The sequence below is a fragment of the Chryseomicrobium excrementi genome (genome assembly GCF_002798305.1).
Classification (GTDB): domain Bacteria; phylum Bacillota; class Bacilli; order Bacillales_A; family Planococcaceae; genus Chryseomicrobium; species Chryseomicrobium excrementi.
In genome coordinates this window covers 230,687-346,029 of sequence record NZ_PCGR01000003.1, presented here as the reverse complement: position 1 = coordinate 346,029, position 115,343 = coordinate 230,687, and the positions used below count along the sequence as shown (strand labels likewise).

The following is a 115,343-nucleotide window of genomic DNA, read 5'->3' as shown; positions in this document are numbered from 1 at the left end:
GTCCTTGCGTGTTAGAACGAAGAGCTGTTGCATATCCGAACATTTCAGCAAGTGGAACCATGGCACGAACAACTTGTGCGTTTCCGCGAGCTTCCATACCTTCAACGCGTCCACGACGTGACGTGATGTCACCCATGATGTCGCCTAGGTATTCTTCAGGAATTACAACTTCTACTTTCATAACAGGCTCTAGTAGAGCTGGGTTAACTTTAGATACTGCGTTTTTAAGTGCCATAGAAGCGGCAATTTTGAACGCCATCTCATTCGAGTCAACATCGTGGTATGAACCATCGAATAATTTTGCTTTCAAGTCAATGATTGGGTAACCCGCTAACATACCGTTGTCTAGAGAGTCACGAAGACCCGCTTCGATTGCTGGAATGTATTCACGTGGTACTACACCACCAACGATAGCGTTTTCGAATTCAAAGCCTTTACCTTCTTCGTTTGGAGAGAACTCGATCCAAACGTGACCGAATTGACCGCGACCACCAGATTGGCGGACGAATTTCCCTTCTACTTGAGCAGTAGAGCGGATTGTCTCACGGTAAGATACTTGTGGAGCACCTACGTTAGCTTCAACTTTGAATTCACGACGCATACGGTCAACTAGGATATCAAGGTGAAGCTCACCCATACCAGAGATGATCGTTTGACCAGTTTCTTGGTCCGTGTGAGCACGGAACGTCGGATCCTCGTCTTGAAGTTTTTGTAGAGCTTGACCCATTTTATCTTGGTCAGCTTTTGATTTTGGTTCTACAGATAATGAGATAACTGGCTCTGGGAACTCCATTGATTCAAGAATGACTAAGTGCTTCTCGTCACAAAGTGTGTCACCAGTAGTTGTGTCTTTAAGACCAACAGCCGCTGCGATATCCCCTGCATATACTTTAGAAATTTCTTCACGTGAGTTCGCGTGCATTTGTAGGATACGACCTACGCGCTCACGCTTCCCTTTTGTTGAGTTCTGAACATAAGATCCAGAATCCAATGTACCTGAGTACACACGGAAGAATGTTAATTTACCAACGTAAGGATCTGTCATAACTTTGAAGGCAAGTGCAGAGAACGGAGCTTCATCAGATGGCTCACGTACTAGCTCTTCATCAGAGTCTGGGTCGATACCTTTCATTGGAGCTACATCAAGTGGAGAAGGTAAGTATGCGATAACCGCATCTAGCATCTTCTGAACACCTTTGTTTTTGAACGCAGTACCACAAACAACTGGGTAGAACTCAACGTTTACAGTACCTTTACGGATACCTTCAACTAGTTCTTCGTTTGTGATTTCTTCGCCACCAAGGTATTTTTCCATAAGTTCTTCGTCAAGTTCAGCAACCGCTTCAACTAACTTTTCACGGTATTCTTCAGCTTGAGCTTTGTACTCTTCTGGAATTTCTACTTCTTGGATGTCAGTACCAAGGTCGTTTCCGTACATCGTAGCAGTCATTGTCACTAAGTCAATGATTCCTGTGAAGTCGTCTTCTGCACCGATTGGTAATTGGATCGGATGAGCGTTAGCTTCTAAACGATCGTGTAATGTTTTAACAGAGTACAAGAAGTCTGCACCTGTTTTATCCATTTTGTTGATGAAAACGATACGTGGTACGCCGTAAGTTGTAGCTTGACGCCATACTGTTTCCGTTTGTGGTTCTACACCTGATTGTGCATCAAGTACAGTTACCGCACCATCAAGTACACGTAGTGAACGTTCAACTTCAACCGTGAAGTCTACGTGTCCTGGTGTATCGATGATGTTTACGCGGTGCTCTTTCCATGCAGCTGTTGTAGCAGCTGAAGTGATTGTGATTCCGCGTTCTTGCTCTTGCTCCATCCAGTCCATCTGTGAAGCACCTTCGTGCGTTTCACCAATTTTGTGGATACGGCCAGTGTAATAAAGGATACGCTCAGTCGTTGTTGTTTTACCAGCATCGATGTGGGCCATGATTCCGATATTACGAGTTTTCTGTAATGAAAATTCGCGAGCCATTTATTTTGTCTCCTTCCACTTCGGATTAGAGTGTATAAATTCGAGTAAATCCTACCAGCGATAGTGAGCGAATGCTTTGTTCGCTTCCGCCATTTTGTGCATATCTTCGCGCTTCTTAACTGAAGCACCAGTGTTGTTAGATGCATCTAGGATTTCATTCGCTAAACGCTCTTCCATTGTTTTCTCTCCACGTAGGCGAGAGTAGTTTACAAGGTAACGAAGACCAAGAGTAGAACGACGGTCTGGGCGAACCTCAACCGGTACTTGGTAGTTTGCTCCACCAACACGGCGTGCGCGTACTTCTAGTACTGGCATTACGTTGTTTAGTGCAGCTTCGAATACTTCTAGTGGATCTTTACCAGAACGCTCTTTTACTAATTCGAACGCTCCATAAAGGATCTTTTGAGAAGTACCTCTTTTACCATCAATCATCATTTTGTTAATTAAGCGTGTTACTAGCTTTGAATTGTAAATTGGATCTGGTAACACGTCACGTTTGGAAACAGGACCTTTACGAGGCATGTGTTTTCCTCCTTTCAAAGATTGGTACGATTTGAATTAAATTATTTCTTTTCTTTTGGACGCTTAGTACCGTAAAGTGAACGGCTTTGCATACGACCATTAACACCAGCAGTATCAAGTGCACCACGAACGATGTGGTAGCGTACCCCTGGTAAATCTTTTACTCGTCCGCCACGGATAAGTACAACACTGTGCTCTTGAAGGTTGTGACCTTCACCTGGAATGTAAGCAGTTACTTCCAGTGTGTTTGTTAAACGCACACGAGCATATTTACGAAGAGCCGAGTTCGGTTTCTTCGGTGTCATTGTTCCAACACGCGTACAAACTCCACGCTTTTGAGGCGAGTTCAAGTTTGTCGTTGATTTTTTAAAGCTGTTGTAGCCTTTTCCTAGTGCTGGTGATTTTGACTTAGTGACGTTGGATTTACGAGGCTTACGGACCAATTGGTTAATTGTAGGCATCGATTTGTCCTCCCTTCATTTCTAGTTAATTTAAGACCACACATCCAGGTGGTTCATTTTTAGGTAAAAAACAAAGGCTTTGTGAATTTCACAAAAACCGTTAGTCAGCAATTGCTACGACAGAAGCGTGAACCCGAAGGCCAGCCACTTTACCAAGCTGTTGTTTTGATGGAACTGGAGTTACTGGAATATTGAACTGTTGTGCAACTTCTAGAACCGGTGCAATCACATGGTGATCGGCATCCATCGCGACAATAATTTCGGACAAGTGTCCTTTTCGCGCAGCTTTTACTGCTTGCTTTGTACCGATGATCGTTTTCTGCGCTTGCTTCACTTTTTCATAAGACATTTGCATATCCTCCAAAGCGGTCAAGTCATGGAACTATCAACCTTAAACATATTATCATCTCTACAGATTCATGTCAACACGAATCCATAAAAATATCACGGACTCTCTCCTCTCGGAAGGAGCCCGCGATTCATCGACTAGTGCTTATTCAGCACTGATCGTTTCTAAATCTTCTTCAAGCTCGTCTTTTGCTAAGCGCAATTGACGGTAACGTTGCATACCAGTACCTGCTGGGACAAGCTTCCCGATAATAACGTTCTCTTTAAGACCAAGCAACTCATCACGTTTTCCTTTGATCGCAGCATCAGTAAGGACACGAGTTGTCTCCTGGAACGATGCAGCAGATAAGAAGGATTCCGTTTCAAGAGATGCTTTTGTGATCCCTAGGATAACTGGACGGCAAGTAGCCGGAAGTTTTCCTTCAAGAACTGCATCACGGTTTGCTTCAGCGAATTGGTGAACATCCAGAAGGGATCCTGGAAGAAGTTCCGTTTCGCCTGCCTCGATGACACGCACTTTACGAAGCATCTGGCGAACCATAACCTCGATGTGTTTGTCTCCGATTTCTACCCCTTGCATACGGTATACTTTCTGAACTTCTTTCAGCAAGTACAGTTGAACTGTGTTGACGTCTTTGACACGAAGAAGCTCTTTCGGATCGATTGAACCTTCTGTCATAACTTGTCCACGTTCTACTGTATCCCCTTCAGCAACTTTCAGACGGGCATTGTATGGTGCCAAGTATTTACGTGTTTCCACGTCACCTTGGACTGTAATTTCTTTTTGGCCTTCACGAATCTCATCGACCTTCGCAATCGTACCGTTGACTTCTGAGATGACCGCTTGTCCTTTTGGATTACGGGCTTCAAAGATTTCTTGGATACGTGGAAGACCTTGAGTGATATCGTCTCCGGCAACCCCACCTGTGTGGAATGTACGCATTGTTAACTGTGTACCTGGCTCTCCGATAGACTGGGCAGCAATGATACCGACTGCTTCTCCCACTTCTACTGTGTCGCCTGTTGCAAGGTTTAGACCGTAACACTTCTTACATACACCATGTTTTGTATTACAAGTGAATGCAGAACGGATTGTTAATTTATCAAGTCCAGCGTCTAGAATTTCACGAGCAATATCTGTTGTAATTAAGCCGTCTTTTTCTAGGATCACAGCACCAGTTTCTGGATGGTAAACTGTTTTCTTCGTGTGACGACCAACGATACGTTCGCTGAAGTCCTCAATGACCTCTGAACCTTCCATAAGTGAACCAATTTCAAGACCGCGGTCTGTACCACAATCGTCTTCGCGAACGATGACATCTTGTGCTACGTCAACAAGTCGACGAGTCAGGTAACCAGAGTCAGCTGTTTTCAGGGCTGTATCGGCAAGACCTTTACGAGCACCGTGAGTTGAGATGAAGTATTCAAGTACTGTCAGACCTTCACGGAATGAAGATTTGATCGGTAACTCGATGATACGACCAGCCGGGTTGGCCATTAGACCACGCATCCCTGCAAGCTGCGTGAAGTTAGACGCGTTACCACGTGCTCCAGAGTCTTGCATCATGAAGATTGGGTTCAATTTGTCTAGAGATTGCATCAGTTTTTCTTGGATGACTTCTTTTGCTTTACTCCACTGGCTGATGACACTTGCATAACGCTCGTCCTCCGTGATAAGACCACGACGGAACTGCTTCGTTACTTTGTCCACTTTGCCTTGTGCTTCCTCTAGGATTTCTCCTTTGTCCGGAAGTACCACGATATCGGAGATACCGATTGTGATACCTGCACGTGTTGAGTGTTTGAATCCAAGAGCTTTCATGCGATCCAACATTTTAGATGTTTCTGTAATGTGGAACTGCTTGAATACTTCTGCGATGATGTTTCCAAGAATTTTCTTCTTGAATGGAGAGACTAGTTCAACGCCCTCAAAATGTTTTTTCACATCTGTGTTTGTTGGAACGAAGTATTTCTCCGGTGTTTCTACTTGTAGGTTGAAATCAGTTGGTTCGTTGATATACGGGAATTCCTTAGGAAGGATTTCGTTGAAGATCACTTTACCAACTGTCGTTAATAACAACATTTTGTTTTGCTCTTCCGTGAACGTTTGATTGTTCAAAGAAGAAGCTGCGATTGCGATACGAGAGTGCAAATGCACGTGTCCGTTCGTGTACGCAAGTAAGACTTCATCTGGACCGTAGAAGATAGAACCTTCACCTGTTGCACCTTCACGCTCAAGAGTTAAGTAGTAGTTTCCTAATACCATATCCTGAGATGGTGTAACAACTGGTTTTCCATCTTTCGGGTTCAAGATGTTCTGTGCAGCAAGCATTAGAAGACGCGCTTCTGCTTGTGCTTCTGCAGATAATGGAACGTGAACCGCCATTTGGTCACCATCGAAGTCGGCGTTATACGCTGTACATACGAGTGGGTGTAGACGGATGGCACGGCCTTCAACAAGTGTCGGCTCGAATGCCTGGATTCCTAAACGGTGAAGCGTTGGTGCACGGTTTAGAAGAACTGGATGCTCACGAATAACGTCTTCTAAGACATCCCATACTTCAGAGTGCAAACGTTCAATTTTACGTTTAGCAGATTTGATATTGTGAGCCAGACCGCGCTCTACCAATTCCTTCATTACGAACGGCTTAAATAGCTCGATCGCCATCTCTTTTGGTAGACCACACTGGTACATTTTCAAGTTAGGACCTACAACGATAACCGAACGACCTGAATAGTCAACACGTTTACCAAGTAAGTTTTGACGGAAACGTCCTTGCTTCCCTTTTAGCATGTGAGACAACGATTTCAATGGACGGTTACCTGGTCCAGTAACTGGACGGCCACGACGACCATTGTCAATTAGTGCATCTACAGCTTCTTGAAGCATACGCTTTTCGTTTTGAACGATGATGCTTGGAGCACCAAGGTCTAAAAGGCGTTTTAGACGGTTGTTCCGGTTGATGACACGGCGGTACAAGTCATTCAAGTCAGACGTCGCAAAACGTCCACCGTCTAGCTGTACCATCGGACGTAATTCCGGTGGGATTACAGGAAGAACATCAAGGATCATCCAGTCTGGCTTGTTGCCAGAGTTACGGAATGATTCCACTACTTCAAGGCGTTTGATTGCACGTGTACGACGCTGACCTTGTGCAGTTTTCAATTCTTCTTTTAGTGTATCGGTTTCTTTTTCCAAGTCGATTTCTTCAAGAAGGCGTTTGATCGCCTCTGCACCCATCGCTGCTTGGAATTTTGTACCGAACTTATCGCGGTATGCACGGTATTCTTTCTCAGAAAGAAGTTGTTTCTTTTCAAGAGGTGTATCCGCAGGGTCGACTACCACGTAAGAAGCGAAGTAAATGACTTCTTCTAATGAACGTGGAGACATATCTAAGATCAAGCCCATACGGCTTGGAATACCTTTGAAGTACCAAATATGAGAAACAGGAGCAGCAAGCTCGATGTGACCCATGCGCTCACGACGTACTTTTGCACGTGTGACTTCAACGCCACAGCGGTCACAGACGACGCCTTTATAACGGACGCGTTTGTATTTTCCACAGTGACACTCCCAGTCCTTTGTAGGACCGAAGATACGTTCACAGAATAACCCGTCTTTCTCAGGTTTTAGTGTACGGTAGTTGATTGTTTCTGGTTTTTTAACTTCTCCATAAGACCATGAACGAATCTTGTCTGGTGAAGCTAATCCAATTTTCATATATTCGAAGTTATTAACGTCTATCAAGGAGCCTACCTCCCTCTAGTGTTGTCTTTAAAAGACTTCAAGCAGCTCTGCTTTAAGATAGGCGGGAAGGAGAACCCTCCCCGCAGTAAATTAGTTCTTATTCAACTGTTTCAGCAGTCTCTTCTACCGCTGGAGGCAAGATGCCAAGTGATTCTGCTGATGGCAGGTCTTCGTCTTCTTCAAGATCGCGAAGCTCGATTTCCTCGTCATCAATCGTCATCATCTTCACATCCATACCTAATGACTGAAGTTCTTTGATCAATACTTTGAATGATTCAGGAACACCTGGTTCTGGAACGCTTTCGCCTTTAACGATGGCTTCGTATGTTTTCACACGACCTACCACGTCATCGGATTTTACTGTCAAGATTTCTTGAAGTGTGTAAGCAGCACCATAAGCCTCAAGTGCCCAAACCTCCATCTCCCCGAAACGCTGACCACCGAACTGAGCTTTACCACCCAGCGGTTGTTGCGTAACAAGTGAGTAAGGACCTGTAGAACGAGCGTGAAGTTTATCGTCAACCATGTGCGCAAGTTTGATCATGTACATGATTCCGACAGAGACACGGTTATCAAATGGTTCTCCAGATCGACCATCATAAAGAACGGTTTTCCCGTCGCGGTTCATTCCGGCTTCTTCCATTGTCTCCCATACGTCTTCTTCATTCGCTCCATCAAATACTGGAGATGCCATATGAACGCCAAGTGTACGAGCAGCCATACCTAAGTGAAGCTCAAGTACCTGCCCGATGTTCATACGAGATGGTACACCAAGTGGGTTCAACATGATATCAACTGGAGTTCCGTCTGGAAGGAAAGGCATATCTTCTTCCGGCAAGATGCGAGAGATAACCCCTTTGTTTCCGTGACGACCCGCCATTTTATCTCCGACAGAGATTTTACGTTTTTGTACGATGTACGCACGAACCAATTGGTTTACACCTGGTGGAAGCTCATCGCCGTCTTCACGGTTGAATACTTTCACGTCTAGGATGATTCCGCCGGCACCGTGTGGCACACGTAGAGAAGTATCACGTACTTCACGCGCTTTTTCACCGAAGATTGCGTGTAACAGGCGCTCTTCTGCAGTTAATTCGGTAACCCCTTTAGGTGTTACTTTACCAACCAAGATATCGCCATCGCGTACTTCAGCACCGATACGGATAATTCCGCGATCGTCTAAGTTACGAAGTGCTTCTTCTCCGACGTTTGGAATATCACGAGTGATTTCCTCTGGCCCAAGCTTTGTATCACGAGACTCTGACTCATACTCTTCAATATGAACAGAAGTGTAGACGTCGTCTTTAACAAGACGTTCACTCATGATGACAGCATCCTCATAGTTGTATCCATCCCAAGTCATGAAGGCAACAAGAACGTTACGACCTAGCGCAAGCTCTCCAGCTTCCATAGATGGACCGTCCGCAAGAATGTCTTTTGGTTTTACAACATCACCAACACGAACGATCGGGCGCTGGTTGTAGCTTGTCCCTTGGTTCGAGCGGATGAATTTTTGTAATTTATACGTAGTTAAGTCGCCTTTCACTTCTTTGCCATCGACTTCTTCGATACGGCGAACGCGAATTTCTTTTGCTTCTACATGTTCTACGATTCCGTGGTACTTCGCTACTACAGCAGCACCTGAATCACGAGCATTGACGTGCTCCATACCTGTTCCAACAAACGGTGCTTCTGGGTTTAATAGAGGCACGGCTTGACGTTGCATGTTCGCTCCCATTAGGGCACGGTTGGAGTCATCGTTCTCTAAGAACGGGATACAAGCTGTCGCAGCCGAAACAACCTGTTTCGGTGAAACGTCCATGTAGTCGATTTGCTCGCGGCGGAATACCGTGTTATCTCCACGGAAACGACCAACGACTTCTTCATTAGCAAAGCTACCGTCTTCAGTTAGAATCGAGTTCGCTTGTGCTACTACATAGTTGTCTTCTTCGTCAGCTGTTAAATAATCAATACGGCTTGTCACTTGACCCGTTTCTGGATCAACACGACGGTATGGCGTTTCGATGAAACCGAACTTGTTCACTTTCGCGAAGCTCGATAGGGAGTTGATCAAACCAATGTTTGGTCCCTCTGGCGTTTCAATCGGACACATACGGCCATAGTGAGAGTAGTGAACGTCACGTACTTCAAAGCCGGCACGCTCACGTGTCAAACCACCTGGTCCAAGTGCAGATAGACGACGCTTGTGCGTAAGCTCTGCAAGTGGGTTGGTCTGATCCATGAACTGAGATAACTGAGAACTACCGAAGAACTCTTTAATCGACGCGATAACAGGACGGATGTTGATCAGCTGTTGCGGTACGATCGATTGTGTGTCGTTGATAGACATACGCTCACGTACAACACGCTCCATACGAGAAAGACCGATACGGAACTGGTTCTGAAGAAGCTCTCCGACTGAGCGCAGACGACGATTTCCTAAGTGATCGATGTCATCTGTGTTTCCAACATTGAATAATAGGTTAAAGAAGTAAGAGATCGAAGAAATGATATCCGCTGGTGTGATATTTTTTATTTCTTCTTCTACGTACGCATTGCTGATAACCGTAATTTCTTTTTGGTTCTCATCATTCGGTGCGTAGATTTTGATCGCCTGAATTGTGATGTCGTCTTCTAGAACGCCACCCACTTGAGAAAGTGTTTTGAATCCAATGCCGTTTTCAAGGTTTGGAATCAGACGGTCTAACACACGACGGTCAATCATTGTACCTTCTTCAACGAGGATTTCTCCTGTTTCCGGATCGACTAATGTTTCAGCGATCGTTTGGTTGAATAGGCGGTTTTTGATGTGAAGCTTTTTGTTCATTTTGTAGCGACCTACATTCGCTAAATCATAACGCTTCGCATCAAAGAAACGAGAATAAAGAAGGCTCTTCGCGCTTTCTACTGTCGGCGGCTCGCCCGGACGTAGACGCTCGTAGATTTCAAGAAGTGCTTTTTCTGTAGTTTCTGTGTTGTCTTTTTCTAATGTATTGCGAAGGTATTCGTTGTCTCCAAGAAGATCGATGATTTCTTGGTCAGTGCCGAAACCTAGAGCACGCAATAACACAGTAACCGGTAACTTACGAGTACGGTCGATACGGACGTAAACTACGTCTTTTGCATCAATTTCATACTCAAGCCACGCACCACGGTTTGGAATCACTGTAGCGCCGAAGCCTTTTTTACCGTTTTTATCTGTTTTGTCATGGAAATATACACTAGGGGAACGAACTAACTGAGAAACGATAACACGCTCAGCACCATTGATGATGAATGTGCCTGTCTCTGTCATAAGTGGGAAGTCACCCATGAATACGTCTTGCTCTTTTACTTCGTCTGTCTCTTTATTGTGAAGACGAACTTTCACACGAAGTGGCGCTGCATACGTAGCATCACGTTCTTTTGATTCGTCTACTGAGTATTTAGGTTCGCCCAGCTTGTAGTCGACGAATTCCAGAGAAAGATTCCCTGTAAAATCTTCGATTGGCGAGATGTCTTTAAACATTTCACGCAATCCTTCTTCTAAAAACCACTCATAAGATGCCGTCTGAATCTCAATCAGATTCGGAAGATCAAGCACCTCACTGATACGCGCAAAACTTCTGCGCTGGCGGTGTTGTCCGTACTGAACTAGTTGACCTGTCAACTTATTCACCCCTCAAGAAACAATTTTCTTTCTATGCTGCAGTGCAGCGATAAAGACAAAAAGAAAACGAGTTCTAAGTTAGAGCTCATTTTCGATTACATAAACAAATTGATGAAGCATGCTTTAAAAATGGGCATACTCCTACAAAATAATATTTTTGCATTTTATTATAATATCATAGCCATTTTGTCAAGTCAATATTTCTTGGCGTTTAAAATCCAATATCCCTTGACTTTTTCTACGACTTCTACTTCACTGAATAGTTCCTCGAGAAAGTCTTTTGTAGATGGTGCCCCTTGTTTCTTTTGGATGACGACCCACAATTCTCCGCCCGAAGCCAAGCGATCATACGCTTGTTGGTAGAAGCGAAAGATGGTTTCTTTCCCCGCACGAATTGGAGGATTGGTGATGACCGCAGCCAGTTGATCTGGCACACGTTCCATTCCATCACTCACGGCAATTCGCACATTTTGAATCCCGTTGCGGCTTGCATTTTTCCCGGCAAGCTCGACTGCTCTCTCATTGACGTCTACCATGTGGACTACGCGGCCTGGAAAATCTTTGGCGAGCGTCAGTCCAATCGGACCATAGCCACATCCAACATCAGCGAAATCCCCTTCTATCTGAGGCGCTTGAAATGCTTCCATGAGCACACGGGAGCCAAAATCTACTCCACTCTTGCTGAAAACTCCCCTGTCCGTCTCCAATGTGAACTGATGGCCACGACCGGTATGCGAAATGCTGGACGGCTTGCTTTCTACATTTGGGCGATTCGAATAATAGTGGTTGCTCATGATAGTTCCTCCTTCCCAAAACGTAAAAAGAAGAAAAGCCCGTCACCAATATGACGGGCTTTTCAATGTAAGAAGTAAGAAATTACTTAACTTCTACGTTAGCGCCTACTTCTTCAAGTTGAGCTTTGATTGCTTCAGCATCTTCTTTAGATACGCCTTCTTTAAGTGGTTTTGGTGCGTTGTCTACTACTTCTTTAGCTTCTTTCAAGCCAAGACCAGTGATTTCACGTACCACTTTGATTACTTTAATTTTTTGATCGCCAGCAGAAGCTAGGATTACGTCAAATTCAGTTTGCTCTTCAGCAGCAGCTGCACCAGCGCCACCAGCCATAGCTACAGGAGCTGCAGCAGTTACACCAAATTCTTCTTCGATTGCTTTTACTAGGTCGTTAAGCTCAAGAACTGTCATTTCTTTGATTGCTTCTAAGATTTGCTCGTTTTTCATTTTAATTTCCTCCTATTTGGATATAAGTTTATGAAGCTACGAGGCTGCTATTAAGCGCCTTGCTCTTCCTTTTGTTCTGCAACAGCTTTTGTTGCAAGCGCGAAGTTGCGCATTGGAGCTTGAAGTACAGAAAGTAGCATAGAAAGTAGGCCTTCGCGTGATGGAAGTTCTGCAAGAGCTTTAACGTCTGCTGCAGATGCAACCGTACCTTCGATGATTCCCGCTTTGATTTCAAGCGCTTCGTTCGTTTTTGCGAAATCGTTGATGATTTTCGCTGGAGCTACTACATCTTCGTTAGAAAATGCAACAGCGTTTGGACCTGTTAAGTGCTCGTTTAATGCTTCAAAGCCAACAGACTCAGTCGCACGACGAGTAAGTGAGTTCTTGAATACTTTGAACTCCACTCCAGCTTCACGAAGTTGTTTACGAAGTTCTGTTACTTGCGCAACGTTTAAACCACGGTAATCAACAACGACAACAGAAGCAGCAGCTTGGAATTTCTCAGCGATTTCTTTCACTTGCACTTGTTTTGTTTCGATTGCTTTGCTCATAGTGGCACCTCCTATTAGAATTGCCATTTATACCGACAAAAGAAAAGCCTCCGGATCTCGAAAGACACGAAGGCAGGAAAAGTCATCATCAAAAAGAATCTGAATTTTGCTTGTCCTCGGCAGGAACATTAAGCGCGTGAAGCGCACCTGCTGTCTTCGGTACAAATGATTAAGTTACAACAAGAGACATCTTAACAGATGTCTCTCGGAGTTGTCAACAATTATTTTGCTGCAGCTGCAGCGTCGATTTTCACAGCAGGACCCATAGTTGTTGTTACAACTACAGACTTCATGTAAACACCTTTAGCCGCTGATGGCTTAGCTTTTTGAATTGTTTCAAATACAGTTTTGAAGTTTTCTACTAGCTTTTCGTTGTCGAAAGAAGCTTTACCGATTGGAGCGTGGATGATTCCAGCTTTATCAGCGCGGTATTCAACTTTACCTGCTTTGATTTCGTTAACAGCTTTTGTTACATCAAATGTAACTGTACCTGTTTTCGGGTTTGGCATTAAGCCTTTTGGTCCTAATACACGACCGATTTTACCAACTTCACCCATCATGTCTGGAGTCGCTACGATCACGTCGAAGTCAAACCAACCTTGTTGGATTTTGTTGATGTAGTCAGCATCGCCCACGAAGTCAGCGCCAGCAGCTTCTGCTTCTTTAGCTTTGTCACCTTTAGCGAATACAAGTACACGCTGAGTTTTACCAGTTCCGTTTGGAAGCACCACTGCTCCACGGATTTGCTGGTCGTTTTTACGAGTGTCGATTCCAAGACGGAATGCCACTTCAACAGTTGCATCGAAGTTCACAGTGCTAGTTTCTTTAGCAAGTGCGATTGCCTCGTCAACAGAATATAATTTTGTACGGTCTACTAATTTCGCCGCATCTTGTAATTTTTTACCTTGTTTAGCCATTTTAAAATGTCCTCCTCATAGTGGTCTTAGCGGAATAAACCTCCCACAATTAAGGGCTGTAGCTATTCATGATATGAACAACTACAACCCCCAAAAACAAACGCGTCATAAAAACGTAAACACGGTATTAGTCTTCGATCGTAATACCCATGCTACGTGCAGTACCTTCAACCATCAACATAGCTGCTTCAACAGATGCTGCATTTAAATCTGGCATTTTTTGTTCTGCAATTTCGCGAACTTTATCACGTTTCACCACTGCCACTTTTACGCGGTTTGGTTCACCTGATCCAGATTGAATACCAGCTGCTACTTTAAGTAGAACTGCTGCCGGTGGAGTTTTTGTAATGAATGTAAATGAACGGTCTTCAAATACAGAAATTTCAACCGGAATGATTAGTCCTGCTTGATCAGCAGTACGTGCGTTGAACTCCTTACAGAATCCCATGATGTTCACACCTGCTTGACCTAGTGCTGGTCCAACTGGTGGAGCTGGATTAGCTTTACCTGCAGGGATTTGTAGTTTAACAACTTTAATCACTTTTTTAGCCACGAGACACACCTCCTTAAGTCCGTGATGTGGTAATAGGGTTGCCCCTCCCACTCAATATCTGTCTCTCAGCGTTACGCTGCTTACAGTAATAAAATTTGTTAGGCAGACTTTTTCAGCCTGACCTTTGAAATGATACTATAATTCCCAAGGTTTCGCAAGTGCGAAATGGAAATTATATTTTCTGAACTTGCTCATAGTCAAGTTCCATGTTTGTTTCACGGCCGAACATGTCGACAGAAACTGTGATTTTGCCCTTAGAGCCGTCGATCGCTTCAACTTTCCCTTGGAAGTGTGCAAACGGTCCTTCAAGTACTTCAACCAATTCGCCAATTTCAAAGTCCATTTCCACTTTACGCTCGGACATACCCATTTGCTTCAGGATGAAGTCAACTTCTTCAGGAAGAAGTGGCGTCGGCTTTGTACCGCCACCTGATGACCCGATGAATCCTGTTACGCCTGGAGTGTTACGTACAACGTACCAAGCGTCATCCGTCATGATCAATTCAACCAAAACGTACCCCGGGAACGTTTTACGCATGACTGTGCGTTTTTTACCATCTTTATAATCTGTCTCTTGCTCTTCTGGAATGATGACGCGGAAAATCTTGTCCTGCATTCCCATCGTCTCAACGCGCTTTTCAAGGTTTGCTTTTACTTTGTTTTCATACCCAGAATACGTGTGGACAACATACCAATTCTTCTCCATCGGTGTGGAATCCTCCTTTTTTCTTTCCAAATGAAAAAACCCGTTCAAGTACGGGCTATTCGTTCACATATCAAACTGCTGCTGCTTACAGATCAAGATACCAACGGAACAGTTCTGTAATTCCTAAATCAACTAGAGCAAAGAATAACGCAACAACTACAACCGTGGACAGTACAATGATCGTGTAACGTGTAAGTTCCTTACGGCGCGGCCAGCTGACCTTACGCATCTCAGAAACGACGTTTTTAAAGAAATTACCTACATTAGCCATTCGAGCTAAAACCTCCATGCGTGGGATCTTACGATGTATGTTTACAGTGTTTGCTTATGAAGTGTATGTGCATTGCAATGGGCACAAAATTTCTTGCGTTCAATACGCGTTGATGTCGTTTTGGCAGGAACGATATAGTTACGGCTGCCACACTGTGTACAACTTAAACTGATTTTTTGAGACATACCATTCACCTTTCGGCGTGTAGAGTCTTTTACAAGCGTAACACCTGAATTTTCCTGTGTCAATAACAGATATGAATCCCCAATCAGCTCATAACACTCACTTCTGCATAGCGTTCCAATTTGCGTTTGACCCGCTGCAGAGCGTTGTCGATGGACTTGACGTGACGGTTCAGCTGCTCTGATATTTCCTGATAGGATTGCCCTTCAATGTATAGCATGAGCACTTGCTGCTCTAAATCACTGAGCATCTCGCCCATCTTCTCTTCAATAAAATCAAAGCTCTCTTGGCTGATCAGCAGCTGCTCCGGATTGTCGATGACGGTGCTAGCAATGGTATCAAGGAGTGTTCGCTCTGACTCCTCGTCAAAATACACCGGCTTATCGAGTGAGACGTACGAGTTCAGCGGAATGTGCTTCTGTCGCGTAGCCGTCTTGATAGCCGTAATGATTTGACGCGTGATGCATAGCTCAGCAAAAGCTCGGAAGGACGTGAGCTTCTCCTCGCGGAAATCACGAATGGCTTTATAAAGACCAATCATGCCTTCTTGTAAGATATCTTCCCGGTCGGCACCGATCAGGAAATACGACTTGCCTTTCATGCGGACGAGTGGCTTGTATTTGGTGATGAGAAAATCGAGTGCTTCTGTATTGCCGGCATGAATGAGTTCTAGAACCTCTTCATCCGACTGCTGTGAAAAGGGAGCATGCCCATGTGCTGTCTTATCCATGAAGTCACCTCGGATGCGCTTGTTACCTCTAGTATACAGAAGTTGGGAAGTGCCTTCAATGCATCATTTCAATCCTCTGCGCCATTTTTCAAAAATTTCTGCCACTTCTTGCGTCAGCGGAATCTTAGAATGAGCATTTGTGGACTGAATTGTCCGTACTTCCTTAGTGATCTGTGTCTCGACAAGCTCCATCTCAATCTCTAACTCTCGCGCGGATTTCCGAAGAGCTCCTTGCGCAAAGATGACCCATTGTTCGATGGAATCGGATGTTGCTACGATCACTTCTGTCCGGCGATTGATCAGCTGTGCAGCTAATTTTTCAATGCGTTCATCTGCAGTTTCGTTCTCACGTGTATAAATGATTTGCAGCTTATACTTCTGTTCTTTCGCCTCGATACCAGGCACCAGATGCGCGTCAAATACAATGATGACCTCGCACCCCATAAATGCCTGGTATTCAGCCATATGCTCAATCAACCGGTCGCGCGCATCTAGCAGCTTTGTGTCTTTAAGCGCGCGCAGCTCTTTCCAAGCCCCGATGATGTTGTAGCCATCAACAAGAAGAATCTGCTTCATATCAGGACCCTAGAGGATGACGGTTTCGGTACACTTCATACATCAAAAGCGACGCAGCAACAGAGGCGTTCAGGCTCGTGACGTGGCCAATCATTGGCAAGTGGTACAAGAAGTCACACTTGTCTCGGAGTAGGCGCCCCATTCCTTTGCCTTCTCCACCGATGATGATAGCAAGCGGCAGTGTCGCATCCATTCGGCGGTAGTCTGTAGAACCTTTTGCGTCTGTTCCTGCAATCCACACGCCACGTTTTTTTAACTCATCAATCGTTTGAGCAAGATTCGTCGCTCGGTGTACCGGCACGTGTTCGATGGCACCTGTTGAAGCTTTCGCTACAACTGCCGTCAGACCTACAGCGCGTCGTTTTGGAATGATGATACCGTGAACTCCTGAAGCGTCTGCCGTACGTAAAATCGAACCAAGGTTATGCGGGTCCTCAAGTTCATCTAGGATTAAGATGAATGGGTCTTGCCCCTGTTTTTCAGCAAGCGCAAACATGTCGTCAAGCTCTGCGTAGCTGTAAGCAGCTACGGAAGCTACGACGCCTTGGTGAACGGAGTCTGTTAACTGGTCGAGTTTTTTCTTAGGAACGAACTGGACGATGACGCCTGCTTCCTTCGCCAGTTTGACGATTTCCGCAACGCCCCCTTTTTGCGTTCCTTCTCCGATCCAGATTTTGTTCATCTCACGGCCGGCTTTTAATGATTCAAGGACAGGGTTCTTCCCTGCGATAATTTCACCAGTCTGTGTTATATGTTCTGTCATGATGTTGCCTCCTTTCGGCTATCGATCAACTCGATGGCATAACGTAGCAGTTCTTCTACTCGGTCGTGTTCGCCGCGTAGGTACAGGCTGCCGAGCACAGCTTCAAAACCTGTGCTCGCTCGGTACGTCTGCACATCGGTATTTTTCGGGACAGTACCGGACTTGGCATTTCTGCCGCGTCTGTACGTCGCCATTTCTTCTTCGGTCAAAAATTCGTTTTCAAGCATGGTATGGACGATTAAGCTCTGCGCCTTGGCAGAGACGTAATTCGTTGCTTCTCGGTGCAGCGCGTTGGGACGGATCATCCCGTTCACCAATAGGTGTTCGCGGACCGCACGTTCAAGTACGGCATCCCCCATATAGGCAAGCGCCAAAGCATTCAGTTGTTTCACATCAGCAGGAGTTAAAGTCATCTAGTTAGCCCCGCTTCCAGCGGACACCCTGTGCAGTGTCTTCAAGCAGAATGTTGAGCTCTTTCAGCTGGTCGCGAATCTCGTCGGCACGTGCGAAGTTGCGGTCTTTACGAGCTTGATTGCGCTCTTCGATCAATGAATCGATTTCTTCGTCCAACAATTCTTTTTCAGCAGCCACTTTCAAACCGAGCACTTGCATGAACTTTTCTAGTGTTGATGCATATGCCGTCAACACAGCTACAGACGTCTGGTTCTGCTTCAAATAGACGTTTGCTTGCTTCGCAATCTCAAACAGCACAGCAATCGCATTCGCCGTGTTGAAGTCATCGTCCATCGCGTCTTCAAACGCTTTGATCTGTTCGTTCAACTGGAATGTCCACATGTCGTCTTGATCCCCAAGGTCTGCTGAGTGCTCTAGACGATGCAAGACATTCGTATAAGACGTGCGAATACGGTCAAGTCCTGCCTCTGCTTGCTCCACAAGCTCTCCTGAATAGTTGATCGGATTGCGGTAATGCACGCTGAGCATGAAGAAACGAAGTACTTGTGGGTCGATATGCTTGCGAATGTCGTTGACAAGGACGAAATTGCCTAGTGACTTTGACATCTTCTCGTTGTCGATATTGATGTACCCATTATGCATCCAGTAGCGCGCGAACTCTTTATCGTTGTGCGCTTCTGACTGAGCAATTTCGTTCTCATGGTGCGGGAACGTCAAGTCTTGTCCACCTGCGTGGATGTCGATTGTATCCCCTAAAATGTCTCGTGCCATAACAGAACATTCGATGTGCCATCCTGGACGGCCGGCGCCCCATGGGCTTTCCCAGGAGATCTCACCTGGCTTCGCCGCTTTCCATAACGCAAAGTCAAGCGCGTCTTCTTTTTTCTCGCCGACTTCAATGCGAGCGCCACTCTTCAAGTCGTTGATGTCTTGATGAGACAGTTTGCCGTAGCCTTCGAACTTGCGAGTGCGGTAGTAAACGTCTCCTTGCGACTCGTACGCATAGCCTTTGTCGATAAGCACTTGAATGAAATCGATGATCTGGTCCATATGGTCCGTCACGCGAGGGTGGTCGTCTGCACGATGGCATCCCAGTGCCTCGATGTCCGCAAAGTAGGCTTCGATAAAGCGCTCTGTCAGTTCAGAGACTTCTTCACCAAGCTCGTTTGCTGCCTTGATGATTTTATCGTCGACGTCTGTGAAGTTCGAGACGAAATGAACGTCGTACCCGCGATACGTCAGATAGTTGCGCACTGTATCGTAGACGATGACAGGACGGGCATTCCCAATATGGATGTAGTTGTAGACAGTCGGTCCACACACATACATCTTCACCTTTCCTTCTTCTAACGGAACGAATGTCTCCTTTTCACGAGTCAACGTGTTGAAAATACGAATGCTCATTGTCCTCTCTCCTCTCGTAATTGCGCACTTAGACGATCTAATTCTCGTTGCAGCTTCTGAATGCAGTCTTCCATCTGCTGACAGCGTTCATCCACTGGGTCCGGAATGTTTTGATGGTTTAAGTTCTGCTTCACACGGACACCGTCTAATACGACGACTTTTCCTGGTATACCAACGACGGTAGCATTGGATGGAACATCTTTTAACACCACGGACCCGGCTCCGACCTTGCTGTTATCCCCTAATGTGATAGAGCCCAGTACTTTGGCCCCTGTGGCGACAAGCACGTTGTTACCGAGCGTCGGGTGACGTTTTCCTTTCTCTTTCCCAGTTCCACCAAGCGTGACTCCTTGGAAGAGAATACAGTCGTCTCCGATTTCACAGGTCTCACCAATCACGACTCCCATGCCGTGGTCGATGAAGAAGCGGCGGCCGATTTTAGCTCCTGGATGAATTTCAATTCCAGTAAAGAAGCGACTGACTTGCGAGACAACGCGCGCTAGGAAAAATAATTTATTACGAAATAGTGCATGTGCGATGCGATGTGCCCAGACAGCGTGCAATCCGGAATAGGTCAAGACAACTTCCAAGACGCTGCGTGCTGCGGGATCTTGCTCGAAGACGGTCGCAATGTCTTCTTTCATACGTGTGAACATGCAGGTTCCTCCTTTTGCATACATAGATTGTGATACGGTCGTTCAATTTGACGACCGACAAGTTTGTTTTAAGGACCGAGAGCAGGGATTTGGTGCCCGAGTGATTCCATTTAAAGACCCAAGACGCTCATTTCACGCCCCAAGTAGTATTATGGAAACCAAATCACACCCACTCTCTCTCACGAAAAAAGCGCCCCGTCTAGTCAAATCGACTAGACAGAGGCGCTGGTTGCACGGTTCCACTCTGATGAGGAATTCTTCAAAAAAGAATCCCACTTTTCCTACCCGTAACGAGGGCGAATCGTCTGGCCTACTACTAGTTCAGCACAGCGCTCAGAGGTGCATTTCAAAGTTGCATTGGCTCAGGTCACTTTCAGCCGGTGGTGACCCTCTCTACGGGAGCATACGTCTTTTACTTCTCCTCATCGAAGCTTTGATATCGTTCATGTGGTTTTAATTTTACTCACACTGAAAAGAAAGTCAACTTTATTGTTTAGCGAACTTTTCAACGCGAGCGAGTACTTTGTCTTTCCCTAGAAGAGCTAGGGCATTTGGCAGATCCGGACCATGAGTCTGGCCTGTAGCAACGACACGGATTGGCATGAACAAGCCTTTTCCTTTTGCACCCGTCTCTTTTTGAACAGCTTTGATAGCCGCTTTGATAGCATCTGCTTCTAATGTATCCATTGCTTCAAGCTGCGCTTTAAATGCCGTCATGACCGCAGGCACTTGTTCTTCGTTCAGAACAGCCATCGCCTCGTCGTCATAATGAAGCTCATCTGCAAAGAACAGCTCTGACAATTCTACGATTTCTGCACCGAAGCTCATTTGCTCTTGGTACAACGCTACCAGTTGGTTTGCCCAAGTTGCTTGCTCTTCCGTAAGTTCTGCAGGCAGCTTGCCTGCTTGTTGAAGATGCGGAATAGCCATAGCAGCGACTTCTTCAGCAGATAATTTCTTCATGTACTGGTTGTTCATCCATGTTAGTTTATTCGTATCGAACATAGATGGTGACTTCGATAAGCGTTTTTCATCGAACAACTCGATCAACTGCTCTTTAGAGAAGATTTCTTCTTCTCCTTCTGGAGACCAACCAAGTAATGCGAAGAAATTGAACATTGCTTCAGGTAGATAGCCTAAATTTTTATATTGTGTGATGAACTGAATGATCGACTCGTCACGTTTTGAAAGCTTTTTACGGCTCTCGTTGATGATCAACGTCATGTGACCATATTTCGGCGCTTCCCAACCAAATGCGTTGAACACCATGATTTGCTTTGGCGTGTTGGAAAGATGCTCTTCCCCACGAAGCACGTGGCTAATCTTCATGAAGTAATCATCAAGAACAACTGCATAGTTGTAAGTTGGAATGCCGTTTGCTTTCACAAGCACCCAATCCCCAACATCTTTTGATTCAAACGTAACCGTTCCACGAACCATATCTTCGATTGTGTACGTCACATCTGCAGGAACACGCATACGAATCGTGAACTTTTCACCAGCTGCTTCTTTTGCAGCGACTTCTTCAGCGCTCAAGTTGCGGCAAGTTCCTTTGTACATAGGAGCAGCAATTCCAGAAGCCTTTTGCTCTTCACGCTCTGCTTCTAGTTGTTCTGGTGTACAGAAACATTTGTAGGCATGGCCTTCTGCTAGCATCTTTTCAGCATGTTCTGTATAGATATCTAAACGTTCCATTTGACGATACGGACCGTAGTCTCCACCGATATCAACGGACTCATCGTAGTCGATCCCTAACCAACGAAGGTTCTCAAGCTGCGACAATTCGCCACCTTCGATGTTGCGTTCAATATCCGTATCCTCGATGCGGACGATAAATTTCCCGCCGTGATGGCGAGCAAATAAATAATTAAAAAGCGCTGTGCGGGCACCGCCGATATGGAGTTGACCAGTCGGGCTCGGTGCGTAGCGTACGCGGACTTCATTCGTCATGGGGTGTTCCTCCTCTAAAATTCACTTGTACCATTCTATCACTGGATAGGCGATAGAGAAAGTTTATTTTTGTACTAATAGAATCGTTGCAAGAGCTGCAATTCCTTCTTCGCGTCCGGGGAAGCCTAGCTTTTCTGTTGTCGTCGCTTTGACGTTGATCTGAGACTCGTCTGCTTCAAGAAGCTCCGCAATACGCCTGCGCATTGCAGGAATATGCGGTGCCATTTTCGGACGCTGTGCGATGATCGTACAATCAATGTTTCCTAGCACGTAGCCTTTTTCTTTGACGATGTTCCAGCAGTGCGTCAACAGCTTTGCTGAATCCGCGTCTTTAAAGGCTGGATCTGTATCTGGGAAGTGACGCCCGATATCCCCTTCTCCGACAGCACCTAAAGCTGCATCCGTGATCGTATGAAGCAACACATCTGCATCTGAGTGGCCGACTAAACCTCGCTCATGAGGAACCGTGATTCCTCCGATGATCAATGGGCGTCCTTCTTCAAAAGCATGTACATCAAATCCTTGTCCAATACGCATTAGTTGTTCTCCTTTCGTCGTTTCAAAATCAATTCTCCAATTAATAAATCGTCTGGTGTCGTCATTTTTTGGTTGTCATACGAACTCTCTACGACATGAACCGGTATGCCTGCGCGTTCCGCAAGCATCGCTTCGTCTGTTCCTAAAAACCCGTCCTGTTGCGCCTGTTCCGCCGCTTCGAATAAAAGTGGGTAGCGGAAAGCCTGTGGTGTTTGGACCGCCCACAATGTTTCCCGGTCAATCGTCTCTTCCACACGTCCGTCCCTCACAAGCTTCATCGTGTCTTTTGCTTTCACTGCCGCTATTGCGCCACCTTCTGCCGCCGCTTTTTCAACGAGAGCATGAATCGTTGACTGCAAGATGAACGGTCTCGCTGCATCATGGACTAGTACAACCTGACATCCATAAGCAGCCTTCAGCGCTTCAAAGACACTGTGCTGGCGTTCACTTCCCCCTTGAACGAGGTGAGTAACCTTTGTAAGCTTGTACGTTTCGACAAGCTCTTTAATGATGTTCCGTTCTTCTTCTTTAATAGCAAGAACAATGGCCTCACACCAAGGATCTTGCTGAAACACTTGCAACGTGTGCGCAAGGATCGGCTGACCTTCTAACTCTAGAAACAGCTTGTTGTGCTTAGCCCCCATTCGCTTCCCACTTCCCGCGGCAGGGAGCACCACTGTATAGTTCATATGTAAACACCTTTCTATCTGTTGTAAACAAACGGAATCTCGGTCCAACGTGCAACCGAGATTCTGTGGCTATTTCGATTCGAGTGGCTTGGCGAAGATCATCCGGCCCGCAGAAGTTTGCAACACACTTGTTACTTCCACTTGAATGGCTTGGTTGATATACGCTTTTCCGCCTTCTACAACAATCATCGTACCATCATCGAGGTAGGCAACGCCTTGATTTTGCTCTTTTCCGTCTTTAATGATGACGACTTGCATCACTTCACCTGGAATAACAACAGGTTTCACTGCATTTGCAAGGTCGTTAATATTTAACACAGGAACATTGTGCAGTTCACACACTTTATTTAAGTTGAAGTCATTGGTCATGACGACCCCTTTTTTCTTCTTAGCAAGTTTCATCAGCTTGAGGTCCACTTCGTGTGTATCGTCGAAATCGTCATCTACAATCTCAATCGGAGTGGCACGCTCTGCCTGCAATCGTTTTAACACATCAAGTCCTCGTCTACCACGAGTTCGTTTTAGAGTGTCTGAAGAATCGGCAATATGCTGGAGCTCTGTCAACACGAACTGAGGAATAACAAGCGTCCCTTCTAAGAAACCCGTATCGGAGATGTCTGCGATTCTTCCGTCAATGATGACGCTTGTGTCGAGAAGCTTGTAGTTCGGTGCATCTGAAACAGCTAGTTCCTCTTCCGACTTCTTTTTCGATGCCGGAGGGCGGACACCTGAAAAAATGGACATCATCTCTTCCCGTTTTTTAAAGCCTACTTGGAATCCTAAATACCCTAAAACAAGCGATAACAGGACCGGGACGACCGATCCGATAGCAGGTAAATCCAAGGTATTGATAGCACTCCCAAGAAGAAATGCTACGACTAGTCCCAGTACCAGTCCGATGGTTCCAAACACCAAGTCCCAGACAGGTGTATTCAGTAATCTTTCTTCCATCCAGCGAATGAACGTCACCAGATAATCTGTTATAAACAATGCGGCCACGTATAGTAACACGGCCCCTACTAAAATGGATACGTACGGATTGGCAATCCACGGGTTGTCGGATAAATTCATAGCTTCGTATAAGTGCGGTAATAAAAATAACCCGAGTGTACCACCAATCAGAATAAACGCGATTTGAATGATCCATTTAAGCATGTCTCCACCTCCTTATCAGTTGTCTTTTCATTATACGCTTACATTTTCTTGTCCGTCCACGCGGAGCCTAAAGAAAAAGCCATAGACCCGAAAAGGTCTATGGCAAGGAAATCATTCTTCGCGAAAGGCTAACTTCATGGCCTCGTTCACGCTATCAACACCAATGACTTGAATGCCTGCTGGGAAGTCCCAGCCTCCCAAGTTACTAGCGGGTACAATCACCCGTTTGAAGCCAAGTTTCGCTGCTTCTTGTACACGTTGTTCAATGCGCGACACGCGGCGGATCTCACCCGTCAGTCCCACTTCTCCGATAAAGACATCGGTCGGTTTTGCTCCCGTATCTCGGAAGCTCGAGACGACGCTAACGAGAATCGCGAGATCAATAGAAGGTTCATCTAGCTTCACGCCCCCGGCTACTTTGATGTAGGCATCTTGTGTCTGCAGCAGCATCCCCATCCGTTTCTCAAGGACGGCCATGAGGAGCGAAACGCGATTTTGGTCAACACCTGTAGCCATTCGTTTCGGATAGTTAAAGCTCGACTGCGTGACGAGCGCTTGAATCTCGACAAGAATCGGTCGTGTCCCTTCCATGGATGCCACGATAGCAGACCCTGGTGCTCCGTGCGAGCGTTCCTGTAAGAACAGCTCCGACGGATTCAGCACTTCTTTTAAACCGGCTTGAACCATTTCAAAAATGGCAATCTCGTTCGTCGAACCAAAGCGGTTCTTTTGCGAACGTAAGATGCGGTACGTATGGTGACGTTCTCCTTCAAAGTACAGAACAGTATCTACCATATGTTCGAGTAGTCGAGGTCCCGCAATCTGCCCTTCTTTCGTTACGTGACCGACTAAGAAGATTGCAATATTTTTCGTTTTCGCAATGCGCATCATTTCCGCTGTACATTCACGTACCTGAGACACACTACCTGGTGCACTCGTCACTTCCGGATGGTGCACCGTCTGAATGGAGTCGATGATGACAAACTTCGGCTGCACCGTTTCAATGGTCTCATTGATGAGCTCAAGATTGGTCTCAGCATATAAGTACAGCTCACTCGATGCCACTCCGAGACGTTCTGCTCGAAGCTTTGTCTGCCGGACAGACTCCTCCCCAGAGATGTAGAGCGTGCGCATATTTTTATTCGCAAGAAGCGAAGATACCTGAAGAAGCAGCGTAGATTTTCCGATACCCGGGTCCCCGCCGATCAATACTAAAGATCCTGGTACGATTCCGCCACCTAACACGCGGTTCAACTCGCCAAGAGACGTGTCGACGCGTGGCTCTTCTTGTGTTTCCACAGAGTTGATGGGAGTTGCTTTACTCGATGGGCCATCTGAAGTGACAAAAGAACGCTTCGGCCCTTTCGTAACCACTTCCACTTCTTCTACCATCGTATTCCAGTTCCCGCATCCCGGACATTTCCCCATCCATTTTGCCGATTCGTAGCCACAATCATTACACATAAATTTGGTTTTTCGTTTTGCCATGTCTACCTCCTATGGAACGTGCGTTCTCTCTAGTATACCGTAATTTCTTTAGAACGAAAAACAACACCCCATGCATGCGATATCATGGGGTGTTGGATGAAAGTTACTCACTCACTGGCTGTGCTTTTTGCGTACGAACGACGAACTCGTCGTTTTCCACATCGAACAGGATGTGTTGGCCAGTCAAGACTTCACCTTTTAAGATTTCTTCAGATAGGCGATCCTCTACGTGTTTCTGTAGAGCACGGCGCAGTGGACGAGCACCGTAATCTGGATCATAGCCTTCTTTCGCAATCTTATCTTTAGCGGCTTCCGTCAGCTCTAACTCAATATCTTGCTCTTTCAAGCGTTTTGTCAGTTGGTTCGCCATCAAAGTGACGATTTCTTTTAAGTGCTCGCGCTCTAAAGAGTGGAACACAATCATTTCATCAAGACGGTTTAAGAATTCTGGGCGGAACGCCTTTTTCAGTTCTTCAAGCATCTTCGACTTCATGTCTTTATAGTCTTTAGAAGAGCCTGCCTCTTGCAAGTTGAAGCCCACATACTTGTTGTACTTCACAGCATCTGCTCCGACGTTCGATGTCATGATGACCACCGTGTTGCGGAAATCGACTGTGCGACCTTTTGAATCTGTCAGACGGCCGTCTTCTAGTACTTGCAGTAAGATGTTGAATACATCTGGGTGCGCTTTTTCGATTTCATCTAGTAGGATGACTGAGTATGGTTTGCGACGCACTTTCTCCGTCAATTGACCACCTTCATCAAACCCTACATATCCTGGAGGAGAACCGACTAGGCGAGACGTTGAATGTTTCTCCATGTACTCAGACATGTCGATTCGAATCATCGCGTCTTCATCCCCAAACATCACTTCAGCAAGAGCTCGTGCAAGCTCGGTCTTCCCGACACCTGTTGGCCCTAAGAAGATGAAGGATCCAATAGGACGTTTTGGATCTTTCAGACCCGCTCGTGCACGGCGAATCGCACGAGAGATGGCGTCGACAGCTTCCGATTGACCGATGACACGTTCGTGCAGTGTCTCTTCAAGCTTCAACAGCTTGTCAGATTCAGTTTGCGCGAGTTTCGAAACCGGTACACCTGACCACATGGATACGACAGTTGCGATGTCTTCTACAGTGACTTCTGTCTCTGCCTTCCCTTGTTTTTCTTTCCAGTTGTCTTTCAGTTTCTCAAGTTCATCTTTTAACTTCTGCTCTTTATCACGGAATGAAGCCGCTTTTTCGAACTCTTGGCTTTGAACCGCAGCATTCTTTTCAGAACGAAGGCTCTCGAGCTGTTGCTCCATCTCTTTTAAGTTCGGTGGCGTCGTGTACGAGCGAAGACGAACTTTTGATCCTGCTTCATCAATCAAGTCGATCGCTTTATCCGGTAAGAAACGGTCCGAGATGTAGCGGTCTGACATTTTAACAGCTGCTTCCACAGCAGCATCTGTAATTTTCACACGGTGATGCGCTTCGTAACGGTCACGAAGGCCGTAGATGATTTGGATAGCTTCTTCAACAGATGGCTCATCCACTTGAATCGGTTGGAAACGACGCTCAAGCGCTGCATCCTTTTCGATATATTTACGGTACTCATCGAGTGTAGTTGCACCGATACATTGCAATTCTCCACGAGCTAAGGCTGGCTTCAAGATGTTGGATGCATCGATGGCACCTTCTGCTCCACCTGCTCCGATCAATGTGTGCAACTCATCGATGAACAGGATGATATTGCCCGCTTGGCGAATCTCGTCCATTACTTTTTTCAGACGGTCTTCGAACTCACCGCGGTATTTTGTACCAGCGACTACAGTACCCATGTCCAGTGTCATAACGCGTTTGTCACGTAAGATTTCAGGTACTTCGTTGTGAACGATCTGCTGAGCAAGACCTTCTGCGATTGCCGTCTTACCAACACCTGGTTCCCCAATTAGAACTGGGTTGTTTTTCGTGCGACGCGCCAAGATTTCAATGACACGCGTGATTTCTTTGCTACGTCCGATGACTGGGTCAAGTGTGCCTTCACGCGCAATCTGAGTCAGGTCACGTGCTAGACCATCAAGTGTTGGCGTGCTCGCTGTAGACGTTGAAGATGAAGAGGCTGAGTTGTTCGCCTGCTCACTGCTTCCTAGTAAGTGCAGTACTTGTTGACGCGCTTTGTTCAAGCTGATGCCCGCATTGCTTAGTACACGAGCCGCAACACCTTCGCCTTCACGAATTAGTGCTAATAGCAAGTGCTCTGTACCGATATACGAGTGACCAAGCTTACGAGACTCATCGACTGAAAGCTCGATTACTTTTTTCGCACGAGGTGTATAGTGAACGATCGGACCGACGTCTTTCTCGCCTGTTCCGACCAACTCTTCAATGCCTTCTTCAATAGCTTTAGGGTCGACGTTACTAGCTTCTAAAGCTTTAGCCGCAATCCCGTTGCCTTCACGAATCAGTCCTAAAAGGATATGTTCAGTGCCAATCGCTTCATGTTTTAAACGAATGGCTTCTTCTTGAGCTAGTTGAAGCACTTTTTGTGAACGTTGTGTAAAACGATTAAACATCATATGAATTCTCTCCTTTTTCTTCTATAGTCAACCGTTCCCTAATCATTTTCGCCCGAAACACATCGCGGTCTTTTGGGGATAAAGAGGATCCGGCATATTGCTGTAAAAATCCTGGCTGCATGAATACCATGCATTCATTCAAAATCGTTTTGCTGACGTGGGTGATGATTCCCAGATCGATAGCAAGACGTACATCTGATAAACAAGAAGCTGCCTCTTCTGTTGATAACATCCGTGCATAACGGAGTGTCCCGAGGGAGCGGAACAACTTGTCTTCTAAGATGATACGCGAATGAGACAACAGGGCTTGCCTTGCTTCTCGTTCTTTTTCAATCAGTTGTTTGGTCAAGCCTTGCAATTCTTGCAAAATCTCGACTTCTGCTTTTCCAAGCGTCACTTGATTGGACACTTGATAGACGTTGCCGAGAGCTTCACTTCCTTCTCCGTAAATGCCCCGAACTACCATACCGAGTCGGTTGATAATCGGTGCGATTTTGGCCATCTGTTTTGTGGCGGTTAGTGCCGGCAAATGCATCATCACAGAGGCTCGAAGTCCCGTCCCTGTATTGGTCGGGCACGTTGTCAGATAGCCGTACTTTTCATCAAATGCATAACTGACTTCACGGTCAAGCACGCGGTCAATATTGCGCGCTTGTCTGTAGGCTTCTTCGAGTTGAAGCCCTGGCAAGATGCACTGGATACGTAGATGATCTTCTTCATTAATCATGATGCTGAGGGATTCATCTTCTGAAATCACGGCAGCCGATTCATATTCGGCTTCGATCAAGCTTGGGCTGATCAAATGTTTTTCAATCAACACTTGCTTATCGAGCGGATCGAGCTGTTTCATTTGATACGACGTGAACTGCTGAGGAAGCTTGTCAGCATCGAGCAAAATGCCCGTCACGGTCTGTTCGATTCTATGCGCTTCGTCTTCAGTAAATGCTAAAGGGAAGCGATAGCCATCCAAGTTTCGTGCTAGACGGATGCGGGTGCTCATAACGATATCGGCATATTCCCCGGTACTTTCCATCCAGCTTGTCACTTGGTTCTTCAGAAAGCGGTCCATATCCATCGTCAATCGCCCCCTTTCAAGAGCTTGGCTTCCAGCTCGCGCGCTTGGTCACGCAGCGTTGCGGCCGTCTCAAACTCTTCTTGAGCGATGGCTTCCTGCATACGCGAGCGAATGTCTTCTATTCGGCGTTTTAAATCACGCGTCTCTTCAAATGCCTCCGGTACTTGACCGATATGTTCAGCATTGCCGTTATGGAGCCGCTTCATGACAGGTGGTAAGGCATTGCCGAATGTCGTGTAACAGTCAGCACAGCCGAACTTTCCGCGGTGCACAAAGCGTTCATATGTCCAGCCACAGGTCGGACAGCTCCACTGACTCTTTTCCCGGTTGGCTTGTTTAGTTGGTTGTTCAGGTGTAAACAAATTAGTTAGTAACTGATGTACGGTGAGCGGATCTTGCTGATTTTGAAATGGATGCAGCTGACTCGCACACACCTCACATAAGTGACGTGTAAAAGGTTCTCCGTTCTGCGTCACGGTCATCTTGACGTGAGCAGGGCGCTGTTTGCAGTTTTCACAAATCATCTGGCATCCTACCTTTCCTTGTCAGGTTGTAACAGTGTCAATAACATCGCCTGGGCGACTCGCCCTCGCAATTGATCGCGTAGCGGTAGCGGCACCGATAAGGTAGAACGCGCACAAGCGGCGACAATCAGCTTAGCTTCTCGTTTTGAAATCATGTCAAGGTCAAGTAGTCGATATACCATGTCTTCGACCATCGATTCAGAGGCGCCACCTTCGAGTACATCTAACATATCGCGAATGACGTCCGTCTGTTCACTGGCAGCCACTCGGAAAATCCGAATGTATCCGCCTCCTCCACGCTTACTCTCTACGAGATAGCCCCGGTCTACAGTAAACCGTGTATTGATCACGTAGTTGATCTGCGACGGAACACATTGAAATTTTTCAGCAACTTCATTGCGCTTAATTTCAATCTGCCCTTGTTTAGTAGTTTCGATAATACTTTTCAAATACCCTTCAATTATGTCTGAGATATTTTTCATGGTCTCACCCCCTACTGACTTTGACTATCTTTGACTTTATTATACGAATTCACTTTAGACTGTGCAATTGATTTGCTTTCCATATAAAAAACAGCCCTCAGTCGATTTCAAGTATGTATGGTAGAAAGCATTTCACCTGAGATACCATTTCCAAGGGGAGAACCTGCAAGTCTCCTCGTCGCAGGCACCTGCGGGGTCTCGCAGAACCTCTGATACCCTGGGAAATGGCATCTCAGGTTCACAAATCCAAAATGAAATTCCCCCTAAAACAATGTTTCTACTTTATATAAAGCAAGGCTATTTAGTTTTTTATTTACAAAAAAACGCCCCGAGTATGGACTCGGAGCGCTGTGTATCAATGAGGTAAATAGATTAATTGGAAGAAGAACAAGGCAGCAAAGATATAAAGAAGTGGATGTACTTCTTTGAAGCGGCCTTGAACGATTTTCAGAATCGGATAGATGATGAATCCAAGCTCGATTCCTGTCGCAATGCTTGATGTAAGTGGCATCGCTAAGATGACGATAAATGCCGGAAAGGCTTCATCAAATGCATCCCAGTCGATATGTTTGACTGCACTGATCATGAGCGACCCCACAATAATTAGTGCTGGTGCCGTGATCGCAGCAACTCCTGACAGTGAAGCGACTAACGGACCAAAGAAGGCAGAGACCATAAACAAGATTCCGACTGTCAATGTTGTTAATCCCGTGCGTCCACCTACTGCTACACCTGAAGACGATTCGATATAAGCAGATGTCGGACTTGTCCCGAACATCGATCCAATCGTGGTAGCAACAGAATCTGCAAGAAGTGCCTGACGAGCACGTGGCATGTGGTCACCTTTCATCAGACCGGCTTGCTTCGCCACCCCGACCATTGTTCCTGTCGTATCAAATAGCGTGACCAAGACGAATGAAATGACGATTCCAATCATCCCAAATTCAATGACATCCCCAATCGCCGCAACGGGATTCCATACAAGAATGCCTTCTGGCAACGATGGGAGTTTAAAGAAGCCATCAAACTTCAGTTGTTCTGTAAAGTACGCTACAATTCCTGTCCCAAGCATACCGTAGAAGATAGCTCCGTACACGTTGCGCACCATAAGGATTAAAGTGATCAGTAGTCCAAAAAGTGTCAATAATACAGACGGGCTCGTCAAATCTCCAAGCTTTACTAAGTTCATCTCATGCGCTTGTACAATCCCGGATAGACGTAATCCAATAAACGAAATGAACAAACCAATTCCTGCAGTAATCCCATGCTTTAAGTTAGACGGGATGCTGATGATGAGTTTTTCGCGCAGCGGAGTTACAGATAAAATAACAAAGATGATTCCTGCAATGAAGACAGCTGAAAATGCCGTCAAGTAATCAATTTGACCGTTCGATGAAATCACGACGGTATACGTGAAGAACGCATTGAGCCCCATTCCCGGTGCTATAGCAATCGGATAGTTTGCAAACAACGCCATCCATAACGTACCAACAACGGACGCGATGATTGTGGCTAGGAATACTTGATCAAATGGAACTCCTGCATCAGCCAAGATGACAGGATTGACAATAACAATATAGACCATAGTCAGGAATGTAGTGATTCCTGCTAAGACTTCTGCTTTAACGGTTGTGCCATGTTCTTGTAAACGAAACATGAAAACCCTCCTAAATACGAACAATTTGAAAACACTTAACCATATTATTCGTAAATGGAGGGAATTGCAATGCTTTTTATGAATTTATCGTCTTATTTTACTGTTGTTCCGTACTGATTTCGTAATTTGTTTCCATTTATTGCGTTCTTCACGCTGAGCCGAAGCATCTGCCCTGCGTTCCATATGGGCGAGTTCTCGTTGTAATTTTAAATAACTTGTAAAGCGATCTCTTTTCAAAGTTCCCTCAGCAATCGCTTTTTGCACAGCACACCCTGGCTCTTTCTGATGTTGGCAGTCGCGGAAGCGGCATTGTTCAGATAGCTGCTCCACATCTGAGAAGCTCTCTCCTAGACTTTCACCTGAATCCCATAATTGGAACTCGCGCATTCCCGGAGTATCCAATATAGCCCCGCCGCTAGGGATCAGTACTAGTTCACGATGCGTGGTCGTATGACGCCCTTTAGCATCGTCTTCTCGAATCTCGCTGACCGCCATCCACTCTGTTCCTAAAACCGCATTGACAAGTGATGACTTGCCGACTCCAGATGATCCTAGTAATGCAGCAGTCTTATTTGGCTGGATCAATTCACGTAAATCATCGATTCCTTCACCTGTCTTACTACTAACTGTAAAGATAGGAACGCCGAACGCCACTTCTTCCACTTGCTTTTGATACCATTCCGGATCGTCGCACATATCTTTTTTCGTGAGTACGACAATCGGTGAAGCGCCAGAATCATAGGCTGCAATCAAATAGCGCTCCAGTCTACGCAAATTGAAATCTTGATTCAGTGACATGGTCAAGAACGCATAATCTACATTGACCGCAATCACCTGGACCTCCGTCGTGCGTCCTGCAATCTTGCGTTCAAATTGAGAAATTCGGGGCAGCACTTCATGAATGATAGCCCTCTGTTCTCCTGGCATTTGCTCCACTACAACCCAGTCCCCCACAACAGGTTGATGCTCCCTGGAATGTGTAAACTCAAACTTCCCGCTCGGCCCAGCAAGCCATTCACCTTCCTCAGTTGCCACTCGGTACAAACCTTTATGTGCAACTGTCACTCTCCCCGCCATCCCCTGGCGTGTCATTTTTTCTTCCCAGGCTGGTGTCCAGCCGTAATTTTCTAATAGATGCAATGTGATTTCCTCCAAATAGATAGTCGCCGGCTTCCCCTTTTGCTTTTTGCCGACAAAAAAAGCTGTCTCTGCACGCATCTGCGTTCAGAAACAGCTTTCATCCCATTGCAAAACAGACCGATCGTCAGAGCTGACCGGAATGTACACATAGAGAATGAAGCATGCTGACTGAACAGATGCGTGCGTTTACATATACACTTGCCATAATGCTCCACCTCGTTTCGAGTTCTAGTTAGCTTCACTATACGTCAGTAGTTTTCCTCTTGTCAATACAGGATTTTACTTTTGAGAAACTGTGCAAGGGGGTATGATAGAACAAGTAGGAGGTGTTTGCATGATTCGCACACTAGGAGTCACTACGGAGCATGAGCTCGTTCAAGACTTCACTTTAGAAGAATTACAAAATCAGCTGTTTGAATGGTACTGGGTCGATATCAGCAACCCGTCCATTGACGAACAAAATTTATTAAGAGATTACTTTCAGTTTCATCCACTAGCGATTGAAGACTGCTTACACGATCTACAGCGCCCCAAACTGGACAACTATGACCGCCACACCTTCTTTGTGCTCCATACATACAATGAAAAGACCATGGAAGCGGAAGAACTCGATGTCTTTGTCGGTGGGAACTTTGTCGTGACATTCCATTACGACGAGATGCACGAGCTTGACGAAGCGCGAGACCGCTTGATGCAAAGTACGAAGACCTGGAAGCGCGGCTCCATGCAGGCGCTCTATCAGATTATTGATAAAGTAGTGGATCACTATTTCCCTATTATCTATAAGATTGAAGATTATTTAAATGATGTGGAGGATGACATGTCCCACCACCAAGATCAATTTTCAATGAAACAGGTCTTTGAACTGCGTAGTGACCTTCTTCACCTTCGACGGACTATCAATCCGATGCGAGACCTGCTGTACCGGATGTTGGCTTCGTCACGGCTCAACTTTACAGAAGAAGAACGAACGTATTTCCAAGATATTTATGACCATTTAATCAAACTTTCTGAGATGATCGAGTCGAACCGAGAGTTGACATCGGACATTCGAGACAGCCACATGTCGATGAACTCAAGCCGTATGAACCGAATTATGATGACTCTGACAATCGTTTCGACCGTCTTCATTCCTTTAACGTTTATTGCAGGTGTCTACGGAATGAATTTTGAGCATATGCCCGAGTTGTCCTGGTCATTTGGCTACTTCGGTGTGCTGTTGTTCATGTTCTTGATTGCAGGCGGTATGCTAGTGTGGTTTACCTACAAAGGATGGTTTAAACTGTTTAAGAATCAATAAGGAGGCATAGTATGCGCATCAACAAATATTTGGCGGAAGCTGGCATTGTTTCACGCCGCGGCGCAGATCAGTGGATTTTAGATGGTCGCGTTTTAATAAACGGTATTCCCGCAGAACTGGGAAGTCGTGTACAACCAGAAGATGAAGTGACTGTAGATGGCAAGGTCATATCTCAAGAACAAGACTTGGTCTACATCGCGTTAAACAAACCGGTAGGAATCACAAGTACAACTGAGCGGCACATAGAAGGTAACATAGTAGATTTCGTCAACCACGACCAGCGTATCTTTCATATCGGAAGACTAGATAAAGATTCAGACGGATTGATTTTACTGACTAACGACGGCGACATCGTCAACGAAATCTTACGTTCTGAGAATGAACATGAAAAAGAATACATCGTGACCGTTAACGAACGAATCACATCAACTTTTCTCGAGAAGATGGCATCGGGAGTACGTATCTTAGATACGGTTACGAAACCTTGTAAAGTAAAGCAGCTCGGGCCGCATACTTTCTCCATCATCTTGACACAAGGACTGAATCGACAGATCCGTCGTATGTGTTCTGCATTAGGGTTTACCATTAAACGCCTTCAACGTGTACGTATTATGAACATCGAACTCGGGAATCTGCCAATCGGTAAATGGCGCGATTTAACCGATCATGAGAAACAAACATTGTTTGCTATGCTCGACTATCAACCAAAACGGTAATTCATCTGAAGAAAGGACGTGTTGGTATGTTATCGATTCAATCCACACCTTATAGTACAGGAGCTACTGTAAGTGGCGACATCTGGGATTTAGATGCGTTTTTGACAGCCTCGTTTGATCTGCTTGGAGAGGAAAATGCATTTTATGATTATGAAAGCACTCATAGACGTCTAACTAAAACACTGTTACGTATCGCTTCTGCACGAAAAGGAAAAGAAGAAGTGATGGTAGTAGCCAATGGGGCACGGAGGGACTTATTAAAAGACCGAGACATGATCACACCGGAGCGCAATGTCTACTTTGGCTGTAAGATTTTATGGCCAGAGCTGCTTTTCACTGCTTTTGGATTGAACGATTTTATCCGTCTAGCTGGAGAAGATATTAAACATCCGCATCTTCATGTATATTCGATGGAAGTTCGTTTGTTCCAAGCAAAAGTTATCGAAGCATTAGAGATTACGCTACCTGAAGAGGACTTTACAGACGTTAAACAGGCCCTACTCTCCCCTCAACGTTCAACAGAAGACTACGCGACACAATACGTCGACATGCTGGCCGTCTCTTTCCTAAAAGTACCGAAGGAAGAGCGCAAAGTACTGCTTCCAAGACTCGCTCGCAGCATCGTGGTTGGTGGCGCTGACTATGAAAGCTTTAAGCAGAAGGTCATTGCAGAAGCTAACAAAACAAAAAGCGCGGTACATGATATTCAATTGACAGTCGATTACCCTAAAAATGAAGACATCGAATGGTAAAAACAAGAGGCCGGGACAGAACTACAATGTGTCACTGAAACTAGTGGAGAGTGATACTATCAAAAGAGTGCAGGGGTGACTCCAACGGGATCAAAGTGGGAGCTGAGACCTTTTCTAAGATGTGAAGAACGCCGCTCTAGAAATTTCATCAAAACCAGGCGCACCAAGTGAGGCGTTCTTTGCCTGGGTTGGGGTGAATGGTTTTGATGGGGATTTCTGGCGTTCGCAACTCGATTTGGCTCAGCCCGCGCCCGCGGAACGCTTCCCCTGCACGCGAGATAAATTACTAAAGGCAGTTTCTCAATGAGAAACTGCCTTTGCTAAGTTCTGTCCCAGCTTTTTGATCCTTAGTTAGACTCCCGCCACTCGTGTGGCAAGAGGTTTGAATAATTTGTCTCGGTCTAGCGCAGGCTGCATCTCTGCAAGCTGTTCAAGCGCAAACTTCGCGCCGTAGTCCATACCTTGGCATCCGGCAAGTAATAAGACATCCTGTTCTTCAGCCTGTGACAAGCCCTCTTTCACCGCATCTGGTAACTCTTCATGCAGATGCACTTGAATCCCGGCAGCTTCCATAACTTCTAAAAAGACCGCTTTCTCTTCTTCCGCCACGACGTCTTTTGCTGTTACATGTGACTTACTAATTGTCGCAATCACTTCTGTGAGCCCGAGCTTCGGCGCCCAACGAGCAATCGCCTCTGCATTTTCACGGTTGACGGTTACTCCCCGGTCTCCTCGAATGGCATACACAAGCTTCAAGTTGCGATAGTCCATCTTTTCGAGTGTTCCAAGTGTAATATCAATATTTCCGCTGTTCGCGAAGTGGTCATCGATAATTTTGAAGCTCTCTTCGAAAATCATCTCGAAACGACGCTCTACTCCGGTGAAGTTTTCCATTGCTCGTTGAATGGTATCTACCGATGCATCGCATAGCAAACCAATTGCAATCGCCACTAAAGAGTTATAAACCGAGTGATATCCCGGGGTCCCTAAAGAGACCGTAAACTCTCCTTGTGGAATGGTTCCTTGAGGCGTTTCAATCGTGCGCGCAATCGCCACTGTGAAAGTAGCTCGTCCTGTAGACAAATCGAGATTCGTACAACGGATGTCTGCTTCTTCACTTTCCACACCAATCGTAACTACTTGAGCTTCCGTCTGATCTTGAAGCGCTGCTGAATAAGCGTCATCCAAGTTCAAGATGGCCACTTTGTCTGCACCAGCTCGTGTAACTAGCTTTGACTTGTGCATCACGTAGTTTTCAAAAGAAGAGTGCAGGTCGATATGCTCCCGGCTGATATTGTTAAAAGTGACGATATCAAAATCCACACTACCAACACGGTCGAGTTCTAACGCCGAAGAAGAGACCTCCATCACGACATGCTGAATATCCGCATCCACCATCTCTGCAAAATAGCGCTGCAAATCAAGTGATTCTGGCGTCGTCAATTCCGAGGGCTCTGCCTTGTCTCCAATTTTCACAACTACTGTTCCGATAAGACCGGTTTTAAAGCCTTGTTCTTCTAAGATAGCGTTCGCCATAAATGAAGTCGAAGTCTTGCCATTCGTTGCTGTGATACCAATCGTCTTCATCTTCTGGGTCGGGTGATTAAAATAAGCATCTGCTAACGCAGCAAGACTGCTGCGCGCGTCTTTCACCAAATACTGAGGAACAGAAAGTTCCGGCAAGAACTCCTCAACAAGTAAGGCTACCGCTCCAGCTTCCACAGCTGATGGTGCGAATTTATGCCCATCTGCTTTGATACCTCGGATACAGACAAAGACGTGCCCCGGTTCTACTTTGCGAGAGTTATAGGCGAGTCCTGTAATATCTACCGCTTGTTCATTTTTCACATCAACCACATCAATAGCCGATAAAATTTCTGTGAGTTTCATAAGTTCACCTCTATTCCTATCATTCTGCTTCTGTATAGTGCTCCTGGCAAAATGCCAAAAGAGTTGTATATTCGTCTTCTTCAATTTCAAAGTCTAAGACTTTTCCTGTAGTGCGGTCGATAAAGTGCGCTTGAGCGATGCGTTTGCCTTTACTGTCATCAGCAAAGATGACACGCACATCGATTGAATCTGTCTCTTCAAACAATTCATCTTCTTCGTCATAAGCCAGTCCAATTAAAAATTCATAGCGATCGCCCTCTACAATTCCAGTCGGATCGAGAAGTCGCTCTACTTCATAAGATTCAATTTGCATGGGTATCCTCCTTGTCCATGTTCCCATTATACAAAAAACAGCCCCTCCCATGAAGGAGGAGCCATTTAATTTATGAATTTTGGAGTTCTTTGTTCTCTTCCGCCGTGAATGCGCGGGATCTGGTCAAGAAGCGTTTGCCTTCTACACCCTCTAGAGAAAACATACCTCCTCGACCATCGACTACATCGATGATTAGTTGCGTATGCTTCCAATAATCAAACTGATTTTTATGGATGTAGAACTTGGCGCCGCCTATGGTTCCAAGATAGATGTCTTGATCCCCAATCAACAAATCTCCTTCCGGATAACACATCGGAGAAGAACCGTCACAACAGCCTCCTGACTGGTGAAACATCACGGGACCATGCTTTTCTGTCAACAGCGTAATTAAATCTAGTGCCGCGTCCGTCGCTACAACCCGTTCTGTCATCGCCATCACCTCCTCGGTGGGATCAGAAGAATCCTAATTTGTTTTCATCATATGATACAAGCAGGTTCTTTGTCTGTTGGTAGTGACTTAGCATCATCAAATGATTTTCGCGTCCGATACCCGACATTTTGTATCCACCAAACGCAGCGTGTGCTGGGTATGCATGGTAACAGTTTGTCCACACACGTCCTGCTTGAATACCACGTCCGAAACGGTACGCTGTATTCATATCACGGGTCCAAACACCCGACCCAAGTCCGTATAATGTATCATTCGCAATTTCAAGCGCTTCTTCTTTCGTCTTGAACGTCGTAACAGAAACTACTGGACCAAAGATTTCTTCTTGGAAGATACGCATTTTGTTGTGGCCTTTGAAGACAGTTGGTTTGATGTAATAACCTTCTGCAAATTCGCCGCCTAGGTCATTACGCTCTCCACCTGCTAGACACTCAGCACCTTCTTGTTTCCCGATATCTAAGTAAGACAAGATTTTTTCCATCTGCTCTGTAGATGCCTGTGCACCCATCATCGTATTCGGATCAAGCGGGTTTCCAGTAGCAATTGCCTCTACTCGCTTCAATACTTTTTCCATGAATTTATCGTAGATAGATTCTTGGATAAGCGCACGAGATGGACATGTACATACTTCCCCTTGGTTTAAAGCGAATAGCACAAAGCCCTCTACTGCTTTATCTAGGAACGCATCGTCTTTGTCCATGATATCTTCAAAGAAAATGTTTGGTGACTTACCACCCAGTTCAAGTGTCACAGGAATCAAATTTTGAGATGCATACTGCATGATTAAACGACCTGTTGTCGTTTCACCTGTAAACGCAATTTTTGCGATGCGAGGGCTCGACGCAAGTGGCTTTCCTGCTTCAAGACCAAAACCATTGACGATATTCACTACCCCAGGTGGCAGCAAGTCTTCAATCAACTCCATAAGCACTAGAATAGAAGCAGGCGTTTGCTCCGCTGGCTTCAATACGACACAGTTTCCTGCAGCAAGCGCCGGCGCTAGTTTCCACACAGCCATCAAAATCGGGAAGTTCCAAGGAATGATTTGTCCTACGACTCCTAGCGGCTCATGGAAATGATACGCTACCGTATTGTTATCAATCTGACTCAGATTTCCTTCTTGTGCACGGATAGCTCCTGCAAAGTACCGGAAGTGATCAATAGCGAGCGGTAGATCTGCATTTAGTGTTTCACGTACTGCTTTCCCGTTGTCCCAAGTTTCGGCAACTGCAAGCATTTCTAAGTTTTCTTCCATACGATCGGCGATCTTATTTAAAATCACTGCACGTTCAGCAACAGATGTGGTTCCCCAACTATCTTTTGCTGCGTGAGCTGCATCTAATGCCAAATCAATATCTTCAGAGGTTGAACGAGCTACCTTAGTAAATACTTTTCCTGTTACCGGGGTTACATTTTCAAAGTATTGACCTTTGACCGGTGCTGTCCACTTCCCGTTGATGTAGTTATCATATTGTTCTTTGAATGTTACTACTGCCCCTTCAGTGTTTGGAAACTTATAAACCATTCTCATCTCTCCCTTTGTTTAGTCGCGTAATGAATACGCTTACATTTCACCCACTTTCTATTTTGTCAGATAATAAAGAATTTTTCAATAAATATTATTTTGAGTTCAAAATAGTCTTCCGTTGAGCTGCCAATTTGGTATGCTTATACTTATACAAATGGAAAGTTGGAATTTGAATGGCTGATACCATTATAGAACTACCTGATGGCACAAAAAAACGAATTGCCAATCGTCAAACACCTGCAAAAGTTTTGTTCGCTAGACTGCTCCTCATTTTTATAGGTGCTGTGGCAATGGCTGTGGGACTTGAACTGTTCCTGGTACCAAATAAGATCTTAGACGGCGGGGTTGTAGGTGTGTCCATCATTCTCTCTCATGTCACACCAGTTCGTTTAGGAGTATTCATCTTTATTTTAAATATTCCCTTCTTCTTTTTAGGATACAAACAGATCGGAAAGACGTTTGCTCTCTCTACGTTGTTCGGAATTACAGTGCTCTCCATCTTCACTACTATCTTGCACCCTGTCCCTGCATTTACAGATGATTTGCTATTATCAACTGTATTCGGAGGAATTGTACTAGGGTTTGGAGTCGGCCTTGTTATTCGTAATGGAGGCTCTCTTGACGGCTCAGAGATACTAGCGATTCTTTTCAACAAGATCACCCCTTTTTCTGTTGGTGAAATCATCATGATCATCAACTTGGTCATTTTTTCTATTGCGGGGTTTGTGTTCACGTGGGAACAAGCCATGTATTCGTTCCTTGCCTATTTTATTGCCTTTAAGACAATCGATATTGTCATACAAGGATTGGATGAATCGCGTTCTGTTTTTATTATTAGCGATGAGACAGAAGACATTGGCGCAGCTATTATTGACCGTCTTGGCCGCGGTGTGACATTTTTACACGGAGAAGGTGCCTATACCGGGGACCGAAAAAAAGTAATCTTTACAGTGGTGACACGACTTGAAGAGGCAAAATTGAAGACCATTGTGGAAGACTTTGATGAAAATGCATTTCTTGCCATCGGCTCTATTGCAGAAGTTCGCGGCGGGCGTTTTAAGAAAAAAGATATTCATTAAAAAAGAAGCAATCTGTCAACTCGACAGATTGCTTCTTTTACATAGTACTACTTCTCGGGTAAAGCGCTGTTTCGTCGTAGTCGCCCGGTCTACAATTTCTAGTCCAGCTGCTTGAATGGCCTTGTCCATAGGTTCAATGGTAACAAGAAGGACCGTGTTTGCAAGACGTGCCGCATGATCGATGAGCGCATGTTGCTCTGTTTCTGTTGAGTGTGTATACAGATTGTAGGGAAGATCTAAGAAAGCAACGTCGTAGTGACCATCTTGGTCCTCGATTGCCCCTTTTTCCACATCAATTTCTACAGGATAATCGTAATGTTCCAAGTTTTCCCTGGCGCCTACACAAGCGAGCGGGTTCTTGTCACGTCCTCTGACAAACATCCCCATGGAAGCAGCTTCTACTAATACTGTCCCGATACCACAACATGGGTCGATCATGGCAAGAGGCTCCGCTTTTGGATTGGCGATATTCACTAAAGTACGAGCGGTTCGAGCACTGAGTGCCGTGGAATAGCCCTGAGGTTTATTTACGTGCTTCATCCAAACCGGTTGGCTCTTCTCATATACTCCGAGATACCAGACTCCGTCCAAGTGGGTAACGGCATAAATTTGATCAGGATTTTTGAAAGACAGTGAGCCAGGCATTTCATTCCCCACTAAACGCGTCAAACGGAGGCGTTCTTCATTTCCCCATTCGCCTGTCCCATTTACTCGGTCATGCTTTAAAAAAATCACTTTGTAAGACTCATCTGTCGTTCCAAATTTGCTTGCTTGCTCAACCAATTGATCTACTGTTTCCGTTTTTAATAAGATATGGACCTTTTCACGAATGAAGACACTGCGAGAAGGATCTACCGATACGGGAGAGACAATCACTTTTCCTTTTGCATCCTCGCCAAAGAATGCTCGAATCTCCATTTCTGCCAGCTGTCCTTCATCCTCGTTGTACCCATACGTATATAAATAGCTTGTAACTGTCATGAATTTGGAACTCACTTTCTAAAACCCTAGATTTTTCAAGAACAAACGAATGACATCTGCCCCTCCAATAAATGTTCCGATTGAACCAAAGATATTGGTCAATACGACAACTAACAAGACACGAGTCACTTTATTGTGCCAAAATCCTTTTACTGTAAAGACGTCTTCCGATAGTGTTTCAAAGTCGGCCACCGTAGGCTTTCGAACAAATGCTTGTACGAGTCCTGAAACCCAGCCGGATGCTAATATCGGATGCAACGCTGTAATAGGAGCCGCGACAAATGCAGAAGCGATAGCTAGAGGATGGCCAAATGCTACAGCCGCCCCTATGGCAGCCATGCTTCCTGTCCATAAGATCCAACTAGTAGCTTGGTTGGCTCCTGCTTCAGGATTGATAAAGAATGTAGCAATGATTAAAGCAATAATTAAAATGGGTAGTGCCCAACCAAGAATAGTTGGCACGATTGATTTAGGTGGTCGCTCTGAGAGCTTCTCTAGATCATGATCACGATAGATCTCTCTTGTGATTCCTGGTACGTGTGCAGCACCTAAAACCGCCACCACTTTCTCACCTGGCGCCGTTTTAATTTTCTGCGCCAAATATTGATCCCGTTCATCGATAAGAGGTGTCTTAAGACGTGGAAATGACTCTGTAAATTCTGCAAGCACCGCTTGTAACGTGTCTTGCTGCTTCATCTTTTCCATCTCTTCTTCAGTGATGGTGTCTTTTTCAAAGATTCCAAAAATGACACCAGCTAAAAGCTGCGATTTGCCCCAGAAGCCAAGATTCCCCCAAATGCGCGCAAAGGTCACTTGAATATCGCGGTCGGCCAAAATGAGTTCAGCACCTATTTCCTCGGCACTAGATATCCCTTGGATTTGTTCTTGTCCTGGCGTGACGTCAAACTGCTTTGCCATACGATTTTGAAAAGAAGAAATAGCGAGATTCATTAAAAGCATTGTAGCTTTCTTTTCCCTGATCACTTTAAAGATGTCCATGTTTTTCCACTTATCGCCTTGTTGAATCGATTGAAACCTTTGACTATCAAGTTCAATACAGACGGAGTCTGGACGTTCAATTTCGATGACTTCTTTTACTTCAGCGGCGCTAGCTTTAGATACGTGCGCGGCACCTATTAAGATAATTTCTTTCCCGTCTACTTGCAGGCGGGTAATAGTTTCTTCCATTCAATTGCCCACCCTTTCATATTTTCAAATACTATTCAGAAATTTTTTAAAATTATGAAAGCGCTTTCTTCAATAATCCATTCAGTACTTGCTGTTCTTCCTCAGTCCAGTGACCCAAGAATTCTTTATCGGCACTTACAGCCGTCTGGTGTAAACGGGTTACTTCTAGCTCTCCTGCTTCAGTTAGTGTGACATGCTTCACATTTCCGGACTTCTCTGTTTTCACAAGATTAGCTTTTTCAAGTCGACCAATCAATTGGCTTACATTCCCTTTAGTTACAGATAATAGGTCACTCAATTGTTGTTGGTGTAGCGGTTGATGCTCTTTGATTTTGCGCAATGCATTATATTGAGTAAATGTGATGGTTTGATCTGCAAAAGCCGCTTCCATTCCGCGATTCCACTCTAATGCTAAACGTTGTAATTGCTCATTGATTTCAAGCGATGTAGCTTGCTGCATCGTGGAGAGAATTTGATTTTTAATCTTCTTGCGTTTCTTTTTCATTTTGACCATAAGAGATCCTCCTTGAGGTTTATAATTAAACATTTTACATGACATCGTCTTGAGTTTCCACTGCTATCGCAATCTTTCTGTCCACTAAAAAATGCCCTCAAAAATTGAGGGCATCTAGTGTTGCTGGTTCTGGTTGTGGTCTACCTATGTAATATCCTTGGAAAAGGACATAACCAGCCTGCTTCAACCAGTCGTATTCTTCTTTCGTTTCAATACCTTCAGCTAAAGGCACAGTTCCCATCTTTCTCGCATGCGCCAGGAACGATAACGCCACTTGTTGCTGTTCTGGTTTTTGATGAATATCTGTTACGAACTTTCGATCTAGTTTCATATAGTGAGGTTCAATACCTGTCAACATTTCCAGTGTACTGAATCCCTCCCCTACATCGTCTAGTGCATACATAAACCCTTTTTCTTTATAGTAGGTCAAGATCCGCTTCAAATGTTGCACATCTTCCACTTGCTCTGTCTCTACCACTTCAAATACTAATTGTTGTGGGTCTACATTGAGTTTACTTGCCAGTTGCATCGTGCTGCGGAGGCAGAACTCCGGGGAATAGATAGAAGTCGGTATGAAATTTATAAAGGCTTTCACACGATCTAATCTTGCAGCATGTCGCACTGCTGCCATTCTACACATCCGGTCTAATGCGTATAGACGACCTCGTGATTTGGCTGCATCAAATGCTTCGTTAGGGAAAATAGGATTGCCATCCGCATCTCGGAACCTCGCAAGGAGTTCATACCCAAACAACATGCCATCTGACCTGACAATGGGCTGATAGTGACATTCTACTCGTTCCTTTAAAATAATGTCGTCAATCCATCCAACATCTAAAAATTCGCTGATTTGTGAGAGTGGAGACCATTCCGTTTGAGCTGTTTTAAATTGAATCTGTTCCACAGCCAAATGATCTTCAAAGAAGTTCAGCAGTTCCTTAACATATTGTTCTGGCACTTCAATTTCGTGACCTTCTTTCGAGAAGGAAATATGATTGCGACTTAAAAATTCTTGAACACTCTCCTGTAAAGAAAGATTGTGCTCTCCCTGCAATTCAAAACGATACATCATACCCTGTACTTGGCATCCTTGGCAACCCATCTTCTCGTTCACCCCTTTTTTATGTTCATCTTATATTAAGTACATTAAAATGACCTTCGCTTGTATATCTTTCTATCCAATTTTCAAAGTCTATTAAGTCTGTTAGACCTAGTATACCATTACACTTAAAAAAACAGCTTACGAATTCTCGCAAACTGTTTGTTTTTGGATGAAGTCATTTATGCTATTTTTCTCTGAACAACGCTTTAATTTTTTCTCGTTTAAACTTAGATACTAAAACGTAAAGGACGTCCCCACCTTGAATCAACGTATCTCCTCGAGGTGTGATCACACGCTCTCCTCGAATGACTGCCGTAATCAATGTATCGGTAGGAAGCTCGACATTCTTTAGCTCTTCTCCATCAATCTTTGTACCAGGTTCAATCACAATCTCGATGATTTCTGTATTCGTTTTCCCTATTGATACAAGTTCTAAACTGTGAGGAACTTGAACTGTCTTTGGTCCTACAAGCTGCAATTTCTCAGCAAATGGTGTCAGCGTAGCGCCCTGGAACAAAGCAGACAATAACACGACGAAGAACACGACATTGAACAGCAAATCTGCGTTATCAATTCCAGCAAGTAGTGGATAGGTTGCTAATACAATAGGAACCGCTCCACGTAAACCTGCCCAAGAGATGAACAGCTTCTCTTTCGCGTTGAACTGACTTGCCAATAAGCTGATATAGACGCCGATCGGTCGTGCAACAAACATTAAAATTACAGCGAGTAGCAGACCTTGCCAGATGACTTCACGTAACTGATTTGGGAACACAAGTAGACCAAGAAGAATAAACATACAGATCTGCATCATCCAAGCAAACCCCTCGTTAAAGCGGAAGATAGAGTGACGGTATGTAAGATCCATATTTCCTAGTAGAACAGCCATGACATAGACCGCGAGTAACCCACTCGCTCCTACAGCAGTTGTGAAGGCATAGGTGAAAATCGCAAATCCCATCGCGAGCACCGGATAAAGGCCAGATGAGTCCAAATTGATTTTGTTGATTGCCCACACAGAAATTCTTCCAATGATAAGTCCTAGAATTAAGCCAAGCCCCATCTGCCAAAAGAACGACCCGATCAAAGACCAAATAGGTCCTGCTTCTGCTTGAATCAAGCTAATGAACGTCACAGTCAAAAAGACGGCCATCGGATCATTTGTTCCAGACTCAGCTTCAAGCGTGGACGTAATGTTTGGTTTGATATTTTTATTTCCTAAAACAGCAAATACAGCTGCCGCATCGGTAGAGCCAACAATGGCACCGAATAACATGCCTTCTAACCAAGAGAGGTCGAGCACAAATTTGGCTACAACACCAATCCCGACTGTTGTAAGAAGCACACCAATAGTCGCGAGTGAGGTTGCAGCTGGCAATACTGTACGCATCGATTTCCATTTCGTTTGCATACCACCCTCAAACAAAATAACAATCAACGCGAGAATTCCAACAAGTTGTGTAATCTTAGCATTATCAAAATAGATGTATTGGCTGGCAAGCATACCAACCCCGATGAAGAGTACTAGTGAGGGTAATCCGAGACGTGAGGAAAATTTAGTAGTAGCGACTCCAACAATTAATAAAACAGATAAAACAAATATTGCGCTATCGACGGTAAATGTCATCCGTCATCCCCTTCCTAAACATTTAGATACTTTAAGTATACCGTTTGAATAATATGAAAACAATTAACTCCCCTTCTGTGATTCTGATACGATAGAAAGAACAGATTAAAGGAGGAGACATCATGAAACAGAAGAAAATTACAGTAGTGGGAGCAGGAACTATCGGATTGTCTTGGGCATCTTTGTTCCTCAGTCACGGACATCAGGTAACTATTGTCGACATACGAGACGACTTAGCATCTGTTTGGGAACAGCATCATCAGAACGTGCAGCCTACACTGCGAGAGCTCGGACTACTAGATTCATATTCTGAAGAAGCACTACGTGTTACAACGAATCTCCAGGAAGCCCTCGCGGTGACGGACTGGGTTCAAGAGAATGGTCCTGAGAACTTAGAGTTCAAGCAACAACTGTATCAACAAATGGAACAATGGGCTCCTGCTCATACTCTATTCTTTTCTTCTTCCTCAACACTTCCGGCAACGGCAATCTCAGAGAAGATGAAAGATGCGTCTCGGGTTGCTATAGGACATCCATTCAATCCCCCACTTGTCATGCCTTTAGTTGAAGTGGTGCCTGGTGAGTTCACTTCACCTGAAACAATTGAAGAAGCTATGGCATTTTATCAATCGCTGGGGAAACATCCGCAGCTGATCAAGAAAGAAGTCTTTGGCTTTGTAGCAAACCGGCTACAATTCGCTTTACTCAGAGAAGCTATGTATTTGGCCGATCAAGGAGTCGTAACCATGGCGGAAATGGACGAAATCGTCAAAGATTCTATCGGACTGCGCTGGGCTGTCACAGGTCCTATGCTAGGCATGCATCTTGGAGGTGGCGAAGGCGGAATCGCAGCTTTCACAAAACACTTAGGTCCTACTATGGAGTCTTCTTGGGGAGCTCAAGGGAATCCTACAATGGATGAGGCAACCAGACAACGGCTCGCCGCTCTTGCTGAAGAGTCTTACGGACAATTTACGATTACAGAGCTCGCTCAAAAACGAGACCAAGGACAGCTCGCCATTTTAAAAACTAGAAGCCAAACAGAAACCCAGACCTGAGAATGGTCTGGGTTTTTACTAGTTATAAGTTTTCTGTGTTGATTCGAGGCTGAGGATCTACAACTTCTGTATCCTCATTTTTATCAGAATCCATGTCATTCGAAGAAAGCTTCAACTTCTTATCTTCTAACTCACGAATTTTACGTTTTTCGTGTTCATCTTCTTTTTTCTTACCAAACATCGAATCACCTCACTTTTACTAGCTCGTACTACATCTATACCCGTTTTTGCCATTTCTAAGCAAAAAAAATTTGAAGTCACACTGAATTGTTCAAATAGTTTCAATTATAAAAAAATAGGTTGACTGGGTTTTACGAAACCGCTTACAATCAAAGAGACTTTTTTATACGATAAGGGGATCGTATAAAGTAGTTTTGAGCGAACGCTCAGTCGAGAACTGAACGAACGCTCGGTCACATCTGGGAGAAAGTTCACAAATTACAAGGAGGAACTGTATGAAGGCTTACAAAAAAGAAGTACGCTTCACGATTTGGATGGCACTTGCATTTGTTTTAATGGGCAATGCGGGTCTATTCTTTTCTATTTTCCCGACAGACGCCATGTTGTTCGGCTTCCCTGTCAAGTATATCGTGCCCATTCTGATGGGATGGTTCGGTGTATTCTTTTTAACGATTGTTGCAGGTAAAATCGGGAATCGAATCGATGATGAAATCGATGCAGAACGAGGAGGCGTGACAAATGATTGATGGCTCTTGGAAATTATCCAATCCTGTATTAGGACTCGTCGTTGTTGCTTTAACATTTTTACTCTTCTACGTCGTCGGATTTATATCGAACAGAAAAGCAGCTTCCGCTAAAGATCTCTACTTAGGTGGAGGAAACGTTGGCGCTTTAACAAATGGCCTTGCAATGGCTGCTACATACATGAGTTTAGCTACTTTCTTAGGAATCACGGCACTCATACTAAATCTTAAAGTACCTTTTATTATGTTGTGGATCCAGCTGATTCTCGCGATTCCACTAATTACAATCATTTATGGAACATCTCTTCGTCGAATGGGGGCTTTCACTCCTACTCACTTTATTCGTGAGCGTTACGGAGTAAGTGCTTCAATTATTGCAGCACTGTTCATGATTCTTGTGTCCATCATGTACGCACTTGGTCAGATGATCGGAATTGCCGTGACGTTTGAAACACTTCTTGGTATCCCATACATGACAGGCCTTTTTGTTGGCGGTCTGATTATTGTTGGGTACATCACAGTAGGCGGTATGGCTGGAGCAACAAACAACGCCGCTATCCAAATGGTCATCATGGCTTTGATGTTCATCGTACCATTAGGCGCCATCATGAAAGCCATTGGAACAGAAGGTTGGTTCTTCCCTCCTTTACTGTACGCAGACATGGTACCTGCCATGTTGGAAGCCGTTCCGGACTTCTTTGATTATCAATATCCAACGAAATGGTATTTCTCTGTCATCCCTGCACTGACCATAGGTGCACTTGGGTTGCCTCACTTAGCAATGCGCGTTTACACTTCTTCAAGTTTAAAGAGTGCTCGTAGCGCAATGGTATGGTTCGCATTCATCTTAGGCTTAGTATTTTCTGCCACTTATGCAATGGGCTTCACTGGAGTCTATGCAACAAGTGTAGAGGGCTTAAACATCGCTCCTGAAGATGCGGATAAATTAACCATCATTTTGAACTTGGCTTACAACCCTGAATGGGTAACAGCACTAGTTATTGCAGGAGCGATTTCTGCAGGGGTTTCTACATTGAGCGGAAACTTACTGGCTATTGGAGCTTTATTATCACAGGACATTATCAAAACATTGAAACCAAACATTCACGAGCGTTTAAACTACCGCCTGAGCTACATCGCGATTTTTGTTGGTGGTGTTATCGCTATCTTACTAGCAATCGAACCACCTGCATTCTTAGTAGTTAGTATCTTGTGGGCATTCGGTCTAGCTGGTGTAACGAACGCCCCACTTATCATCGTAGGAGTTTGGTGGAAAGAAGCCAACAAATACGGAGCTATGGCCGCTGCTATTGTTGGAGGAGCGATTTACATTGCCGTCTCTCCATTCGTATTCCCGAACCTGGCGCTTACAGGACACGCCGTGACAGACGGAATGGGACTTTCAGGTGCGATGCTCGCTGTACCAATCAGCTTTGCACTACTGATCATCGTTTCGTACATTACGAATCGTATGCCATCTCTTCAAAAGAATTTGACGCGCGAGCGTGACGAGAAACTTGTAGAGTCGATTCACGGCTGGAAAGATGTACAAGCTTACCGCTACAACTCAAAAGTAGGAGCACTAGTAACTGTCGTGGTATCTATCGCTGTTGCGATTTGGGCCCTCTTACCATGGGGCATGTAAAAGGAGGAAATCAACATGATTTTACACCTATTGACGCTCAAAAATTCAGCGTTTGAGACATTTACCTCCACAGAAAAGTCAAAAGTTCAGGGCAGCCTTGTGCTGCTCTTAACCGGACTTTTGTATGGAGCACTTCTAATCATGGCCAATTGGTCATACATCATGAGTTTTGAAACTCCTCTGCTTCGGTCGGTTATCGTCCCTGCAATTTTCATAGTTTCAGGACTGATGATGGCATGGATTACCCGAATAGGTCTGACTTTATTGCTTTGGGCAGGAGCACGTGGCTTTGGTGGCGAAGGGATGATGGGAAGGCTCGCGCCGTTCGTATCCATTAGTTTGTTGCCAGGAGTATTAGCTGTTCCCCTTCTGACAGGCTGGCAAGTCAATTGGATCGGGTTCACTTTGGCTCTTTGTGGGGTCCTGTGGATGCTCACTATTCACTGGAAAACACTACAGGCAACCCAGCGTTTTTCACCTAGCAAAGCAGCACTCGCTGCCATCACGGTCTTTGTATTTTTTGCTAGTATCTATTATTTAGTCGTCCCAACAGCGGCTATTACATCATGAAACAGGAGGAATCACTTATGAATTTTGAACATCTACTTGCACCGGAACAGTACAACATCACAAGCGAACTAGAGGCTTACAAAGAGGACACAGATCGCATTGCCATTCGCTGGATGGACGATCAAGGCAACCGCCGCGATGTTTCTTATCAAGAATTGTTTGCTAAGATGAATCAATACGCACAGGCCTTCACAAGCCGAGGTATTGAAAAAGGCGATAAGTTGTTGATCATCCTTCCTCGTATTCCTGAAGCTTACATGACCTACCTAGCAGCTTTGCGCGCTGGTATCGTAGCGATTCCATGTTCTGAGATGCTTCGTAAAAAAGATCTGACGTACCGCATGGAACACTCCGGAGCAAAAGGAATCGTGGCATTCCACAAAACTACTGCGGAAACGAACCTGATCACAGATGATTACCCAGCTCTTGCGAACAAGTTTATCGTGGGCGGAACAGAAGAGGGTTGGGTATCGCTTGAAGAGCTTGCGGCTTCTCAACCTGAAGACTATGCAGGTGAAGATACACATCGTGAAGATATGGCGTTCTTATCTTATACTTCAGGAACAACAGGCAATCCAAAAGGTGTTATGCACGTTCATGCTTGGGGCTATGCTCATGTCCGTACAGCTGCAACTGAGTGGTTAGGCGTTCAACAAGGCGATATCGTTTGGGCTACAGCTGCTCCTGGATGGCAAAAATGGATTTGGAGTCCTTTCTTATCAACTATCACACTTGGCGCTACAGCGTTCGTTTACCACGGAGGATTTGATGCAGAAACGTATCTAACTATCCTTCAAGACGAGAAAATCAATGTGCTTTGCTGTACACCGACAGAGTATCGAATCATCGCAAAAGTAGAGAACTTAAAATCTTATGACCTCAACCAGTTACGCAGCGCCGTTTCAGCCGGTGAGCCATTGAACCGTCAGGTAATCGAGGCTTTCCAAGAAGCGTTCCAGTTAAACGTCCGTGATGGCTACGGTCAAACTGAAAACACATTACTTGTAGGAACTCTTCAAGACATGGAAGTTCGACCAGGTTCTATGGGGAAACCGACTCCTGGAAATCAAGTAGACGTCATCAATGAATTTGGAGAACCCGTAAAGCCAGGCGAAGTTGGAGATATTGCGGTCCATAAAACAGCTCCTGCTCTGTTCCGTGGCTACTACAATGATAAAGACCGTACAGCTGCTGCTTACCGAGGCGACTGGTACCTGACTGGGGACCAAGCTACCAAGGACGAAGATGGGTACTTCTGGTTTGAAGGCCGAAGCGATGATATTATTATCAGCTCAGGTTACACAATTGGACCATTCGAAGTAGAAGACGCGCTTACAAAGCACCCTGCTGTTCGTGAGTGTGCTGTCGTAGCCGCTCCAGACGAGATCCGAGGCAGTGTCGTAAAGGCGTTTATCGTCCTTCGTGATGCGGAGCAACATGAAGACAAAGACGCTTTGATCAAAGAATTGCAAACACATACGAAGGAAATTACAGCACCTTATAAATATCCTCGTATTATTGAATTTATTGATGAACTTCCAAAAACGACATCTGGGAAAATTCGTCGTGTGGAACTTCGCACAACTACAAAGTAAGAGAAAAACCACTTTGGTCTTAATCAGCCAAAGTGGTTTTAAATTTCTGTTCGTGGGCTAGTAGCCATTCTTTGCGCCACAGCCCCCCTGTATATCCGACCATTTTGCCGTTAGCACCGATGATTCGGTGACACGGTAAGACGACAGTGAACGGATTTCTGCCATTCGCTCCTCCGACTGCTCGTACCGCTTTTGGACGATTGATCGATGTGGCAATTTGTAAGTAGGATCCTGTTTCTCCATAAGGAATGGTACGTAGACTTTGCCATACTTCTCGTTGAAACGGTGTGCCCGTTTGTGGTTCCATAGCAAAAGTGAAATCTTTACCCTTTCCTTCGAAATAAGCTTTGATCTCCTTATAAGCAAGCTTTACTTCTTTTGGCAATGATTCTGAGTAAGTGTGTTGTAGCTCGTCTCCGTCTTCAAACATCACTGAATGTACGGCGTCTTCCTGTCCCGTGATGACAAGGCGGCCGATCGGTGTTGCATAATCCACTTGTGCCATGAAGTGCTCTCCCTTCCCATTTCTACTTTTCTTTAGTATACTATGAGCAACTGAAAGACACGAAAGTTTTCTAGGGTTCCGGAAGCTAGCGCTTTGACTGGTCCGAGAGAAAACGCATGGCATGCCATGTACACGGAGGGACAAAAGCCTGGGAGATACTGCGGAAGCAGTGTCTTTCAGGTTTTTATTTTGGAGAGGAGTTCGAATGATGAAAGAATGGAGTCTGTTAGTAGTAGCCGCTGTGTTTGAAGTGATGTGGGTCATCGGGTTGAAACACGCTAGCACATTACCCGAATGGGGTCTCACAGTGGTTGCCATTATCATCAGTTTTGGCTTGTTGATTCGTTCTGGCAAGAACTTACCTGTTGGAACGGCTTATGCTGTATTTGTAGGGTTAGGAACGGTAGGAACCGTAGTGACGGACGCATTCCTTTTTGGACAGCCACTTGGCTTGTTGCAAGTCCTGTTTATCGGTTTATTACTGGTGGGAATTATCGGTTTGAAACAATCGACGAAGGAGGAGAATGGCTAATGGCTTGGATAGCGCTTGTTGTTGCAGGACTTTTAGAAATGACAGGAGTAGCTATGATGGCGCGTCTCCATCAAAAGAAGACAATTGGTTCTGTAGCTCTGTTAGTTGCAAGCTTTGGAGGAAGTTTCTTATTTCTATCAGTAGCTATGGAGACCCTACCAATGGGAATGGCTTACGCTATTTGGACAGGAATCGGTGCCGCCGGCGGAGCTGTTTTGGGGATGGTATACTATAAAGAATCAGCCGCCCCACTCCGCCTCTTCTTTTTGGGACTCATCATCGCCAGTGTGATAGGTTTGAAATTAGTCAGTTGAAAAAACGGTCACTTCTGCAATTGAAGTGACCGTTTTTTATGTAGGTTGCTGACTTCCAGTTAAGAAGGTCATTAATTCTAATGGATTGTGGGCTAAGTCTTGTAAGGTATACTCATCCAAGACAGCTAAATAGGCTTGTAAAGCTCTTCCGAGTGCGTGTTTTAAAGAACACACAGGCGTAATCGGACATCCGTTCTTTTCACGATCAAAGCACTCAACCAAGTGAAAATCGTCTTCCATCTGCCGAACAACTTCCCCAACATTAATGGCTGAAGGCTCTTTTAACAGCCGTACACCTCCGCCTCTTCCTCGCGTACTTTCAATATAACCGACCTTTGATAGATGCTGTGCCACTTTCATTAAATGATGTTTAGAGATGCCATAGGAGTCTGCAATCTCTGGAACTGTAGCTTTCTCACCTGTAGGTCGTATCGCCAAATAAATTAATAGCCGTAATGAAAAGTCTGTATACATCGTCATTCGCATGCCGTTCACCTCTCTTCTCACTATCGCACAGGTGAACAACTTGTGACAACAAATGTGTCTAAAGTTTTAAAGTGGTATTTTATATATTGGTTTAAATTCAGCCGAGGAGTATGCTAAAGCTATCAAGAGAAAAGGAGCTGTTTTTATGTTATCTCAAGAAACACGCACAATCATTAAAGCTACTGCACCTGTACTCGCTCAGCACGGAACAACAATCACTACAGAATTTTATCGTTCTCTATTTGAAGCACACCCAGAACTATTAAATGTCTTCAATCATGCAAATCAAGCAAAAGGACGTCAGCAGACAGCACTAGCCAACACCGTCTATGCAGCCGCAGTACACATCGACAATTTAGAAGCAATCCTGCCTTCTGTCATGCAGATCGCACAGAAGCACGTCAGTCTCGGTATCGTACCAGAGCAATACCCAATCGTTGGAGAATTTCTGTTAAAAGCAATCAAAACGGTATTAGGCGATGCGGCAACACCTGAAATCATCAATGCTTGGGCGGAAGCTTATGGAGTGATAGCTGACGTATTTATCTCTGTTGAAAAAGGAATGTATGACCAAGCTGCCGAACAAACAGGCGGCTGGCGCTTGTTTAAAGAGTTTACTGTTGTTGAAAAAGTTCAAGAAAGTGAACTCATTACTTCATTCTATTTAAAACCAACTGATGGTGCTGCCGTTCCTAGCTATCAACCGGGTCAATATATTTCCGTCCGAGTGAAAATTCCTGGTGAGCAATATCTGATGATCCGTCAATACAGTTTGTCTAAAGCAGCTGACACAGAAACTTTCCGAATTTCTGTGAAACGCGAAACCGATCAAGATCCGAACGGAAAAGTATCTGTCTATTTGCATGAACAACTTGAAGTCGGTGGCTTAGTCGAAGTAACCCCTCCAGCAGGAGAATTTGTATTGGATGAATCTCGTCAAACTCCGGTCGTCTTTTTAGCTGGCGGTGTTGGGATTACACCACTTATGAGTATGACGGAGCGCCTGCTTCAAACGTCAGCCAATCGTCCAATTCATTTTTACCATGCGGCACGAAGTGAAAAAGATGCTGCTTTTGCAGATGCGTTAACCAAATTAGATGCGGAACAAGAACACCTTTCTTACATCTCATTCTTCTCTGAGACAGATGGTCAGTTCATTACTCGTGAAGTGCTAGCAAACGTTCCTCAAAATGCCGATATTTATGTCTGCGGACCAGTCGGCTTCATGGAGAGCATGATTGCCAATCTGATTGACTTAGGCTTCTCACAAGAGCAGATCCATTACGAGTTCTTTGGACCTTCTATGGCATTGAAAGCTTTAGCTACTGTATAATTGTGGGAAGAGGTGAGTGCCATGGAAGTTGTCGGAATCTGCTCTACTTGTGGCAAGACGGTTTATTGTGACGCCGGCTTTGTTCAGGGTGTTCACGAAGACGGGCAGCTGCTTTGCTTTGATTGCTATGAACACCAGAAAACTCCCGCACAGTAACGTTGTGCGGGAGTTTTTGTTATTCTACTAACGAGATAAACTGACGTGTTCGTTCATTAGATGGATTTTCAAAGAACGTTTTGGGGTCCGTATTTTCTATGATGACACCTTCATCTAGCATAATAATACGGTCTGCCACTTCACGAGCAAACTTCATTTCATGCGTCACAACAACCATTGTCATACCTTCTTCTGCTAGCTGCTTCATAACTGCAAGAACCTCTCCAACAAGCTCCGGATCTAAAGCAGAAGTTGGCTCATCAAACAACAGAGCTTTCGGTTCCATAGCAAGTGCTCGTGCAATTGCCACGCGTTGTTTCTGACCACCGGATAGCTTCGAAGGATAAACATCTGCTTTATCGGCAAGTCCTACTTTTTCAAGAAGAGCCTTTCCTTTTGCAATGGCTGTCTCTTTGTTTTCTTTCTTCACGACGATTGGTGCTTCAATCACATTTTCAAGCACCGTTTTATGAGGAAACAGATTGAAATGTTGAAAGACCATTCCAACCTCCGCACGTACTTGCGACAGTTTTTGTTTTTTAGCATCGATTACTTGTCCATCAATCTCAATCGATCCTTGATTAATTCGCTCTAAGAAATTGAAACAACGTAACAACGTACTCTTTCCTGACCCTGAAACCCCTACAAGTACTACCACCTCGGATGGTTGGACCTCTAAATCAATCCCTTTTAGCACCTCTAATTTACCAAATGATTTGTGTAGATTTGTTGCTTTTAACATATTGACTCACCTCCTATTTGTCTACGTTTAAACGTCCTTCATACCAACGCAAGATGGCTGTGAAGATCATAACAAGTACTAAATAATAGAGCCCGACTACTAAATACGTCTCAAACGGTTGATAGGACTGCGCAGCATCTCGGTTTGCAACAGCAAACAATTCGGACACACTGATGATGTAGACGAGTGAGGAATCTTTTAATGTGATGATAAATTGATTGCCTAGCGGTGGAATTGAGCGTTTCAAAGCTTGCGGAAAAATGATTCGTTTCATACTCTGCCCACGTGTCATTCCAAGTGCCATACTGGCTTCACGTTGGCCTTTATCAATACTTTGAATAGCACCTCGGAAAATCTCAGCGATATAAGCACCGTTATGAATCCCTAGTGCAATGGCACCCGCCCAAAATGCATCTAGAATAATCACTGCTGTGATTCCAAAGTAAAGGAACATGATTTGAACAATTAACGGTGTTCCCCGAATGATTGTGATATAGATGTTTGCAATAGTTTGTAAGATTTTTGATTTTGAAATCTTCATCAAAGCGAAAACGAGCCCTAGAAGTGTCCCTAACACCAAAGCAACCGCTGTGACCTGCAAGGTCAGTACGGTTGCTTCAAGGAAACCAGGAGCTGTTCGCTTGATGACTTCAAGCATGGTTTGTAAGAACTCCATCATGTTTCCTCCTAGTTATTCTAAAATTGTAATACCTTCTAGGTCGACATCTAACAAGTCACGACCAAAGTACTTCTCAGAGATTTCAGCATAGGTTCCGTTTTCAATGATGGCATCAAGAGCTTTATCCATCTCTGCTAGTAATTCCTCATCTTCCGGACGGACAGCAAATGCTGGCTGTTCTACCCATAGAGGCTCTCCTACTTCTTGAATAGCCATTCCAGATGAGATAGCTTCAAAACCGACGACATCTGCTGTAATGACAGCATCCAAACGTCCTTCAACGGTTAAATCTTTTAGAGCCACGACGTCCGAATTGTAGTATTTAATATCGTCCGTGTATTCTTGCGCAGCTTCATCATAGGTTGATTGCGCTACAACTCCAATACGCTTTCCTTCTAAATCTTCGGCTCCTTGAATATCGCTTCCTTCAGGAACAAAGATCATACCACCTGAATAATAGTAAGGATCAGAGAAGGCTACTCGCTCTGCTCGTTCTTTCGTAATAGACATAGAGCCGATTACCGCATCAAACTTATTGCCGAGTAACGACTGGATAATTGTTTCCCATGGGGATGTTACGGGATTTGGTTCTAGACCCATCTCTTCTGCGATAGCCGCTCCAATCTCCACATCAAATCCTTGCAGGTCGCCACCTTCTTCAAAGCTGAATGGTTTGTAGAGCCCACTTGAAGCATAAGTCAACTTTCCGTCTTCAAGTAGATTCATACCGCCCTCTTCACCTGAGTTTTCCGATCCTCCAGAGCCACACGCTCCGAGTACCAAGGCTGCTGTTGCTGCGAGTGAAACAAATAGTCCTGTCTTTTTCTTCATCCAATCTCTCCTTTTAGTTGAGTTTTAGTTCGTGTCTGAGTTGGGGTTTGGTGGTAGAAAAATATCTTGACGTTCATACATCTCATTCACGCGTTCAATGTTTTGAACGATCCGGTCATGCTCTTTTACATAAAGGAAACGCATAAGCGTTGCATTCAAAGCATGAACAGCTGTGTACGAATCGATGCTCAAGTTGCTCGGCACCTGTACGAAAAACGTCACGTCTGCAAATTCAGTAGCGGGGCTATGTGTTCCATCAGTAACTACGATCACCGTAGCACCTTGCTCTTTGGCAATCTCGAGTGTCTTGTTGACATTCTTTGTATATCTCGGGAAAGCAAATGCTAAAACGACATCGTCCGTGGTCAGTCCTGAAAGCTGTTGGTAGTATTGGACATCACCTTGCATGAGGAGCTGGGTATTCCCTTGCACCATATCCAGCCAGTGAGCAAAGGAATGGGCGAGGCCATAATCAAAAAAGTTACTCGTTACATAAATACGTCGCGCATGACTTAAAGCATCTACCGCTTGAAGAAGCTGCTCTTCATCTAAGCTTTCTTTCAAGACATGAAGACTTTGTATGTCTGCATCGAGTAAATTTTTCACAATAGAATTCGAGGCACCAGTAGTCGTCTCACCTGTTTCAATGTGAGCTTCCGTCAACACTTGTTGTAGGTGGGTTTGAAATTCTGTGAATCCTTTATACCCTAACTTTTGTGCCCATCTGATCACTGTAGACTCACTTACTTGAGCTTTTTTTCCGATTTCAATAGCGGAAGAGAAAGCCATAGTCATTTGGCTCTCTTTTAAAAGAGTTACAAGACGTTTTTGGCCAGCGGACATAGACCCTGCTGAATTTTCTACTTTTTGCAGTATTTCCTTCATATCGACCCTCCAAATGTGACAAAACACGTAACTTTCTATTTAATCGTAACTTATTGCAGGAAATCCTGCAAGTCAATTCAAGGAAAAACCGTCTATCTTGATTTGATAGACAGCCAATTTTGTTCATTTAGTTTTTAAATGGATTCTTCCACTCCATCAGCATGGCCATGTTGTGGGATTCCTCGTCTTCTAAATAGTTCTTCACAATGCGTACTGGAGTTCTGCCACTTCGTAACATAAAAGAAATGACGGGATCTTTCCACTTCCCCGAAAGAACGTTTTCCATATACTCTTCTGGACTGGCTTCCTTTGCGTAACGATGATATCCTGACATGCGTCCTCCACCAAGCAGTCTGTCCAATCCATCCACAACGACCCGTTCATAAAGGCCTTGTAAGAGGAGGTTTCCTAGCTTTAAGCTCCGAAATTCCGGTCGCACGCAGAGATCCACTACATAAAGTGTATTGCCATCTGGTACGTGAGGGGAAATGTCTCCTCCGCCGGTCACTTCTTCCCACGTGTGGTCTGGATCCTCTTCAGAATAGTTCATACGTAAACCAGTGACAGAACCTGCGAGCTTCCCGTCCACTTCCACGCATAAAGCACCCTCTGGATAAAGGCGGATATGGTTTTCTAATTGCTCTCGTGTCCAAAGAAGTTCATCTGGAAAAGGCGGCGGAAAGCTTTCGCGTTGAATTTGAATCAATTCATCAAAATCTTGTTCTGTATAGGTTCTCACGACCACTTCGCGTGGCTTGCCACCTTCGAAAACATACTGTTGTTTACGATACATCTAAGACCGCCCTTTCCATTTTGAAATCAGTACCTCTGCCACATTCATACCTGAAAGTGTGACCATTGGCGAGCCGCCACCCGGATGGGTACTGCCTCCAACAAAGTACAGGTTGTGCAAATCTTTGCTTTTATTTCTTGGTCGTAAGAACGCATCTTGTTTTCTGTGACTCGAGAGTCCGTACAAAGCCCCGCGGAATGCTCCGAACGTTTCGGCAATTTCTGCAGGCGGTATCACGCGCTCTACTCGAATATGCTTTCGGATAGGCACTCCTTTCTCCTCCAAGCGATTGTAGATGTGCTCTTTATACGCATTTACGTCATAAGGAGCGGAGCCATTTTTAGCAAGTGGTGGAGCATTGACCAAGATAAACAGATTATCTCCATCTGGTGATCGCTCCTTATCCGTCACACTTGAGTTGCACAAATAAATGGTGGGGTCATCCGCAAACTCGCCTCGTTCAAAGAGCGCTTCGAATTCTGCATGGTAATCTTTTGAGAAGTACACCGTATGGTGATTCAAGCCCTTCAAACGTGTAGAGAGGCCGGCTAAAATCACAAAGGCTGAAATCGATGGCTCGATTTTTTCCACATGTTGATTTGTAAACGAGGGCCTGTCCGCTTCATCCACAAGCTCCGGGTAGGCCTTCAACAAATCGGCATTCATCACCACCTCGTCACCACTCCAGATGTGTTTTCCTCGAGAATGAAGTGCTGTGATACGCTTCTGTTCAATAGTTACGTCGTCAATCGGTGTTTGTAAATGAAACCGAACTCCAAGTTCCTTTGCCACTTTATGAAAGGCTCGGGCAATACAGACCGTTCCTCCTTTGACTGTATAAACTCCTTGGACCAACTCTAAGTAAGCAATCATACTAAAAGTAGCCGGTGCTCGGTACGGAGAAGAACCAATGTACGTAGCGTAGCGACCTAGGGCTTGAAGAAGTTGCTCATTTGAAAAATAGCGCCTAAAAAAATGATCCATCGATTCAAGAGGACGTACCTTTGTTAGCGCCATTCCAAGTGAAGGAGACAAATAGTCCGTCCAAGAACGAAACGTCTTCGGAAAGAAGTAGCGTTCCGAAAGCTCATAGAGGCGCGATAATTCTTTTAAAAAAGAGGAATAGTTGCGCGCACCAAGTGGATCCACTTTCTCTAACTGCTCTACCATAAAATCAGAATCTTTACTGAACACGAATGAACTCCCATCAGCAAAGCGATTGGTTGTGTGATGTTTAAGAGGAAGTAGCGTAAAATAATCCGCTGCGGACCGTCCCGTTTGCTCGATAACCTGTTTAAACACATGTGGCATCGTAATGGTATTGGGACCAAAATCAAAACTATACGTCTGCAACTGAACCGGCATCAGTTTCCCGCCTATATGGGCATTCTTTTCAAAAACATCGACTTCAAATCCTGCATTAGCCAAAGTGATAGCTGTAGAAAGACCCCCAAGACCTCCCCCAATTATGGCTATACGTTTCATCCGTAAAACCTACCTTTCCACTCCACCTGATGCCCCTTCAATGAACGTGTCATCGCATAAAGCAGTAAAGCAATGAACGCTAGTGCAGAAAACGGGATGAAGAAAGCCAGATGACGTGGCTCTCTCGTCGTTAGATACACCACAAATGCTTGCAATGAAATAAGTGCATAGGGGATAAGCCATTCCGGTCTATCCCCTATAAATGCAGCACTTGCTAGAAACAGCGGCGAGACGTAAAAAACACCGTAAAAGAAACTGATTCCAAGCGCCAAAGGCACAGATCTTCCTAATCCGTTAAAAATATTTTTGGAGAATCCCGTCCAGACGTCTCGGTCTGAATCGTACATCGTGCAGGACACGAATTCCGTAATATTCAATAGCCACATTTTGTGCCCCTGCTTTTTGATTTGCTTGGAGATGGCTACATCCTCTACGATATTGGACCAAACTGACGCATGACCACCAATCGAGTCATAAGCTCCGCGTTCGAAAAACATGAAGCCTCCATGCGCAGCCGTGGCAGGTGGCCAGTTCGACCATCTCGCAAAAACCATCGGCAAATGAAAGAGCACAATAAAGTGCTGAAGAGGTACCAGGAGTTTGTTCAAAAATGTAGGAAGAAGAAACCTTGAAAATCCTGAAACTAAACCAAGCTTCTTGCGCTGCATCAGAGCAAGTACATCTGAAACTGCTGTCTCTTCAATACGAACATCCGCATCTAAAAATAGCAGATAGTCTCCTGTTGCATGCTGACTTAACTGATGGCAGGCGAACACTTTTCCTATCCATCCGTCCGGTTTCGGTGCTCCTTGTACAACGTTTAGTCTTGAATCACCTAAAGTTGCCACTGCGAGAGCTTCCGTTGTGCCATCAGTTGACTCATCATCTAAGAAAAACACTTCAATAGAGGAATAGCTTTGTCGTTTCAAAGCTTGAACCATCCCTTGGACGTTGTGCGCTTCGTTCCGCATCGGGACTAAAATGGAAACGAGAGGACTTCCGTTCACTTTACTATGTTTTTTAGGGCGAGGAAGTAATAGACTGTGTAGACAAGTGATGATTACAAACAAAAGAAGTATACCGCTAAACAAATAAAGCCACACCACTCGCCACCTCCTTTAAATCCGTTGATACCGTTCCATTCTCTCTTCTACAACGTCTTGCTTTAATTGGTTCAATTGAAGTTCCAATAAGGTCTCAAGCGATTGTAACTTTTCTTTTCGAGATGTACCTACAAGAGCTTGATAGGTCAACGGCTGCCCAGCATGTACTGCAACTTCCGCTTTTTTATGATGTCCAAACCAATAATAGGTTGTAAGAGGTATTATAGGAACGTCCGGAAGTTGTTGCATTAAATGAATCACTCCAGACTCTAATTCTAAAGGGCGCTTTTCTTGAGAAAATTCATCCCCCTGTGGAAAAATCCAGACACTATTTCCTTGATGAAGAAGCTCTTTAGAGTAGTTCAAAGCCTCGATAATGTCTCTCCGTGATGATTTATTGACCGAGTAAGCTCCGATATAACGGAAGTACCAAAACTTCCGAAGACCTGTTTCATGCATCATAATATGCGTGGTTCTGTCGATGACTGTATGACGCAGATGAAAATACAAAAGACCGTCCCACCAAGAAGAATGATTCGCTATGTAGATAGCAGGCTGATTTCGCTCAACAGTGCCTGACCAATAAACCGTTTCAAATTGCTTTCGGATTTGAGGCAATGTAACTCGTCTCATCATCCATTCAAATGCGAGATTACGCCTGGCTTTGATCATGACGACGCCTCCATTCGGCAATGCCGTAAAGAATTCCTGTCAATAGTGTTGTAATACAGATGGCTAACCAGAGTCCTGCGGACGCTGCAGTTACAACAAACATAAAAATCATCATGCCATATAGACGGTATGTACGAAGTTCCCATTTCGGAAAGGTCTTATCCGGTACCACTTCTTTTTGTAAAACCCAGATGAAAGCGTGAAGGATACTTGCCACAACAAACCATCCCATAAAGTTGGTCCATGGGATGTCATAGTAAAGGCCCCCTTCAAACCAGATCCAATATTCATTTGCTTTAAAGGCAACGGGATCAATAATTAAATCCATAACGACCGCTGCGAGACTCCCGATAATGACCATGCCGATGCCAGGCACTTTAGTGATGCGCATAGCAACTGCATGCGTTGTAGCCATAACGAGCAGCCAGGCAAACCCTATGGTGAATGGGATATCAAATAGTTTGGCACCAAAGCGTTCTGTGTAATCGTATTCTCCAAAAAGAATGCCGTAAGCGGAACCTAAGTATTCTATGAACGACGAGAACACATAAATTACAAGAACTGTTAATGTTGCTTTTGCCGGTGAAAACAGGGCGAAGAAATAAAAGATTCCCATGACACCCGCTAATACAAGAAAGACGGTATTTGCCCATTCTAACCAAGTAGGTAAGAGATCGAAACCGACCAAGATGACGCCAACTGCAAACCAGAAGAGAAACAGCTGGTAGGTCCGATCTTTCCACTTTTCCATGTAGACAACTCCTTTGACAGCTAGTAAAAAACACCCAAACGGGTGTTTTATTGAAGCACAGCTAAAATTTCTGCTTTTTGTTCATCGGAAACAAAGTGTTTCGTGTCAAACACGCGGTATTCTTTCTCCCGAATTGTCGTCAAAATATGACGGTAAAAGTGCGAGGCGCTTTTCAATGGAATTTGAGAACGTTTTGGATAGAGGTGAATGGTTCGATTTGCTTGGTCATAATATGCCTCTGCCTGAACAGCAAGTTCTTCCCATGCACGTGTAAAGCCTTCACTGATGACACCTTTTCGCATACACCACTCTGACACTTCAAAATGTGCCAGACGTTCTGTCGGCATATAGATACGACCTCGTTGCAAATCTTCTCCCACATCGCGCAAAATATTCGTTAGTTGCATAGCTAGACCTAAAGCGATGGCATCTTCCTTCAATTCTTGGTGACGCCCAGGAGCGAGAATCGGCAACAACATCAAGCCGACCGTACTTGCCACATGATAGCAATAGACAAGTAGGTCCTCTGTCGTCGAGTAGCGATGAATCGTCAAATCCATCTCTTGTCCTTTTAACTGTTCTTTAAAAGGTTGTGGGTCCATATCGTAGCGCTTGAACACATCCGACAAGGCCACCCACATCGCATCGTTCATATCATAATGTCCATCTAAAAACTGTTGGAACTCTTGTTCAAATTGACGAAGACTCTCGACTGGCGAGTCTCCTTCATCCACAAGATCATCTACTCGTCTACAAAAGGCATAAACTGCCCACACTGCCAAGCGGTCTGCTTTTGGCAGTAAGGAAAAAGCTTTGTAAAAAGTCCGGGAATTTTCAGCAATGACACGTTCACACTCGAGGTAGGCTTGCTTGACGTTCATTCGGTTGTCCCCCTTTTACAGTCAAATCTTGCAATACAGCTTGCGCCGTTAAATAGGCTCCTTGCATGACAATCGGAATCCCTCCGCCTGGATGAGTAGAGGCACCGACCGCATATAGATTGTGAAGCTTACTTGGTTTCGCTTGAGGACGAAAGACTCCTGATTGGCCAAGAACTGGCGCAATTCCAAAGTTGCCGCCTTGGAAGTACCCCTCGCTCTTTGCAGTTTCTGGCGTTCGGACTTCCATCCATTCCGTTCTCTTACGAAGTTCCGGATAGCCGTTCTCTTCTAAACGATCGAGAATTCGTTCTCTCCAGTCGGTCACATCATCCCATGCAATGTCAGTACCCGATGGTACCGGAACCAGAATATAAAGAACACTTTTTCCTTTCGGAGCAAGCGAGACATCCATGACACTTGGGTTAAAGATATAAATAGATGGTTCTGTTGGAAGTTGTTTGGTTTTAAACACCGCATTCATATGTCCTTTAAAGTCGGGTCCCATGATGTAGGAATGCATGAGCCGTTCTTCGTAGACACCGTCAATTCCTAAATACATTAAGTAACAGCTTGATGACGGGGTATAGTTCCGCTTCGGCACTTCTGGTGCCAACTGATGAAGATGTGGCATTTCACCATTAAAAATTACGGCTTCATAAGATACTTCGCCAGAAGCTGTTCGAATTCCTGTCGCTTTGCCATCTTTTGTAACCACTGCTTCAACTTCCTGCTCCAGATGAATAGCAGCTCCTCTTTCTCTCAACGTAGATTCTAGTAACGCTATTAGAGAGGCGTAGCCACCTTGTAGATAATAGACACCGTGTTCATGTTCCGAAAAAGAAACTAAAGAATACATGGCAGGTACTTGATACGGATTGCCTCCAATGTATAGAGACTGGAGTGCATAAGCCTGCTGTAGGCGTTCATCTTGGAAATACCCTTTCATCAACCCACTTACCGATTGGTACGGTTTGAGTTCTAATAACTTTCGGATAGAAGTGAACGTCCAAAAATCTTTTTTCACTGAAAATGACCGGGTGAGGAATGCCGACATCCCAATATCAAAACGCTTTTTTCCTTCTGTTAGAAACTGTTTAAACCCATTCAGATCTTTAGGAAATAGTCGTTCGATCTCACGTTGCTGCTGCAGAGGATCCGCATACTTCGTGTAGACTTCTCCATCAGCAAATTGCATGGAGTAAAGTGGATCACACCGTAATAAGCGAATTCCTTGTGTATCGACACCCGCCTGTTCGAGTAAATCGATGAACATTTCTGGTAGTAGCACAATGGTCGGGCCTTCATCTATTCGGTACTCTCCGTTTTCAACGAAAGCTAACCGGCCACCAAGCTTGTTGCTCTTTTCATAGATCGTGACGTCGTGTCCATGATGCGTTAGGTAAAGAGCCGTCATGAGCCCTCCTACTCCACCGCCGATGATTGCTAAGGTCATGCCGTCCCCTCCCATGCTGGTAACAATCCAACCGGTATCCGGTCTTTCCCTTGTTCCGCTAGAATGCCGTTTGTTACAATTCGAGCTGACTCTAAAATAGTTGGCAAGCCACTACCTGGGTGAGTTCCCCCCCCAACTAGCCAACAGTGATCTAATTCTTCAAATTTGTTATGAGGACGGAATACCATCATCTGTGACAGTTGGTGACCTAAATTGAAAGTGGCTCCTTTATAAACAGAGAAGTCTTGTTGCCAATTTACAGGAGTCAACATTTTCTCCACGACAATATGCTTGGATAAGTCTTCGAATCCAGATTTTTCTTCAATGGTTCGAATGACCAAATCACGGAAGGCTTGCTGCTCTTCTGCCCAGCCAATTTTACTGTCGTTGTTAGGGACAGGAGCTAAGATGTATAGGGCGGATTGTCCCTCCGGCGCCAGCGTTGGATCAGTGACACTCGCGTTTTGGACATAAATAGAAGGATCAGCAGACAGTTTTCGCGTGTGTGTAATTTCTTCTACATTGGTCTTATAGTCTTTAGCAAAGACAATATTGTGATGCGGAAGATCATATTTCTTATCCAGCCCTAAGTACAACATAAACGTGGAACAAGAATATTTTTTCTTTTCTAAATTTTCTGTTGAATATTTTTTTAGTATACCTTCATCCACGAGATTTGTCATGACATGACCGAAGTCCCCATTGACTACCACTTCATCTACGTCCACTTGTTCTCCATTCTCTAGGAGTAACCCTGTAACTTTCTTACCGTCAAGTTTGAATTTTTTCACACCCTGACCTAAGTGAATACGTCCACCGTACTCTTCAACTACTTTTGCCATAGAATGCGAGAGCTGGTTGACACCCCCAATTGGATGATAGATGCCATACGCATGTTCCATGTAAGAAAGGATGGAAAATGCTCCTGGACATTCCCATGGCGACATTCCCAAATATTTAGACTGAAACGTGAAGGCAAGTTTCAATTCTTCATGGTTAAAGTAGCGACTCAATACATCGTAGAGTGTTTTTCCGAGTTCAAGCTCTGGTAAAGCTTTCATGACTGATGGCCGCATGTAGTGAATGAGTTTGTCCATACGAGATTGAAGGATCGGCGTTAATGCAGCAAGCTTCTTGCTACTTTCGTATAGAAACTGATCATACCCTGCGCTGTTTCCCGGGTAAGCCGCTTCAATACGACGCTTCATTTCTTCCCGGTCTCGCGTCATATCCAAAGTGCGTCCCCCATCGAATGTTAATTGATACATCTCAGGAAGCTCCACCAAATCCATATAGTCATGCATATTTCGTCCTGCCGCTTCAAACAACTCATCAACAATATGGATCATACTTAAAAATGTAGGTCCTACATCAAACCGAAATCCTTCCATCTCTATAGCTGCATTGCGTCCGCCGACCGTATTATTCTTCTCATAAACGTCTACTTCAAAGCCTTTAGAGGCCAATAACATGGCTGCTGCAAGTCCACCTGGTCCCGCTCCTACGACTGCGATTCTCTTTTTCATGGATGGCCCTCCTCTTTATACAATACTTGTACAATGATTATACAACCATTTTCGTTTTTTGGCTATTATTTAGTAGAAAATGTTTTTATTTTGTACAACCTTCGCATAATCTTTTTGTAAAAGATTACGCGACAGCAAAGTTATACATACAAAAAGCCACTCTCAAAAGGAGTGGCTCTAGAGGCACATTAATTTTTTGGAAGTTGACACGACATAGGCTCAAATCTCCGTTACTTCCCCACTGTGTAGCGGTTCTTTCATTGGATCTCCAAATAAAATACCCATTAAAAAAACTCCTTATCGATTGAACAAGACTAGCTTGTCTCACAACAGGAGGTTTTATTCATTGAGAAAGTAAACTGTAGACAGAAAAGAAATGACAGACACTTGCTGCTAATACAAAGACATGCCAGACAGCATGGTGGTAAAGAAAACCTCGCCACACATAAAAGATAGCTCCCACTGTATAAAGGACACCGCCAGCAATCAAGAGCCACAATCCTTCTTGCGTCATCGCCGCAGTCAAAGGATTCCAAGCGAATACGATCAACCATCCCATTACAACGTAGAGAAATGTGGATAGTTTGACGAAACGTTTGACAAAGTACAGTTTAAATAGTGTTCCGCCAATAGCGAGCGCCCATACGATGCCAAACAGGACCCAAGCTAAAGCCCCTTCCACTGCCAAAAACAAAAACGGTGTGTAAGTTCCCGCGATGAACCAATAGATTGAAGAATGGTCGAGCCACTCAAACCAATCTTTTGCTTTCCCTTCAGGAAAACTGTGCACGAGTGTCGATGACGTGTACAAAATCAGCATGGAAGTCCCGAACACGGTAAAGCTCACGATATGCCAAGCATCTCCTGTTTGAGCGCCGGCAACGATGAGCACAACAAGCGCCGCTACACTGAGTAATGCTCCCAGTCCGTGAATCAAAGCGTTGAGCAATTCTTCACGTTTTGTAAATGTATGTGTTGTATCCATAATGTCATCTCCTTATGTCTACTTTACACAATCCGATTACTATCCTACTAGTGACCACTGTCATCCTTTTTACTGACAGCTGTCTGATGACTAGCAATCTGTTCTTCAATCACTTGATGCAGCTCTTTAAACAAAAACCCTTGTTCATGAGCGAACGCCGTTGTCTGGGCAAGGGATTGACCTAAGTCATATGGACTGCGGTTTGTCATTGGATCTTCCGAAAGACTGTACTCCCGACCAAGTGCGTCTGCAATCTTTCGGTAGAGCTCTTCATGCGAGATACTCCCGTCTGATCCTGCATTGATTGGGCCTTCAAAGTCACTTGCCGCCACTTCCACTAAAAAGTGAGCCGCTTCAGCAGAATCAACAAATCCAAAGCGCGCTTGGGGATTGCTCACTCCAATTGAGTGACCTTCTTCAATCGACCGCACGTGAAACGCGAAACGTTCTGTATAGTCGTCTACCCCAACGATATAAGGAAAGCGAACTGTGACCACAGGACAAGGGGCCTGTTGATAAAGTACCGCCTCTGAAGCTCGCTTGGCTTCTTGATACCCTTCAAGTCCCGCGTATTCTTGACGTGGTTTGTAATGGATGTCAAAGTGACGTGGATTAAAATCTTGTTCCGTTAACTTTTCTCCAAAATCGTAGACTGCGACAGAAGAAATAAAAACATATTTCCCTACTCCGTTTCCTAAAGCCTCGAGCACTTCTCTCACTTCAACAGGCGAATAGCATGTGTGATCAAATACCACATCAAACTCTTTACCTTGCAGCGCATGTAAGACGGACTTCTCATCGGTCCGGTCTAGACGGACTCGAGTGACTTGGTCTCCGAAATCATCTTGCTTTTGCCCTCTAGTTGCAATCGTAACTTGGACTCCCCGATCTAGAAGAAGCTGTACAACACGCTTTCCAACAAACTGCGTACCTCCAAGCATCAATGCTGTTTTCATATGCATCCTCATTTCTACAATTCGATTTGTTGTTTGGTATAGGCAAGCTCTATAGGTCCTGAATAAGTGGACTCTGCTTCCGTCACTAAAACCGCTCGGTCACCGTACTGAGGTAAGTGAGTTAAAACCAGTCGCCCCACTCCTGCCTCGGATGCAAGCTTCCCGGCTTCTTTTCCAGTCAGATGCCCCTGAATCTTACCGCATATTGGGGATATACGTTGCATTCACTGACTAAGAGGTCGGCTCCCTTCGCAAATGGCACGAGCGCGTCTGTCCAACCGGTATCTGCTGTGAAGACGACGGTTTTCCCACCTGCCTCAATACGAAAAGCAAGACAGTAGACAGGATGCACTGTAGGACATGTCGAAACTTTGAATGGCCCAATGGTATAGGTAGCATGTGCATCTAGTTCCATCCCTACCGTGACACCTTTATAACTCAATTTCCCAAACTCGACGGAATCTTGTGTATGCGCATAAATCGGTATCGGCTTCTCTAACTGCCCAAGTTGTTTGAAAATCATCGCCGCATGCTGCAAGACACCGACATCTGCAATGTGATCCGGGTGGTAATGACTGATTACTACCGCATCCAACTCGTGAACTTCACCTAGCGTTAAATAAGTAGATAGTACAGCACTCCCACAGTCTACTAATAAACGACTTCCTTCATATTCTACTAAAAAAGCAGATGTGGCTTCTCCTCGGTTGGGGTAGCCTCCCCAAAAACCTAATGTCGTGACTTTCATCCTGCTCTCTCCTTCCTTACCCTAGCTCTCTCTAGTTTACCCATTATCCGAATTCTTTGCATTTTTAGTCTGCCTACAAAATGATATAATCAGGAAATGACAAGTACCTTTAAGGGGGCAATGAAATGGACGCTCTTCAGATAATGGACCACCTAGACCGCGTGCGCCCTGCGCTGCAGCCAATCGTCAGTGCCATCACCCATCAAGTGGCTGGCTTTGAAGTATTAGGGAGATACGAAGAGGACGGCAACTGGCAGTCACTCAAAGATTTCTTTTTAGACACCGAGATTCCGGTTGAATTTAAAAACGAAGTTGATGCGCACCTGTTATCACAGGCAGTAGACCATCTACTGGCAACCGAGAATCCAGGATTTCTCTCTGTTAACAGGTCGGCCAGTCAATTAATTGAAGGAGACGACGAGGCCTTCCTACGCTTTTTAACCGAACAAGAGAAAAAAGGATTCGCACTGAACCGTTTCATTCTCGAGGTGACAGAGCATGATATTGAAGAAGAGTTTGAAAGCCTGAACCATTTGCTGCGTTATTATAAGACGTACGGTATTCGACTCGCTATCGATCATATCGGTGGTGCCAGTTCCAACATTGACAGAATTCGCGCGCTGCGGCCAGACATCCTCAAAATCGATGCGTCATTGACTCGCTCAACGAATTTGGAAAACTTTCAAGATATCCTTCATACCTTATCCGTGCTAGCTAGAAGAATCGGTGCTGTTTTAGCATATGAAATGATTGAAGATGCCAACCAGCTCTATTTTGCTTGGAAAAACAATGGACATTACTACCAAGGGTTTTATCTTGCCAAACCGAGCTGCCAGCTAGAACTAGGTGTCACACTTGATGTGACATTGTCCAGCCAGATTCAGACCTTTGTGAGTCGCGAAAAAGAATTAATCCTTCAGCGGATTCAGTTTACTGAACAATGCCACCACCGCCTAAAAAAATTATCCAAATGGCGTGACGAAGGTCATGCAGACGACTTAGCAGAAGAAGCGAAAACCATTTTTGATGGTCACGCATTCCGTCTATATATATGCGATGCAAGTGGCCGTCAAGTATCTGCCAACTTACGAAAAAAGCAAGGCTCCTGGATGCGAGAAGAGCAGGTCCGCGGCTCGAACTGGGCATTCCGTCCATATTTCCTGGAGAACATGATGCGGATGCAGCGGACGCAGCACGGACGCTTATCCGATCTTTACGCCGATATTGAAACGCGCGAGTTCGTCCGCACGTTTAGTTACCCACTTAGTAACGACTATTTTTTATTCATTGATTTCAGTTACGACTTTATAACTGAAAATGACTTTTTGTTTATGAATTAGAGGAGGATTGGATGCTTACACGATTTCACCCGACAACTCAGCTTACAGTAGGACTCACTTTACGTGACGAAACACGACCAGAATCAAACAATATTGCTCTTCATAGTTGTGTCTCCCCTGATGCAGTTCTAGAAAACCGACATCAGTTAGCAACAGAACTTGGCGTTCCGCTCTCTCAATTTGTTCTAGCGAATCAAACGCATAGTGCTAATTTTTACGAAGTAACAAAAGAGGATTGGGGACGAGGGACCACATCACTTGAGACCGCCATTCCAGACACGGATGCGTTGTTTAGTTATGAACCCGAAACTGTACTGGGAGTGTTCACAGCAGACTGCGTCCCCCTACTTCTCTGGAGTGATCAGAGTGGATTGATTGCCGCCGTCCATTCCGGTTGGCAAGGAACGGTTAAAGAGATTGTACCGAAACTCCTGACTCATTTGATAGAAGAGAAGCGTGAAGACCCGAACCATCTGTATGCTTACATCGGACATTGTCTCAGCCAAGATCGATTTGAAGTGGACGCAGACGTTGCTCAGAAGTATGAAGCACTGGGATATGCGGATGGTTTGATTACGTACCGGAAAGAGACAGGGAAATATCATATCGATAACGGGGCAACTGTAAAAGAACAGTGTTTGCGTGCAGGTATTTTAGAAGCTCATATAGAGCATTCTAATGTCTGTACGTTTACCAGTGAACAAGGGTTTTCGTATCGTCAACACAAACAGGCAGGACGCCATCTGGGTTTCATTTTCCGCACTTAAAAAACCGCATTCGTGGCATCACGAATGCGGTTTTTTCAGTTCCAACTTGGGGCTTCTTGTTCTTCGATTGCCTGCTCGAGTGTCGCATCCCAGCTTCCGATCACCGGATTCCACACTCGAACGTAGTGTTGCTGCTCTTTGGAATCGTACACAAGGAACTCATGGCAGGTTACCCACTGAACTTCCCCTTCATCCGAACTCGATAATGCATCCACCGTTTCCACAAAATCACCCACATGTTCTGTCTCTTCAGCCATCTTTTCTCGAATTCCTTCAATGAGTTGGTCTTCGTTTAAGTCGATGTGTTGCTCAAGCTTAGTATACCTGTAAACGTCCATCGGTTGTTCTAAGACTTCTAGTTCAAACTCTGTCGTTAAGAATTGGCTATGAGCAGGACTGTAGAGCAATTGATCGAACCGCTCTGATTGCAGTTCTTCATAGACCCCTGCTTGGAGCTGACGCGTTCCCTGTATCGTTAAACTATAGCCGCTTTTCTCTAGTTGAACCAGTCCGTTCTGCTGCATCTTCGTCAACAGGTCTTCGATGAACAACTCTTCCACATGTAAGATATCTGCAATGGCTACTGCTCTTCGGACAGGCAGTGTCTCGATGACGTGAAGCATCATTCGCATCAAAATATCGAGACGGAATCTACGCACGGGCATATACCCTACTTCAAAGGACCAGAGCGGCAACTCCCAAGAAGCCTCTTTCACAATCGTAAGGACCGGATTACGAAGTAATTGGCTCTTCAATTTCGCTTGTTGTTCTGCCATCTCCGATCACCTCCTCTGGTGTTCTACGTGTCTCCAACTTGTCTACCAGTTGGACGACATGACCATACATGGTGCGTGTTGCTTCTCGTTTCACTCGTTTTGTGAACATCTCCTGACTCCCGATCAAGACCAACAACTCTTTGGCTCGTGACAAGGCGACATTCAAACGGCGGTAATCATTCGCAAAGCCGATATCCCCTCTGCCTTCTGTCTGATTCCGAACCATACTGAGAACAATGACTTCCATCTCCATACCTTGGAACCGGTCAACTGTACCTGTTCGCATATGAAGATGCGGCAGACGCAATTCTTGTTGAATCAAACGATCCAATTGCTTTACCTGCTCCCCATAGAAACTGATAACTCCGACCGTTTTTTGAGCATCTTGTGGGAATGTCCCTTGCTCCTTGCTGCGTTCTACAGCAGCATTCAAATCGATCAAGGCTTTTTTGGTCACTTCAAGCTCTGCAGGATTCCATAGACTGCTTCCGCCTTTTGCTCGCTCCTCTAAGAAACCTTGTTGATTCGGCAAGTCGACCCAGACTACATGATCCTGTTTGCGAAGCCAAGAAGTCTCTAAACCATGCGCTCTCTGACTGTCTGAGTCTTCAAGACCACAAGACAAGGCATCTTGCTCGTATTGGTAGAACGGCGCAATCGTCTCCATGATAGTCTCATGCATACGGTATTGAATCGCAAGCATCGTTTTATGGGTAGCCGGTAGATGTTTATAAAGTCGTTCAAATAAAGACTCTTTTAACAACTTCTCTAACTCTTGTTTACCTGTGAACTCCGTTTGTTCTTCGACAAGTTGGGCAAGCGTCTCTTCAAGAGTGTCATCACCTAATAAAGGTGGCAATTGGTGATGGTCTCCCACTAAGATGACCTTTTTCCCTTTTAACATAGGAAGTAACAATTCGGGAGGCGTCGCTTTTGAGACTTCATCGATTATGACCACATCAAACGACGGATAGTTTTCTACAAAGTCTTTACGCGCCGACGCCACACAAGTTGTCCCAATGACGTTTGCATATTTCACATTCAGCTTTCGGATCTCATCAACGTCTTCTGCAGTCGCTTGTTCCAGAAGCTGTTGCCACTGCGTCTGGAGTTCTTGATGAACAGGGGCTTCTTTGTCTTCTTTTTCATACTTGTCGAGCTCAAACTTAAGAGATAACCATTCTTTTTGCACAGCTTCTAGCTGCTCCTCCGGCCTTTCAGTAACGAGAGGCTCCAACAAACGAATCTCTTGCTCAAGACGTGTCCGTTCCTCATCGTAACTTGCGGACTCGGTCAAGAATGTTGCGAGTTGCTGTTGTGCTGCATCCATTTCTTTCTCTGTCTCTGACAATGAATCACAAGCCGTTTGATACGTAGACTCAAAAGATTCTATTTCCACTCGCAAGCGTTCGAGCGTGACAAGTTCTCGTTCCAATGTAAACTTGGTGGTTGCGTCCACTTTTTCAAGTTGTGATTGCAGAGCTTCTCCGTCCACCTCATTCCAACGAGAGGCCTGCTCTGCAAGAAGTTCTGAAAGATGTTCTTTTCTTTCTTCTAACACACGCACTTGTTTTCGTTCTTGCTGGTTCTGTAAGAGCGCTTGCTCTTGCAGTTCATTGCGTAGTAACTCTAGTTCAGACTCGCCTCGGACAACCAGCTCTTCGTAATACGCATCAATAGCCGCTAGATAGCGCATGCGACTATAAAGTCCTTGAACGTATTCAGCAAGTTCACGGTTTGAAGGCAATTGCTTTATGCGAATCCAGTGACGACCTTGCTCAAGATAGCGTTCCAGTTCCGGGTGTGTATACGTAGGTTCTGCTACAGGGCGGACTGGTCGCTTCTTCTCTTCCAATAGACCAATGAAGTATTCTAATGCTTTATCATAGCGAGCGTACAACTCTTTTGCAGGGTGATAGGTCTTCACCAGGCCCCTGATGCCTTCGATTCCTTTTACTTTGAACAACACACGGGCTGTCGCAAAGGTAGGCTCTCGTTCTAACATCTCATGAATTGCCGCAACAGATCGCAGCTGACGAATTGCTTCAATTTCAGAATCCATCACTTGAAGCTTGCTCTCAAGGCCTGCTAGTTCTTGCTCGATCTCTTCAAGCTGTTGTTTAGTGTTCTCTCGTTCTTGAAGAAGCGCTTTAATTTCCAGCAGCTGGTCCACAGTTTGAATGCGCTCTGTTTTCTCCGTAATGTTCGATTGAATGACATGAAGTTCTGGATAGCTTTTCTGTTTCGCTTCTAATTGCGTTTTCGCTTCTTGAGCTTCTACAACTCGTTGAGAAGTTATGTTTACTTGTTCTTGGAATCGTGTCCGCTGTTCTTCAATCTGCTCCATATTCGTAAGGAGTTCCGCAAGTTCGGTGTGAAGCACCTTTTGCTCCGCCACTGCCCGTTCTTTTTTCTGGACGGCTTGTTGACACTCTTCTAGTCGATCTTCAGTTTGTTGAAACAACGGGCGAAGTCTCGCAAGTTCCGATGTGATGTGTTCTAGACGAGGAGCACGTTCAGAGACCGCATCCGTCACCGTCTTCAATGTGACATCTCGCCAGTACTGTCCAATATTTTCTTCTATGAATCGCTGTCCTTCTTCTTCAATACTTTCCGTCCGTCCCACGCGCAGAATCCGAATATCCTTATTCGCAAGTAAACGACTTAGTGCATTGTCTACTGCCAAATTGGACTGAGAGGCAACCAGTGTACGAAGCCCCGCCTTAGCATTTTGAAGACAGATTTCTGAAATGACCGTTGTCTTCCCGGTGCCTGGTGGTCCTTGAATCACATAAAGATCTTCTGCAGCGATAGCACCTTCGACAGCTCGTCGTTGAAACGGATTTAGCGGATGCGAGAAGGTCAGCTTTGGAATGGTCCGAAGCGGTGCAACTGGAGGTGTCTCTTCAAACAAAATTTGTTCGAGTAACGGATTTTCAGCTTGTCCTCTCTCTAGTTGCTGGAACCCTGACCGCAGTCTCCGAATCTGACTTAGAGAAGCAAAGTTCGACACGACAGCTTCATTTCCAAGGCGGTCGAGTGGTGTGCGGCGAATGACATCTTCCATATAAGGGAGCACTTCAATCTCTAGCACTCGGTCTCGAGGACTTGCCTTACTGACTTTCCCCACTTCTCTTCCAAGACTGAGAAGCTTGATGTCCATTTGACGCATCTTTTTCCACTCTTCGGGCTTCAACTCTACTTGATACAGCGTCAACTTACGAAAATCTTTTTGCACCGCTACATCCTGATAGCGGAATTTGATATCCGGAATATCTAGCTGCTGTTCTTGAATAGCTAGATATCCTTCCCAACCCGCAATGCGTTTTCGTACGTAATCCGTTCGTTCGTTAGCAAACGGGAGATCTTGTAGCCATTCACGAAGAGCAGGAGGCATGGGATTCTTCACACGTGCGTCAGGCGCAAAGGCCAGTTGGACATTTCGTCTCCAATTGGTCGGCTGCCCTATCTTCTTAGGAACCATCATAAAGTGAACAGCTGTCAGCACGTGGTCTTCCTCGAGCAGAGTGAGAACCGGCATCTTGCCGGCTTTATCTGGCTGCGAAAAGTGCGTAAAATAGAGCAGCACCTTGGTCGCGGTCTGCTCTGGTTCTTTGTTTTTTTCAATTTGAACGGTAAATGTCGGCTGTTGTGTTAGAAACCCCGTCTCTGTCCAACCAAAGCGTTTAAAGGCCTCTTGGACGGCTTTCGTCAAACGAACAGGACATGTAAATAAACGTTCCGTTGTCATCGTATCCCTCATTCAGTTCTGCTTCTTCCATAGTACAACGAATGTCATTTATAAGAAACCGTCAGAAGTCCTTTCTTTAGGAATTCATTTCCCGGGAAATCGTTTTGTATCGATTCTTGAGAGTGCTATACTATCTTTACGAAACTTATAGAACCGAGAGGATGGAATTCATGGCACAAGCAAGCATGCGGGCTCAGTTCAAGAATTTTGATGAAGCTGCAGAAACAATTTTACACATGATGGCCAAACTACTGAACATCAATACACTGTTCATCGCAAAGAACGACCGAGTCTCTAATGAGATTTATAAAGTTGTGAACGGAGATCAGCAATTGCTTGAAGAAGGCACCATCCTACCATTTGAACAAACTTACTGCAGTGTCAGTGTCCAACATGGGAACCATGTATTGTACATACCGGATATTACGACACATGAACAAACGAAAAACCTTCAAGTGACTCACAATTTAAAATCAGGTAGTTTTGTAGGGATTCCCATATATACGGGAGATGGAAAAAACTACGGTACCATCTGCGGTTTAGATACAAACTACTTTGAGTTGAGCGAGGAACATATGGAGCTTTTTGAAACAATGAGCGCTTTATTGTCTTATGTATTAGAGCTCGATGATGCACAGCGTCAAATTCAGAATTTATCCGTACCGATAGTTCCTTTAACGGAAAGAATTGCTATCCTGCCTGTCATTGGGAACATGACCCGAAGAAGAGTAGAACAATTGGTAGAAGTAGCTTTAGTGAGAAGTCAAGAACTAAACTTGGACTATTTGTTTGTTGATCTATCTGGGATTACGGAAATGGACCAATCTGCTGCTGATTCTTTGATGAAAATTACGAACTTGCTGAATTTATTAGGCGTGAAACCGGTGCTTACCGGATTACGACCTGAAACTGTGCTTCAAACCAACCAATTAGGAATTGAATTAAAGCACGTGATGATTGAAGCAAATTTAGAACGCGCCCTTTCAAAAATCGGTTTCTCCCTTCAAAAAGACTAAAAAAAGACACTCCGATTTGTGTGATCGGAGTGTCTTTTAGTTTTAGTTTAAATCTTCAGCAGCTTCTTCTTGAAGCTCTTGGAATGCTTTTGAGACACGCTCAAATTCTGCATCCTCTTCGATTTCATACAATTCTTCTTCCCCTTCAACTTTCAGGAAAAAGACATCGATATCTTCTTTTGTCTCATCTTGTACATCTTCTGAAAATGCAACCGCTGCATATTCCGTCTCATCGACATGGACGAGGCCGAGAACTTCAATCTCTACTTCTTGACCATTTTCGTCTTCCATTGAAAAAACGTCGCCTACTTGTACAGTACTCATTCTAGTTCCTCCTCGTAATCTGTCTTACGTCTTCAGCATAGCATACATATGCTAGATACTCCTCTATTCCCTCAGAACGCTTGGTGAAACGTCATTTGATACCCCACATAAGCAAGCGTTTCTCGAAGGACAAAAGGAAACTGCTCTGCCCAAGTAGAATAAACACTTTGCGGCGTCGGTGAAGCTTCTACTTGTAAATCAAAAACATCTGCCATCATCAATGCCCGTTTCATATGGAACGGATCGCTTACAAGTAGGAAATTATCTACTTCCCAAGACGCCATCAACTTTTTAACAAACTCCATGTTTTCACGTGTCACTATGGATTGATCTTCAATGATGATATCTTGCTCTGGCACTCCAAGTGACAGTGCATACGTTTTTGAAGCCTCCGCTTCACTAATTGAGCCGCCTTCAGTCAAGCCTCCTGTAAAAACGAGAGTCTCCACAAACTTATTATCATATAGCCAGACCGCATGATTGATGCGCTCACGCAGAGCATAAGATGGGTCTTCCCCTTCAAGTCGCGTTCCTAATACTAAGGCAGCATCTGCATGACGGAGCTCAGTTTCTCCTGTGAATGTCCAAATCCCGTACATCGATAAGCCTATATATAAAAGCAATGCACCAACGCACGCCTTTCCAACCCATTGCATAGTTCGTTTCTTCCCCCGTTTGCCAATTTCTCTTTTTATTAGTATGCATCATTTAGAGAGTGCTGCATAGAGTAGACATTGTGAACAAAAAAGCCGCCCCTTTAGGAGCGACTGAATTACCAAGAGATGGATTCAAGCACATCCTCCACTGTTGATTCACCTGTAGCGTCAAATATGGTAAAGCCCTCTGGATCTGGAAGTGATGGATCTGCTCCATATTCTAAAAGCAGTTCTACACTCTCTTTATCTTCATTGAAGACTGCGAGTACCAGTGCAGAGTTCACATCGTCATATGTATTTGGATTTGCGCCGAGTTCTAGCAAATACTCCACTGCTTGCGGAGAATACCCATTTACCGCATACATTAAAGCATCTGCGCCAGCATCATCTTGTTCGTCGATTGAATCACCGGCAGCAAGTGCGTGATCCATCGCCTCGATGTCTCCCATATAAGCAGCAGTCATGAGGTCTGTTTCTCCCGGCGTCTCAAAAGCTGTTTCAAGACCAAGGGATTGTTCTAAGCCTAACGCATCCGCGCCTGCAAACAGACTCCCCCAAATCATGCCACCTGCGGCGAAAAGTGCAATGCACGCAATGTAAATTGCTGTTCCAAGTGCCGTTAAGCCGGCTACACCCGCAATAATTCTTCCTGTACGCGGATAATAGAGTCTTTCAGCACTTCCAGCAAATTGAGAGATACTCTGGATTCGCTTTGGTAAGCGAGGATGCGTTGATAGGACTTCCGTCAGCCAGACAATTCCATTCGATTCTGTTTCAATCTGTTGCATGTAGGCTTGCTCGTTAACTTCTGTGTACACCTTTTTACCAATTCCCAGGAGAGTTAGCGCACGTTTAGCAGCTTCTGGATTCCGAATCATAAATGCCGCATGACGATCACACGTGTATTCGCATGAGCGACTATAGGCTTGAGACAGAAACGGAATGAACGCGGCTGGTAAAATAGCGAGGTTCTTCCACACATGACGTCGTTTCACGTGTGCCAATTCATGAGCAATAATAAAGTCTAACTCATTTTGGCCTTGTTCCCTAGCCAGTTCGAACACTTCAGAATAGAGTACGACCATATCACGACCTAGAAAACGAGTAGCAAATGCATTGAGCGCACCTTCTGACTGAATCACAAAAACATCGGGCGTCTTTTTTAAACCCATTTCTTTCGATAGTTGCTGAACACGGGTATAAACATCCGGAAATTGATTTTGATGGATTCGCACCCCGTTACCTCGAATAGAGCCTAACATCATTAACTGCATATAAAAAATAAATGCGAATACGATGAGAGCTATTGCAATCCCAACAACTGATATGGCCACACCTATGTATACAAAAATACTAAGGATTAGACTGAGCACAAAGTAGAGCGTCTCACGGTCTGACTTAATTTGATTAAGCTGCATCTTTCTTCCTCCTTTTACTTTCCTAGAATAGCATGTAAACCTATGCAATTCCCACTCTATTTTCGACATTTTCTAACAATTAATTTTTGCAAAATTCACCATTATCAATTAATCAATATTTCTTGATGAAATAGTTGACATGCGGTTTTGAAGGTCGTATGATGAGTACATCAAGGAAATTTGATTGACAACTAGAAGGTGAATTCGATGCAAGAAACGACATACTGCACGTTGTCTTCCGATACACTCGCTACTTTTGAAAAAAAGTTTAAAGCGATCAGTGACCAGAAGCGTCTGCAAATTTTAAACATCTTATCGAATAAAGGCGCCATGTGTGTGGGAGATCTTGCCCCACTCGTTGACATGACACAATCAAAGCTGTCCTATCATCTAAAGATTTTATTAGACGCTGACCTTCTTACGAAAGAGACTAGCGGGACGTGGAGCTTTTACGAGCTAAATCAACACGAGTTGAATCAACTTCTCTCGGATGAGTTATGCTGCCTGTTCAAACCGGAAAACTGATTTCCGGCTGTGCTTTTAATCAAATTGTCTTGTTTAATTAAAAATTCAAACAATTTAAGGAGGAATTTCGTATGATGAACGTATTTACAATGCAAGAATCTGTGAAAGATCACCAAGACTCCGTCCACTTTTTAGCACAGCAACGTTTGAACAACCAAGCGTCCGCTCATTCTAAAACACAACCTTGGACGAAATGGTTTTCAGTCAAATCTCGCAAGTCGGCTTAATTTTTTTCACACTTTTATCAAATTGTCTTGTTTAATTAAAAATTCACACAATTATGGAGGAATAAAAAATGATGAATTATTATACTTTTGGAGAATCTGTAAAGGCTGAGCAAACTGAAATGGAATTCCATACTAAGCAACGTTTAGAAAATACGACTTCTTCATTTACTTCTAAAGTAAAAGGTCTTTCTAAATGGAATTTCTTAAAGTCTACTCAAAAATCAATCGCATAATCTATGCGAATGTCTCGATCAGACGAGTTATCGTCTTCCCATGCTGAGCGCACCCTTGTCAAAGTGATTCGCACCATCATGAAAAAATGGTTTCAAAAATGAGTAAAGCTCCTCTTCATCTTATTAAAGATGAAGGGAGCTTTTTTTCATGTTGATCAGCAATCTCCGGCCGTTCTCGCGGAGTCATGTTAATGATGAAATAGCTTGCAATCAAGATAAAGATGACTAAAGCATTCAATAATGTGTGAACAGGATTATCATGTTCTACAATGATTACCCGTGTCATGGCTGTGATTCCGATGTACAAAAAGTATCGAAGCGGGAAGTGATAGTCTTCTTTAAAATATTTGACTATCATTGCGATGAACTCAAAATATAAGAAAAACAGTAAGATGTCTGCAAGAAACACTTTGTAATCATAGGACTCGAGCGTCCAGAGTAACTGTATGAATTCCACTAAAGAGCGCATCAATAAAAAAGATAACGTGATGGCTAATCCTAAAAGGGCAACATTCAAAAATACTTGGAGAACTTTCGGTACCATAATAGAAAGTGGCGTGGCTTCAGGAAATGTCTTTCTCATCTGAATTCCTCCTCTACTCATCTCTACTCTACTGTCATTCTATAAAGACTTCGTGAATCTCATGTAAACTTTTCTAACAAAATAGATTAGTCTAGTTATACGTGGTTTTATAGCGTTCGTCAATCGTTATTTTTGGTAAGCGTTTCCATTTAATAAGGCTTTGCCACGACTTCTCTTCTTGCACTTGTTATACTGCGAATAAGGTTTGAAAAGGAGCAGATGACATGTTTACATTTGGTTTTACAGATTTCTTATCGCTGCTGATTTCCGCTTTTATCATTCTACCTATTGTCGTTTTTGTTCGAGAGACCGGATATATCGTAGCAAGTCTCTTTTTTGGAGTGAAAAATCCTCGGATCACAATCGGCTCAGGTCCGCGCCTCTTCAAATTGGGTATACTCGATGTACGAAAGTATTATCATTTATATAGCTGGTTTTCTTATGATGATCTAGCGCATAAAAATCGCTGGGTTTATGTAATCATTTACGCGGCACCTATTTTATCTAATATCTTAGTGGGAATTGGCATCAATCTTTTAGTCGTCAATGGGGTTTTAGATGACACTTTAGCTTTTTGGGACCGCTTTGTCTTTTACATTTTTTATTACGTTTTATTCGATATCGTACCTATGAGAATGTTAAACGGCAAACCCAACAACGGTATGATCATTTACGAAATGATACGTTATGGCAAACGAACGGACTACTGTCCAGAACCATTCCTCCCATCTACTACGGAAAGTGAAAAAGAAATAAAAAAGTCTCAAAGATGAGAGAAAAACAATAAAAATCTAACAGACAAACGGCGGACTCTGGCGTATACTTTTCTCAAAAGATAGGAATTGAGTCATACATTAGAAGTGGGGGGGCTGCTATGGAAAAGCCAGTGATTCATCATGACACAGACATTGACTTGTTGCTTCAAATGCTAGACCATGTCACGGATCTTGTTTTTCTAATGGGAGTGCACAATGACCAATTCGTCTACCGATTCATTAACAAAAAAGCGCGTCAGATTTTAGGACTCTCAGACGCCACTCTTGGACAAAGCATTCTTGAAGTTCATACGCCTGAGAAGGCAGAACCCCTGCATCAAGCCTATGAACGTGTCGTTCAGCTGGCAGAACCTCTTGTATTTCGCCAACAAGTACGAACACCTCGTGGAATGTTTACAGGAGAAAGCAAATTGACGCCTCTATATAATAAGAACCAGCTAGTGACCCATGTATTGGGGATTGTTCAAGACATATCTACTTTAAAGCTCAGTGAAGAAGCATCCGAACTGAATCGACAGCGTTATAAATCTTTGTTCGATTTTCATCCTGATGGTATCATCGCTTACGATTTGAAGGGAAGACTGATAGATGGGAACTTGGCGGCATCTACTATTTCAGGTTATCCGTTTCAAGATGCCTCGGAGCGAGGGTTTAAAAATTTCATTTTAGAAGAGTATAAAGACATTACAAGGAAGTCATTTGCAAGATGTATTCAAAACTCGGAGTCTGTTCAATATGAGACTGCCATTTATCATAAAGCGGGACATATCATTTATTTAACAGTTGTGAATATACCTATTAATGTAAACGGAAAAACTGTAGGGGTTTATGAAGTATTTAAAGATATTTCTAGAGAACGCGAACTTAGTATGGTCCTACAAGAAAAGAATAACGATTTGCAAACTCTTTGGAATACAGCCATCAACCCTATATTTCAATTGAAATTGGATGGGAGCATGGCTCGAGTGAATCCGGCTTTTTGTCAGCTATTTGAATACACGGAGAATGAGATCCAAGACACGATGAATCAAATTATCCCAGAACACTTACATGGAGAAATGGAAGCTCTGCAAAAACGCTTAGATAAAATGGAACCTATTGAATCTTATGAGACGCAACGTGTCACAAAATCCGGAAAGCTCCTAGATATCTTAGCTTCTTACACTCCGGTTTATAATGAACATGGGGAGCCGACAGCCATCCACGTCGTCTATAACAACATTACAAAGTTAAAAAATATACAACGTGAACTTGATCAGAGTAGAGAAAAATATAAGGTCATTACGGAACATGCATTTGATGTCATCAAAGTATTTAACCGCAATGGTCGAGCTGACTACCTCTCTCCTTCCATCAAACTCTTACTTGGACATGAACCTTCCGAATGTATTGGAAAACGATTTACCCAATTTATACATCCAGAAGATCATTCAGTAGTCCAAAAAAACTTGCAACTTCTCCTCTCTACTCGCAAGCATTGTACAATGGATTTGAGGATGAAGCATATTGAAGGACATTACATTTGGATGGAAGTAGTAGCCAGTCCAGTAATCGAGAGAGGAAGAGTCATCAACATTATTACCATCTCACGTGATATTTCGGAAAGATATTCTATACAAGAAGCACTAAAAAAGATGGCTTACTATGATCATTTATCGGGTCTGCCCAATCGGAGGGCCTTTGATGACCGACTGCAAGAACTTTTAGACAATGAAGAGCATTCCCCATCCTTAGCCCTTTTATTAGCAGATGGCAATCAGTTTAAGCGTATCAACGATACTTACGGTCACGACGCGGGTGATGCCGTTATCGTAGAAATGGCTGACCGTCTAACCAAAAGTGTACGACAGGATGATTTAGTTGCACGATTAGGTGGAGATGAAATCGGTATTTTGTTAGAAGACATTCACACTACCGAGCAAATCACTTCTGTCATCGACCGAATCATTGAGCACTTTAAGGAGCCCTTCGTCTACAAGGAACAAACGATTGCCATTGAAATTGCACTGGGAATTGCCTTGTACCCGCAAGACGCACAGGATAAGAAAGCTCTCTTCATTGCAGCAGACAATGCATTGTACGCCTCAAAGAAAAACAGTACTACTTCCTTCACTTATTTTGAAGAACTTCTTCCTAAAAAGAAGCAGTGACAACTCGTCACCGCTTCTTTTTTCTAACCTTCCCCCCTATAACCGTTCGATAGCAATGCCTTCTTTTAAGAAGCGTTCTCTTATAGCTTGAGCAAACTCTAGTGCATGCGCCCCGTCTCCATGAATACAAATCGTATCTGCTTGTATAGGACGGCGTGTTCCTTGTCGCGTTGTCACCATTCCGTCTCGAACCATCCGGATTACATGTTCCACGGCTTCTTGTTGGTCTTCAATCAACGCATCCATTCGGCTTCTTGGAGTCAACGAACCGTCTTCTTCATAGCGGCGGTCGGCAAATACTTCTTGCGCAATCCGCATATCCATTTTTTTAGCCGCATCTACCCATGCACTACCTGCTAGCCCCACAATGATGAGCTTGGAATCACACGCTTTTACAGCAGACACAATGGCTTCTGCTAGGTCAGGTGACTTTGCTGCCATGTTGTAAAGAGCGCCATGGGCTTTTACATGACGGACAGTCGTCCCACAACTCTTTGCAACAGCTTGTAACGCTCCAATTTGATAAACCACTAAGTCGTAGGCTTCTTGCGCTGAAATAGCAAGTTCTCTTCTACCGAAACCTTGTAGGTCCGGTAGGCCAGGATGTGCTCCGATTCCAACGTTGTGAAGTATTGCGCTCTCTACAGTCTGTCTCATGACGCTTGGGTCCCCCGCATGGAATCCACAAGCGATATTTGCTGATGTGATCAATGGTAAAATCGCTGCATCATTTCCCATCCGGTACGAGCCAAATGATTCCCCTAAATCACAGTTCAAATCAATAGATACCATTTAACCAGGCCTCCTCTGCTCCTAACTTTTTCGAGAGCTCTTTACTGACTTGCACCAAGGCACTTGCTAATTTTTGCATATGTTGTTCATCTTGAAAGCGCACTTCTGGCCCCACGAAACTCATACCAGCGACTACATTTCCCAAATGATCAAATATAGGTACTGCTACTGCCGAAGAATGTGTCTCAAGCTCGGAGTAACTCAGCGTCCACCCACGTTCTTTCGTCTCCTTCACTTTTTGCAATAGTTGTTCTTCGGAAACTGGTGTCTGCTCCGCGTATTTTCGGAATTCAAATTGCTGAAGAAGTTTTTCCTGCTCACTCTCAGGTAAATAACTAAACAACACGCGTGGACAAGCTCCTGCATATAGAGGAGCACGACGACCAATCTGTGTATAGACACGAATGCGTTCCTTTGTATCTGCTTTTTCTATATAAACGGCTTCTGTTCCGTCTTGGACAATCAAATTCACGGCTTCTCCGTACGTATCCCTTAACGTCTCCATGTAAGGCAAAGCCAGCTGACGAATATCCAAACGCTCAGCTACTAGATGACCCAATTTTAAAAATAACAGTCCCAGCCGATACATATGGTCTTGCGTCTTTTCTAAAAAGCCCATTTCAACAAGCGTCTCTGCCATTCGATGTGCCGAAGTTTTGGGCAAGCCAGTGTGAGAAATAATATCTGATAGACTTGCTTTATCTTTGTCATAAAACACTTGAATAATTTCCATGGACTTCACTACAGTTTTATTGAGCATCTTGTCGCCTCCTCACTTCAATGCTGGTCTTTATATCTTGCTGCCATTGACGAAACGCAGCGGCCAGTTTCCTTGCTTCTTCAAGAGAAACAAATTCAAATTGAACTCGGTCACCTGGCTTTTTCTGAGCAAGAATAGGTAAGTCTACTTGAATTACTTGACCAATACGTGGATAGCCTCCGGTTGTTTGCCTATCTGCCATCAATACAATGGGTTCTCCGCCAGAGGGAACTTGAATGGTTCCAAATGTAACAGGCTCGGAGACAAGCTCTGTCGCGTCTTGACTTTTCAAAAGTGTTCCTTGAAGACGGTATCCCATACGATCTGATTGAGGTGAAATAGTATAGGGTTCACTTGTGAACTTATCGAGTTGTTCTGAGTCAAAGCGGTTGACCTCTGGTCCCTTCAGTACCCGAACCTTCTCTTTCTTCCACCATAGATCGGTAGGGACGTGCCAGTCGGCAAGTGCTTGTTTGTCTTGACCGCAGGGCGCATAAGGGATTTTATCTCCTTTACGTAAAGCTCTTCCTTCAAGTCCACCAATACCTGCTCGTAAAAACGTACTGCGACTCCCCATCACCTCAGGTACTTCAAGCCCTCCATGTACAGCTAGATATCCACGGCATCCTGCGCGAAGGTTCACAAAATGTAAGACTTCCCCGCCAGACACAGAAATAGGACGGCCTCCCTTGAGTTCAATGCCATCAAGCTGAATCAACATGTCAGCACCAGTCACAGCAAAGAGTGTCGGTTGGTGAAATTGAAACTTGGCTCCAGTAAATGTGATTTCCAAAACAGCATCTTGTGGTTCATTTCCCACTATCAGATTCGCTAGAGAGCTTGCTTGAGGATCCATAGCTCCTGTGACACTCACTCCATATCTTTGAAAACCTGATCGCCCTAAATCTTGTATAGTAGTGAACGGTCCGGGATGAATCACTTCAAGCATCTTCCTCACCTCGCTCTACAGCAACAAATTGAATGGCGTCTCCAGCTTGCGCTAAACTAGGAGGTTGCTGATCCGGTAAGAATAGCTCTGTTGTGGTGCGTCCGATAATCTGCCATCCTCCGGGAGTTGAAATGGAGTAGACTCCTGTTTGACCACCTGCTATACCGACGCTACCAGCTGGAATACTTGACCTAGGCGTTGTTTTACGCGGAGCATGAATAGCTTCAGGTAGGCCTGACAAATAAGGAAACCCTGGTGCAAATCCAATCATCCGAACTGGGTAGATTACCGATGTATGAAGTTCTATCACTTCTTGTGGTGTTAGTCCTGCATGTTCTGCAACTATCTCTAGGTCAGGTCCCTCTTCTCCCCCATACACGACAGGAATCTGAATCACGTTTCTCACCACTTCTTGTTCAACCACTTTCCGATTGGCTAGCTGTCTCCAAAGTTCCGGAAGTTCTTCAAGTTTTTTAGTAGAAATACAAGGTTTTATATAAACTCCAATTGACTGAGTAGTGGAAACGGTTTCAACAATTTCTTCACTGAACTCTTGTTGAATGGCAGTCTCTATTTGCCTTAATCTCTGTTCTGTATCTGCTGCCTCTTCTAAACGAAGGATCCAACAAGTTTCAGACAACCAAAATGAATGCATCGTTTCACCATCCCATTTTTCGGAACAACTATTCCATTTTTAGAAACTTTTTATAAGAATACATGAAATGTTTTTTCATGACAAGGGACATTTTCACTATTCAGAAAATAATGAGGCAAATCAATTGGGCATCTCTTTTTTTCCTTTTATACTAATAGGGAGGGGGAATACCTATGACATACCAACATCTTGGCCTACTAGAACAACCGTATGATTCCTTATATTTGATCCCTGTTGGGGCGGTCCTTCACGTACCTTCGAACTATCCTTCATCACCTCCGTTATTGCGCCGAATTGCAAACGTTTTGAAGGAACTTCTAAGTACAAGAGAACAACAAGATCATGAACTGATTTCCCGATTCACAAAACTTCCGTCACATACATTTCCACTAGCTATCGTTTCGGAACAACAAGCTTATATGTATGCTATTCGGCCTGATTATTTCTTGTGGAAAAAGCAAAAACCGGAGCTGACACTCACTCCGGATAGTCACCATTTTGATACTCGCAACCTTTACAGTCTTTCAGATAATCAATTGCGAAATTATTTTCATGACTTACTTGATAGTTATGTATTTGCTGCACAGCTGCCCACTCTGTCGCGACGTCAGTGGAAAGAAAAAGCGCGCTCAGCTTACTCCCAGAACCCATTCATTCGTTTGGCTGCGGAGAAACAGGATGTGATTAAAGCTGTAGAGATTACGAACCGCTCTATGCTCATGGGTGTTCTTAATCCACCAGAGGATGTAGCATTTTGGCGTCATCGTGTGGAGATTGTACTGAGGCCCTACCGTGCTCTTCCACCGGATGCCACTTATTCTGCATGCAACCATCCAATTCAAGTGACGATTGATAAAGAGTCTCCCATGCTCCACATCTACTGCGAGACGTGCAATTATGCATATAAATACGACCCATTCGAAGACCGTGTCGTTCTTCAAGAAAAAATCAACTTGGCACAAGCACAAAAGCGCATTTTGACTATTGAACGTCAATTTAATGCATTAGCAGAAGGGACACCAAAAGTACTTGCTGCTCTTAGAAAACTTCAGCAAATTCAAAGGTGGTATGTAGACAAAGAATTTCCTGAGCACGCAGGAGATGCCCATCGCCTTATTCGTTCTTTACAAGGAGCCACCTTCCCTATAGCTCCTGTTGAACCTACATTGTTATCGTTGCAACATGTGAAGTTAGCGACAATCGATAGTTTACGTTTCGTTCAACCCTATTTAGATATGAGCAAACAACAACTAGACCAGCAACTTGAAAAGGAACAACGTGAAGCATTTCAGTATCAGACTGAAGATACCGAAAAAGCAGTTCGTTTCTCAACGAAAGGCTACACATTGTATGAAGAAGAAGTAGATGTTATCGAAGACTATTTGGCTCGTGATGAACAGATGACGTTTCATTTGCTGATCCAAGTGCTAAAAGGAGAAGCTACGAGTAAAGTTCGCACTTTGAACTTGCACCGCTCTCCTATCTTTGGACTGCTCAGACCTTGGCCTAAGAAATTAATTCCTCAAGCTATCAAGAGCTTTTGGTAACCAAAAGGACCTGCCCAAATGGACAGGTCCTTTCGTGTTATTGTGCGTAAGCGTCTAAGAATTCTTTAACTTTTTCTGCATCCGCTTCAAATGTTAAGCCTGTATCTACAAGTGGAGTGACTGTGGACACTGCTGGCTTTTTGTTCCCTTGGTAGTACGTGATAAAGTCTTGCTGATTGATGGAGTATAAAACTGCTTTACGTAGGTCAGCTGACTCTGATACATCCCGACCCGACATGTTGAACTGCAAGTAGCTAACTCCGTTGCTGTCTGCTTGTTTTAAAGTCAGATTGTCGTCTGAGCTAACTACATCGTATTTTGTATCCGGAACCGTCTGAAGGACGTGGATCTCGCCGTTACGAAGTGCTGATAATGCACTGTCGTTGTCATCAATGAAACGAACATTCACTTTATCGATTAGTGGTGCATACTCAGAATCTGCACGGTAAGCAGGATTCTTCACAAATTGCGCCTCGTAGTCATTTTTTTGAACTAAGATGTAAGGACCGCTTGCGAACAAGTGATTGTCATAAGAACTGCCTTCTGTCACAGTAGACTGGTCTCCGTACGCAATATCACTGTTTGGATCGTAAGAAGCTACATCAAACGTATTGATTGAAGACACTTGTTGTTCAGAGACGATACCACCTGATTGGTGTGCTAAGTAGTTGAGTACTTGCGGGAACGGTTGTGTAGTTGTCACTTTTACCACTTGGTAGTTCCCTGCCGCATTGTCGACTTCGTCTTCTGATGCTACTAAAGTAGTGATATCCGCTGGCAATTCATTCGATAACGCTTCTAATACACTTTCTCCATCTGGAGTTGTCGCACTTTCAAGCTCTGCAAGGTCTGTTACGACTTCAACAGTCTCCATGTTCTCATGTAGGCTGTATGTACGATGATCTGGAACAGACTCTGGATCTTTGGCACGGTTTAGAGAGAATACCACGTCTTCTGCTGACACAAGGTCTCCTGTATCTACAGCAGCACCATTTTCAACAGCTGCGAAGTTGATATCATCCCGTAAAATGAAGTAGTAGTTCGAATTGTCTTCTGTCATAGCGAAGTTGTAAGAAAGAGAGTCCTCTGCTACCACTTCGTCTTCATCTGTCAAATTGACAAGACGGGAATACATATTTGTGTTTAACGTATTGATCGAACCATCATTTGCTTTAATTGGATCAAGTGATGTCAGTGAGCCGATCGCTTGGTGCAATACAAGTGTTTCCGATGCATTTAGTGATTCGTCATTGAACGAGATTTTTTCCCATGCTTGTGCACGTGACTTAGATAGACGCACTGTATCTGGATTCACAGCAGCAGAGTAAATCCCTTGCGCTTTATTAGAAATATAAAGTGGGGCAATATAAGCTTGGTCAAAGACAAGCAGCTCTTCTACAGCTTTGTAAGCTTCTACAGCTTCATCCCCTGTAACCGCACTCGCTGCATCAATCAATTCATCTAACTTTTCATCCGCAATGACACTGGATGCGCCATCTGATTTGAACAGACCACGAACCGCATAGTCTGGATTTCCAGTAACAGTAGTCCAAGAAGAGACGGCCACATCGTAATTGCCTGCGTCTTTCTGAGAAGTGAATGAGCCATAATCCGGCTGGATATTTAAGTTGACCTCAAATCCATTTTTAAGCAATTGATCACGAACAATGTTCATATCTTGTTCATTTGAAGCCATACCCAGCACTTCAATAACTGGTTTTTCATCTGTCCCAGACTCTGAGACGCCCCCAGCTTCCTTTTCTGATTTCGTTTCGACACAGCCTGCTAACACCAAAGTGGCTGCTGCAGCAACCGCAAAAAATTTCTTCATCCTGTAAATTCCTCCTCTAAGTTAGTTTGTTTTTGGATCAAGCGCATCGCGCAGGCCATCTCCAAAGAAGTTAAATGATAAAACAAGAAGCATAATACAAATCCCAGGGAATATGGCTACGTAAGAATGGGTTTCCAGATACGTACTTCCCACTTTCAAGATGTTTCCCCATTCCGGGATATGCGGTTCAATTCCGAGTCCAAGGAAACTCAAACTACTTGTTGCAATGACTGCTCCCCCAATCGTCAGAGTCGCTTTGACAATCATAGGCGCTAGAGAATTCGGTACGATCTGCTTAAAGATGATGGACGCATCCGAAGCTCCAAGCGCTCGTGCCGCTTCTACAAATTCAAAATTAGAAAGCTGCATCACCGTCGCGCGCATAGTACGTGCATACGTAGGGATAGCTCCAACACTCAGCGCAATAATCAAGTTGACTGTATTAGCACCAAATGCTGCGATAATGGCAATAGCGAGAAGAATTCCTGGAATCGCGTAGAGAATATCTAATAGACGCATAATGACTGAATCCGTTGTGCGACCGAAATATCCAGAAATCGCTCCTAAAGTTCCTCCGACAAGTGCAGGAAGCACGGTTGAAGCGAACCCAACAATCAATGAAATCTGAGCTCCAAAGACGATGCGAGAAAAGAGATCTCGTCCAAAATCATCGGTCCCTAGAGGATACTCGAGTGATGGATTTTGCAAGATGGCACTGTAATTATTTTGAGTGGCAAAGTCATAATCGAAGATCCACTCACTGACCACGGACAAACTAAAGATGAATGTGATAAAGAACATCCCGAAGATGGCCATCGTATTGCGTGTGATTTTCAACCACATCGTATGCCACTTCTCCACAGAAGACGGGTTTTTAGAGCGTGCTTTTTTAATAAGCGAATACCCAAGTAAGAATCCAAAAAAGTTCCCTATGAACAAGCTGAACAACAGAATAATTCCAGGAATCAGCATCCACTTCGGAGCTGATTCAGCGGTTACAAATCGTGCAGTGAGCACAATCATTACTGCATACAGAAGTGCCGCCACTAGGAGAAGTCCCATCGCGAGTAGGAATGTATCCACAACATAAGGTTTGAACAGATTGAATGCGGAAACTCCGATTACAAACAACTGTGTCAATAAAGCATAGCTAGCAAACGTATACTCTGGCGTTTGATTACGGCTAACAAGCGCGAAAGCAAACCCAGACGCAAAGATGTTGCCTGCACCGATTGTGAGTAACAAAGGATAGGCTAAAAGCCGTGTTCTCTTCTGCACTTCCCCTTTTCGTATGACATCGTTACGGATTCGTTTAGTTAGAAACACTACATATAAAGCTGTTACCGCGTAGATGACGAAGAAAATCACAACAGGCAGTCGCACTTGCTGAGTAGAAAAATCAAAGCTATACACTAAAAATAGAAGGGCAAACAGCGCTGTAAAAATCCATGTAAAATGTGCGTTGCGGTATTCTTGCGATAATTTGAGACGCAAGGCGTCGTTGGTGATCTGCTTCACAGGCTTCCCTCCTATCCTTTCTTTTTCATGGTCGAGCGGATACGCGGATCATAGAATGCGTATAAAATATCGATGACCAAGTTGACCAGTGAAATAGCGATGGCAATGTAAACCACCCCACCAAGGAGTGCAGGAATATCTGGGATGAACTGCTTGTCGACAATATAACTCCCGATCCCGCTGATATTAAATACCTTTTCTGTAATGGCTGCACCGCCTAACATCCCCCCGAACAACAGACCAATCACCGTGATAATAGGAATCATGGCATTCTTCAGTGCATGTTTGGAGACGATTTGACGTTCTGTAAGACCTTTCGCTTTGGCGGTTACAATGTAGTCTTCGTGTATCACTTCAAGCATGGAAGACCTTGTCATCCTAGCAATCGATGCGGCGATAGACGTTCCCAATACCGCAATTGGCAATACAAGCGACAACCAATTCGATGTGCTGTATGTAGCCGGGAACCATTGCAAGTGAATGGAAAACCCTAAAATGAACAGCAATCCTTGCCAAAAGCTAGGTATAGACAGACCAATTAAAGCCACAATCATAAACGTATAGTCCCAATAACTGTTTGGACGTAACGCAGAAATAATCCCTGCAGGTAATGCGATAATGATGGCCATCAACAGAGAAAATAGAGCAATGATCAACGTCACTGGGAACTTAGAAGCAATGCTAGCAGTGATGTTTTCTTTCCCTGCAAACGAAGTACCTAAATCGAATGTGAACAGTCCTTGCAAGGAATTCCAAAGCTGCACTAAGTAGGGTTGGTCTAACCCGTAAATACGATTAAAGTTGGCCACTTGTTCAGGTGTCGACTCGACACCCAGGATGTTCTGAGCTGGATCTAATGGAGATATGTATAAGATTGTGAAGACAAAGGCTGCGACACCTACTATGACAAAGAGGGTCTGGACCAAACGTCCGAGTACAAACCAAGCAAAGGATTGGCTTCTTCCCGCAAGGAAGCTGTATAACAAAAATGCAAAAATCAATGTCATCCAGAAGAAGGAGGGCTTTCCAATCAGGTCACCTGTAAAACGTGAATAGGTCTGAGGAACAACTCCCTGTTTCTCGAGCTTCTTCCGTAACTCCTCTCGTTCGTGCTGAACAGCTAATCGCTGCGCCGTCTTTCGGAGCGTGTCTTCACTTTGATGAAGTTGAAATGCCTGATCTTTTGCTTTCTCTTGTCGGTAAAAATCTTCAAACCAGTAGTGCCGTTGCTGTTCAGAAAACAAGCTCGTTTCCTGATTCAACTTTTCTATGTAGTTCGTTTCAGGTTTCTGCACACGATACAACACCCAGGAAATCAGATGGAGAGGAAGACTCAGCACTATTACAAGCCAATACGATTTTCTATGTATGGAAGCCTTTAAATAGAGTGACTTCATGAATTCAGGGATGGTCAATTGGGCACACTCCTTTCTTCTGCCAAAAATTCAACCCGCCTTCTAGTAACAGAAGACGAGTTCGAAGTAAAATGAATATATTGTATAATTCCTAGTGGTATAGTAGAGTATGAAACATATTTACTAAAGAGTCAATAGATTTTGCTCATTTTAAGATTGAGGTGTTTGCCATGAATCAACCTATTTTATCGATACAAGACTTACGCGTCTCGTTTTTAGCAGGAGAACGTGAAATAGAAGCTGTCAAAGGTGTACATATAGATGTTTATCCAGGAGAAACGGTAGCCATTGTCGGAGAGTCGGGCAGCGGAAAAAGTGTGACTGCTCGCTCGGTCATGCGCCTCCTTCCCTCTCCTCCTTCATTTGTCAAAAGCGGCTCCATCCTTTGGAAAGGCGAGGAGCTGCTTTCGGCTCCAGAGAAACGATTGGAGCAACTTCGAGGAAAAGAGATCTCAATGATTTTCCAAGATCCGATGAGCTCTTTAAACCCAACGACTCGTATTGGAGATCAAATCGCTGAGAGCTTGATCAAACATCGAAAGCTTTCTAAAAAAGAGGCTCTTACACAAACTATTGAGCTGATGGAGCAGGTCGGTATTCAAAAACCAAGCCAACGTGCCGCTCAATATCCCCACGAATTTTCTGGGGGGATGCGTCAACGTGCCATGATTGCTATGGCACTCGCTTGTCAGCCTGAACTATTGCTAGCGGATGAACCCACGACTGCACTAGACGTGACCATCCAAGCACAGATTTTGGCATTGATGAAGACGATGCAACAAAAGCTTGGCACAGCTATCGTGCTGATCACGCATGATCTAGGGGTCGTTGCTGGAATGTGTGACCGTGTCATCGTCATGCAAAAAGGAGAAATTGTAGAAACCGGGACAACAGAAGATATCTTCTATTCTCCGCAGCATCCTTATACAAAAAAGCTGCTGGCTGCACTGCCAAAACTTCATGAACCTAAGCAGCCAAAACTGCCTAGCAATTTGGAAACTCAGCGTGACCCCTCCCAACCACTCGTGGAAGTCCGGAACCTGACTAAAGAATTTGATCTTGGTCGAGGTGAACAGCTTACAGCCGTAGACGATATCAGCTTTTCCATTTACCCAGGAGAGACATTAGGACTTGTAGGAGAATCTGGATCCGGGAAATCCACAACGGGGCGCACCCTTTTGCAATTGCATCAAGCAACTTCCGGAACCGTGCTGTTTGACGGCATTCCTTTAAACCGTTTGAACAAGAAACAACTAAAACAGATGCGTCGCCGCATTCAAATCATATTCCAAGATCCTTACGCATCCCTTAATCCTCGCCAGAAAGTGGTCGACATCATCGGGACAGCATTAGACCTTCACGGACTTGCTAAAAACCGCACTCAAAGACAACAGCGAGTTGAAGAACTATTAGAATTGGTGGGACTCGAGAAAAGTCATGCGATGCGTTATCCCCATGAGTTCTCTGGAGGACAGCGTCAACGAATCGGGATTGCACGTGCACTCGCAGTTGAACCAGATTTCATAGTTTGTGATGAGCCCTTATCTGCACTGGACGTTTCTATACAAAAGCAAATCGTAGAACTCCTTCGTGAGCTCCAGCAGAAACTGGGATTGACCTTCTTATTCATTGCTCACGATCTGTCGATGGTAAAACATTTGAGTGATCGAGTAGCGGTGATGTACAAAGGGAAGATTGTGGAACTTGCTGAAAGCGAAACACTTTATTCAAACCCCCAACATCCTTATACACAGGCTCTGCTAGCTGCCATTCCTCTTCCTGATCCGCATGTTGAAGTGAAGAGACGAGCGGCTCGTGCAAGTGTTGCACATCAAGAGACACCACATTACGATGTAGCAAACTCTATCTGGACAGAAGTTTCTCCAAACCACTGGGTGGCACTTCAACAAGAGCTTACGCATGTGTAATGGAATTTCACTTGCCATCCTTTTTAATCCGATGTATAATTTGACTAAATGACCGAATTTGATTTTTGGTCATTTTAGGAGGCGAATCGATGGATCGCAAACAAGAAATATTAAAAGCTGCCGCCAAAACTTTCAGCCTGTATGGCTACAAAGCAACAAGTGTTGATCAAATTGCACGAGAAGCTAGCGTTGGAAAAGGAACCATCTATACATTTTTTGCGAATAAAGAAGATCTATTTCAAGCTATCGTCCTTTCTACAATAGAGGAAATGAAGCAACAAGCTGTGCGTGTCTTAGATCCTTCTGCTACTCCTGCAGAAAATGCACATAAAGCTTTAATTAAAATGTTGGAGTTCCGTGAAACCCACCAACTTCTTGCTCGTTTGATTGAAGAAGAACGTGCCACGAAGTCAAAAGCTGTGTATGACATGATGCAGCAGGTAGAAAAAGCGATTGTAGAATTTATTGAACAGCGATTGAGTCGGGCTCTGCCTGACCTTGAGACAGACCCGAAACTTCTTGCTTATTTGTTATACAAATCGTATGTAGCTTTTGTAGTGGAGTGGAACCAGCTGTATGAGCAGCCTTTAGATGAAAAAACCATCAGTCAGTTTTTTCATCAAAGCCTATTCAAAGGGCTCTAATAAAGAGCCTTTTCTTTTATCGTAAAATGACCAAAATAACAAAACGGTCATTCGGTCAAAACAGAAAGGAGAATCTTCATGATTCGGCAACAATGGAAAGCAATCTTTACTAACAAGAAACAATTGATACCTTTACTGGCTATTCTCTTTATCCCGATTATGTACGCTGGTATGTTTTTATGGGCATTCTGGGATCCTTATGCACAGCTAGAGGATTTACCCGTTGCAGTAGTGAATGAAGATGTAGGAGCAACCTATCAGGAAGAGCAACTGGAGCTAGGTACGGATTTACTTACGAACTTAGAAGAGAGACAGGACTTTAAGTTTGAAGCGTTTACTCGTGACCAAGCAGATGCGGCTCTAGAAAATAAAGAAGTCTATATGGTCATTGAAATTCCTGAAGACTTCTCTCACAACGCAACGACACTGCTCGGAGAATCCCCTTCTCAAATGGAATTGATCTACCGGCCAAATGAAGCATTCAATTTCTTATCAAGCCAAATTGGAGAAACAGCCATCGCTCGAATTCAAGCAAGCGTCAATGAACAAGTAACACAAACTTTTACAGAAGGAATTTATGAAGCTGTCGATTCTTTGAAAGACGGAATTGGAAGTGCAGCGGATGGTTCTGCAAAACTAGAAGATGGGGCTCTATCCCTTCAACAAGGGACAAGTGAATTAAAAAGTTATTTAAATGATCTAGCAGCTGGAAGCGTTACATTGACAGACGGGACAGCAAAGCTCGCACAAGGTGTTGAGCAAGCGCGACAAGGTAGTGCTACGTTAACCACTAAACTAGGTGATGCTAAAGATGGCGCTCATACAGCTGCAGAGGGTGCTTCACAGCTAGCAGCTGGTACAACTTCTCTACAGCAAGGAATTGCAGATTACACAGCTGCTGTAGACAAATTAGCAACTGGTTCCGGGACACTGCAGGACGGCCAGGCTCAGTTTAGCGCTGGAGTTTCAAAAGCATCTACAAGCGCTGTGCAACTACAGCAAGGGCTTTCAGAATTAGCAGCTGGTTCCGAACAATTAGCAGCTAGTTGGAATGGTGCAATCGCGCAACTTGTAGCTGGTCTTCCTCCAGAGCAAGCTGCTGCCTTACAAGCGCAACTCGATCCCCTTCTGCAGGCTACACAATCTTATAGTACGAAAATGCAACAAGCTGCTGGTGGAGGCTCACAGCTTGCTGATGGTCTACAACAACTTCAAGCAGCAAGCCAAGATTTGGAGCAAGGTACTTCACAAGTAGCAGACGGTCTAGAACAATTAGCTTCAAAGAATAGCGTGCTCACAGATGGTGCTAATCAAGTGAATTCTGGAACCACACAATTAGCAGTCAAGCTCCCTGAGTTAGAAAGTGGCCTTGAACAACTTCAACAAGGTTCAGCTCGTTTGACTGCGGGACTTACAGAAGCAGCAGAGGGTGCTGGCCAACTGACATCTGGCTCAACGAATCTTGCCTCAAGTTCACAGAAACTTGCAGATGGAGCTGGACAGTTAGCTGATGGAAGTACTCAACTGGCTGAAGGAACGACGGAACTTCATAACGGACTAGCAGATGGCTCAGAGAAGGCATCGGAATTCAAGGCCGGTGAAGCTTCAGCAAAAGCTGTAGCTCAACCAATACAGGTGGAAAAGACAGCACTACATGAAGTACCCAATTACGGAACAGGATTCTCTCCTTACTTCATTTCGCTTGGTCTTTTTGTCGGTGCACTCCTTACTTCCATCGTCTTCCCATTACGAGATCCTGCGTCTTCACCTACAAGCGGCGTTCGTTGGTACTCAAGCAAGACACTGGTTGTAGCTGCAATCGGCATCCTACAAGCACTCATTGTCGCGGGACTTGCTATTTGGGTAGTCGGAGTGGAGCCAGTCAACCCTTGGTTGTTTGTTGCTGGCACCGTGCTAACAAGCCTGACGTTCATGGCGCTCGTTCAGTTCTTAGTGACTACACTCGGAGATGCAGGACGTTTTGTAGCTATCATTTTATTGATTCTTCAACTGACTACAAGCGCGGGAACATTCCCACTGGAGTTGTTACCGAAAGCTCTTCAAGTATTTAATCAGTGGTTGCCGATGACGTACTCGGTTGATCTTTTCAAATCCGCCATCTCTATCGAAGGCGGTGCAGGATTCGCGTTTGCCGCTACAGTATTAGCTGTATTTGCGATTGTTTTCTCTGTAGCTACACTTCTTTACTTTATATTTAGTTTCAGAAAGCTTACAACTAAAGAAGCATAAGAAAAGGCTCTCTTCGGATTCGAAGAGAGCCTTTTGTTATTGAGCTGTATATCCACCGTCTACTACTAAACTTGCACCTGTCATAAAACTTGAATCATCTGACGCCAAGAATAGAACCGCTTTTGCCATCTCTTCTGACTTACCCAATCGTTTCATCGGTGTCATCTGCTTCAAGATGTCTTTGCTTTCTTCAGGAATGATTGGTGTATCGATAAATCCTGGGCATAGAGCGTTCACACGAATATTGTGTTCTGCGTACTCAAGACCGATTGAGCGAGTAAAGTTGACTACGCCACCTTTTGCCGCATTGTAAGCTGCTGACCCTGGAGAACCTACCCACCCATACATAGAAGCTGTGTTCACTATCACTCCACCACCTGTCTGTTGGAAAGAGCGAATCGCTTCGCGAGCCACTAAGAACACACCATCTAAATCTACTGCAACGGTCTTTCTCCACTCGTCATAGCTCACTTCATGCGTTGGTGTCACTTTACCGATACCTGCGTTATTGAACACGATATCCACTTGGCCATAAGCTTCTTTTGCTTTTTCAAACACATTTGCCACTTGCTCTTCATTTGTAACATCTGCTTTTACAAAGATAGCGTCTGGTAGTTCTTGAGCAAAAGATGTTCCTAGATCTTCTTGAAGGTCGACTAAAACTAATTTAGCTCCGTGCTCGCTAAAAAGCTTTGCTGTTGCTGCTCCAATACCTGAAGCGCCTCCTGTAATAACCGCGACTTTTCCTTGTAGTTTACTCATTTTTAGTTCCTCCCTTTGAATACTTGCTAGGCTCTAACAACTATGGGATGCTAGAGTTACTGATTTACTTTAAGTGTATCGGAAGCACTATCATAGGCTATCCTTACTTTCTTAGCATGTGTCGAGAAACTCGACATTTATCCCTTTTGTGTTGACTGGAGGAGTCGGATGATGAAACAGGAATCTGCTGCAGCGCGACGAACCAAATCCCATTTGCAGCAAGCTCTACTAGAATTGGTGAAGAACAAGGGATTCCATCATGTGACCGTCAAAGATATCGTCGAATGGTCGGACTATAACCGCACTACCTTCTACCTCTATTATCACGACAAATATGAACTAAGTGACGCTTTGATTGCTGAAAAATTGTCTGGTCTTGAGCAGGCGGTAGGCAGCGCTTATTTCACGGGACAACTCGTCCATACTCAGACCATGGGAGCCGAATCGTTTGCACTCCTGCATTACATCAAACAGCACCGCGCTTTCTTCGATTTGCTATTTGTACCAGACACATTGCCCGGTCTTGTCCATCAGTTCCCTGAGACTATCGAAAGGATCTACCAGGAACAGTTCAGCTTTCAAACACTGAACGACCTTCCAGTGGATATGGATTTGTTTAAACGGTACATGGCGAATGGGCTATACGGCTTGATACGCGACTGGATTCAAACAAATTACGCAAAAGAAGAACAACAGTTTATCAATGAACTGATTCAGTTGAGTCAGGCCCATATTGGAAGCTATACATTCTTTGGTCAAACAAAAAAAGACTCTTCCCATTAAGAGAAGAGTCAAGAGTTCGGCAATTTAGTTGTGGAAATCCGAAACAAATAAAAGCCGATAGCTGCTAATACGAGTGACGGAAAATAAAGTGGAATGTGGTAGATCGGATCGATGTCCTGAAGGAATGGCCACTTTTCTACACCGATAAAGAGTGCTATGCTAAACACTAGATAGATGGTACCAAATACTCGATTTTTCATAAGTAGCTCCTTTACGAATTCATTGAATGGAGGACTGGGATCATGCCAGCTCATAAATCTGTAACCATCCGCGCGCTAGTCACGAGACATACAGGAATTTTTCAAGATTACGCTACCATTGTACCTGAAAAAGCTCGAAGCTTCATGGAAAAGTTGCAAGACACCGATTACCAAGCCCACGTGGAAGTTGCTTTATTTGAACCAAAGTCCGGAATCGACCATGAAGAAGGTCATTTTTATGTAGGTGTTCTCGTCTCGCATCAACCGCCCCATCCACCTGCTGGCATGGAGTATATAGAAATCACTAGAGACTATGCTTTTGCTCGTGGTACGACGGAAGAAATCGGCACACTTCATGAGCAACTCACCAATTGGATGCTTGCTGAAAGCCTTCAATTTGATTTTTCCGGCTATATCGTCGAGATGTATTTCCCTACTGAAACTGCCGAAGAAGTGGAAATTTATTTGCCTGTAAAAACAAACTAACGCCTTTCCTAGGAAAGGCGTTGCTTTTTATATGACCGGTTTCCACCATGTCGTTGTGTGATACTCGTTTAATTTAGACACATCGAGTGTTTCTCCAATTTTGGGAATCACTACATGAACTCCATTCTCTTTTCCGAGACGCATCATTTCTTCCGGTGGATCGTCCCATTTATGGAACGCCAATGTGAACGCCCCCCAATGAACAGGAAGCAGGTGACTTCCGTTTGAATCAAGAAAAGCTTGCATGCTCTCCTCCGGGTGCATGTGTACACCAGGCCAACGTTCGTCATACTGACCGCACTCCATCAACACTAGATCGAACGGTCCATAGCGGCGACCAATTTCTTCGAAGTGTTTTCCGTATCCACTATCTCCACTGTAGAAGATACGGCTATCCTTCCATTCAAAAACCCAAGAACACCAAAGTGTCTCAGCATAATCGATGCCTACTCTTCCTGAAAAATGACGAGAAGGGACTGCTGTAAAACGGATGCCATCTTCCTCAATAGACTGCCACCAGTCCACTTCAAAGATTCGGTGCTCCGGAACTCCCCATCCTTCAAGTCGCTTTCCAACTCCTAATGGAACAAAGAACTTCCGAACACGGTCCTTGATTTGTTGAAGAGTGTCATAATCCAAGTGGTCATAATGATCATGAGAATAGACGACGATATCAATCTCGGGAAGTTGGTCAAGATCAAATGCCTCTTCTACCGGATACCGCATGTCCTTGATTTGGAATGGTAACGGGACTTTGCCAAGCATGGGGTCGACAAGGATCACTTTGTCTTTCCACTCTAGTAAGAAACAAGAATGGCCTAGCCATGTGACATGTGGACTCTCTACACCTGAATGTCTCTCATACTTGACACTTGGCATTGGGTTCGCCGGATGTAAATCCGCTTTTCCCACCAAGTAATCTTTTGCAAGACTTTGAAGTGTTTCAAACCCGCCAGGAGACACAATTGGTGGCGTGTTCCGAAACTTGCCATCTATAAAATGCGGAAGCTCATCAAATTGTTTCTTTTGAGCCCGAGTCACACGTTTTCCAAAGGTCGGATTCGCCATGATATACCCAACCAGAGCTGCCACGGCAGCACCCGCAATCCATCGTTTCTTGATGTGCATCCTCGTCACCTCTTTTTTACTGGATGTATTCCCGTAAAATGTGTTCCGGTAAACTAGGCTTCGATAATTTCCCAGCCTTGTTCATTTGCATACGACTTCAACTCGTTATCAGGTTGCACAGCTACAGGGTGACCTACAAGTCCTAGCACATCGATATCGTATATACTATCTCCGTACGCGAAGCTTTCTTCCCAGTTTACTTCTACACCTTGCAAATCCTCTTCGATTCGTACGAGTTTTTGTTTTTCATGAACATGAGACAGTTCCGTTACTTTTAGGAGATGCCCATCTCGGAAAGGTACTTGTGTCCCAAGTTTCGAATCAACAGGAAGGTCTTTTAATACTTCATCAAGCATCACATCGAAGGCTCCTGAGATCACTAGAATACGGTGACCTTGCTCATGGTGCCAGTGAAGTCGGTCAATGACTTCTGCATTAAAATCTCCCGCCATCTCCTCCGCCATCTCACGAAAATAAGCGCGCAGCTCCTGTTCACTAGAACCTTCAAAAGTTTTTAAATAGATCTCCATCGCTTTTTTTCTCATTGTCTTCTCAGGGGTCATGTTCATCTTATACAAAAGATAGACGGGCATCAGGCGCCGCATAAACTTTTTGTAGCGCTTGCCATATACTTCGTGAGACTGCAAGAAGCGCATCAATAACGTATAGGTTTCGTGTTTATATATCGTACGGTCAAAATCGAACAATGCAACTGTTGTCATCGGAAATCCCCCAACTCGGTTTGTTTCCTTTATTGTACAGGAATTAACTCCGAATATGAATTTCGTTCCCTGCAGGATCTTCTGTAATTAAAACGTCATTGTTCCATTCGACACGAGCACCGAGAGCGCCTAACTGTTCTGCGAAGCGCTTCTGCTTGTCGGCATCTTGAACAATCAATGTGTAATGAACAAGCCCAGCAGTATGTGCGGCTGGACGAGGTGCTCCAATGCCATTCCAAACATTGAGTCCAATATGGTGATGGTACTTGTTGTCAGCGATGAAGATGGCTTGGTGCCCATAACGAGTCACGACTTCAAAATCGAGTCCTTGTGTATAGAAGTTCTCAGCGGCCTGTAAATCATCAACATGAAGATGAATATGACCCATTACTGTATTTTCAGGTAGTCCCGTCCACGGAAGGACGTTTTCTTTTGTAAGTAAGTCTTCAAAATCCAATGGATCTACCGCCATTTCAACAGAGCCCTCATTCCAAGTCCACTCTTCTGGTAAACGGTCACGATAAATTTCTATGCCGTTCCCATCCGGGTCTGCAAAGTACAATGCTTCACTAACTAAATGATCTGAAGATCCGAGTTGGACCCCTTGATTGACCAGGTGCGGGACGATACTCGCAAGCGACTGACGAGACGGCAATAAAATCGCAAAGTGATACAATCCTGTTGTTCGAGGTTGTTTTCTAGAAACATTCTCTGGTTGAACAAGAGTCAACAACGCTGTTTTTCCATCCGCAGTTAGTTGAGCTTCATTTTCCGTCTGTGAAAGGACTTGGAATCCAATGACGTGTTGGTAAAACTCTGTCGAGCGTTTGATATCGGTTACGTTAATGGTAACGTTAGCTACAAATGTGGTTGGTTTTTGATGAAAGTTCATAATTGATTCTCCTTAAGTTACTATTTGTAACTTAGTTTATATTAGTAATCAACTAATGTCAACATTTCTCCATCAAAAAAACCGGCTCTAATAAAAGAGCCGGCAGTTAGATTAATCTTCTAGATCGACTAATGATTTATTCTTTTGTAACTTACGCAGTAGTTCGTAGACTACTGGCACTACGACAAGTGTCAATAATGTTGAAGAGAACAAACCACCGATTACCGTAATGGCAAGGTCTTGAGAGACCAGCCCTCCTCCGCCGCTAGACAATGCCATAGGGACCATGGCACCAATCGTAGCAATAGCTGTCATCAGGATAGGACGTAATCGTGTAGCTCCTGCTTCTAACAAAGCATTTCGTACAGACATCCCTTCGCGCTCCATTTGAATGACACGGTCTACCAACACGATGGCATTCGTGACAACGATACCAATCAGCATCAACAGACCCATCATGACGGATACTGAAATAGTTTGTCCTGTCAGGAACAAGCCCGTGAAGGAACCGATTACTGCAAACGGTAAGGAGAACAAGATAGCAAACGGCGCAAGCCCTCCTCCAAAAGTGACCACCAAGATGAAATAGACAATGGCAATAGCCGCTGCCATCGCAATACCTAGCTGAGTAAACGTCTCATTGATGTCTGCTGTTACACCGCCCGTCTCAACTTTTACACCCATAGGCAAGTCAAGTTGGTCAATGGCTTTCTGTGCTTCAGCACTTGGACCTGATACATCTTTTGACTTAACTGTTCCCGATACACTCGCGTAGAACTCGCCTTCTGAACGGCTTAATGTGTTTTGAGTAGTACTTTCTTCTACGTTCACCAACTCACCAAGCGTCATCGTGGTCCCCATTGCTGTCGGGATCGGTGTTTCAAGCAACTCTTCAAAAGTAGCCGCTGTCTGTTGCTCAGGGCTCTTCACTATAACCTCTAATTCACCTGCATCTGTACGGACAGATGTTAGCACTTCCTCTTGTCCACTTGCAGAGAGTGCCATCAGGATCTGACCTGCAGTCAACCCGTACTGCAAGGTGTCTTGTTGGTTCACTTGTAACACATGCTCCACATAAGGATTCTCTGCATCTGAAGTGACATCTTCTAAACCATCGATGTCTGCCATAGCTTTTTCTACTTCTTCCACAGATTCTAACAAGTCATCTAGATCTTCGCTGTAAAGGGTATAGGCCACTTCATTCGAAGCCATCATACCTCCACCCATCATGTCTTGCTCTTTCCATTCACCTGAATGGTCTAGTGCAGCAAGCTCTTCTAAAACTTCTTCTCGATTTTGCTCGAACTCATCTACTGATAAGGCATCATCAAAAATCAAGTACAATAGCGCCCCGTCACTTCCTCCTGACATGATGGAAGCAATATCAGTAGAGGATGGATCTGTAATAGACAACTGCACGATCTCAATCTCTTCACGTTCAAGGAGCAGTTGCTCAACTTCTTCAACATTCGTAGTCGTCTCTTCTTTCAATTCCCCAGCAGCTGGTGAGTACGTGACATACATCATCTTCTCTGTCTGAGAACCTAGGAAGGAGAACCCGATTAGTGGTGTTAGAGCTAGTGAACCCACCAGTAAAGCAACCGCCACAATGGAAGTGATCCATTTATGGTTGAGAGCTTTTTCGAGGAAACCTTTGAACCACAACGCCATCTTCCCTACTTCTTTATGGGCAGAAGCCGTTTTTTCCCCGTATAGTTTTTTGCGGAACAAGCTGTGGGACATTGCCGGTACAATCGTAATCGCCACAGCAAGTGAAGCCAAAAGCGCGAACGACATCGTCAGTGCGAACGGCAAGAACAACTCCCCAACCATACCTCCTACAAAGACTAACGGTGCAAACACCGCAATCGTTACAAGAGTAGATGACAAGATCGGTTTAAACATTTCAATCGTTGCCGATTGAATCAGTTTTCGTCCTGAAAGTTTTTCTTCTTTCAAGTGCATGCGTCGGTAAATGTTCTCTACGACGACAATCGAGTCATCGATAACACGTCCGATAGAGACCGTAATGGCTCCCAGTGTCATGATATTCAAGGTTATGTCTAGCCAGTTCAACAGCAGTAATGCTACAAAAATAGAAACTGGAATAGAAACGATCGCAATCAGAGTAGAACGGAAATCACGTAAGAAAATCAGGATGATTGCTACTGCAATCAGTCCTCCGATTAACGCTTTCTCGATCATCGCAAATACGGATTCTTCAATCGGCTCCCCTTGATCTAATGTAATATCAACGAGTAAGCCTTCAGTGTCCGCTTCAAATTCTTTCATCAAATCTTTAACCGCATTGACGACGGACACAGTGTTGGCTTCTTGACCTTTTACAATTTGAATGGCAATCGCATCTTCCCCATTCGTTCGTGCAATGGATTCAACTTGCCCTACTTGTTCAATAGTAGCAAGCTCTGATAACGGCACAAAAGGAGACGGGTTTGTTGCAGAAGGTGTGACCGGAATGAGAATCTCTTTGAAGTCCTCGACTGACGTAATTGCTCCGTCAACGTAGACCGCCTCTTCTCCTTCTTCAAATTCATAGAGACCAAGCGAAACGGCCACATTGCTCGCTTCAATCATTTGCTTGACGTCTTCTTCCGTTACAGCAAAGCTTTCAAGAGCCTGTTGGTCATACGTCAGATGAATCTCTTCAATATGTTGCCCGTTCACCGTAGCAGAAGCCACTCCATCAATCTTCTCAAGCTCCGGTAGAATGGAATTTTCTACACGCTCTGTAAGTTCTACGATAGATTCTTCTTCGCTACTTACAGATAAGGCTACAACCGGGAACATGTTTAAACTAATAGCCAAAATAGAAGGAGTCTCCACTTCTTCTGGAAGTGTCACCCCGTCTAGAGCAGACTCCAGTTCACGTTTCTTTTGATCCATGTCGACGCCATACTCATACTCAATCTGAACTTGAGAAACGTTGGCAGACGAGTTAGAGAATACCGCTTTCACATCTTCAAGTCCCTCGACTGCTTGTTCAAGTGGCATCGATACTTCTTCCATGACCTGTTCCGCTGTTGCACCAGGATACACACCTGCTACGATCAGATACGGAATCGACACATCCGGTAAGGACTCCATTTTCATTTGAGTAGTGGAATAGATGCCTGCAAAGGTTACAATAAGAGTAAGCAACCAGACGGCAAATTTATTTTTCAAAACAAAACGCACTAGATTCTGCACACCATAACTTCCTTTCTCTTTGACGAAAATTACTTTACCACTATATACTAATGACCAGTTGGTCAAACGTCAATTTCAACCATCTAAAAGAGGAGTAAAAATATGTCTAAAAAGCAACAGATATTAGAGACAGCTATTCAATTGTTCGCAGAGTACGGAATAGAGGCCACTTCCATCCAACATATCACCAAGTCTACAGGTATCTCTAAAGGCGCATTTTATTTATCCTTTGCTTCTAAAGAAGACTTGATCAAAGAGATTATCGATACCTTTATGAAGCAATTCGTCGCAGATATTGACCGAGTAGTCAACACACCCTTGCTGGCGGATGAAAAACTACAAAATTACTTCTCTGCTCACCTGAATTTACTAGAAAAACATGCTGATTTTGCGAAGATGTATGCGCAAGAGCAGATGTATAGTATCAATGAAGAGATTTTAGAAAAGCTGATGTATTACGATGCCTTAATTGACCGATCACTCTTGTCGCTATTTCAGGAGTTGTTTCCTCTGCAAACGGAGCAACAAGCTATCGATTTGCTCGTCTCAATCAAAGGGCTCATCCGAATCTATTCACAGCTGATATTGTTCCATCCTTATCCGCATGATACGACTCGCATTGTGGAAGTATTAGTAGAGAAGACGATGCTGCTCGGGGAACATTCAAAGACTTTTTATTTGACCATGGAGATGGTGAAGCTCCCTGTGACAAGTGAATCTCAACTACCGACCACTAGTCAGATTCATGTAGTAATCGAAGAGTTGCAGAAAGAACGACATCCGGAATTGATTGAAGAAACATTCGAAGTATTACGTGAGGAGTTGCAGCGGGAACACCCCCGTCAAGCTGTTCTTCAAGGATTGTATGGTCATTTGATTGCCTATACGCCAACGAAGTGGTTATCGTATCTTGTAAAACAAATAGACACTAAAAAAGACGCCTAGTTGGCGTCTTTTCTCATGTGAGCAATTGTGCGTTCTTGACGAGTTCTTGATAATAGGGGTTGGTTTCCACCAATATCTGGTGAGTACCTGTTCCCCGAACACCCTTATCTTTGATGACAACGAGCTGATCGGCGTGTTGCACCGTAGACAGGCGATGCGCAATGACAAGCGTGGTACGACCTTTCATGATGCTCTTTAAGGCTTGCTGGACTAAGCGCTCCGACTCCGTATCTAAACTTGAGGTCGCCTCATCGAGTAGTAAAATTCTTGGATTGCGGATGACGGCTCGAGCAATTGCAATCCTCTGCCGTTGCCCTCCCGATAACTTGATACCTCCTTCTCCAACCGGCGTCTCTAGCCCCTGTTCTAGTTTAGAAACAAACTCCCAAGCATTAGCTTGCTTCAGTGCTTGTTCTATAGCTTCTTCTGAAACGGATCGAGAATCTACACCATATAGGACATTATCTCGAATTGTTCCATTCATTAGCGGACTTTCTTGCGAGACGTAACCGAACAAGTGACGCCATTCTTTTAAGTCGATGTTTCGAATATCTGTGTCTCCATATAAAATGGCACCGTCACGAGGTTGGTAGAATCTCTGAAGCATGGAAAACAAAGTGGTCTTCCCTCCACCACTCTCTCCAACAAAGGCTGTGACTTTTCCTTTTGGAATGATCAAAGACACGTTGTCTAAAATGACTTTTTCACCATAAGCAAATGTCACATCTCGAAGTTCTATATGTTGCTCTTCATATGGCAAGGAGATACCTTCCGCTGGTTCTTGAGACCGTTCGAGAATATCCTTAATGCGTTCTGTTGCCCCGACTGTTTTTTGATACGCTGTAAAGAAATTTGCCATTTGAGTAAACGGGACAATGATTTGAATCAAATAAAAAATAATTGCTACTAAAGCTCCTGCTGTTAAAGCCCCCGACGCTACTTGGGCCCCTCCATATCCAAACACTACGATAAGCACGAGCGTCATGACGAGCGTCATGACTGGAGACAATACAGCTACAAGTTTGGCTTCTTTTAGATAGAACGAGTAAATCCGTGCAACTTGTTGTTCCCCATGGAGCTGCTCTTTTGGTTCAGACTGACTATACTTCACGAGACGAATGTTTTGAAGGACTCTGCCAAGTTGTGCACTAAATGTGGCCACTTCATTTTGAGTGGATTTCGCCACTTTGGACATCATGCGCCCAATAGGGAACATAATAGCCAGAGTGACAGGTACCGAAATTAGCAGAATCAATGTCATCTTCCAGTCAATATAAATCAATATCGCTATGGCACCAACAACTGTAAGAATACTCGTAAAAAATGTGATCAAGTGATCGGTAATGAGTGACTTGATCACTCCCGTATCTTGGAGGATCCGACTCATCAATTCTCCAGACTCTTCTTCATCAAAGAAGGCGACAGGTAGTCCGAGTACATGACGCCATACTTTATTGCGAATGTAGGCAACTACGTATTCTCCAATTTTGCGCATTAAATAAAAGGCGACACCTGATAATATCGCTTGAACAATCAACAGTAGGGCGACTGCAGCGAGCATCCACGCACTGATGCCACCTTCTGTGAAGCTGTCTATGAAGTCCATAGTCAGTAATGGCACTACAAGCCCGAAGGCCGTTTCAATTAGACTGAAGAAAAAAGCAAAGCCAATCATCCACTTCGGCCATTTCATTCCCTCGACTAACGCTTTCATCTTCTCTCTCCCCTTTTTCTGACCACCTATTTTTATTTAAAACTGATACTTTTTGAGGGTTCAGCTTTTTGGTAAAGTAAACTACATCTTAGAAAACTGAAAGAAGGTATCTTATGCAAAACCCTCAAACACTTTCACGCCCTACTTCACGCGTTAAGACCTTTGACCTTATTTTAACATCTATGTTGATTGCTTTAGTATTTGTATCCACCATGATGCTCAACATTCGTCTTCCTATCGCTGCCAATGGCGGGCTCGTCCACCTGGGTACAGCTATGCTGTTCATTTCTGCTATGCTGTTCGGTCCTAAAAAAGGAGCCGCAGCTGGAGCCTTTGGTATGGGGCTGTTCGATATTGCAGGCGGTTGGTTAGCTTGGGCACCTATTACATTTGTAGCACGTGCCGTACAAGGATTTGTTGTTGGTAAGATTTCATGGGCTGGAAACCGCAATGGCTCAAGCGTTGTTTGGAACATCATTGGAGCTGTCGCTTCAATCCCGTTCATGCTTGTCATTTACTATATTGGAGAAGCGATTATGTACCAAAGCCTCATTGCTCCTCTAGCTTCCGTTACAGGAAACCTAGTTCAAAACGGGATCGGCCTACTTATCGCCATTCCAGTTGTAATCGCTCTAAAGCGTCTTCCTTATTTCAAGTAAGCAAAAGCACGGCCAGCTGGCCGTGCTTTTTTATGCTGCAAAGAGCAAATACGTAGTTCCAAAGTAAACTAGTACGGTGATAATGGAAGGTAAGATATATCTTGGTCCTGACACATTTCGTTTTCGCTGGATGGTATACATCACCAAGAAGGATAAGAATGTGATACTAATCCCTGTGATGATATGGCTTGTTGCTGCGACATTCAAAATAGATTGACCATTATACACGACATCAGACATCACCAGGATCAGCATATTAAATAAGTTACTTCCAAGAATTGATCCGAAGGCTAAGTTGACATTCCGTAAGCGCAAGGCAACGAACACGGATACGGCTTCTGGTAATGAAGTCGTGGCAGCAATTAAGAAGCTTCCAATAAAGCTTGCTCCTAATCCCGTTAACACTGCAATTTGATCTCCTAAGATTGATAGCGCTGTCCCAGCAGCCATGATTACCACAGCGGCAATCGCAAAACCAATTACTGCTTTCTTCACTGAAATGTTTGAACCAGCTGACTGCTCTTCAGTTGTAGGTGATTCTGCCATTGGTTGAGCAGCAGCTTTTTTGTTCATCCACACTAGACCTGCGATATAGATGATTAAAATCGCAATCGTTTCAATACCAACGCCTAATAATGTTGGTGTCTGATTATAAAGCAACCCTGTTAATGCTAAACCAGTTAACACTATACCGAGAATCGCTGAATACAAATGAGTACGATCCACTTTTTCATAAAGTCGTTTACTTCTAAAGTACAAATCGAACATAGCTAGTATGAAAAGATTGAATAAGTTGGACCCTAATACATTTCCAACTGCAATATCTGGGCTTCCAATCACAACTGCCGATATGCTCGTTGTTACTTCTGGAAGTGAGGTGGCACCAGCTAATAAGATAGTCCCTACTAGCAACCCTCCCATAGAAGTTTTAGAGCTGATAACATCAGCGAACGTTGATAACTTCATTGCAGCATATACAGTGACAGCAGCTACAAGAATGAATAATACATATACCAATTGAATTCCTCCTTCTAACTAAGAGTAGAGACAAAAAAAGACCTTTTTATGAAAACATCTGATGAGTCAGCTTGTTTTCATAAAAAGGTCTTGTGCGCTCATTTCGAGCGGGATGGTCCGGGTACTCAGTACCGGAATGACGAACACATCACTTGTCACTACTCCCCTATTTATAGTTTTAGTATAGCGAGCACTTCTATTCTTGTCCAGCGAGAAGACCAGCACTATGAGGAAATCTTTTCTTTTTCTCAACTTTATGAAACCATGTAGGAAGATGCTTTGTCTAACGACTAGGAAAGGGTGCGATGATGTGACAGATGATCAAAAAAATCAGCTTCTCAATGAAGCAATGAACGAGCACGGTGATATGATCAAGCGCGTCATCTATTCCTACGTGCGAGACATACCGAAAGCTGAAGACTTAACCCAAGACACGTTCGTAAAATTCTTCACAACACTGGACCGATTTGAAGGCAGGTCATCTCTAAAAACTTATCTCTATCGAATTGCGGTTAATGAAAGTATTAATTACTTAAAAAGCTGGCATAAGCAAAAAGTTTCGTTAACCGACAAACTGAAAAAACTTGGTCGGCGTAAGAGTGTAGAATCTACATATATTCAACAAGAAGCCTCTTCAGAAATTCAGCAAGTGTTAGAGCGCATTCCTATTCATTATAGAGAAACCCTCTGGTTGCACTATTATGCAGAACTCTCAGTCACTGAAACTGCCGAAGTGCTCGGCTGCTCCCCCAACACTGTGAAGACACGACTTGCGAGAGGTCGAGAACTCATGAGAAAACAATTGGAGGTGGATGGCTTTGAACATAAAACAGCTCCTGAATGAAAGCATGCCTCACGATCTTACATTTAGTGAACGAGAGAAACAACAGGTACGAGAAACAGTCTTTGCAAAGACACCTGCAACGTTCATACGTATACTTCCTTTAGCAGCCGTTTTATTAGTTAGTCTGGTTGGATATTTGCTCTACTCCTCTTATTCGGACTCTCAACCTGCAGAAGTCACTTGGCATGAGGAAATAATTATTCCAAACACGTTTGAGACCTCTCTAAATCGATCCGTTTTTGTTCCAGCTAACAAAGAAGTCATTTACTCAAAAGAGGATGGTCTCTATAGCTTTTCCCCTGAAATAGATCAAGTTGAAAAGCTCGTATCGACTCAAACACCAATGGCTCAATACAGTTTTGCCGTAAATGAGAATTGGTTGGTGTGGGAAGACTTTGTAAATGAGGCGTACACGCTAAACGTATTGAATCGACAAACAGGTGTGACGAACGTCATTGTATCCTTTAACCCTTTGGGAAGACTTTTATTAGAGGGAAATCAGATTTTCTACTTTAATTCGTCAGAAGAAAAAATGCTTTATGAAACTATGAATTTAAATTCCGGGAACATAAAAACCATTCATGAACAAAAGGATGCACAAGCTGATTCTTTAAGAGAAGCTATTGGAGATGGAAAAGCCGTGGTTGTGGAGAAGCTAGAAAAACTCACAACGTTTTATATTTACGACACGCTATCAGGAGACCTTGTACAAAAAAGTCAGGGAACTTACCCTTCTATTCATAACATGTACATTAACAATGAACGCGTGTATATGGATTTTGCCACTGACGAAGGCAGACTTGAACTAGCTTATTTAGATATCCAAACAGGAACCATCTCTACTATTGAAACACCAGAATATAGCTTCTCTACTGTCCATGGGAATCATGTGGCACTAAGCGTCACAGAAGAATGGGGAGCGGAAACGGATGACGTAGAACTCTTTACTCTTGAAGGGAATACCGTAAAACCTCTTACTACATTCCCAGATGTAAAAGACCGACTTGTCACTCCCCAGTTCTTTGAAGATGGCATTCTACGTATGGTGGAAGAAAATTATAGCGATGGAGGCCCCACACTTCATCTTGTAAAACCTTGAAAACCTCGGCAAACTGCCGAGGTTTATTCTGTCTCCATAATAGCAAAATAGTTGTCTTCGCGATCCGCAAAGTTAAAGAACTTACTCTCGCCCATCTGCACCTTCTCACCAAGTGTGACACCTTTCGCTTGAAGCTTCTCATAAAGCGCATCTAAATCCGGTGTGAAAAATAATAATGAAGGTGTTCCAAAGTTGATGTCTGGACTGTTCTTCTCAACAAACGCTCGGTCATGTAAAATCACCGTCGTCTCCGCATCCGCTGTAGGAGCAATCTGTACCCAACGCATCTCGCCGTCTCGGTAATCCTGCAAGATCACAAATTCCATATCGTCTCGCCAGAACCTGATGGCCTCGTCTTGGTCTCTGACGTACACCATTACTTCCCCTAATTTTGAAATCATTCTGTCTCCTCCTTTTTCTACTTCATTCTCTCTTTGATATCGCAATTCCTTCCTATGAAGAAAATCTTCTGCCAAACTGCTACACTATTACTAGAATGCCGAAAAGAAACGAGGGACTTACATGATTGATTTACGCAGCGATACAGTAACAAAACCTGACGAACGTATGCGTCGTGCTATGTACGAAGCAGAAGTTGGGGATGACGTATACGGAGAAGATCCTACAGTGAATCGTTTAGAAGAGCGTGCGGCTGAACTGCTAGGCAAAGAAGCGGCTCTTTTTGTGACAAGCGGTACGCAAGGGAACCAAATTGCCGGCTTAGTCCATTGTAGACCAGGTCAAGAGGTTATCTTGGAATCTCAAGCTCACATCTTCTTATATGAAGGTGGTGCGATGTCAGCTCTTGCCGGACTGCAATTGAAACCGATAGATGGTGTTCGAGGTGCCATGGATCCCACGCTTGTTGAAGCTGCGATTAGAGGAACAGACATCCACGAGCCGGAGACCGGATTGATTTGTATAGAAAACACACATAATAAAGCAGGTGGCGCGGTCCTTCCAGTAGAACATATGAAAGCTATTTATGAAGTGGCACAGCGCCATGGAATCCCTGTACATCTAGACGGTGCAAGACTATTTAATGCCCAGGCTGCAACAGGCATTACTGTAGCAGAATTTGCCCGATATACGGACACAGTCCAGTTTTGTTTATCGAAAGGTTTAGGCGCTCCTGTAGGTTCCATCATCGCAGGTTCTGCAGAGTTTATCGCAAAGGCAAGAAAATGGCGTAAACGTTTGGGTGGAGGGCTTCGTCAAGTAGGTGTTTTAGCAGCACCCGCTCTACTTGCTCTTGAAGAAAATCCTAGTCGTTTAGTTGTAGACCATGAACACGCAAAATTGCTTGCTGACGGCATTTCTGATTTATCCACTTTGCAAGTGATCAATCAAGTGGATACCAACATCCTATTGGTCAAATTAACAAATTCAGACCACACAACAGAAGCTCTTCTAAATCATCTACGTGAGTCAAAAATTGTTGCAGGAGGTTTCGGTCCTGGTATTATTCGTTTCGTGACTCATAACGGCATCACCAAAAAAGACATACAGCATGTACTGCATGTCCTCGGACAGTTCTTTTGAGTAGCCATTCGGCTACTCTTTTTTATTCTTCGTAAACTTCTTCTTTTGTATGATAACCGTCTTGAATGACCGTCTCATCAATGGTGTCTCTTGTAACAGCAATCGGCTCAATCAACACGGATGGTACTTCCTTCTTCCCGTTGTTTACAGATGTACTAGTCTTCACTTCTTCACCTCTTGCCAAGGTAACTGCAAGCTCAGCAGCTGTTACAGATAAGGTTTGAATCGGTTTATAGACTGTCATAAGCTGTTCACCTTTTACTATGCGCCGGATTCCTGCTAGATCCGCATCCTGACCAGTCATCGGTATTTCCCCCTGCATGCCGTAAGATGCTAAGGCTTCTTGCACACCTCCACCTGTGGCATCATTGGCAGCGAGGATGGCATCGACTTGCTGTTCATTGATTTGAAGTGCTTCCTTCATATTGTCCCGAGCATTACTAGGCAACCAGTCCGCGGTCCACTGGTCATAGATGATGCGAATTTCTCCCGAATCAATTGCTGGTTGCAGCACAGAGAACACGCCTTTTTTCAAGAGGTGGGCATTGTTATCTGTATCCGCTCCTCCAATAAACACATAGTTACCGGAAGGAACCGCTTGAAGCATCGCTTCCGCCTGCAGCTCGCCGACTCGTTCATTATCAAACGACACATACAGATCGATATCCGCGTTTTTCACTAGCCGGTCATAGGAAATGACCTTAATGCCCGCCTGATGGGCTTTGTGAACGATTGCCGCAGTGGCTTC

113 protein-coding genes, 1 riboswitch and 1 other annotated feature (2 of these 115 running past the window's edge) are annotated in these 115,343 nt (G+C 44.3%); of the genes, 31 read left to right on the top strand and 82 right to left on the bottom strand.

Annotated elements, in window-relative coordinates:
* The 31 genes from fusA to rsgA form a co-directional block, all read right to left on the bottom strand.
* On the bottom strand, positions 1–1,990 hold the 5' portion of the coding sequence (fusA, locus tag CQS04_RS10730; RefSeq protein ID WP_100354137.1) for an elongation factor G. It extends 89 nt beyond the left edge of the window; 1,990 of the gene's 2,079 nt are visible here — the first part of the coding sequence; its start codon is at positions 1,988–1,990; its stop codon lies off the left edge, out of view.
* 51 nt (positions 1,991–2,041) lie between these two features.
* The gene (rpsG, locus tag CQS04_RS10725; protein WP_094942216.1) at positions 2,042–2,512 is read right to left on the bottom strand and encodes a 30S ribosomal protein S7; all 471 of its coding nucleotides are present in this window, start codon (positions 2,510–2,512) and stop codon (positions 2,042–2,044) included.
* 41 nt (positions 2,513–2,553) lie between these two features.
* On the bottom strand, positions 2,554–2,973 hold the full coding sequence (gene rpsL, locus CQS04_RS10720; protein ID WP_094942217.1) for a 30S ribosomal protein S12: 420 nt from the start codon (positions 2,971–2,973) through the stop codon (positions 2,554–2,556).
* Positions 2,974–3,073: 100 nt separating this feature from the next.
* Positions 3,074–3,322: a ribosomal L7Ae/L30e/S12e/Gadd45 family protein gene (locus CQS04_RS10715; RefSeq protein WP_100354136.1), complete on the bottom strand. Its 249-nt coding sequence runs from the start codon at positions 3,320–3,322 to the stop codon at positions 3,074–3,076.
* A 144-nt stretch (positions 3,323–3,466) separates the two neighbouring features.
* On the bottom strand, positions 3,467–7,042 hold the full coding sequence (gene rpoC, locus CQS04_RS10710) for a DNA-directed RNA polymerase subunit beta' (protein ID WP_425430243.1): 3,576 nt from the start codon (positions 7,040–7,042) through the stop codon (positions 3,467–3,469).
* Positions 7,043–7,166: 124 nt separating this feature from the next.
* Positions 7,167–10,718, bottom strand: a complete 3,552-nt coding sequence (gene rpoB / locus CQS04_RS10705; RefSeq protein WP_100354134.1) for a DNA-directed RNA polymerase subunit beta — start codon at positions 10,716–10,718, stop codon at positions 7,167–7,169.
* Between the two features lie 194 nt (positions 10,719–10,912).
* On the bottom strand, positions 10,913–11,512 hold the full coding sequence (locus tag CQS04_RS10700; protein WP_100354133.1) for a class I SAM-dependent methyltransferase: 600 nt from the start codon (positions 11,510–11,512) through the stop codon (positions 10,913–10,915).
* Between the two features lie 82 nt (positions 11,513–11,594).
* On the bottom strand, positions 11,595–11,957 hold the full coding sequence (gene rplL / locus CQS04_RS10695; RefSeq protein ID WP_100354132.1) for a 50S ribosomal protein L7/L12: 363 nt from the start codon (positions 11,955–11,957) through the stop codon (positions 11,595–11,597).
* A gap of 50 nt (positions 11,958–12,007) precedes the next feature.
* On the bottom strand, positions 12,008–12,508 hold the full coding sequence (gene rplJ / locus CQS04_RS10690) for a 50S ribosomal protein L10 (protein ID WP_094942223.1): 501 nt from the start codon (positions 12,506–12,508) through the stop codon (positions 12,008–12,010).
* A 31-nt stretch (positions 12,509–12,539) separates the two neighbouring features.
* Positions 12,540–12,686, bottom strand: a sequence feature (ribosomal protein L10 leader region).
* Between the two features lie 43 nt (positions 12,687–12,729).
* The gene (gene rplA / locus CQS04_RS10685; RefSeq protein ID WP_094942224.1) at positions 12,730–13,425 is read right to left on the bottom strand and encodes a 50S ribosomal protein L1; all 696 of its coding nucleotides are present in this window, start codon (positions 13,423–13,425) and stop codon (positions 12,730–12,732) included.
* Between the two features lie 127 nt (positions 13,426–13,552).
* The gene (gene rplK / locus CQS04_RS10680) at positions 13,553–13,978 is read right to left on the bottom strand and encodes a 50S ribosomal protein L11 (RefSeq protein ID WP_165767464.1); all 426 of its coding nucleotides are present in this window, start codon (positions 13,976–13,978) and stop codon (positions 13,553–13,555) included.
* Positions 13,979–14,150: 172 nt separating this feature from the next.
* Positions 14,151–14,684: a transcription termination/antitermination protein NusG gene (nusG, locus tag CQS04_RS10675; RefSeq protein ID WP_094942226.1), complete on the bottom strand. Its 534-nt coding sequence runs from the start codon at positions 14,682–14,684 to the stop codon at positions 14,151–14,153.
* A gap of 85 nt (positions 14,685–14,769) precedes the next feature.
* On the bottom strand, positions 14,770–14,955 hold the full coding sequence (gene secE, locus CQS04_RS10670) for a preprotein translocase subunit SecE (protein WP_094942227.1): 186 nt from the start codon (positions 14,953–14,955) through the stop codon (positions 14,770–14,772).
* 41 nt (positions 14,956–14,996) lie between these two features.
* On the bottom strand, positions 14,997–15,140 hold the full coding sequence (gene rpmG, locus CQS04_RS10665) for a 50S ribosomal protein L33 (RefSeq protein WP_094942228.1): 144 nt from the start codon (positions 15,138–15,140) through the stop codon (positions 14,997–14,999).
* 83 nt (positions 15,141–15,223) lie between these two features.
* Complete coding sequence (gene sigH, locus CQS04_RS10660) at positions 15,224–15,868, bottom strand: RNA polymerase sporulation sigma factor SigH (protein ID WP_100354131.1); 645 nt, start codon at positions 15,866–15,868, stop codon at positions 15,224–15,226.
* 63 nt (positions 15,869–15,931) lie between these two features.
* Positions 15,932–16,444 (bottom strand): NYN domain-containing protein, encoded by a 513-nt coding sequence (locus tag CQS04_RS10655; protein ID WP_100354130.1) that lies wholly within the window; start codon positions 16,442–16,444, stop codon positions 15,932–15,934.
* A gap of 1 nt (position 16,445) precedes the next feature.
* Positions 16,446–17,207: a 23S rRNA (guanosine(2251)-2'-O)-methyltransferase RlmB gene (rlmB, locus tag CQS04_RS10650; protein ID WP_100354129.1), complete on the bottom strand. Its 762-nt coding sequence runs from the start codon at positions 17,205–17,207 to the stop codon at positions 16,446–16,448.
* Entirely contained in the window at positions 17,204–17,620 is a 417-nt protein-coding gene (locus tag CQS04_RS10645) for a Mini-ribonuclease 3 (protein WP_100354128.1), read from the bottom strand. The genes rlmB and CQS04_RS10645 overlap by 4 nt, the downstream gene beginning before the upstream one ends.
* Before the next feature lie 4 nt (positions 17,621–17,624).
* Positions 17,625–19,025: a cysteine--tRNA ligase gene (gene cysS, locus CQS04_RS10640; protein WP_100354127.1), complete on the bottom strand. Its 1,401-nt coding sequence runs from the start codon at positions 19,023–19,025 to the stop codon at positions 17,625–17,627.
* Positions 19,022–19,681 carry a serine O-acetyltransferase gene (cysE, locus tag CQS04_RS10635; protein WP_100354126.1) on the bottom strand — a complete coding sequence of 220 codons (660 nt, stop codon included), beginning with the start codon at positions 19,679–19,681 and terminating at the stop codon, positions 19,022–19,024. The genes cysS and cysE overlap by 4 nt, the downstream gene beginning before the upstream one ends.
* A gap of 486 nt (positions 19,682–20,167) precedes the next feature.
* On the bottom strand, positions 20,168–21,631 hold the full coding sequence (gene gltX, locus CQS04_RS10630; protein ID WP_100354125.1) for a glutamate--tRNA ligase: 1,464 nt from the start codon (positions 21,629–21,631) through the stop codon (positions 20,168–20,170).
* Between the two features lie 63 nt (positions 21,632–21,694).
* Positions 21,695–22,168, bottom strand: coding sequence for a 2-C-methyl-D-erythritol 2,4-cyclodiphosphate synthase (gene ispF / locus CQS04_RS10625; RefSeq protein WP_100354124.1), 474 nt, complete (start codon positions 22,166–22,168; stop codon positions 21,695–21,697).
* Positions 22,168–22,857 (bottom strand): 2-C-methyl-D-erythritol 4-phosphate cytidylyltransferase, encoded by a 690-nt coding sequence (gene ispD / locus CQS04_RS10620; RefSeq protein WP_100354123.1) that lies wholly within the window; start codon positions 22,855–22,857, stop codon positions 22,168–22,170. The genes ispF and ispD overlap by 1 nt, the downstream gene beginning before the upstream one ends.
* Positions 22,858–22,926: 69 nt before the next feature.
* A complete protein-coding gene (locus tag CQS04_RS10615) occupies positions 22,927–24,012 on the bottom strand; it encodes a PIN/TRAM domain-containing protein (protein WP_100354122.1) in 1,086 nt (361 codons plus the stop codon).
* Positions 24,013–24,123: 111 nt separating this feature from the next.
* Positions 24,124–25,500, bottom strand: coding sequence for a DNA repair protein RadA (gene radA / locus CQS04_RS10610; protein WP_094942239.1), 1,377 nt, complete (start codon positions 25,498–25,500; stop codon positions 24,124–24,126).
* Between the two features lie 103 nt (positions 25,501–25,603).
* A complete protein-coding gene (locus CQS04_RS10605; protein ID WP_100354121.1) occupies positions 25,604–28,060 on the bottom strand; it encodes an ATP-dependent Clp protease ATP-binding subunit in 2,457 nt (818 codons plus the stop codon).
* On the bottom strand, positions 28,050–29,135 hold the full coding sequence (gene mcsB / locus CQS04_RS10600; RefSeq protein WP_100354120.1) for a protein-arginine kinase McsB: 1,086 nt from the start codon (positions 29,133–29,135) through the stop codon (positions 28,050–28,052). The genes CQS04_RS10605 and mcsB overlap by 11 nt, the downstream gene beginning before the upstream one ends.
* Positions 29,136–29,137: 2 nt before the next feature.
* Entirely contained in the window at positions 29,138–29,659 is a 522-nt protein-coding gene (locus CQS04_RS10595; RefSeq protein WP_100354119.1) for a UvrB/UvrC motif-containing protein, read from the bottom strand.
* An 8-nt stretch (positions 29,660–29,667) separates the two neighbouring features.
* The gene (locus CQS04_RS10590; protein WP_100354118.1) at positions 29,668–30,141 is read right to left on the bottom strand and encodes a CtsR family transcriptional regulator; all 474 of its coding nucleotides are present in this window, start codon (positions 30,139–30,141) and stop codon (positions 29,668–29,670) included.
* Between the two features lie 355 nt (positions 30,142–30,496).
* Positions 30,497–31,798: an NCS2 family permease gene (locus tag CQS04_RS10585; RefSeq protein WP_100354117.1), complete on the bottom strand. Its 1,302-nt coding sequence runs from the start codon at positions 31,796–31,798 to the stop codon at positions 30,497–30,499.
* 84 nt (positions 31,799–31,882) lie between these two features.
* A complete protein-coding gene (gene rsgA, locus CQS04_RS10580; protein WP_425430244.1) occupies positions 31,883–32,890 on the bottom strand; it encodes a ribosome small subunit-dependent GTPase A in 1,008 nt (335 codons plus the stop codon).
* Positions 32,891–33,272: 382 nt separating this feature from the next.
* Between rsgA and corA the strand changes: the two genes are divergently transcribed.
* The 3 genes from corA to CQS04_RS10565 are packed head-to-tail and all read left to right on the top strand — an operon-like array spanning position 33,273 to position 35,706.
* Positions 33,273–34,238 (top strand): magnesium/cobalt transporter CorA, encoded by a 966-nt coding sequence (gene corA, locus CQS04_RS10575; RefSeq protein WP_100354116.1) that lies wholly within the window; start codon positions 33,273–33,275, stop codon positions 34,236–34,238.
* Between the two features lie 11 nt (positions 34,239–34,249).
* Positions 34,250–34,954: a 23S rRNA pseudouridine(2604) synthase RluF gene (gene rluF / locus CQS04_RS10570; RefSeq protein ID WP_100354115.1), complete on the top strand. Its 705-nt coding sequence runs from the start codon at positions 34,250–34,252 to the stop codon at positions 34,952–34,954.
* Between the two features lie 26 nt (positions 34,955–34,980).
* A complete protein-coding gene (locus tag CQS04_RS10565; RefSeq protein WP_100354114.1) occupies positions 34,981–35,706 on the top strand; it encodes a DUF6904 family protein in 726 nt (241 codons plus the stop codon).
* Positions 35,707–36,057: 351 nt separating this feature from the next.
* Here the strand turns inward: CQS04_RS10565 and CQS04_RS10560 are convergent, their stop codons facing one another.
* From CQS04_RS10560 to adh, 4 genes are all read right to left on the bottom strand, one after another.
* Complete coding sequence (locus tag CQS04_RS10560; RefSeq protein ID WP_100354113.1) at positions 36,058–37,596, bottom strand: Mur ligase family protein; 1,539 nt, start codon at positions 37,594–37,596, stop codon at positions 36,058–36,060.
* 19 nt (positions 37,597–37,615) lie between these two features.
* Complete coding sequence (locus tag CQS04_RS10555) at positions 37,616–37,909, bottom strand: DUF6509 family protein (protein WP_100354112.1); 294 nt, start codon at positions 37,907–37,909, stop codon at positions 37,616–37,618.
* 70 nt (positions 37,910–37,979) lie between these two features.
* Positions 37,980–38,339, bottom strand: a complete 360-nt coding sequence (locus CQS04_RS10550) for a DUF779 domain-containing protein (RefSeq protein ID WP_100354111.1) — start codon at positions 38,337–38,339, stop codon at positions 37,980–37,982.
* 22 nt (positions 38,340–38,361) lie between these two features.
* The gene (adh, locus tag CQS04_RS10545; protein WP_100354110.1) at positions 38,362–39,882 is read right to left on the bottom strand and encodes an aldehyde dehydrogenase; all 1,521 of its coding nucleotides are present in this window, start codon (positions 39,880–39,882) and stop codon (positions 38,362–38,364) included.
* Between the two features lie 176 nt (positions 39,883–40,058).
* Here adh and CQS04_RS10540 point away from each other — a divergent pair, with 176 nt between their 5' ends.
* Entirely contained in the window at positions 40,059–40,964 is a 906-nt protein-coding gene (locus CQS04_RS10540) for a YitT family protein (RefSeq protein WP_100354109.1), read from the top strand.
* 15 nt (positions 40,965–40,979) lie between these two features.
* Here CQS04_RS10540 and CQS04_RS10535 read toward each other — a convergent pair whose 3' ends face one another.
* From CQS04_RS10535 to CQS04_RS10515, 5 genes are all read right to left on the bottom strand, one after another.
* Positions 40,980–41,945 (bottom strand): TRM11 family SAM-dependent methyltransferase, encoded by a 966-nt coding sequence (locus CQS04_RS10535; protein WP_100354108.1) that lies wholly within the window; start codon positions 41,943–41,945, stop codon positions 40,980–40,982.
* 18 nt (positions 41,946–41,963) lie between these two features.
* A complete protein-coding gene (locus CQS04_RS10530) occupies positions 41,964–43,133 on the bottom strand; it encodes a TraB/GumN family protein (RefSeq protein WP_100354107.1) in 1,170 nt (389 codons plus the stop codon).
* A 52-nt stretch (positions 43,134–43,185) separates the two neighbouring features.
* The gene (locus CQS04_RS10525) at positions 43,186–43,647 is read right to left on the bottom strand and encodes a MarR family winged helix-turn-helix transcriptional regulator (protein WP_165775522.1); all 462 of its coding nucleotides are present in this window, start codon (positions 43,645–43,647) and stop codon (positions 43,186–43,188) included.
* 97 nt (positions 43,648–43,744) lie between these two features.
* Positions 43,745–44,719 (bottom strand): EAL domain-containing protein, encoded by a 975-nt coding sequence (locus CQS04_RS10520; RefSeq protein ID WP_245858803.1) that lies wholly within the window; start codon positions 44,717–44,719, stop codon positions 43,745–43,747.
* Between the two features lie 214 nt (positions 44,720–44,933).
* Positions 44,934–46,376, bottom strand: a complete 1,443-nt coding sequence (locus tag CQS04_RS10515; RefSeq protein WP_100354104.1) for a potassium/proton antiporter — start codon at positions 46,374–46,376, stop codon at positions 44,934–44,936.
* Between the two features lie 122 nt (positions 46,377–46,498).
* Between CQS04_RS10515 and CQS04_RS10510 the strand changes: the two genes are divergently transcribed.
* Complete coding sequence (locus tag CQS04_RS10510) at positions 46,499–47,434, top strand: 3-hydroxyacyl-CoA dehydrogenase NAD-binding domain-containing protein (RefSeq protein ID WP_100354103.1); 936 nt, start codon at positions 46,499–46,501, stop codon at positions 47,432–47,434.
* Positions 47,435–47,456: 22 nt separating this feature from the next.
* Here the strand turns inward: CQS04_RS10510 and CQS04_RS13825 are convergent, their stop codons facing one another.
* The gene (locus CQS04_RS13825; RefSeq protein ID WP_165775521.1) at positions 47,457–47,615 is read right to left on the bottom strand and encodes a hypothetical protein; all 159 of its coding nucleotides are present in this window, start codon (positions 47,613–47,615) and stop codon (positions 47,457–47,459) included.
* A 274-nt stretch (positions 47,616–47,889) separates the two neighbouring features.
* Here CQS04_RS13825 and CQS04_RS10505 point away from each other — a divergent pair, with 274 nt between their 5' ends.
* Genes CQS04_RS10505 through mbcS form a run of 4 tightly spaced genes read left to right on the top strand, consistent with a single transcriptional unit; the run spans position 47,890 to position 51,948 of the window.
* On the top strand, positions 47,890–48,141 hold the full coding sequence (locus tag CQS04_RS10505; RefSeq protein WP_100354102.1) for a hypothetical protein: 252 nt from the start codon (positions 47,890–47,892) through the stop codon (positions 48,139–48,141).
* Positions 48,134–49,783, top strand: coding sequence for a sodium:solute symporter family transporter (locus tag CQS04_RS10500; RefSeq protein WP_100354101.1), 1,650 nt, complete (start codon positions 48,134–48,136; stop codon positions 49,781–49,783). The genes CQS04_RS10505 and CQS04_RS10500 overlap by 8 nt, the downstream gene beginning before the upstream one ends.
* A 15-nt stretch (positions 49,784–49,798) precedes the next feature.
* Positions 49,799–50,353, top strand: a complete 555-nt coding sequence (locus CQS04_RS10495) for a YIP1 family protein (protein WP_100354100.1) — start codon at positions 49,799–49,801, stop codon at positions 50,351–50,353.
* A gap of 17 nt (positions 50,354–50,370) precedes the next feature.
* Entirely contained in the window at positions 50,371–51,948 is a 1,578-nt protein-coding gene (mbcS, locus tag CQS04_RS10490) for an acyl-CoA synthetase MbcS (RefSeq protein WP_100354099.1), read from the top strand.
* A gap of 19 nt (positions 51,949–51,967) precedes the next feature.
* Here mbcS and CQS04_RS10485 read toward each other — a convergent pair whose 3' ends face one another.
* Positions 51,968–52,453 (bottom strand): methylated-DNA--[protein]-cysteine S-methyltransferase, encoded by a 486-nt coding sequence (locus CQS04_RS10485; protein ID WP_100354098.1) that lies wholly within the window; start codon positions 52,451–52,453, stop codon positions 51,968–51,970.
* A 59-nt stretch (positions 52,454–52,512) separates the two neighbouring features.
* Positions 52,513–52,610: riboswitch (guanidine-I (ykkC/yxkD leader) on the top strand.
* Positions 52,611–52,658: 48 nt separating this feature from the next.
* Between CQS04_RS10485 and CQS04_RS10480 the strand changes: the two genes are divergently transcribed.
* Both CQS04_RS10480 and CQS04_RS10475 read left to right on the top strand, forming a co-directional pair.
* Positions 52,659–52,985, top strand: coding sequence for a DMT family transporter (locus tag CQS04_RS10480; RefSeq protein WP_100354097.1), 327 nt, complete (start codon positions 52,659–52,661; stop codon positions 52,983–52,985).
* Complete coding sequence (locus CQS04_RS10475; protein WP_100354096.1) at positions 52,985–53,299, top strand: DMT family transporter; 315 nt, start codon at positions 52,985–52,987, stop codon at positions 53,297–53,299. The genes CQS04_RS10480 and CQS04_RS10475 overlap by 1 nt, the downstream gene beginning before the upstream one ends.
* 36 nt (positions 53,300–53,335) lie before the next feature.
* On the opposite strand, the gene CQS04_RS10470 is transcribed toward CQS04_RS10475, so the two are convergent.
* On the bottom strand, positions 53,336–53,785 hold the full coding sequence (locus CQS04_RS10470) for an RrF2 family transcriptional regulator (protein WP_100354095.1): 450 nt from the start codon (positions 53,783–53,785) through the stop codon (positions 53,336–53,338).
* A 145-nt stretch (positions 53,786–53,930) separates the two neighbouring features.
* Between CQS04_RS10470 and hmpA the strand changes: the two genes are divergently transcribed.
* Positions 53,931–55,118, top strand: coding sequence for an NO-inducible flavohemoprotein (gene hmpA, locus CQS04_RS10465; protein WP_100354094.1), 1,188 nt, complete (start codon positions 53,931–53,933; stop codon positions 55,116–55,118).
* A 175-nt stretch (positions 55,119–55,293) separates the two neighbouring features.
* Here the strand turns inward: hmpA and CQS04_RS10460 are convergent, their stop codons facing one another.
* The 16 genes from CQS04_RS10460 to CQS04_RS10390 form a co-directional block, all read right to left on the bottom strand.
* The gene (locus CQS04_RS10460) at positions 55,294–56,016 is read right to left on the bottom strand and encodes an amino acid ABC transporter ATP-binding protein (protein ID WP_100354093.1); all 723 of its coding nucleotides are present in this window, start codon (positions 56,014–56,016) and stop codon (positions 55,294–55,296) included.
* A 13-nt stretch (positions 56,017–56,029) separates the two neighbouring features.
* Positions 56,030–56,692: an amino acid ABC transporter permease gene (locus CQS04_RS10455; protein ID WP_425430242.1), complete on the bottom strand. Its 663-nt coding sequence runs from the start codon at positions 56,690–56,692 to the stop codon at positions 56,030–56,032.
* Positions 56,693–56,707: 15 nt separating this feature from the next.
* Positions 56,708–57,526 carry a transporter substrate-binding domain-containing protein gene (locus CQS04_RS10450; protein ID WP_100354091.1) on the bottom strand — a complete coding sequence of 273 codons (819 nt, stop codon included), beginning with the start codon at positions 57,524–57,526 and terminating at the stop codon, positions 56,708–56,710.
* Positions 57,527–57,550: 24 nt separating this feature from the next.
* Positions 57,551–58,411 carry a MurR/RpiR family transcriptional regulator gene (locus tag CQS04_RS10445; protein ID WP_100354090.1) on the bottom strand — a complete coding sequence of 287 codons (861 nt, stop codon included), beginning with the start codon at positions 58,409–58,411 and terminating at the stop codon, positions 57,551–57,553.
* A 127-nt stretch (positions 58,412–58,538) separates the two neighbouring features.
* Positions 58,539–59,204: a GNAT family N-acetyltransferase gene (locus tag CQS04_RS10440; RefSeq protein ID WP_100354089.1), complete on the bottom strand. Its 666-nt coding sequence runs from the start codon at positions 59,202–59,204 to the stop codon at positions 58,539–58,541.
* A complete protein-coding gene (locus tag CQS04_RS10435) occupies positions 59,205–60,689 on the bottom strand; it encodes a phytoene desaturase family protein (RefSeq protein ID WP_100354088.1) in 1,485 nt (494 codons plus the stop codon). It abuts the gene before it with no gap.
* Complete coding sequence (locus CQS04_RS10430; RefSeq protein ID WP_281257850.1) at positions 60,686–61,696, bottom strand: glycosyltransferase family 2 protein; 1,011 nt, start codon at positions 61,694–61,696, stop codon at positions 60,686–60,688. Before CQS04_RS10430 ends, CQS04_RS10435 begins: the two co-directional genes overlap by 4 nt.
* 111 nt (positions 61,697–61,807) lie before the next feature.
* Positions 61,808–62,464, bottom strand: a complete 657-nt coding sequence (locus CQS04_RS10425) for a lysophospholipid acyltransferase family protein (protein ID WP_100354086.1) — start codon at positions 62,462–62,464, stop codon at positions 61,808–61,810.
* Positions 62,445–63,215, bottom strand: a complete 771-nt coding sequence (locus CQS04_RS10420; RefSeq protein WP_100354085.1) for a carotenoid biosynthesis protein — start codon at positions 63,213–63,215, stop codon at positions 62,445–62,447. The genes CQS04_RS10425 and CQS04_RS10420 overlap by 20 nt, the downstream gene beginning before the upstream one ends.
* 47 nt (positions 63,216–63,262) lie before the next feature.
* Positions 63,263–64,096 (bottom strand): phytoene/squalene synthase family protein, encoded by an 834-nt coding sequence (locus CQS04_RS10415; protein WP_100354084.1) that lies wholly within the window; start codon positions 64,094–64,096, stop codon positions 63,263–63,265.
* The gene (locus tag CQS04_RS10410) at positions 64,065–65,549 is read right to left on the bottom strand and encodes a phytoene desaturase family protein (protein WP_100354083.1); all 1,485 of its coding nucleotides are present in this window, start codon (positions 65,547–65,549) and stop codon (positions 64,065–64,067) included. The genes CQS04_RS10415 and CQS04_RS10410 overlap by 32 nt, the downstream gene beginning before the upstream one ends.
* Positions 65,546–67,075, bottom strand: coding sequence for a phytoene desaturase family protein (locus CQS04_RS10405; protein WP_100354082.1), 1,530 nt, complete (start codon positions 67,073–67,075; stop codon positions 65,546–65,548). Before CQS04_RS10405 ends, CQS04_RS10410 begins: the two co-directional genes overlap by 4 nt.
* 343 nt (positions 67,076–67,418) lie before the next feature.
* A complete protein-coding gene (gene trhA / locus CQS04_RS10400; protein ID WP_100354081.1) occupies positions 67,419–68,060 on the bottom strand; it encodes a PAQR family membrane homeostasis protein TrhA in 642 nt (213 codons plus the stop codon).
* A gap of 47 nt (positions 68,061–68,107) precedes the next feature.
* Positions 68,108–69,016 (bottom strand): NAD-dependent epimerase/dehydratase family protein, encoded by a 909-nt coding sequence (locus CQS04_RS10395; protein WP_165775519.1) that lies wholly within the window; start codon positions 69,014–69,016, stop codon positions 68,108–68,110.
* 14 nt (positions 69,017–69,030) lie between these two features.
* A complete protein-coding gene (locus CQS04_RS14030; RefSeq protein ID WP_342745771.1) occupies positions 69,031–69,240 on the bottom strand; it encodes an MBL fold metallo-hydrolase in 210 nt (69 codons plus the stop codon).
* Positions 69,195–69,764, bottom strand: a complete 570-nt coding sequence (locus CQS04_RS10390) for an MBL fold metallo-hydrolase (protein WP_342745770.1) — start codon at positions 69,762–69,764, stop codon at positions 69,195–69,197. The genes CQS04_RS14030 and CQS04_RS10390 overlap by 46 nt, the downstream gene beginning before the upstream one ends.
* A gap of 125 nt (positions 69,765–69,889) precedes the next feature.
* On the opposite strand from CQS04_RS10390, the gene CQS04_RS10385 reads away from it, so the two are divergent.
* Positions 69,890–71,104: an EAL domain-containing protein gene (locus CQS04_RS10385; RefSeq protein ID WP_100354079.1), complete on the top strand. Its 1,215-nt coding sequence runs from the start codon at positions 69,890–69,892 to the stop codon at positions 71,102–71,104.
* Positions 71,105–71,115: 11 nt separating this feature from the next.
* Positions 71,116–71,871 (top strand): peptidoglycan editing factor PgeF, encoded by a 756-nt coding sequence (pgeF, locus tag CQS04_RS10380; RefSeq protein ID WP_100354078.1) that lies wholly within the window; start codon positions 71,116–71,118, stop codon positions 71,869–71,871.
* Between the two features lie 35 nt (positions 71,872–71,906).
* Here pgeF and CQS04_RS10375 read toward each other — a convergent pair whose 3' ends face one another.
* Together CQS04_RS10375 and CQS04_RS10370 are read right to left on the bottom strand one after the other, a co-directional pair.
* Positions 71,907–72,647 carry a hypothetical protein gene (locus CQS04_RS10375; protein WP_100354077.1) on the bottom strand — a complete coding sequence of 247 codons (741 nt, stop codon included), beginning with the start codon at positions 72,645–72,647 and terminating at the stop codon, positions 71,907–71,909.
* Complete coding sequence (locus CQS04_RS10370) at positions 72,604–76,398, bottom strand: DEAD/DEAH box helicase (protein ID WP_165775518.1); 3,795 nt, start codon at positions 76,396–76,398, stop codon at positions 72,604–72,606. Before CQS04_RS10370 ends, CQS04_RS10375 begins: the two co-directional genes overlap by 44 nt.
* Before the next feature lie 170 nt (positions 76,399–76,568).
* Here CQS04_RS10370 and CQS04_RS10365 point away from each other — a divergent pair, with 170 nt between their 5' ends.
* Positions 76,569–77,414 (top strand): GAF domain-containing protein, encoded by an 846-nt coding sequence (locus CQS04_RS10365; RefSeq protein ID WP_245858802.1) that lies wholly within the window; start codon positions 76,569–76,571, stop codon positions 77,412–77,414.
* A 42-nt stretch (positions 77,415–77,456) separates the two neighbouring features.
* On the opposite strand, the gene CQS04_RS10360 is transcribed toward CQS04_RS10365, so the two are convergent.
* From CQS04_RS10360 to CQS04_RS10350, 3 genes are all read right to left on the bottom strand, one after another.
* Positions 77,457–77,738 carry a DUF1292 domain-containing protein gene (locus tag CQS04_RS10360; protein ID WP_100354074.1) on the bottom strand — a complete coding sequence of 94 codons (282 nt, stop codon included), beginning with the start codon at positions 77,736–77,738 and terminating at the stop codon, positions 77,457–77,459.
* Positions 77,739–77,809: 71 nt separating this feature from the next.
* A complete protein-coding gene (locus CQS04_RS10355; protein WP_100354073.1) occupies positions 77,810–78,394 on the bottom strand; it encodes a YdcF family protein in 585 nt (194 codons plus the stop codon).
* Positions 78,395–78,510: 116 nt separating this feature from the next.
* On the bottom strand, positions 78,511–79,812 hold the full coding sequence (locus CQS04_RS10350; RefSeq protein WP_100354072.1) for a M48 family metallopeptidase: 1,302 nt from the start codon (positions 79,810–79,812) through the stop codon (positions 78,511–78,513).
* Positions 79,813–80,019: 207 nt separating this feature from the next.
* Between CQS04_RS10350 and CQS04_RS10345 the strand changes: the two genes are divergently transcribed.
* From CQS04_RS10345 to CQS04_RS13815, 3 genes are all read left to right on the top strand, one after another.
* On the top strand, positions 80,020–80,337 hold the full coding sequence (locus CQS04_RS10345) for an ArsR/SmtB family transcription factor (RefSeq protein WP_094942833.1): 318 nt from the start codon (positions 80,020–80,022) through the stop codon (positions 80,335–80,337).
* A gap of 71 nt (positions 80,338–80,408) precedes the next feature.
* Complete coding sequence (locus CQS04_RS13820; protein WP_165767506.1) at positions 80,409–80,564, top strand: hypothetical protein; 156 nt, start codon at positions 80,409–80,411, stop codon at positions 80,562–80,564.
* 68 nt (positions 80,565–80,632) lie between these two features.
* A complete protein-coding gene (locus tag CQS04_RS13815; protein WP_165775517.1) occupies positions 80,633–80,797 on the top strand; it encodes a hypothetical protein in 165 nt (54 codons plus the stop codon).
* A 115-nt stretch (positions 80,798–80,912) separates the two neighbouring features.
* Here the strand turns inward: CQS04_RS13815 and psiE are convergent, their stop codons facing one another.
* Positions 80,913–81,380, bottom strand: coding sequence for a phosphate-starvation-inducible protein PsiE (gene psiE / locus CQS04_RS10340; protein WP_100354071.1), 468 nt, complete (start codon positions 81,378–81,380; stop codon positions 80,913–80,915).
* 224 nt (positions 81,381–81,604) lie between these two features.
* Between psiE and CQS04_RS10335 the strand changes: the two genes are divergently transcribed.
* Positions 81,605–82,153, top strand: a complete 549-nt coding sequence (locus tag CQS04_RS10335; protein WP_100354070.1) for a hypothetical protein — start codon at positions 81,605–81,607, stop codon at positions 82,151–82,153.
* Between the two features lie 101 nt (positions 82,154–82,254).
* On the top strand, positions 82,255–84,306 hold the full coding sequence (locus tag CQS04_RS10330; protein WP_100354069.1) for a PAS domain S-box protein: 2,052 nt from the start codon (positions 82,255–82,257) through the stop codon (positions 84,304–84,306).
* A 36-nt stretch (positions 84,307–84,342) separates the two neighbouring features.
* On the opposite strand, the gene CQS04_RS10325 is transcribed toward CQS04_RS10330, so the two are convergent.
* The 4 genes from CQS04_RS10325 to pxpB are packed head-to-tail and all read right to left on the bottom strand — an operon-like array spanning position 84,343 to position 87,462.
* Positions 84,343–85,098: a LamB/YcsF family protein gene (locus tag CQS04_RS10325; RefSeq protein ID WP_100354068.1), complete on the bottom strand. Its 756-nt coding sequence runs from the start codon at positions 85,096–85,098 to the stop codon at positions 84,343–84,345.
* Positions 85,085–85,858 carry an IclR family transcriptional regulator gene (locus tag CQS04_RS10320; protein WP_100354067.1) on the bottom strand — a complete coding sequence of 258 codons (774 nt, stop codon included), beginning with the start codon at positions 85,856–85,858 and terminating at the stop codon, positions 85,085–85,087. The genes CQS04_RS10325 and CQS04_RS10320 overlap by 14 nt, the downstream gene beginning before the upstream one ends.
* The gene (locus CQS04_RS10315) at positions 85,848–86,807 is read right to left on the bottom strand and encodes a 5-oxoprolinase subunit C family protein (protein WP_100354066.1); all 960 of its coding nucleotides are present in this window, start codon (positions 86,805–86,807) and stop codon (positions 85,848–85,850) included. The genes CQS04_RS10320 and CQS04_RS10315 overlap by 11 nt, the downstream gene beginning before the upstream one ends.
* Positions 86,800–87,462: a 5-oxoprolinase subunit PxpB gene (gene pxpB / locus CQS04_RS10310; protein WP_100354065.1), complete on the bottom strand. Its 663-nt coding sequence runs from the start codon at positions 87,460–87,462 to the stop codon at positions 86,800–86,802. Before pxpB ends, CQS04_RS10315 begins: the two co-directional genes overlap by 8 nt.
* A 173-nt stretch (positions 87,463–87,635) precedes the next feature.
* On the opposite strand from pxpB, the gene CQS04_RS10305 reads away from it, so the two are divergent.
* Positions 87,636–89,009: an RQC-minor-2 family DNA-binding protein gene (locus CQS04_RS10305; protein WP_100354064.1), complete on the top strand. Its 1,374-nt coding sequence runs from the start codon at positions 87,636–87,638 to the stop codon at positions 89,007–89,009.
* A 37-nt stretch (positions 89,010–89,046) separates the two neighbouring features.
* Here the strand turns inward: CQS04_RS10305 and CQS04_RS10300 are convergent, their stop codons facing one another.
* Genes CQS04_RS10300 through CQS04_RS10290 form a run of 3 tightly spaced genes read right to left on the bottom strand, consistent with a single transcriptional unit; the run spans position 89,047 to position 93,755 of the window.
* Complete coding sequence (locus CQS04_RS10300; RefSeq protein ID WP_100354063.1) at positions 89,047–90,840, bottom strand: ABC transporter substrate-binding protein; 1,794 nt, start codon at positions 90,838–90,840, stop codon at positions 89,047–89,049.
* A gap of 21 nt (positions 90,841–90,861) precedes the next feature.
* Positions 90,862–92,358: an ABC transporter permease gene (locus CQS04_RS10295; RefSeq protein WP_100354062.1), complete on the bottom strand. Its 1,497-nt coding sequence runs from the start codon at positions 92,356–92,358 to the stop codon at positions 90,862–90,864.
* Positions 92,359–92,369: 11 nt separating this feature from the next.
* A complete protein-coding gene (locus tag CQS04_RS10290; RefSeq protein WP_100354177.1) occupies positions 92,370–93,755 on the bottom strand; it encodes an ABC transporter permease in 1,386 nt (461 codons plus the stop codon).
* A 188-nt stretch (positions 93,756–93,943) separates the two neighbouring features.
* Between CQS04_RS10290 and CQS04_RS10285 the strand changes: the two genes are divergently transcribed.
* The 3 genes from CQS04_RS10285 (at position 93,944) to CQS04_RS10275 (ending at position 98,595) form a co-directional block, all read left to right on the top strand.
* Positions 93,944–95,701, top strand: a complete 1,758-nt coding sequence (locus CQS04_RS10285) for an ABC transporter ATP-binding protein (RefSeq protein WP_100354061.1) — start codon at positions 93,944–93,946, stop codon at positions 95,699–95,701.
* Between the two features lie 89 nt (positions 95,702–95,790).
* Positions 95,791–96,345, top strand: coding sequence for a TetR/AcrR family transcriptional regulator (locus tag CQS04_RS10280; protein WP_100354060.1), 555 nt, complete (start codon positions 95,791–95,793; stop codon positions 96,343–96,345).
* A 78-nt stretch (positions 96,346–96,423) separates the two neighbouring features.
* On the top strand, positions 96,424–98,595 hold the full coding sequence (locus CQS04_RS10275) for a YhgE/Pip domain-containing protein (protein WP_100354059.1): 2,172 nt from the start codon (positions 96,424–96,426) through the stop codon (positions 98,593–98,595).
* Positions 98,596–98,631: 36 nt separating this feature from the next.
* Here CQS04_RS10275 and CQS04_RS10270 read toward each other — a convergent pair whose 3' ends face one another.
* Positions 98,632–99,357 (bottom strand): SDR family NAD(P)-dependent oxidoreductase, encoded by a 726-nt coding sequence (locus tag CQS04_RS10270; RefSeq protein WP_100354058.1) that lies wholly within the window; start codon positions 99,355–99,357, stop codon positions 98,632–98,634.
* 168 nt (positions 99,358–99,525) lie between these two features.
* On the opposite strand from CQS04_RS10270, the gene CQS04_RS10265 reads away from it, so the two are divergent.
* Positions 99,526–100,140, top strand: coding sequence for a TetR/AcrR family transcriptional regulator (locus CQS04_RS10265; RefSeq protein ID WP_100354057.1), 615 nt, complete (start codon positions 99,526–99,528; stop codon positions 100,138–100,140).
* A gap of 8 nt (positions 100,141–100,148) precedes the next feature.
* On the opposite strand, the gene CQS04_RS10260 is transcribed toward CQS04_RS10265, so the two are convergent.
* A complete protein-coding gene (locus CQS04_RS10260) occupies positions 100,149–100,340 on the bottom strand; it encodes a hypothetical protein (protein ID WP_094942812.1) in 192 nt (63 codons plus the stop codon).
* A 42-nt stretch (positions 100,341–100,382) separates the two neighbouring features.
* On the opposite strand from CQS04_RS10260, the gene CQS04_RS10255 reads away from it, so the two are divergent.
* Positions 100,383–100,826 (top strand): GyrI-like domain-containing protein, encoded by a 444-nt coding sequence (locus tag CQS04_RS10255; RefSeq protein WP_100354056.1) that lies wholly within the window; start codon positions 100,383–100,385, stop codon positions 100,824–100,826.
* Positions 100,827–100,853: 27 nt separating this feature from the next.
* Here CQS04_RS10255 and CQS04_RS10250 read toward each other — a convergent pair whose 3' ends face one another.
* The 4 genes from CQS04_RS10250 to CQS04_RS10235 form a co-directional block, all read right to left on the bottom strand.
* Positions 100,854–101,954, bottom strand: a complete 1,101-nt coding sequence (locus CQS04_RS10250; protein WP_245858801.1) for an MBL fold metallo-hydrolase — start codon at positions 101,952–101,954, stop codon at positions 100,854–100,856.
* Positions 101,955–102,007: 53 nt separating this feature from the next.
* Positions 102,008–102,676, bottom strand: a complete 669-nt coding sequence (locus CQS04_RS10245; RefSeq protein ID WP_100354055.1) for an HAD family hydrolase — start codon at positions 102,674–102,676, stop codon at positions 102,008–102,010.
* Positions 102,677–102,719: 43 nt separating this feature from the next.
* Positions 102,720–103,568, bottom strand: a complete 849-nt coding sequence (locus CQS04_RS10240) for a VOC family protein (protein WP_100354054.1) — start codon at positions 103,566–103,568, stop codon at positions 102,720–102,722.
* Positions 103,569–103,679: 111 nt separating this feature from the next.
* Positions 103,680–106,775, bottom strand: coding sequence for an efflux RND transporter permease subunit (locus CQS04_RS10235; protein WP_100354053.1), 3,096 nt, complete (start codon positions 106,773–106,775; stop codon positions 103,680–103,682).
* Positions 106,776–106,877: 102 nt separating this feature from the next.
* Here CQS04_RS10235 and CQS04_RS10230 point away from each other — a divergent pair, with 102 nt between their 5' ends.
* Positions 106,878–107,720 carry a TetR/AcrR family transcriptional regulator gene (locus CQS04_RS10230; protein ID WP_100354052.1) on the top strand — a complete coding sequence of 281 codons (843 nt, stop codon included), beginning with the start codon at positions 106,878–106,880 and terminating at the stop codon, positions 107,718–107,720.
* 13 nt (positions 107,721–107,733) lie between these two features.
* Here the strand turns inward: CQS04_RS10230 and CQS04_RS10225 are convergent, their stop codons facing one another.
* Positions 107,734–109,434: an ABC transporter ATP-binding protein gene (locus CQS04_RS10225; protein WP_100354051.1), complete on the bottom strand. Its 1,701-nt coding sequence runs from the start codon at positions 109,432–109,434 to the stop codon at positions 107,734–107,736.
* Positions 109,435–109,547: 113 nt separating this feature from the next.
* Between CQS04_RS10225 and CQS04_RS10220 the strand changes: the two genes are divergently transcribed.
* A complete protein-coding gene (locus CQS04_RS10220) occupies positions 109,548–110,093 on the top strand; it encodes an ECF transporter S component (RefSeq protein WP_100354050.1) in 546 nt (181 codons plus the stop codon).
* Positions 110,094–110,123: 30 nt separating this feature from the next.
* Here the strand turns inward: CQS04_RS10220 and CQS04_RS10215 are convergent, their stop codons facing one another.
* Positions 110,124–111,110: a sodium:calcium antiporter gene (locus CQS04_RS10215; protein ID WP_100354049.1), complete on the bottom strand. Its 987-nt coding sequence runs from the start codon at positions 111,108–111,110 to the stop codon at positions 110,124–110,126.
* A gap of 310 nt (positions 111,111–111,420) precedes the next feature.
* On the opposite strand from CQS04_RS10215, the gene CQS04_RS10210 reads away from it, so the two are divergent.
* Together CQS04_RS10210 and CQS04_RS10205 are read left to right on the top strand one after the other, a co-directional pair.
* Positions 111,421–111,954 carry a sigma-70 family RNA polymerase sigma factor gene (locus CQS04_RS10210; protein WP_100354048.1) on the top strand — a complete coding sequence of 178 codons (534 nt, stop codon included), beginning with the start codon at positions 111,421–111,423 and terminating at the stop codon, positions 111,952–111,954.
* Positions 111,923–113,053, top strand: a complete 1,131-nt coding sequence (locus tag CQS04_RS10205) for a hypothetical protein (protein ID WP_100354047.1) — start codon at positions 111,923–111,925, stop codon at positions 113,051–113,053. Before CQS04_RS10210 ends, CQS04_RS10205 begins: the two co-directional genes overlap by 32 nt.
* Before the next feature lie 23 nt (positions 113,054–113,076).
* Here the strand turns inward: CQS04_RS10205 and CQS04_RS10200 are convergent, their stop codons facing one another.
* A complete protein-coding gene (locus CQS04_RS10200; RefSeq protein WP_100354046.1) occupies positions 113,077–113,454 on the bottom strand; it encodes a VOC family protein in 378 nt (125 codons plus the stop codon).
* 121 nt (positions 113,455–113,575) lie between these two features.
* Here CQS04_RS10200 and ltaE point away from each other — a divergent pair, with 121 nt between their 5' ends.
* Positions 113,576–114,595 carry a low-specificity L-threonine aldolase gene (gene ltaE, locus CQS04_RS10195; protein ID WP_100354045.1) on the top strand — a complete coding sequence of 340 codons (1,020 nt, stop codon included), beginning with the start codon at positions 113,576–113,578 and terminating at the stop codon, positions 114,593–114,595.
* A 22-nt stretch (positions 114,596–114,617) separates the two neighbouring features.
* On the opposite strand, the gene xylF is transcribed toward ltaE, so the two are convergent.
* A protein-coding gene (gene xylF / locus CQS04_RS10190) for a D-xylose ABC transporter substrate-binding protein (protein WP_100354044.1) crosses the window boundary here: on the bottom strand, positions 114,618–115,343 show its 3' portion. The gene runs 309 nt beyond the window's last position; only the last 726 of its 1,035 coding nucleotides appear in the window; its start codon lies off the right edge, out of view — the gene reads right to left on this strand; its stop codon occupies positions 114,618–114,620.

Bases quoted from the DNA above. Each gene is read 5' to 3' on its own strand.
- CQS04_RS10605 (WP_100354121.1), bottom strand. From the start codon at position 28,060: ATGATGTTTAATCGTTTTACACAACGTTCACAAAAAGTGCTTCAACTA.
- secE (WP_094942227.1), bottom strand. From the start codon at position 14,955: ATGGCTAATGTAGGTAATTTCTTTAAAAACGTCGTTTCTGAGATGCGT.
- sigH (WP_100354131.1), bottom strand. From the start codon at position 15,868: ATGGATAAGACAGCACATGGGCATGCTCCCTTTTCACAGCAGTCGGAT.
- CQS04_RS10240 (WP_100354054.1), bottom strand. From the start codon at position 103,568: ATGAACTTTCATCAAAAACCAACCACATTTGTAGCTAACGTTACCATT.
- rlmB (WP_100354129.1), bottom strand. From the start codon at position 17,207: ATGACAGAACATATAACACAGACTGGTGAAATTATCGCAGGGAAGAAC.
- pxpB (WP_100354065.1), bottom strand. From the start codon at position 87,462: ATGCATTCATTTTGGTTGTCTGAAACTTGTTGGATCCTTCGTTTAGAA.
- CQS04_RS10355 (WP_100354073.1), bottom strand. From the start codon at position 78,394: ATGCAATGGGTTGGAAAGGCGTGCGTTGGTGCATTGCTTTTATATATA.
- CQS04_RS10260 (WP_094942812.1), bottom strand. From the start codon at position 100,340: ATGAAAAATCGAGTATTTGGTACCATCTATCTAGTGTTTAGCATAGCA.
- CQS04_RS10270 (WP_100354058.1), bottom strand. From the start codon at position 99,357: ATGAGTAAACTACAAGGAAAAGTCGCGGTTATTACAGGAGGCGCTTCA.
- CQS04_RS10445 (WP_100354090.1), bottom strand. From the start codon at position 58,411: ATGAAGGAAATACTGCAAAAAGTAGAAAATTCAGCAGGGTCTATGTCC.
- CQS04_RS10410 (WP_100354083.1), bottom strand. From the start codon at position 65,549: ATGACCTTAGCAATCATCGGCGGTGGAGTAGGAGGGCTCATGACGGCT.
- CQS04_RS10360 (WP_100354074.1), bottom strand. From the start codon at position 77,738: ATGAGTACTGTACAAGTAGGCGACGTTTTTTCAATGGAAGACGAAAAT.
- CQS04_RS10585 (WP_100354117.1), bottom strand. From the start codon at position 31,798: ATGTTTCGTTTACAAGAACATGGCACAACCGTTAAAGCAGAAGTCTTA.
- CQS04_RS10500 (WP_100354101.1), top strand. From the start codon at position 48,134: ATGATTGATGGCTCTTGGAAATTATCCAATCCTGTATTAGGACTCGTC.
- CQS04_RS10560 (WP_100354113.1), bottom strand. From the start codon at position 37,596: ATGAAACTCACAGAAATTTTATCGGCTATTGATGTGGTTGATGTGAAA.
- CQS04_RS10495 (WP_100354100.1), top strand. From the start codon at position 49,799: ATGATTTTACACCTATTGACGCTCAAAAATTCAGCGTTTGAGACATTT.
- CQS04_RS10590 (WP_100354118.1), bottom strand. From the start codon at position 30,141: ATGAAAAATATCTCAGACATAATTGAAGGGTATTTGAAAAGTATTATC.
- CQS04_RS10505 (WP_100354102.1), top strand. From the start codon at position 47,890: ATGAAGGCTTACAAAAAAGAAGTACGCTTCACGATTTGGATGGCACTT.
- CQS04_RS10530 (WP_100354107.1), bottom strand. From the start codon at position 43,133: ATGGAAGAAACTATTACCCGCCTGCAAGTAGACGGGAAAGAAATTATC.
- rsgA (WP_425430244.1), bottom strand. From the start codon at position 32,890: ATGACACGCCAGGGGATGGCGGGGAGAGTGACAGTTGCACATAAAGGT.
- CQS04_RS10535 (WP_100354108.1), bottom strand. From the start codon at position 41,945: ATGACAGTTACAAGCTATTTATATACGTATGGGTACAACGAGGATGAA.
- CQS04_RS10370 (WP_165775518.1), bottom strand. From the start codon at position 76,398: ATGACAACGGAACGTTTATTTACATGTCCTGTTCGTTTGACGAAAGCC.
- radA (WP_094942239.1), bottom strand. From the start codon at position 25,500: ATGGCAAAACGAAAAACCAAATTTATGTGTAATGATTGTGGCTACGAA.
- CQS04_RS13820 (WP_165767506.1), top strand. From the start codon at position 80,409: ATGATGAACGTATTTACAATGCAAGAATCTGTGAAAGATCACCAAGAC.
- CQS04_RS10550 (WP_100354111.1), bottom strand. From the start codon at position 38,339: ATGACAGAACGGGTTGTAGCGACGGACGCGGCACTAGATTTAATTACG.
- CQS04_RS10200 (WP_100354046.1), bottom strand. From the start codon at position 113,454: ATGATTTCAAAATTAGGGGAAGTAATGGTGTACGTCAGAGACCAAGAC.
- CQS04_RS10470 (WP_100354095.1), bottom strand. From the start codon at position 53,785: ATGCGAATGACGATGTATACAGACTTTTCATTACGGCTATTAATTTAT.
- CQS04_RS10315 (WP_100354066.1), bottom strand. From the start codon at position 86,807: ATGCTTGAAGTGATTCATCCCGGACCGTTCACTACTATACAAGATTTA.
- CQS04_RS10335 (WP_100354070.1), top strand. From the start codon at position 81,605: ATGTTTACATTTGGTTTTACAGATTTCTTATCGCTGCTGATTTCCGCT.
- pgeF (WP_100354078.1), top strand. From the start codon at position 71,116: ATGCTTACACGATTTCACCCGACAACTCAGCTTACAGTAGGACTCACT.
- CQS04_RS10250 (WP_245858801.1), bottom strand. From the start codon at position 101,954: ATGCACATCAAGAAACGATGGATTGCGGGTGCTGCCGTGGCAGCTCTG.
- CQS04_RS13825 (WP_165775521.1), bottom strand. From the start codon at position 47,615: ATGTTTGGTAAGAAAAAAGAAGATGAACACGAAAAACGTAAAATTCGT.
- CQS04_RS10390 (WP_342745770.1), bottom strand. From the start codon at position 69,764: ATGAAAGTCACGACATTAGGTTTTTGGGGAGGCTACCCCAACCGAGGA.
- CQS04_RS10205 (WP_100354047.1), top strand. From the start codon at position 111,923: ATGGCTTTGAACATAAAACAGCTCCTGAATGAAAGCATGCCTCACGAT.
- hmpA (WP_100354094.1), top strand. From the start codon at position 53,931: ATGTTATCTCAAGAAACACGCACAATCATTAAAGCTACTGCACCTGTA.
- CQS04_RS14030 (WP_342745771.1), bottom strand. From the start codon at position 69,240: ATGCAACGTATATCCCCAATATGCGGTAAGATTCAGGGGCATCTGACT.
- CQS04_RS10255 (WP_100354056.1), top strand. From the start codon at position 100,383: ATGCCAGCTCATAAATCTGTAACCATCCGCGCGCTAGTCACGAGACAT.
- CQS04_RS10540 (WP_100354109.1), top strand. From the start codon at position 40,059: ATGGCTGATACCATTATAGAACTACCTGATGGCACAAAAAAACGAATT.
- CQS04_RS10700 (WP_100354133.1), bottom strand. From the start codon at position 11,512: ATGAGCAACCACTATTATTCGAATCGCCCAAATGTAGAAAGCAAGCCG.
- CQS04_RS10715 (WP_100354136.1), bottom strand. From the start codon at position 3,322: ATGTCTTATGAAAAAGTGAAGCAAGCGCAGAAAACGATCATCGGTACA.
- CQS04_RS13815 (WP_165775517.1), top strand. From the start codon at position 80,633: ATGATGAATTATTATACTTTTGGAGAATCTGTAAAGGCTGAGCAAACT.
- CQS04_RS10455 (WP_425430242.1), bottom strand. From the start codon at position 56,692: ATGGAGTTCTTACAAACCATGCTTGAAGTCATCAAGCGAACAGCTCCT.
- CQS04_RS10245 (WP_100354055.1), bottom strand. From the start codon at position 102,676: ATGACAACAGTTGCATTGTTCGATTTTGACCGTACGATATATAAACAC.
- CQS04_RS10375 (WP_100354077.1), bottom strand. From the start codon at position 72,647: ATGGCAGAACAACAAGCGAAATTGAAGAGCCAATTACTTCGTAATCCG.
- mbcS (WP_100354099.1), top strand. From the start codon at position 50,371: ATGAATTTTGAACATCTACTTGCACCGGAACAGTACAACATCACAAGC.
- CQS04_RS10480 (WP_100354097.1), top strand. From the start codon at position 52,659: ATGATGAAAGAATGGAGTCTGTTAGTAGTAGCCGCTGTGTTTGAAGTG.
- CQS04_RS10510 (WP_100354103.1), top strand. From the start codon at position 46,499: ATGAAACAGAAGAAAATTACAGTAGTGGGAGCAGGAACTATCGGATTG.
- ispD (WP_100354123.1), bottom strand. From the start codon at position 22,857: ATGAACTATACAGTGGTGCTCCCTGCCGCGGGAAGTGGGAAGCGAATG.
- CQS04_RS10435 (WP_100354088.1), bottom strand. From the start codon at position 60,689: ATGAAACGTATAGCCATAATTGGGGGAGGTCTTGGGGGTCTTTCTACA.
- gltX (WP_100354125.1), bottom strand. From the start codon at position 21,631: ATGACGAATGAAGTCCGCGTACGCTACGCACCGAGCCCGACTGGTCAA.
- CQS04_RS10280 (WP_100354060.1), top strand. From the start codon at position 95,791: ATGGATCGCAAACAAGAAATATTAAAAGCTGCCGCCAAAACTTTCAGC.
- CQS04_RS10265 (WP_100354057.1), top strand. From the start codon at position 99,526: ATGATGAAACAGGAATCTGCTGCAGCGCGACGAACCAAATCCCATTTG.
- CQS04_RS10395 (WP_165775519.1), bottom strand. From the start codon at position 69,016: ATGAAAACAGCATTGATGCTTGGAGGTACGCAGTTTGTTGGAAAGCGT.
- CQS04_RS10305 (WP_100354064.1), top strand. From the start codon at position 87,636: ATGACATACCAACATCTTGGCCTACTAGAACAACCGTATGATTCCTTA.
- CQS04_RS10230 (WP_100354052.1), top strand. From the start codon at position 106,878: ATGTCTAAAAAGCAACAGATATTAGAGACAGCTATTCAATTGTTCGCA.
- CQS04_RS10275 (WP_100354059.1), top strand. From the start codon at position 96,424: ATGATTCGGCAACAATGGAAAGCAATCTTTACTAACAAGAAACAATTG.
- CQS04_RS10330 (WP_100354069.1), top strand. From the start codon at position 82,255: ATGGAAAAGCCAGTGATTCATCATGACACAGACATTGACTTGTTGCTT.
- CQS04_RS10645 (WP_100354128.1), bottom strand. From the start codon at position 17,620: ATGACTTTAACTCCTGCTGATGTGAAACAACTGAATGCTTTGGCGCTT.
- CQS04_RS10350 (WP_100354072.1), bottom strand. From the start codon at position 79,812: ATGCAGCTTAATCAAATTAAGTCAGACCGTGAGACGCTCTACTTTGTG.
- ltaE (WP_100354045.1), top strand. From the start codon at position 113,576: ATGATTGATTTACGCAGCGATACAGTAACAAAACCTGACGAACGTATG.
- rplA (WP_094942224.1), bottom strand. From the start codon at position 13,425: ATGGCTAAACAAGGTAAAAAATTACAAGATGCGGCGAAATTAGTAGAC.
- CQS04_RS10220 (WP_100354050.1), top strand. From the start codon at position 109,548: ATGCAAAACCCTCAAACACTTTCACGCCCTACTTCACGCGTTAAGACC.
- CQS04_RS10225 (WP_100354051.1), bottom strand. From the start codon at position 109,434: ATGAAAGCGTTAGTCGAGGGAATGAAATGGCCGAAGTGGATGATTGGC.
- CQS04_RS10385 (WP_100354079.1), top strand. From the start codon at position 69,890: ATGGACGCTCTTCAGATAATGGACCACCTAGACCGCGTGCGCCCTGCG.
- CQS04_RS10475 (WP_100354096.1), top strand. From the start codon at position 52,985: ATGGCTTGGATAGCGCTTGTTGTTGCAGGACTTTTAGAAATGACAGGA.
- adh (WP_100354110.1), bottom strand. From the start codon at position 39,882: ATGGTTTATAAGTTTCCAAACACTGAAGGGGCAGTAGTAACATTCAAA.
- CQS04_RS10285 (WP_100354061.1), top strand. From the start codon at position 93,944: ATGAATCAACCTATTTTATCGATACAAGACTTACGCGTCTCGTTTTTA.
- CQS04_RS10450 (WP_100354091.1), bottom strand. From the start codon at position 57,526: ATGAAGAAAAAGACAGGACTATTTGTTTCACTCGCAGCAACAGCAGCC.
- rpsL (WP_094942217.1), bottom strand. From the start codon at position 2,973: ATGCCTACAATTAACCAATTGGTCCGTAAGCCTCGTAAATCCAACGTC.
- cysS (WP_100354127.1), bottom strand. From the start codon at position 19,025: ATGAGCATTCGTATTTTCAACACGTTGACTCGTGAAAAGGAGACATTC.
- CQS04_RS10345 (WP_094942833.1), top strand. From the start codon at position 80,020: ATGCAAGAAACGACATACTGCACGTTGTCTTCCGATACACTCGCTACT.
- mcsB (WP_100354120.1), bottom strand. From the start codon at position 29,135: ATGGATATGGACCGCTTTCTGAAGAACCAAGTGACAAGCTGGATGGAA.
- rpsG (WP_094942216.1), bottom strand. From the start codon at position 2,512: ATGCCTCGTAAAGGTCCTGTTTCCAAACGTGACGTGTTACCAGATCCA.
- CQS04_RS10565 (WP_100354114.1), top strand. From the start codon at position 34,981: ATGTTATCGATTCAATCCACACCTTATAGTACAGGAGCTACTGTAAGT.
- corA (WP_100354116.1), top strand. From the start codon at position 33,273: ATGATTCGCACACTAGGAGTCACTACGGAGCATGAGCTCGTTCAAGAC.
- CQS04_RS10520 (WP_245858803.1), bottom strand. From the start codon at position 44,719: ATGATGTATCGTTTTGAATTGCAGGGAGAGCACAATCTTTCTTTACAG.
- rplJ (WP_094942223.1), bottom strand. From the start codon at position 12,508: ATGAGCAAAGCAATCGAAACAAAACAAGTGCAAGTGAAAGAAATCGCT.
- nusG (WP_094942226.1), bottom strand. From the start codon at position 14,684: ATGGAGAAGAATTGGTATGTTGTCCACACGTATTCTGGGTATGAAAAC.
- CQS04_RS10320 (WP_100354067.1), bottom strand. From the start codon at position 85,858: ATGCTCAATAAAACTGTAGTGAAGTCCATGGAAATTATTCAAGTGTTT.
- CQS04_RS10485 (WP_100354098.1), bottom strand. From the start codon at position 52,453: ATGGCACAAGTGGATTATGCAACACCGATCGGCCGCCTTGTCATCACG.
- CQS04_RS10555 (WP_100354112.1), bottom strand. From the start codon at position 37,909: ATGCAAATTGAATCTTATGAAGTAGAGCGACTTCTCGATCCGACTGGA.
- CQS04_RS10290 (WP_100354177.1), bottom strand. From the start codon at position 93,755: ATGAAGTCACTCTATTTAAAGGCTTCCATACATAGAAAATCGTATTGG.
- CQS04_RS10365 (WP_245858802.1), top strand. From the start codon at position 76,569: ATGGCACAAGCAAGCATGCGGGCTCAGTTCAAGAATTTTGATGAAGCT.
- CQS04_RS10415 (WP_100354084.1), bottom strand. From the start codon at position 64,096: ATGAACGTCAAGCAAGCCTACCTCGAGTGTGAACGTGTCATTGCTGAA.
- CQS04_RS10615 (WP_100354122.1), bottom strand. From the start codon at position 24,012: ATGCTTAAATGGATCATTCAAATCGCGTTTATTCTGATTGGTGGTACA.
- CQS04_RS10655 (WP_100354130.1), bottom strand. From the start codon at position 16,444: ATGAAGCAGATTCTTCTTGTTGATGGCTACAACATCATCGGGGCTTGG.
- rpoC (WP_425430243.1), bottom strand. From the start codon at position 7,042: ATGAAAATTGGATTAGCTTCACCAGACAAGATTCGTTCATGGTCTTAT.
- CQS04_RS10460 (WP_100354093.1), bottom strand. From the start codon at position 56,016: ATGTTAAAAGCAACAAATCTACACAAATCATTTGGTAAATTAGAGGTG.
- psiE (WP_100354071.1), bottom strand. From the start codon at position 81,380: ATGAGAAAGACATTTCCTGAAGCCACGCCACTTTCTATTATGGTACCG.
- CQS04_RS10300 (WP_100354063.1), bottom strand. From the start codon at position 90,840: ATGAAGAAATTTTTTGCGGTTGCTGCAGCAGCCACTTTGGTGTTAGCA.
- CQS04_RS10525 (WP_165775522.1), bottom strand. From the start codon at position 43,647: ATGGTCAAAATGAAAAAGAAACGCAAGAAGATTAAAAATCAAATTCTC.
- CQS04_RS10405 (WP_100354082.1), bottom strand. From the start codon at position 67,075: ATGAAAAAGAGAATCGCAGTCGTAGGAGCGGGACCAGGTGGACTTGCA.
- cysE (WP_100354126.1), bottom strand. From the start codon at position 19,681: ATGTTCACACGTATGAAAGAAGACATTGCGACCGTCTTCGAGCAAGAT.
- CQS04_RS10515 (WP_100354104.1), bottom strand. From the start codon at position 46,376: ATGACATTTACCGTCGATAGCGCAATATTTGTTTTATCTGTTTTATTA.
- ispF (WP_100354124.1), bottom strand. From the start codon at position 22,168: ATGCGTATTGGACAAGGATTTGATGTACATGCTTTTGAAGAAGGACGC.
- CQS04_RS10595 (WP_100354119.1), bottom strand. From the start codon at position 29,659: ATGATTTGTGAAAACTGCAAACAGCGCCCTGCTCACGTCAAGATGACC.
- CQS04_RS10440 (WP_100354089.1), bottom strand. From the start codon at position 59,204: ATGTATCGTAAACAACAGTATGTTTTCGAAGGTGGCAAGCCACGCGAA.
- rluF (WP_100354115.1), top strand. From the start codon at position 34,250: ATGCGCATCAACAAATATTTGGCGGAAGCTGGCATTGTTTCACGCCGC.
- CQS04_RS10420 (WP_100354085.1), bottom strand. From the start codon at position 63,215: ATGGAAAAGTGGAAAGATCGGACCTACCAGCTGTTTCTCTTCTGGTTT.
- CQS04_RS10425 (WP_100354086.1), bottom strand. From the start codon at position 62,464: ATGATCAAAGCCAGGCGTAATCTCGCATTTGAATGGATGATGAGACGA.
- CQS04_RS10325 (WP_100354068.1), bottom strand. From the start codon at position 85,098: ATGGTATCTATTGATTTGAACTGTGATTTAGGGGAATCATTTGGCTCG.
- rpmG (WP_094942228.1), bottom strand. From the start codon at position 15,140: ATGTCTCAAAAAATCAGTTTAAGTTGTACACAGTGTGGCAGCCGTAAC.
- rplL (WP_100354132.1), bottom strand. From the start codon at position 11,957: ATGAAAAACGAGCAAATCTTAGAAGCAATCAAAGAAATGACAGTTCTT.
- trhA (WP_100354081.1), bottom strand. From the start codon at position 68,060: ATGGATACAACACATACATTTACAAAACGTGAAGAATTGCTCAACGCT.